This window comes from Aeromonas enterica, from assembly GCF_054052465.1.
Genome location: NZ_JBSTYL010000002.1, coordinates 228,384 through 341,114 on the forward strand (window position 1 = coordinate 228,384; position 112,731 = coordinate 341,114).

113 protein-coding genes, 1 other RNA gene and 2 pseudogenes (2 of these 116 running past the window's edge) are annotated in these 112,731 nt (G+C 59.9%); 43 read left to right on the plus strand and 73 right to left on the minus strand.

What is annotated here, in order from left to right:
• The 12 genes from ACW5XD_RS03290 to mocA form a co-directional block, all read right to left on the minus strand.
• Positions 1-475: the beginning of an ExeM/NucH family extracellular endonuclease gene (locus ACW5XD_RS03290; RefSeq protein WP_456493620.1), read on the minus strand. 2,747 nt of this gene lie to the left of the window's left edge; the window shows 475 of its 3,222 coding nt (coding positions 1-475); the start codon lies at positions 473-475; the stop codon falls past the left edge of the window.
• Positions 476-1,116: 641 nt separating this feature from the next.
• The gene (gene xdhC, locus ACW5XD_RS03295; protein WP_456493621.1) at positions 1,117-1,602 is read right to left on the minus strand and encodes a xanthine dehydrogenase iron sulfur-binding subunit XdhC; all 486 of its coding nucleotides are present in this window, start codon (positions 1,600-1,602) and stop codon (positions 1,117-1,119) included.
• On the minus strand, positions 1,599-2,477 hold the full coding sequence (xdhB, locus tag ACW5XD_RS03300) for a xanthine dehydrogenase FAD-binding subunit XdhB (RefSeq protein ID WP_456493622.1): 879 nt from the start codon (positions 2,475-2,477) through the stop codon (positions 1,599-1,601). Before xdhB ends, xdhC begins: the two co-directional genes overlap by 4 nt.
• Complete coding sequence (gene xdhA, locus ACW5XD_RS03305; RefSeq protein WP_456493623.1) at positions 2,470-4,788, minus strand: xanthine dehydrogenase molybdenum-binding subunit XdhA; 2,319 nt, start codon at positions 4,786-4,788, stop codon at positions 2,470-2,472. Before xdhA ends, xdhB begins: the two co-directional genes overlap by 8 nt.
• 305 nt (positions 4,789-5,093) lie before the next feature.
• A complete protein-coding gene (locus tag ACW5XD_RS03310) occupies positions 5,094-6,470 on the minus strand; it encodes an NCS2 family permease (protein WP_456493746.1) in 1,377 nt (458 codons plus the stop codon).
• A gap of 281 nt (positions 6,471-6,751) precedes the next feature.
• On the minus strand, positions 6,752-8,068 hold the full coding sequence (gene guaD / locus ACW5XD_RS03315; protein WP_456493624.1) for a guanine deaminase: 1,317 nt from the start codon (positions 8,066-8,068) through the stop codon (positions 6,752-6,754).
• 63 nt (positions 8,069-8,131) lie between these two features.
• Positions 8,132-9,634 (minus strand): nucleobase:cation symporter-2 family protein, encoded by a 1,503-nt coding sequence (locus ACW5XD_RS03320; protein WP_456493625.1) that lies wholly within the window; start codon positions 9,632-9,634, stop codon positions 8,132-8,134.
• A 95-nt stretch (positions 9,635-9,729) separates the two neighbouring features.
• Positions 9,730-12,627 (minus strand): molybdopterin-dependent oxidoreductase Mo/Fe-S-binding subunit, encoded by a 2,898-nt coding sequence (locus ACW5XD_RS03325; protein ID WP_456493626.1) that lies wholly within the window; start codon positions 12,625-12,627, stop codon positions 9,730-9,732.
• Complete coding sequence (gene ygfM / locus ACW5XD_RS03330; RefSeq protein ID WP_456493627.1) at positions 12,624-13,400, minus strand: molybdopterin-dependent oxidoreductase FAD-binding subunit; 777 nt, start codon at positions 13,398-13,400, stop codon at positions 12,624-12,626. The genes ACW5XD_RS03325 and ygfM overlap by 4 nt, the downstream gene beginning before the upstream one ends.
• Positions 13,401-13,481: 81 nt before the next feature.
• Entirely contained in the window at positions 13,482-14,810 is a 1,329-nt protein-coding gene (gene ssnA / locus ACW5XD_RS03335; RefSeq protein ID WP_456493628.1) for a putative aminohydrolase SsnA, read from the minus strand.
• Positions 14,811-14,840: 30 nt separating this feature from the next.
• Positions 14,841-17,963, minus strand: coding sequence for a putative selenate reductase subunit YgfK (ygfK, locus tag ACW5XD_RS03340; RefSeq protein WP_456493629.1), 3,123 nt, complete (start codon positions 17,961-17,963; stop codon positions 14,841-14,843).
• A gap of 400 nt (positions 17,964-18,363) precedes the next feature.
• Complete coding sequence (mocA, locus tag ACW5XD_RS03345) at positions 18,364-19,002, minus strand: molybdenum cofactor cytidylyltransferase (RefSeq protein WP_456493630.1); 639 nt, start codon at positions 19,000-19,002, stop codon at positions 18,364-18,366.
• Here mocA and yqeC point away from each other — a divergent pair.
• Positions 18,995-19,849: a selenium cofactor biosynthesis protein YqeC gene (yqeC, locus tag ACW5XD_RS03350; RefSeq protein ID WP_456493631.1), complete on the plus strand. Its 855-nt coding sequence runs from the start codon at positions 18,995-18,997 to the stop codon at positions 19,847-19,849. The two genes, mocA and yqeC, sit on opposite strands and share 8 nt — an antisense overlap.
• 27 nt (positions 19,850-19,876) lie before the next feature.
• Entirely contained in the window at positions 19,877-21,469 is a 1,593-nt protein-coding gene (gene yqeB, locus ACW5XD_RS03355; protein ID WP_456493632.1) for a selenium-dependent molybdenum cofactor biosynthesis protein YqeB, read from the plus strand.
• A 160-nt stretch (positions 21,470-21,629) separates the two neighbouring features.
• Here yqeB and ACW5XD_RS03360 read toward each other — a convergent pair whose 3' ends face one another.
• From ACW5XD_RS03360 to ACW5XD_RS03435, 16 genes and pseudogenes are all read right to left on the minus strand, one after another.
• Entirely contained in the window at positions 21,630-22,553 is a 924-nt protein-coding gene (locus tag ACW5XD_RS03360; protein WP_456493633.1) for a DMT family transporter, read from the minus strand.
• A 168-nt stretch (positions 22,554-22,721) separates the two neighbouring features.
• The gene (gene arcC, locus ACW5XD_RS03365; RefSeq protein ID WP_456493634.1) at positions 22,722-23,654 is read right to left on the minus strand and encodes a carbamate kinase; all 933 of its coding nucleotides are present in this window, start codon (positions 23,652-23,654) and stop codon (positions 22,722-22,724) included.
• 97 nt (positions 23,655-23,751) lie between these two features.
• Positions 23,752-25,200 (minus strand): dihydropyrimidinase, encoded by a 1,449-nt coding sequence (gene hydA, locus ACW5XD_RS03370; protein WP_456493635.1) that lies wholly within the window; start codon positions 25,198-25,200, stop codon positions 23,752-23,754.
• Positions 25,201-25,310: 110 nt separating this feature from the next.
• Positions 25,311-26,528, minus strand: coding sequence for a YgeY family selenium metabolism-linked hydrolase (locus ACW5XD_RS03375; protein ID WP_456493636.1), 1,218 nt, complete (start codon positions 26,526-26,528; stop codon positions 25,311-25,313).
• A 101-nt stretch (positions 26,529-26,629) separates the two neighbouring features.
• Positions 26,630-27,829, minus strand: a complete 1,200-nt coding sequence (gene dpaL / locus ACW5XD_RS03380) for a diaminopropionate ammonia-lyase (protein ID WP_456493637.1) — start codon at positions 27,827-27,829, stop codon at positions 26,630-26,632.
• A 125-nt stretch (positions 27,830-27,954) separates the two neighbouring features.
• Positions 27,955-29,142 carry a knotted carbamoyltransferase YgeW gene (gene ygeW, locus ACW5XD_RS03385; RefSeq protein WP_456493638.1) on the minus strand — a complete coding sequence of 396 codons (1,188 nt, stop codon included), beginning with the start codon at positions 29,140-29,142 and terminating at the stop codon, positions 27,955-27,957.
• A gap of 409 nt (positions 29,143-29,551) precedes the next feature.
• Positions 29,552-31,438: a sigma 54-interacting transcriptional regulator gene (locus ACW5XD_RS03390; protein ID WP_456493639.1), complete on the minus strand. Its 1,887-nt coding sequence runs from the start codon at positions 31,436-31,438 to the stop codon at positions 29,552-29,554.
• A gap of 221 nt (positions 31,439-31,659) precedes the next feature.
• Positions 31,660-31,914, minus strand: a pseudogene (locus tag ACW5XD_RS03395) (AEC family transporter); the annotation flags it as partial.
• Positions 31,915-32,036: 122 nt separating this feature from the next.
• Positions 32,037-32,261 (minus strand): hypothetical protein, encoded by a 225-nt coding sequence (locus ACW5XD_RS03400; RefSeq protein ID WP_456493640.1) that lies wholly within the window; start codon positions 32,259-32,261, stop codon positions 32,037-32,039.
• Complete coding sequence (locus tag ACW5XD_RS03405) at positions 32,258-34,015, minus strand: hypothetical protein (RefSeq protein ID WP_456493641.1); 1,758 nt, start codon at positions 34,013-34,015, stop codon at positions 32,258-32,260. The genes ACW5XD_RS03400 and ACW5XD_RS03405 overlap by 4 nt, the downstream gene beginning before the upstream one ends.
• 12 nt (positions 34,016-34,027) lie before the next feature.
• Entirely contained in the window at positions 34,028-34,432 is a 405-nt protein-coding gene (locus ACW5XD_RS03410; protein WP_456493642.1) for a hypothetical protein, read from the minus strand.
• Positions 34,433-34,450: 18 nt separating this feature from the next.
• On the minus strand, positions 34,451-36,010 hold the full coding sequence (locus ACW5XD_RS03415) for a hypothetical protein (RefSeq protein ID WP_456493643.1): 1,560 nt from the start codon (positions 36,008-36,010) through the stop codon (positions 34,451-34,453).
• 2 nt (positions 36,011-36,012) lie between these two features.
• On the minus strand, positions 36,013-37,209 hold the full coding sequence (locus ACW5XD_RS03420; protein WP_456493644.1) for a hypothetical protein: 1,197 nt from the start codon (positions 37,207-37,209) through the stop codon (positions 36,013-36,015).
• Between the two features lie 103 nt (positions 37,210-37,312).
• Positions 37,313-40,927 (minus strand): curculin (mannose-binding) lectin protein, encoded by a 3,615-nt coding sequence (locus ACW5XD_RS03425; RefSeq protein WP_456493645.1) that lies wholly within the window; start codon positions 40,925-40,927, stop codon positions 37,313-37,315.
• Positions 40,924-41,292, minus strand: a complete 369-nt coding sequence (locus tag ACW5XD_RS03430) for a hypothetical protein (RefSeq protein ID WP_456493646.1) — start codon at positions 41,290-41,292, stop codon at positions 40,924-40,926. The genes ACW5XD_RS03425 and ACW5XD_RS03430 overlap by 4 nt, the downstream gene beginning before the upstream one ends.
• The gene (locus tag ACW5XD_RS03435; RefSeq protein WP_456493647.1) at positions 41,289-42,578 is read right to left on the minus strand and encodes a hypothetical protein; all 1,290 of its coding nucleotides are present in this window, start codon (positions 42,576-42,578) and stop codon (positions 41,289-41,291) included. Before ACW5XD_RS03435 ends, ACW5XD_RS03430 begins: the two co-directional genes overlap by 4 nt.
• A 309-nt stretch (positions 42,579-42,887) precedes the next feature.
• Between ACW5XD_RS03435 and ACW5XD_RS03440 the strand changes: the two genes are divergently transcribed.
• The 6 genes from ACW5XD_RS03440 (at position 42,888) to ACW5XD_RS03465 (ending at position 46,915) form a co-directional block, all read left to right on the plus strand.
• Positions 42,888-43,226: a hypothetical protein gene (locus tag ACW5XD_RS03440; RefSeq protein ID WP_103261839.1), complete on the plus strand. Its 339-nt coding sequence runs from the start codon at positions 42,888-42,890 to the stop codon at positions 43,224-43,226.
• A 68-nt stretch (positions 43,227-43,294) separates the two neighbouring features.
• Positions 43,295-44,011, plus strand: a complete 717-nt coding sequence (locus tag ACW5XD_RS03445; protein ID WP_456493648.1) for a hypothetical protein — start codon at positions 43,295-43,297, stop codon at positions 44,009-44,011.
• 373 nt (positions 44,012-44,384) lie between these two features.
• Entirely contained in the window at positions 44,385-44,855 is a 471-nt protein-coding gene (locus tag ACW5XD_RS03450) for a hypothetical protein (protein ID WP_456493649.1), read from the plus strand.
• A complete protein-coding gene (locus ACW5XD_RS03455; RefSeq protein ID WP_456493650.1) occupies positions 44,840-45,073 on the plus strand; it encodes a hypothetical protein in 234 nt (77 codons plus the stop codon). The genes ACW5XD_RS03450 and ACW5XD_RS03455 overlap by 16 nt, the downstream gene beginning before the upstream one ends.
• 252 nt (positions 45,074-45,325) lie before the next feature.
• Positions 45,326-45,610, plus strand: a complete 285-nt coding sequence (locus ACW5XD_RS03460) for a hypothetical protein (protein ID WP_456493651.1) — start codon at positions 45,326-45,328, stop codon at positions 45,608-45,610.
• A gap of 363 nt (positions 45,611-45,973) precedes the next feature.
• Entirely contained in the window at positions 45,974-46,915 is a 942-nt protein-coding gene (locus tag ACW5XD_RS03465) for a Kelch repeat-containing protein (protein WP_456493652.1), read from the plus strand.
• A 103-nt stretch (positions 46,916-47,018) separates the two neighbouring features.
• On the opposite strand, the gene ACW5XD_RS03470 is transcribed toward ACW5XD_RS03465, so the two are convergent.
• From ACW5XD_RS03470 to ACW5XD_RS03560, 19 genes are all read right to left on the minus strand, one after another.
• Positions 47,019-47,768, minus strand: a complete 750-nt coding sequence (locus ACW5XD_RS03470) for a phage tail tube protein (protein ID WP_456493653.1) — start codon at positions 47,766-47,768, stop codon at positions 47,019-47,021.
• Entirely contained in the window at positions 47,768-48,226 is a 459-nt protein-coding gene (locus ACW5XD_RS03475) for a phage tail terminator protein (protein WP_456493654.1), read from the minus strand. Before ACW5XD_RS03475 ends, ACW5XD_RS03470 begins: the two co-directional genes overlap by 1 nt.
• A complete protein-coding gene (locus ACW5XD_RS03480; RefSeq protein ID WP_456493655.1) occupies positions 48,223-48,639 on the minus strand; it encodes a gp436 family protein in 417 nt (138 codons plus the stop codon). The genes ACW5XD_RS03475 and ACW5XD_RS03480 overlap by 4 nt, the downstream gene beginning before the upstream one ends.
• Complete coding sequence (locus ACW5XD_RS03485; protein ID WP_456493656.1) at positions 48,636-48,944, minus strand: HI1506-related protein; 309 nt, start codon at positions 48,942-48,944, stop codon at positions 48,636-48,638. The genes ACW5XD_RS03480 and ACW5XD_RS03485 overlap by 4 nt, the downstream gene beginning before the upstream one ends.
• 108 nt (positions 48,945-49,052) lie before the next feature.
• On the minus strand, positions 49,053-49,961 hold the full coding sequence (locus ACW5XD_RS03490) for a Mu-like prophage major head subunit gpT family protein (RefSeq protein ID WP_456493657.1): 909 nt from the start codon (positions 49,959-49,961) through the stop codon (positions 49,053-49,055).
• Positions 49,962-50,102: 141 nt separating this feature from the next.
• Complete coding sequence (locus tag ACW5XD_RS03495; protein WP_456493658.1) at positions 50,103-51,224, minus strand: phage protease; 1,122 nt, start codon at positions 51,222-51,224, stop codon at positions 50,103-50,105.
• Positions 51,225-51,392: 168 nt separating this feature from the next.
• Positions 51,393-54,761, minus strand: a complete 3,369-nt coding sequence (locus ACW5XD_RS03500) for an EAL domain-containing protein (RefSeq protein ID WP_456493659.1) — start codon at positions 54,759-54,761, stop codon at positions 51,393-51,395.
• A 188-nt stretch (positions 54,762-54,949) separates the two neighbouring features.
• Entirely contained in the window at positions 54,950-55,396 is a 447-nt protein-coding gene (locus ACW5XD_RS03505) for a phage virion morphogenesis protein (protein WP_456493660.1), read from the minus strand.
• Entirely contained in the window at positions 55,396-55,596 is a 201-nt protein-coding gene (locus ACW5XD_RS03510; protein WP_043137750.1) for a hypothetical protein, read from the minus strand. Before ACW5XD_RS03510 ends, ACW5XD_RS03505 begins: the two co-directional genes overlap by 1 nt.
• Positions 55,593-57,083 carry a phage head morphogenesis protein gene (locus ACW5XD_RS03515; RefSeq protein ID WP_456493661.1) on the minus strand — a complete coding sequence of 497 codons (1,491 nt, stop codon included), beginning with the start codon at positions 57,081-57,083 and terminating at the stop codon, positions 55,593-55,595. The genes ACW5XD_RS03510 and ACW5XD_RS03515 overlap by 4 nt, the downstream gene beginning before the upstream one ends.
• Positions 57,083-58,699 carry a DUF935 domain-containing protein gene (locus tag ACW5XD_RS03520; protein WP_456493662.1) on the minus strand — a complete coding sequence of 539 codons (1,617 nt, stop codon included), beginning with the start codon at positions 58,697-58,699 and terminating at the stop codon, positions 57,083-57,085. The genes ACW5XD_RS03515 and ACW5XD_RS03520 overlap by 1 nt, the downstream gene beginning before the upstream one ends.
• Positions 58,699-60,270, minus strand: coding sequence for a terminase large subunit domain-containing protein (locus ACW5XD_RS03525; RefSeq protein ID WP_456493663.1), 1,572 nt, complete (start codon positions 60,268-60,270; stop codon positions 58,699-58,701). Before ACW5XD_RS03525 ends, ACW5XD_RS03520 begins: the two co-directional genes overlap by 1 nt.
• Positions 60,270-60,845: a DUF3486 family protein gene (locus ACW5XD_RS03530; protein WP_456493664.1), complete on the minus strand. Its 576-nt coding sequence runs from the start codon at positions 60,843-60,845 to the stop codon at positions 60,270-60,272. The genes ACW5XD_RS03525 and ACW5XD_RS03530 overlap by 1 nt, the downstream gene beginning before the upstream one ends.
• Before the next feature lie 12 nt (positions 60,846-60,857).
• Entirely contained in the window at positions 60,858-61,154 is a 297-nt protein-coding gene (locus ACW5XD_RS03535; protein ID WP_456493665.1) for a VpaChn25_0724 family phage protein, read from the minus strand.
• Positions 61,151-61,465: a DUF2730 family protein gene (locus ACW5XD_RS03540; protein WP_083195382.1), complete on the minus strand. Its 315-nt coding sequence runs from the start codon at positions 61,463-61,465 to the stop codon at positions 61,151-61,153. Before ACW5XD_RS03540 ends, ACW5XD_RS03535 begins: the two co-directional genes overlap by 4 nt.
• Positions 61,446-61,673, minus strand: coding sequence for a TraR/DksA C4-type zinc finger protein (locus ACW5XD_RS03545; RefSeq protein ID WP_234594260.1), 228 nt, complete (start codon positions 61,671-61,673; stop codon positions 61,446-61,448). The genes ACW5XD_RS03540 and ACW5XD_RS03545 overlap by 20 nt, the downstream gene beginning before the upstream one ends.
• Positions 61,674-61,694: 21 nt before the next feature.
• Positions 61,695-61,916, minus strand: a complete 222-nt coding sequence (locus tag ACW5XD_RS03550) for a hypothetical protein (protein WP_065402776.1) — start codon at positions 61,914-61,916, stop codon at positions 61,695-61,697.
• Positions 61,909-62,238 (minus strand): hypothetical protein, encoded by a 330-nt coding sequence (locus ACW5XD_RS03555; protein WP_456493666.1) that lies wholly within the window; start codon positions 62,236-62,238, stop codon positions 61,909-61,911. The genes ACW5XD_RS03550 and ACW5XD_RS03555 overlap by 8 nt, the downstream gene beginning before the upstream one ends.
• Positions 62,235-62,819: a glycoside hydrolase family 108 protein gene (locus ACW5XD_RS03560; protein ID WP_456493667.1), complete on the minus strand. Its 585-nt coding sequence runs from the start codon at positions 62,817-62,819 to the stop codon at positions 62,235-62,237. Before ACW5XD_RS03560 ends, ACW5XD_RS03555 begins: the two co-directional genes overlap by 4 nt.
• 324 nt (positions 62,820-63,143) lie before the next feature.
• Here ACW5XD_RS03560 and ACW5XD_RS03565 point away from each other — a divergent pair, with 324 nt between their 5' ends.
• Positions 63,144-63,623, plus strand: coding sequence for a DUF4145 domain-containing protein (locus tag ACW5XD_RS03565; RefSeq protein ID WP_456493668.1), 480 nt, complete (start codon positions 63,144-63,146; stop codon positions 63,621-63,623).
• 91 nt (positions 63,624-63,714) lie between these two features.
• On the opposite strand, the gene ACW5XD_RS03570 is transcribed toward ACW5XD_RS03565, so the two are convergent.
• Entirely contained in the window at positions 63,715-64,134 is a 420-nt protein-coding gene (locus ACW5XD_RS03570; RefSeq protein ID WP_456493669.1) for a Mor transcription activator family protein, read from the minus strand.
• 115 nt (positions 64,135-64,249) lie between these two features.
• Between ACW5XD_RS03570 and ACW5XD_RS03575 the strand changes: the two genes are divergently transcribed.
• Together ACW5XD_RS03575 and ACW5XD_RS03580 are read left to right on the plus strand one after the other, a co-directional pair.
• Positions 64,250-64,633, plus strand: a complete 384-nt coding sequence (locus ACW5XD_RS03575) for a hypothetical protein (protein ID WP_456493670.1) — start codon at positions 64,250-64,252, stop codon at positions 64,631-64,633.
• Positions 64,634-64,705: 72 nt separating this feature from the next.
• Complete coding sequence (locus tag ACW5XD_RS03580) at positions 64,706-65,503, plus strand: toll/interleukin-1 receptor domain-containing protein (protein ID WP_456493671.1); 798 nt, start codon at positions 64,706-64,708, stop codon at positions 65,501-65,503.
• 11 nt (positions 65,504-65,514) lie between these two features.
• On the opposite strand, the gene ACW5XD_RS03585 is transcribed toward ACW5XD_RS03580, so the two are convergent.
• The 12 genes from ACW5XD_RS03585 to ACW5XD_RS03640 all read right to left on the minus strand — a co-directional run bounded on the left by ACW5XD_RS03585 (position 65,515) and on the right by ACW5XD_RS03640 (position 72,093).
• Positions 65,515-65,988: a gp16 family protein gene (locus tag ACW5XD_RS03585; protein WP_456493672.1), complete on the minus strand. Its 474-nt coding sequence runs from the start codon at positions 65,986-65,988 to the stop codon at positions 65,515-65,517.
• Positions 65,988-66,254: a hypothetical protein gene (locus ACW5XD_RS03590; protein ID WP_456493673.1), complete on the minus strand. Its 267-nt coding sequence runs from the start codon at positions 66,252-66,254 to the stop codon at positions 65,988-65,990. The genes ACW5XD_RS03585 and ACW5XD_RS03590 overlap by 1 nt, the downstream gene beginning before the upstream one ends.
• A complete protein-coding gene (locus ACW5XD_RS03595; protein WP_456493674.1) occupies positions 66,241-66,477 on the minus strand; it encodes a hypothetical protein in 237 nt (78 codons plus the stop codon). Before ACW5XD_RS03595 ends, ACW5XD_RS03590 begins: the two co-directional genes overlap by 14 nt.
• 44 nt (positions 66,478-66,521) lie before the next feature.
• Positions 66,522-66,587: hammerhead ribozyme type II (locus ACW5XD_RS03600), an RNA gene on the minus strand.
• The gene (locus ACW5XD_RS03605) at positions 66,586-66,801 is read right to left on the minus strand and encodes a hypothetical protein (RefSeq protein ID WP_265451652.1); all 216 of its coding nucleotides are present in this window, start codon (positions 66,799-66,801) and stop codon (positions 66,586-66,588) included. The genes ACW5XD_RS03600 and ACW5XD_RS03605 overlap by 2 nt, the downstream gene beginning before the upstream one ends.
• 12 nt (positions 66,802-66,813) lie before the next feature.
• Positions 66,814-67,434, minus strand: coding sequence for a DUF3164 family protein (locus ACW5XD_RS03610; protein ID WP_005906328.1), 621 nt, complete (start codon positions 67,432-67,434; stop codon positions 66,814-66,816).
• Positions 67,435-67,444: 10 nt separating this feature from the next.
• Positions 67,445-67,624 carry a hypothetical protein gene (locus ACW5XD_RS03615; protein ID WP_005906330.1) on the minus strand — a complete coding sequence of 60 codons (180 nt, stop codon included), beginning with the start codon at positions 67,622-67,624 and terminating at the stop codon, positions 67,445-67,447.
• A gap of 10 nt (positions 67,625-67,634) precedes the next feature.
• The gene (locus ACW5XD_RS03620; RefSeq protein ID WP_125729406.1) at positions 67,635-67,865 is read right to left on the minus strand and encodes a hypothetical protein; all 231 of its coding nucleotides are present in this window, start codon (positions 67,863-67,865) and stop codon (positions 67,635-67,637) included.
• A gap of 57 nt (positions 67,866-67,922) precedes the next feature.
• Positions 67,923-68,483, minus strand: a complete 561-nt coding sequence (locus ACW5XD_RS03625) for a transcriptional regulator (protein ID WP_456493675.1) — start codon at positions 68,481-68,483, stop codon at positions 67,923-67,925.
• Entirely contained in the window at positions 68,467-69,066 is a 600-nt protein-coding gene (locus tag ACW5XD_RS03630; RefSeq protein WP_456493676.1) for a hypothetical protein, read from the minus strand. The genes ACW5XD_RS03625 and ACW5XD_RS03630 overlap by 17 nt, the downstream gene beginning before the upstream one ends.
• 49 nt (positions 69,067-69,115) lie before the next feature.
• Entirely contained in the window at positions 69,116-69,838 is a 723-nt protein-coding gene (locus tag ACW5XD_RS03635) for an AAA family ATPase (RefSeq protein WP_065402762.1), read from the minus strand.
• A gap of 41 nt (positions 69,839-69,879) precedes the next feature.
• Complete coding sequence (locus tag ACW5XD_RS03640; protein ID WP_456493677.1) at positions 69,880-72,093, minus strand: DNA-binding protein; 2,214 nt, start codon at positions 72,091-72,093, stop codon at positions 69,880-69,882.
• A gap of 408 nt (positions 72,094-72,501) precedes the next feature.
• Between ACW5XD_RS03640 and ACW5XD_RS03645 the strand changes: the two genes are divergently transcribed.
• The gene (locus ACW5XD_RS03645) at positions 72,502-73,248 is read left to right on the plus strand and encodes a LexA family transcriptional regulator (RefSeq protein ID WP_456493678.1); all 747 of its coding nucleotides are present in this window, start codon (positions 72,502-72,504) and stop codon (positions 73,246-73,248) included.
• Positions 73,249-73,520: 272 nt separating this feature from the next.
• Here ACW5XD_RS03645 and ACW5XD_RS03650 read toward each other — a convergent pair.
• From ACW5XD_RS03650 to fadI, 5 genes and pseudogenes are all read right to left on the minus strand, one after another.
• Positions 73,521-74,009 (minus strand): annotated as a pseudogene (locus tag ACW5XD_RS03650) (AEC family transporter); the annotation flags it as partial.
• 12 nt (positions 74,010-74,021) lie between these two features.
• Positions 74,022-74,579, minus strand: a complete 558-nt coding sequence (locus ACW5XD_RS03655; protein WP_043137693.1) for a YaeQ family protein — start codon at positions 74,577-74,579, stop codon at positions 74,022-74,024.
• Positions 74,580-74,772: 193 nt separating this feature from the next.
• Positions 74,773-74,913 carry a TIGR02808 family protein gene (locus ACW5XD_RS03660; protein WP_005301193.1) on the minus strand — a complete coding sequence of 47 codons (141 nt, stop codon included), beginning with the start codon at positions 74,911-74,913 and terminating at the stop codon, positions 74,773-74,775.
• A gap of 301 nt (positions 74,914-75,214) precedes the next feature.
• Positions 75,215-77,338 carry a fatty acid oxidation complex subunit alpha FadJ gene (fadJ, locus tag ACW5XD_RS03665; protein ID WP_456493679.1) on the minus strand — a complete coding sequence of 708 codons (2,124 nt, stop codon included), beginning with the start codon at positions 77,336-77,338 and terminating at the stop codon, positions 75,215-75,217.
• Positions 77,338-78,648: an acetyl-CoA C-acyltransferase FadI gene (gene fadI, locus ACW5XD_RS03670; RefSeq protein ID WP_456493680.1), complete on the minus strand. Its 1,311-nt coding sequence runs from the start codon at positions 78,646-78,648 to the stop codon at positions 77,338-77,340. The genes fadJ and fadI overlap by 1 nt, the downstream gene beginning before the upstream one ends.
• A gap of 182 nt (positions 78,649-78,830) precedes the next feature.
• Between fadI and ACW5XD_RS03675 the strand changes: the two genes are divergently transcribed.
• From ACW5XD_RS03675 to ACW5XD_RS03725, 11 genes are all read left to right on the plus strand, one after another.
• Positions 78,831-79,781 carry an AAA family ATPase gene (locus tag ACW5XD_RS03675; RefSeq protein ID WP_456493681.1) on the plus strand — a complete coding sequence of 317 codons (951 nt, stop codon included), beginning with the start codon at positions 78,831-78,833 and terminating at the stop codon, positions 79,779-79,781.
• A complete protein-coding gene (locus ACW5XD_RS03680; protein ID WP_456493747.1) occupies positions 79,778-80,668 on the plus strand; it encodes a DUF58 domain-containing protein in 891 nt (296 codons plus the stop codon). The genes ACW5XD_RS03675 and ACW5XD_RS03680 overlap by 4 nt, the downstream gene beginning before the upstream one ends.
• The gene (locus tag ACW5XD_RS03685) at positions 80,653-81,213 is read left to right on the plus strand and encodes a DUF4381 domain-containing protein (protein ID WP_456493682.1); all 561 of its coding nucleotides are present in this window, start codon (positions 80,653-80,655) and stop codon (positions 81,211-81,213) included. The genes ACW5XD_RS03680 and ACW5XD_RS03685 overlap by 16 nt, the downstream gene beginning before the upstream one ends.
• Complete coding sequence (locus ACW5XD_RS03690; protein WP_456493683.1) at positions 81,210-82,205, plus strand: VWA domain-containing protein; 996 nt, start codon at positions 81,210-81,212, stop codon at positions 82,203-82,205. The genes ACW5XD_RS03685 and ACW5XD_RS03690 overlap by 4 nt, the downstream gene beginning before the upstream one ends.
• 24 nt (positions 82,206-82,229) lie before the next feature.
• Positions 82,230-83,723 carry a VWA domain-containing protein gene (locus tag ACW5XD_RS03695; protein ID WP_456493684.1) on the plus strand — a complete coding sequence of 498 codons (1,494 nt, stop codon included), beginning with the start codon at positions 82,230-82,232 and terminating at the stop codon, positions 83,721-83,723.
• A complete protein-coding gene (locus ACW5XD_RS03700; RefSeq protein ID WP_456493685.1) occupies positions 83,720-85,255 on the plus strand; it encodes a BatD family protein in 1,536 nt (511 codons plus the stop codon). Before ACW5XD_RS03695 ends, ACW5XD_RS03700 begins: the two co-directional genes overlap by 4 nt.
• A 36-nt stretch (positions 85,256-85,291) precedes the next feature.
• Positions 85,292-85,882, plus strand: coding sequence for a sigma-70 family RNA polymerase sigma factor (locus ACW5XD_RS03705; protein WP_456493686.1), 591 nt, complete (start codon positions 85,292-85,294; stop codon positions 85,880-85,882).
• Positions 85,875-86,618 carry a DUF3379 domain-containing protein gene (locus tag ACW5XD_RS03710; RefSeq protein ID WP_456493687.1) on the plus strand — a complete coding sequence of 248 codons (744 nt, stop codon included), beginning with the start codon at positions 85,875-85,877 and terminating at the stop codon, positions 86,616-86,618. Before ACW5XD_RS03705 ends, ACW5XD_RS03710 begins: the two co-directional genes overlap by 8 nt.
• Positions 86,619-87,030: 412 nt before the next feature.
• Positions 87,031-88,329 (plus strand): outer membrane protein transport protein, encoded by a 1,299-nt coding sequence (locus tag ACW5XD_RS03715; protein WP_456493688.1) that lies wholly within the window; start codon positions 87,031-87,033, stop codon positions 88,327-88,329.
• Between the two features lie 253 nt (positions 88,330-88,582).
• Positions 88,583-89,839, plus strand: a complete 1,257-nt coding sequence (locus ACW5XD_RS03720) for an OmpP1/FadL family transporter (protein ID WP_456493689.1) — start codon at positions 88,583-88,585, stop codon at positions 89,837-89,839.
• Between the two features lie 129 nt (positions 89,840-89,968).
• Complete coding sequence (locus ACW5XD_RS03725) at positions 89,969-91,192, plus strand: EAL and HDOD domain-containing protein (protein ID WP_456493690.1); 1,224 nt, start codon at positions 89,969-89,971, stop codon at positions 91,190-91,192.
• Here the strand turns inward: ACW5XD_RS03725 and ACW5XD_RS03730 are convergent.
• The gene (locus tag ACW5XD_RS03730) at positions 91,189-92,352 is read right to left on the minus strand and encodes a thiolase family protein (RefSeq protein ID WP_456493691.1); all 1,164 of its coding nucleotides are present in this window, start codon (positions 92,350-92,352) and stop codon (positions 91,189-91,191) included. The genes ACW5XD_RS03725 and ACW5XD_RS03730 overlap by 4 nt on opposite strands.
• A 133-nt stretch (positions 92,353-92,485) precedes the next feature.
• Between ACW5XD_RS03730 and ACW5XD_RS03735 the strand changes: the two genes are divergently transcribed.
• On the plus strand, positions 92,486-92,881 hold the full coding sequence (locus ACW5XD_RS03735) for a MerR family transcriptional regulator (protein WP_456493692.1): 396 nt from the start codon (positions 92,486-92,488) through the stop codon (positions 92,879-92,881).
• A 68-nt stretch (positions 92,882-92,949) separates the two neighbouring features.
• Here ACW5XD_RS03735 and ACW5XD_RS03740 read toward each other — a convergent pair whose 3' ends face one another.
• The gene (locus ACW5XD_RS03740; RefSeq protein WP_456493693.1) at positions 92,950-94,188 is read right to left on the minus strand and encodes a dicarboxylate/amino acid:cation symporter; all 1,239 of its coding nucleotides are present in this window, start codon (positions 94,186-94,188) and stop codon (positions 92,950-92,952) included.
• A gap of 269 nt (positions 94,189-94,457) precedes the next feature.
• Here ACW5XD_RS03740 and ppnP point away from each other — a divergent pair, with 269 nt between their 5' ends.
• From ppnP to ACW5XD_RS03755, 3 genes are all read left to right on the plus strand, one after another.
• Positions 94,458-94,742, plus strand: a complete 285-nt coding sequence (ppnP, locus tag ACW5XD_RS03745; protein ID WP_456493694.1) for a pyrimidine/purine nucleoside phosphorylase — start codon at positions 94,458-94,460, stop codon at positions 94,740-94,742.
• A 212-nt stretch (positions 94,743-94,954) separates the two neighbouring features.
• Entirely contained in the window at positions 94,955-96,337 is a 1,383-nt protein-coding gene (locus ACW5XD_RS03750) for an L-serine ammonia-lyase (RefSeq protein ID WP_456493695.1), read from the plus strand.
• A 276-nt stretch (positions 96,338-96,613) separates the two neighbouring features.
• The gene (locus ACW5XD_RS03755) at positions 96,614-97,984 is read left to right on the plus strand and encodes an L-serine ammonia-lyase (protein WP_456493696.1); all 1,371 of its coding nucleotides are present in this window, start codon (positions 96,614-96,616) and stop codon (positions 97,982-97,984) included.
• A gap of 175 nt (positions 97,985-98,159) precedes the next feature.
• Here ACW5XD_RS03755 and ACW5XD_RS03760 read toward each other — a convergent pair whose 3' ends face one another.
• Both ACW5XD_RS03760 and ACW5XD_RS03765 read right to left on the minus strand, forming a co-directional pair.
• The gene (locus tag ACW5XD_RS03760) at positions 98,160-99,119 is read right to left on the minus strand and encodes a lytic murein transglycosylase (protein ID WP_456493697.1); all 960 of its coding nucleotides are present in this window, start codon (positions 99,117-99,119) and stop codon (positions 98,160-98,162) included.
• Positions 99,119-99,397, minus strand: a complete 279-nt coding sequence (locus ACW5XD_RS03765) for a YcgL domain-containing protein (protein WP_043138797.1) — start codon at positions 99,395-99,397, stop codon at positions 99,119-99,121. Before ACW5XD_RS03765 ends, ACW5XD_RS03760 begins: the two co-directional genes overlap by 1 nt.
• Before the next feature lie 107 nt (positions 99,398-99,504).
• On the opposite strand from ACW5XD_RS03765, the gene minC reads away from it, so the two are divergent.
• The 6 genes from minC (at position 99,505) to ACW5XD_RS03795 (ending at position 103,247) form a co-directional block, all read left to right on the plus strand.
• Positions 99,505-100,221, plus strand: a complete 717-nt coding sequence (gene minC, locus ACW5XD_RS03770) for a septum site-determining protein MinC (protein ID WP_456493698.1) — start codon at positions 99,505-99,507, stop codon at positions 100,219-100,221.
• An 18-nt stretch (positions 100,222-100,239) separates the two neighbouring features.
• A complete protein-coding gene (gene minD / locus ACW5XD_RS03775) occupies positions 100,240-101,052 on the plus strand; it encodes a septum site-determining protein MinD (RefSeq protein WP_456493699.1) in 813 nt (270 codons plus the stop codon).
• Positions 101,053-101,054: 2 nt separating this feature from the next.
• The gene (gene minE / locus ACW5XD_RS03780) at positions 101,055-101,321 is read left to right on the plus strand and encodes a cell division topological specificity factor MinE (protein WP_005311265.1); all 267 of its coding nucleotides are present in this window, start codon (positions 101,055-101,057) and stop codon (positions 101,319-101,321) included.
• Between the two features lie 195 nt (positions 101,322-101,516).
• A complete protein-coding gene (locus tag ACW5XD_RS03785; RefSeq protein WP_041205707.1) occupies positions 101,517-101,843 on the plus strand; it encodes an HI1450 family dsDNA-mimic protein in 327 nt (108 codons plus the stop codon).
• A 53-nt stretch (positions 101,844-101,896) separates the two neighbouring features.
• Complete coding sequence (gene mtgA, locus ACW5XD_RS03790; RefSeq protein WP_456493748.1) at positions 101,897-102,604, plus strand: monofunctional biosynthetic peptidoglycan transglycosylase; 708 nt, start codon at positions 101,897-101,899, stop codon at positions 102,602-102,604.
• Between the two features lie 319 nt (positions 102,605-102,923).
• Positions 102,924-103,247 carry an HI1450 family dsDNA-mimic protein gene (locus tag ACW5XD_RS03795; protein WP_456493700.1) on the plus strand — a complete coding sequence of 108 codons (324 nt, stop codon included), beginning with the start codon at positions 102,924-102,926 and terminating at the stop codon, positions 103,245-103,247.
• Positions 103,248-103,287: 40 nt separating this feature from the next.
• Here ACW5XD_RS03795 and ACW5XD_RS03800 read toward each other — a convergent pair whose 3' ends face one another.
• Both ACW5XD_RS03800 and ACW5XD_RS03805 read right to left on the minus strand, forming a co-directional pair.
• A complete protein-coding gene (locus tag ACW5XD_RS03800; RefSeq protein WP_456493701.1) occupies positions 103,288-103,599 on the minus strand; it encodes a DUF1289 domain-containing protein in 312 nt (103 codons plus the stop codon).
• On the minus strand, positions 103,600-104,472 hold the full coding sequence (locus tag ACW5XD_RS03805; protein ID WP_456493749.1) for a CvfB family protein: 873 nt from the start codon (positions 104,470-104,472) through the stop codon (positions 103,600-103,602).
• A gap of 212 nt (positions 104,473-104,684) precedes the next feature.
• Here ACW5XD_RS03805 and ACW5XD_RS03810 point away from each other — a divergent pair, with 212 nt between their 5' ends.
• From ACW5XD_RS03810 to ACW5XD_RS03825, 4 genes are all read left to right on the plus strand, one after another.
• Positions 104,685-105,899: a UPF0149 family protein gene (locus ACW5XD_RS03810; protein ID WP_456493702.1), complete on the plus strand. Its 1,215-nt coding sequence runs from the start codon at positions 104,685-104,687 to the stop codon at positions 105,897-105,899.
• Between the two features lie 170 nt (positions 105,900-106,069).
• The gene (locus ACW5XD_RS03815; protein ID WP_456493703.1) at positions 106,070-106,540 is read left to right on the plus strand and encodes a MarR family winged helix-turn-helix transcriptional regulator; all 471 of its coding nucleotides are present in this window, start codon (positions 106,070-106,072) and stop codon (positions 106,538-106,540) included.
• On the plus strand, positions 106,537-106,725 hold the full coding sequence (locus ACW5XD_RS03820; RefSeq protein WP_456493704.1) for a DUF4250 domain-containing protein: 189 nt from the start codon (positions 106,537-106,539) through the stop codon (positions 106,723-106,725). The genes ACW5XD_RS03815 and ACW5XD_RS03820 overlap by 4 nt, the downstream gene beginning before the upstream one ends.
• Positions 106,726-106,887: 162 nt before the next feature.
• Entirely contained in the window at positions 106,888-107,067 is a 180-nt protein-coding gene (locus ACW5XD_RS03825; protein WP_456493705.1) for a hypothetical protein, read from the plus strand.
• Positions 107,068-107,199: 132 nt separating this feature from the next.
• On the opposite strand, the gene ACW5XD_RS03830 is transcribed toward ACW5XD_RS03825, so the two are convergent.
• Positions 107,200-107,787 (minus strand): FMN-dependent NADH-azoreductase, encoded by a 588-nt coding sequence (locus ACW5XD_RS03830; RefSeq protein ID WP_456493706.1) that lies wholly within the window; start codon positions 107,785-107,787, stop codon positions 107,200-107,202.
• A gap of 270 nt (positions 107,788-108,057) precedes the next feature.
• Between ACW5XD_RS03830 and ACW5XD_RS03835 the strand changes: the two genes are divergently transcribed.
• The 4 genes from ACW5XD_RS03835 to ACW5XD_RS03850 all read left to right on the plus strand — a co-directional run bounded on the left by ACW5XD_RS03835 (position 108,058) and on the right by ACW5XD_RS03850 (position 111,315).
• Positions 108,058-108,903: a DMT family transporter gene (locus ACW5XD_RS03835; RefSeq protein WP_456493707.1), complete on the plus strand. Its 846-nt coding sequence runs from the start codon at positions 108,058-108,060 to the stop codon at positions 108,901-108,903.
• 85 nt (positions 108,904-108,988) lie between these two features.
• Positions 108,989-110,167 (plus strand): formate-dependent phosphoribosylglycinamide formyltransferase, encoded by a 1,179-nt coding sequence (gene purT / locus ACW5XD_RS03840; protein ID WP_456493708.1) that lies wholly within the window; start codon positions 108,989-108,991, stop codon positions 110,165-110,167.
• A 129-nt stretch (positions 110,168-110,296) separates the two neighbouring features.
• On the plus strand, positions 110,297-110,956 hold the full coding sequence (gene hxpB / locus ACW5XD_RS03845; protein ID WP_456493709.1) for a hexitol phosphatase HxpB: 660 nt from the start codon (positions 110,297-110,299) through the stop codon (positions 110,954-110,956).
• Between the two features lie 155 nt (positions 110,957-111,111).
• Positions 111,112-111,315, plus strand: coding sequence for a CPXCG motif-containing cysteine-rich protein (locus ACW5XD_RS03850; RefSeq protein ID WP_005301298.1), 204 nt, complete (start codon positions 111,112-111,114; stop codon positions 111,313-111,315).
• A 96-nt stretch (positions 111,316-111,411) separates the two neighbouring features.
• Here ACW5XD_RS03850 and ACW5XD_RS03855 read toward each other — a convergent pair whose 3' ends face one another.
• Positions 111,412-112,032, minus strand: a complete 621-nt coding sequence (locus tag ACW5XD_RS03855; RefSeq protein ID WP_456493710.1) for a riboflavin synthase subunit alpha — start codon at positions 112,030-112,032, stop codon at positions 111,412-111,414.
• A gap of 129 nt (positions 112,033-112,161) precedes the next feature.
• Here ACW5XD_RS03855 and ACW5XD_RS03860 point away from each other — a divergent pair, with 129 nt between their 5' ends.
• Together ACW5XD_RS03860 and ACW5XD_RS03865 are read left to right on the plus strand one after the other, a co-directional pair.
• Positions 112,162-112,368, plus strand: a complete 207-nt coding sequence (locus ACW5XD_RS03860) for a YaeP family protein (protein ID WP_042037351.1) — start codon at positions 112,162-112,164, stop codon at positions 112,366-112,368.
• Positions 112,369-112,522: 154 nt separating this feature from the next.
• Positions 112,523-112,731 carry the 5' portion of an MATE family efflux transporter gene (locus ACW5XD_RS03865; protein ID WP_456493711.1) on the plus strand. It continues 1,171 nt past the right edge of the window, so 209 of the gene's 1,380 nt are visible here — the first part of the coding sequence; its start codon is at positions 112,523-112,525; its stop codon lies beyond the right edge, outside the window.

A 112,731-nucleotide genomic window follows, 5' to 3' on the forward strand; every position in this document is an offset into this window, starting at 1 on the left:
CCGTGGTGACTGTGGCCTTGCGGCGCAGTGTCATGTCCAGGGTAGAGACGCTGCCGGACACCCAGGCCGTGCCCGGATCCACCCCCACCTGGCCGAAGCTGTCGATTATCTCGCTGCCGCGATAGAGCACCAGGGCGTCGTCACCGTTGAACACCAGGTTGCCGCTGGTCTGGGTCGCCTTGGCCAGGATCTCGGCGTTGGCGGAGGGGTTGGCCAACACCAGGCTGGCGCCCGGGGCCAGGGTGCCTTGCAGCGCCAGGCTGTTGGTTGGGGTATCGGTAAGAGGTTTGCCGTTGGCGTAGAGCGCCAGCCGGTATTGGGAGAGATCGACGGGAGTCGCGCCCAGATTGCTCAGCTCCACCGCCTTGTTGTTGCTGGATCCTTCCAGGTATTCGCTGATCAGCAGTTGTGCCTGTGCCTGTCCTGACAGCGCCAACCCGACCGCGAGCGCCACCAGAGAGTGTCTTCCTGACATAGCCAATGTTCCTTTTCTTATTAGCAGATATGTTATTGGCGCCCCGCGTTAGGCGGGCCGCAGCACCTTGTTACAGCTATAAACAGTCGATACGGGCCCATGGCCAAATATCGCGCCTACTCTGCCCGTTTGGCCCCGGGGCCGCCGCGAGCTGGCTAACAATTACAGAAAATTGTTGCGAGCAGGTGACGAAAAATAATGTTTTTCAGCTGACATCTCTGCCACAGGATGAGCGGCGCACCACCATTGGCATTTGCTGCCGCCAATATCCGGCAACGGCGCACAAGATGGCGACACAAGCTGACATAGGGAGAAAAAACAGCAGCTTGAGAAAGGATCCCGCCAGCAATAGCCAGGGTGAATCGCGAGTGGCCATTCACGGGACAATTAGCTGGAAATAGCGACGACGGCAGAGGATACCCGGCCATATGGCGTCACTGTGTCGCCGGGCGAAAATATCGCTCACCCTCCCATGGATAAATATCACGCCAGTAATATGAGATGACCAAAATAAGGTTTTCCAGGCCCCCGTCTGTTGTTTGCATGGCCGTCAGATGTCGCCTTGCCGGCAGCTATATCGGAAGCAGGCATGCCCCCAACATAGCCGCCCCGCACATGACGTTAGGGGCGGCAGCCTCACCCTAGCCCTTGCAGCACTTTTTCACCGCCCGCACCACGTTCTGGTAGCCGGTGCAGCGGCAGAGATTGCCGGAGAGGCCACTGCGGATCTCCTCGTTTGTCAGCGGGCGGCGATCTGTCTTGTCGAGCAGGGCGGCGCTCGCCATCACCAGGCCGGGGGTACAAAAACCGCACTGCACAGCCCCCTCGTCGATGAAGGCCTGCTGCACATCGGAGAGCTGGTTGCCCTGCCGCTCCCCCTCCACGGTGCGAATGGACTTGCCATCGGCCCAGACCGCCAGATAGAGGCAGCTGTCGATAGCTGTGCCATCCACCCGCACGGTACAGGCGCCGCATTCGCCGACGCTGCACCCCTCTTTCACGCTGATCAGCCCCTGGCCACGCAGGAAGTGGAGCAGCGACATATTGGGGGACACCGCGTAGCAGTAAGGCTTGCCGTTGATCTCGCACTGGATCTCCACGGCGGGACAGGTTTGCAGTTGCATCATAGAATCTTGCCTCCGGCACGTTCGACGGCGCAGGTGATCACCCGCTGCGCCAGGGTCTTGATCAGGTGCAGGCGAAAGGCTTTCTCCGCCCGCCAGGAGGAGCGCGGCGCCACATCGGCCACCACAGCCTCGGCAATCGCTGCCAGTGTGGCGCGAGTCAGGGGTTGTCCCTCGGCCGCGGCTTCTGCGTGAGGGGTGCGCACCGGCGTCGGCGCCGCCACCCCGTAGGCCAGCCGCAGGCGCTTGAAGCGGCCATCCTCAATCTGGCAATAGGCGGCGCAGCCTATGGTGGCTATGTCCATGGCCCCCCGCATGGCGTATTTGAAGTAGTGGGAGCCCACATGGGGGTGCACGTCCTGTGCAAAGTGGAATGCCACCAGGATTTCCGCCGGTTGCAGCGCCACCTTGCCGGGGCCGGTATGAAAACCGGCGATGGGGATGCGGCGTGTGCCGTCTGGCCCCGCAATTTCCAGCTCAGCTTCCAGCGCCACTGTGGGCGCCGCCGAATCGGCACTGGTGGCACCGTTGCAGATGTTGCCGCCATAGGTGGCGACGTTGCGGATCTGCGGGCCGGCGATGGTAGCGGCGGCCTCGGCCAGCATGGGCAGACGGCACTGCACCAGCGGGTTGTCGATAAGCTCGGTAAAGGTGGTGCCAGAGCCGATGCGGATCGATCCGTCAGGCAACTCGCTCACCCCCTTGAGCTCGGGCAAGTCGTGAATATCGACGATATGGCGATAGGCGGCGTTGAGGTGATGCAGCTGGATCATCACATCGGTGCCGCCGGCCAGCAAGCGCGCTTGCGGGTCGGCTTGGCGCAGGGCCACCGCCTCGGTCACGCTGTGGGCCTTGTAGTAACGGGCAATATCAAACATGGCGTTGCTCCTCCCCTGATCCCTCGCCAATCAAACCCGCCGCGACAAACTCCCGAAACAGAGTCTTGGGGGTGATGGGCAGCTCGTTGATGGCGACCCCGGTCGCCATGCGAATGGCGTTACGGATCGCCGGGCCCGGCGAGATGATGGGCGGCTCCCCCAGGGATTTGTGACCATAGACCGACTGGGGCTCGTAGGTCTGCACGAAGTCGCACTCGAGCTCGGGCAAATCCAGCATGGTGGGAAACTTGTAGTCGAGCAGGTTGGGGTTGCGCACCACGCCGGTCTTGGCGTCGATGATCATCTCCTCGAACAGGGACCAGCCGATCCCCATCCCCATGCCGCCGTGCACCTGCCCCTCCGCCAGCTGCGGATTGAGGATCTTGCCTGCATCGTGCAGGTTGATGATGCGATTGATGGTCACCTTGCAGAGATCGATATCGACGCTGAGATCGACGAAGGTACAGCCAAAGCTCGGCGGGTTGGTGGTGGTCTTGTGGGAGACCTCCGATGTGATCTGGCCGCCTATGGTGAGGTGGTAGTAGGCGTTGACCGACACCTCGGCGACGCTTAACAGCACCTTGTCCGGCGCACCGGCCAGCACCACGTAACCGTCGATCAGGGTCAGCGACCCCACATCCTGGTGGCAGAGCTGGGCCGCCAGCGACAGAATGCGGGCTCTCAGTTGCAGCGCCGCTTGATGGATGGCGGGGGCCGCCACATAGCTCTGGCGCGAGGCGAACGAGCCAGGGTCGTAGGCCGTGATGTCGGTATCCTGGGTAGAGATGACCCGGATCTGTTCAAACGGGATCCCCAGGGTCTGGGCCGCCATCTGGGCAAAGACGGTATCCGATCCCTGCCCTATCTCGGTGGCACCAATCTGCAGATTGACGGTGCCATCCTGATTGAGCAGCATGCGGGCCCCGGCAATTTCGACCCCCACCGGATAGGTGTTGGAGCCGTAGCTGAAGCAGGCCACGCCAATGCCGCGCCGCACCCGACTCGCGGGATCCTGCCCCAGACACTCGGCCTTGAGCCGTGCCCACTCGAACTGCTCGCCGCCCCGGCGCAGGCACTCGGGCAATCCGGCGCTGTAGAGGGTCTTCTGGTTGACCTGATTGACGTCCCCCTCACGGGCCACGTTGGCGATGCGCACTTCTAGCGGATCGAGCCCCAGCTCGGCGCAGGCATCATCCAGCATGCACTCGAGGGCGAACACCACCTGAGGCGCACCGTAACCGCGCATGGCACCGGCGGTGGGCAGGTTGCTGTAGAAGGTCCTGGCGTCATAGCCGAAGGCGCTGCGCGGATAGAGGTAACTTATCTTGTTGGCACCGGCGCTGGCGATGGAGTGGCCGTGGGAAGCATAACCGCCGGTGTTGGAGAGCACGTCGAGCTGATAGCCCTTGAGGGTGCCGTCGCGGTTGAGCCCCATTTTGACATCAATGACAAAACCGTGGCGGGTGCGCGAGGCAAAGAAGCACTCTTCCCGGCTCAAGGTCACCTTGACCGGCACGCCGCCAAGCTGGTGGCTCAGAAACGCCGCCATCGGCTCTTCCAGCACATCCTGCTTGTTGCCAAAACCGCCGCCCATGTAGGGCTTGATCACCCGCACGCTGGACCAGGGCAGGCCGAGGGATTTGGCCACCCGACTGCGCACTATCTGGGGGATCTGGGTGCTGGAGACCACTATGATGTGGTCCGGTTGATCCATGTAGGCGTAGCAGGTGACCGTCTCCAGATGGCAGTGCTGCACTACTGGGGTCTGGTAGTGGCCGGTGAACTGAACGTCGGCAGCAGCGATGGCCTGCTCCGGCTCCCCCGCCCGGATCTGGCTCTGGCGCAGCAGGTTGCCGGTCGGGTGGATGGGGTAGGCTCCCTCGGCCAGGGCGCTCCGGGCATCCGTCATCACCGGCAGCGGCTCGTAGGTGACCTTGACCAGAGCTGCCGCCTTCTCGGCGACCAGGGGATCGCGGGCCACCACGATGGCGACGCCATCGCCGAAGTGGCGCACATGGTCGGTGAGCAGGCGCCTGTCTTTCACATCCCGTTTGGTCTCATCAAGGGACCAGGCGTGACCGGCGGTGCGAAAACAGGTGATGGGCACATCCTCATGGGTGAACACGGCTTCGACCCCGTGCAGGGCCAGTGCCTCGGTCGCATCGATGGCGAGCACCTTGCCGTGGGCGATATGGCTTCGCACGTACTTGGCGTGGCGCATCCCGAGCATGATGTTGTCATCGGTATAGCGGGCGCTGCCGGTCACCTTGGCCTCGGCATCCACCCGCTTGAGCGGTAATCCTATGGACATATGCAAGTCCTTGCTTCAGGTAAGAAAATCCAGAACCAGGATAAAAAACAGCAAGATATGCGCCTGTTTCCTGCAGACAGGCCAGCGATGGGGATAAGTGTGAAGAAGATCCCATCCGGCACCCCGGCCGGGCTCGGGGCGCAGCCGGATTGCCGATTTTTCATGCGTATCCAACCACAGGCATGCGCCCCGTTATCAATCTGGTAATCCCCATTATCAAAATGGTACCTGCCGACCCTGAAAAGCATCGGGGGCCACTTGTGGTGGCCCCCGATAAGACGTTCGCAATGACACAGGCCCCTGGACTAGATGGCCCAGCCACCGGCGTAGAAGAGCACCAGCGCCAGGGCGATGATGACGGTGCCGACATTGAGCTTGCGCCACTCGTTGGAACAGATGCGGCCGATCACCAGGGCGCTGAAGCCCAGCATGATGCCGGTGACTATGTTGCAGGTGAGCACGATGAAGACGGCGCACAGCAGGCCGGACATGGCCCCGACAAAGTCATCGAAATCGAGCTTGGTGACGTTGCTCAGCATCAGCAGTCCCACGTACATCAGGGCCGGCGCGGTGGCATAGGCCGGCACCAGATAGGAGAGTGGCGAGAGGAACAGCATCAGCAGGAACAAGACTCCGACCACGGTCGCCGTCAGCCCCGTCTTGCCGCCCGCTGCCGTGCCCGCCGCCGATTCGATATAGACGGCGGCCGGCGCCGCCCCCACCAGACCGGAAAAGATGCTGCTGAGGGAGTCGGCACTGAGCGCCTTGCCGCTGTTGATGATGTGACCATCCTTGTCCAGCAGGTTGGCCTGCCCCGCCACGGCGCGAATGGTGCCGGTGGCATCAAACACGGCCGTCATCACCAGCGCCAGCACGCTCGGCAGCACCAGCGGCGAGAGCGCCCCCATGATATCCAGACTGAAGATGAGGGACTTGCCCTGCGCATCGGCCAGACTCGGCATGGCAAACAACCCCTGATACTTGACCGCCGGATCAAAGATGAGGCCGAAGAGGGAGATGGCGATGATCACCAGCAGGATCCCGCCCGGCACCTTGAGCTTCTCCAGTCCGACGATCACCGCCAGCCCGATGAGGGACATGATGACCGGCATGGAGGTAAAGGCCCCCAGCGCCACCGGCAGCCCCTCCAGCGGGTTCTTGATGACCAGTCCCACCCCGTTGGCAGCGATGAGCAGCAGGAAGAGCCCGATACCGATACCTGTGCCGTGGGCGATCCCCATCGGCAGGTTGTCGAGGATCCAGCTGCGCACCCCGGTCACCGAGATGGCGGTAAACAGCACCCCCATCAGGAAGACGGCGCCAAGCGCCACCGGAATGGAGATGTGCTGCCCCAGCACCAGGCTGAAGGCGGTAAAGGCGGTGAGCGAAATGGCGCAGCCGATGGCCATCGGCAACTTGGCCCAGAGCCCCATCAAGAGCGAACCAAACCCCGCCACCAGACAGGTAGCCACGAACACGGCACCGGGGGGAAAGCCCGCCTTGCCGAGCATGCCCGGCACGACTATGACCGAGTAGACCATGGCGAGGAAGGTGGTGAGCCCCGCCAGCACCTCCTGGCGCACATTGCTGCCCCGCTCGCTGATCATGAAGTAGCGATCGAGCGCGCCGCTGGCGGGCTGTCGTCCCGCCGCCGCCCCCTGATCCGCAACTGCCCCTTCCATCTCGTTTATCCTGTTTGCCTGGCTCATGGCCGACTCCTTCCTGCATCCCTGAATATGTGTGATGAAATGGCGGCCTGTGCCGTGGGTCTGTCATGCCACGGTCACAGGCGATATGGGATTCGGAAGATCGGCAAATGTTTGCCTTACTAATCAGAAAACCGGGCCATTTCACCTTCTGTTGCGGGGAAACCTTCCTCGCTCTTGCATGGGTGCCGGTCTCCCTGTGGGCCCGCCAGACACCGCATCCAGCGGGGCTGCACCGCGGCAGCCCCGTCCATCCCCTACCCCCGTTCGTGTACCAGTTGGCCATCCACATAGGTGCGGTAGATGGATCTGTCATCCCCCAGGGTCAGCAGCACGAACAGCTTGTCGCGCAAGGTGGTGGAGTTGTCGTAGCGCAGCTGCTGCAGCGGGGTGGCGACCGGGTCGAGCACCACGAAGTCCGCCTCCTTGCCCACCGCGAAGCTGCCGATCTGCTCGTCCAGCCCCAGCGCATGGGCGCCGCCCAGGGTGGCCAGGTAGAAGGCCTGATAGGCCGAGAGGCGCTCCCCCTGCAACTGCATCACCTTGTAGGCCTCGTTGAGGGTCTGCAGCATGTTGAAGGTGGTGCCGGCGCCGATGTCGGTGCCCATCCCCACCTTCACCTGCTTGTGCCACGCCTTGTGCAGCTTGAACAGACCGCTGCCGAGATAGAGGTTGGAGGTGGGACAAAACGCGATGGTGGAGCCGGTCTCCTTCAGGCAATCCCACTCCTGCTCTTCCAGATGGACGCAGTGGGCAAATACGCAGTTGTGGCCGGTCAGCCCGTGCTGGTGATAAACGTCGAGATAGCCCTGGTGCGCCGGGAAGAGGGATTTCACCCAGGCGATTTCGTCCTTGTTCTCGCACAGATGGGTGTGCAGATAGGTGGTCGGGTACTCTTCACGCAGCCGTCTGGCCATCGCCAGCTGTTCCGGCGTCGAGGTGGGGGCGAAGCGCGGCGTGACGGCATAAAGCAAACGGCCATTGCCGTGCCAGCGCTCGATGAGCGCCTTGCTCTGCTCATAACTGCTCTGCGCGGTATCCAGCAGATAATCTGGCGCGTTGCGATCCATCATCACCTTGCCGGCGATCATCCGCATGTTGATGCGACTCGCCGCCTCGAACAGGGCATCCACCGACTCGGGGTGGACGGTGCCGAACACCAGCGCCGTGGTGGTGCCGTTTCGCAGCAGCTGCTTGATGAAGAAGGTGGACATCTCGCGGGCGTACTCGAGATCGTTGTAGCGCCGCTCAGCCGGGAAAGTATGACGGTTGAGCCACTCCAGCAACTGCTCGCCATAGGCCCCCACCATCTCGCTCTGGGGGTAGTGAATGTGGGTATCGACGAAACCCGGCACTATCATCTTGCCGCGATAATCGCGCACCCGCACCTCGGCCGGAATGCGATCCTTCCCCTCCTCCCACTGGCCGAACCAGTCGATGCAGCCGTTGCGAATGATCAGCAGGCCATCCTCGACGAGGCGGGCATTGGGCTCTATCTCCTCGGGCTGGTCCACCACCCGGGTGATATCGAAGAAACTGCCGCGCACCGCTTTGACAGAGTTGTCATTTTTCATAACCGTGTCCCTGTTTCTCATGTTCTGTGTTGACGATCTTGCCGTGTTAACCCTCAGATGCGCTCAACTTGCGGCGCGCCCTCTGCTCGATTTCAGCCGGCTATCCCCCCTGCGGGCGCCTGGCTGGTTCCTTGATGCAGTGAACACGACATCTGGTTTGTCGCTCAGCTGGATGACCTCAACCGCGTCGGCATCCTTGACGGCCGCCTTGCGTTTGCGGCTCTGGGGCAGCACCAGGTTCATGATGATGGCGGTGATGCCGCCGGCGCAGATGGGGTTCTCCACCAGCATGTAGATCCCCGCCGGCAGCACCTTGAAGACGTTAGGGTCATAGGAAACGCCGAGCCCCAACCCCAGCGAAGTGGCGACGATCAGGGTCTCACGGCGATTGAAGCCGTGGCTGATGATGATGCGGCCACCGGCGATGGCGATCATGGAGAACATGATGACCATGGCGCCCCCCATCACCGGCGACGGTATGGTGGTGAAGAAGCGCCCCACCACCGGGAAGAGGCCCAGCAGCACCAGGATGACGGCGATGAACTTGCCCACGTGGCGCGAGGCCACCCCGGTCATCTGGATGACGCCGTTGTTCTGGGCAAAGGTGGTGAGCGGCAGGGAGCCGAGCGCCGAGGCGATCACCGACACCAACCCATCCGCCAGCACGCCGCCACTGAGGCGTTTTTGAAACTCGGGACCCTGGATATCCCGGTGGGAGACCATGGCGGTGGCCGTGATGTCTCCCACTGCCTCCAGCACGCTCAGCAGATAGATGGTGCCAGCCAGCACGAAGGCGTGAAAATCGAAGGAGAAACCATATTTGAACGGCACGGGAATGGTGACCAGGGGGAGGTTTTCCAGCGCCGAAAAATCCACCATGCCGAGCATCAGGGCCACCACGTAGCCCACCATCAGACCGATGGCGATACCGCTCATGCGAAGCAGCGGGCTCCTGCTGCAGTTGAAGGCGACGATGATGCAGAGCACCAGCAACCCCAGCCCGATGTTCTCGTATTTGCCGAAAGTGCCGCTGCTCATGGCGGAGAAGCCGCCACCAAAATCTATGATCCCCACCTTGATGAGGCTCAGGCCGATCATCAGCACCACGACCCCGCTCACGGTCGGGGTGATCACCCGCTTGAGGTAGGGCAGCACGAAGGAGGAGCCCACCACCAGAAAGGCCCCGACGAAGGAAACCCCCAGCAGGGTCGAGACGATCAGCTCCTCGTGCAGGCCATCTTTTTTCATGGCACTGCCAAGGGCGATCATCACGGTGACGAAGGAGAAGTTGACCGACTGGATGGAGAGCAGGCCCGATCCGATGGGACCGTAGCGGTTCACCTGCAGCCAGGTGCCGATGCCGGAGGCGATCATCGCCATGGAGACCAGATAGGCAGTGGTCTCGGTGGAGAGGCCGAGGGCTCCGCCCACGATGAGAGCCGGCGTCACCATGGGCACGAAGATGGCCAGCAGGTGGGTCACGGCGCCCATCAGGGTTTGATAGAAGGGTGGCTTGTCTTCCAGCGCGTAAATCAGATCCGAGTGCTTGCGTGTTGTTTTAGACATCATGTTTGTCCCATCACACAGAATGTGGGCGGAGTACTCATTCCGCCGTCAGGTGCTGGGGGCGAGCCTGTGCCCGCCCCTCACCTTTTCTTTTGTTATGCCGACTCTTTCTGCTCCAGCTTGCCCAGTTCGCGCAGGATCTGTTCCGGCGTGAAGTGCCACTTGCGCAGCCAGACACCGCAGGCGTCATGGATGGCGGTGGCGATGGCGGGCGCGGCCCCGTTGACCCCGATCTCCGAGATGGACTTGGCGCCGTAGGGGCCGACCTTGTCATCACTCGGCACCAGGAAGGCCCGAAAATCGCGCGGAATATCGCCAATCTTGGGCGCGCCATAGCTCTTGAGATCCCGGGTCAGCGGTATGCCCTTGCTGTCGTAGCAGATCTCCTCCGTCATGGTGTGGCCGATGGCCCGCATGGTCGCCCCGTAGATCTGACCGAGCGCCAGTTCCGGGTTGATGGGGGTGCCGCAGTCGAGCAGGGCGTAGAACTTGTCGAGCCGGATCTGGCCGGTCCTGAGGTTGACCGCCACCTCGGCGAAGTTGGCCCCGTACGGGAAGGCGAGCTCCGAGGTGATGTAGCTGGCGGTGCCCACCAGAATGCCGAAGCCTGTGCCTGTCTCCGACTTGTGGGCGATCTTGGCAAAGGAGACCTCCCCCAGCTTGCCACGCACCAGGCCCGGGAACGCCAGTACCACATCTTCCACCGGCTCACCCAGCATGGCGGCGCCGTGGTACAGGATCTTCGCCTTGAGGTTCTCGGCCGCCATCTTGGCCGCGTTGCCGGAGAAGCAGGTACCGGACGAGGCGTAGGCCCCCTTGTCGAACAGGGCGTGGTCGGTGTCGCCGGAGATCACATGCACGTCGCTGAGCGGGCAACCGAGCACCTCGGCGGTCAGCTTGGCCACCACTGTATCCAGACCCGTGCCGATATCGGCGCCACCGGAGTGGACGATAAAGGTGCCGTCAGATTCCAGCTTGACCATGCAGTTGGCCTGATCGATGTCCGGGATCCCCGATTTTTGCATGATGATGGCGACGCCACGACCGATGCGCCAATCCCCGTCGGCGGGTTTGGGGCTGTCCCAGGCGATAAGCTCACGACCCTGTTTGAGGATGGGTTCGAGGGCACAACTGGCAGCATGGGGCACCGAGGTAGGCATCTTGCCCTCGCCGATGGCACCCAACACCTTGAGGATGTCCCCTTCGTGCACCCGGTTGTGCTCCACCATGTCGAGCTGATCGATACCCAGTTTTTCGGCCAGTTCGGCGATGGCCATGGTCAGCGCGAAGTTGCCCTTGGGCGCGCCGTAACCCTGATAGGCCCCGGTCGGACAGATGTTGCTGTAGTAGGTGTTGACGGTGAAGCGCACGTTGTCGCACGGATAGAGCGGCAGGGAGAGCGCCGGGCCGTTGCTCGGCACCGTCAACGAGTGGTTGCCGTAAGGGCCGGTATTGGCACGAAAATCCATGTCGATGGCGGTGATGGTGCCATCTTTCTTGGCCCCCACTTTCACCGTCACCTTGGCCACGTGGCGGGAGGTGTTGCTGATGAACTCCTCTTCACGGGTGTAGCGGAAGGTGACGGGACGGCCGGTGACTTTGGTCGCCCAGGCGCACACCTCTTCCAGCAGGATATCCTGCTTGGAGCCAAAGCCGCCCCCTACCCGCTCCTTGATCACATGCACCTGATGCTGCTTGAGGCCGACAATGCGCGCTACCTGACGGCGCACGTGCCAAGGCACCTGAGTGGAGGCGTGAATGACCAGACGATCCCCATCCATATAGGTGAAGCAGATATGCGGCTCGGTCGGACACTGCTGGGCCTGGGTCGATTCGTAGGTACGCTCGACAATCTCGTCAGCCTCGGCAAAGCCCTTGGCCACGTCACCGATCTGGCCATGGACGCTGGCGGCCAGGTTCTCGTGCGGGCGGGAACCGATGGGGAAATTGATGATCATGTGCTCGTCGCCACGGCGTACCGAGCAGGCGTTCTGCTGCTCCAGATCCGCCGGGGCACCGGCCATGTAGACGATGGGCTCGTCGTGCACCAGCGGGGCATTGGGGGCCATCGCTTCATCGATGTTCATGACCGCAGGCAGCACCTGATATTCGACGTCGATGAGTTTGAGGGCTGCCAGCGCGACCGCTTCGCTCTCGGCCACTACGGCGGCGACCCGATCACCGACGTGGCGCAGCTTGCGGCTGAACATGCGGCGATCCAGCGGAGACGGCTCGGGGGCACTCTGGCCACCCGGGGTGTAAAACACATCCGGGCAGTTGAGGTGGGTGATGACGTGCACCACCCCCGGCAGCGCTTGCGCGCGGCTCACGTCGAGTCTGGTGATCACCGCATGGGGATGGGGGCTGCGCAGCATCTTGATGATCAGCGCATCCTCGGTAACCCTGTCCTCCACGTAGCAGGGTTTGGCCTGCACCATCTTGGCGGCGTCCACTTTCGGGCAGCTCTTGCCGATGTGGCGCAGATCACCCCGAAACTCCGGGGCGATCTGGCACAGGTAATCGGGATCCTTCATCCGCGAGCAGGCGAGCTCGATGGCCTGATAGAACTGCTGGTAGCCACCGTCCCGGTGAAAGAGGCCGGAGAGCGCGTCGTCGATTTGATCACGGGTGGGGTTGGGATGGCGATCAAGCAGGTCGGTAACGATGAGTGCCGCGGCCGGATCGTTGTAGCCGGACTGCACCACACCCACATCCACCATCGCCTGCTGCACCAGGCTGAGCTGGTTCCAGCTGCCCAGCGACTCGGCGGTACGCACCTGTGCTCCCTCCAGCTGGGCGGCGATCAGCAGGGAGGCGTTGATCACCTTGCCGTTGAAGAGGATGGCGTCGGAGCCGACAAAGCCGAAGCCGTCGTCGCTGTTGCGCACCGAGTGCATCCGGCACTGGTTGAACAGCACCCGCTGGGCATTGTCACCGGCGTTGCAGATGACGGTACGCAGGGCACCGTTCAGTGTGAAGTTGAGTTCCATCATGCCTGTACCTCCTGCTGCTGGCACTCCACCAGCAGATCCGCCACCACCACGCCGCTGATATAGCGTTTGTATGCCACGCTGCCCGTCAGATCGGCGCGCGGAATCAATATCTTGCTGACGGCCGCTTCCAGCGTTCCGTCATGGAGATCGTGGCGTTCCAGATCCCGCAGCCGCATCGGCTGCGGCGTGACACCCGCCAGAGCGACCCGCATCTCGCCAAGTGCATCGAGGGCCACTGCGGCGGTCATTACGACCAGACCGTCGGCGTTGCGGCTGATGCGGCGAGTGGCGCAGCGCAGTTCGGGCTCCGGCAGCACCACCCCCAGCACCAGCTCCTTGCGCTGGCCGGCCAGATAGGCGTCGATGGGTTGCAGCAGGTTGTTCTCCAGCACTACCACCGCTTCGAGCACCAGCAGCACCGGTAGCAAGGGGGAATCCTGCTGCTGGCAGGCAAGTTCGCCGCCGAGGGTGGCCTGATTGCGCAGATGGCGGGAGTAGACAAACCCCAGCGCCTCGCACAGGACGGCTGGGGGGCGGGGATCATCTTTCAAGGTCTGCAGGGTGACGGTAGCACCGATATGGAGCTGGCCGTGCTGCTGCTCAATCTGGCCAAGCCCAAGTTGCCCAAGCGAGATGGCGACCTTCTTGTCGGTGCGGGTCGGGGCGGCGTTAAGCTTGCTGCCACCCCCCATGTAGACGGCGTCGTTGCCAAAGCGGGCCTTGAGTTCCAAAGCCTGACCCAGTTGCTCGGGTCGGAAGAATTGCTCAATCATGTGTCGTCCTTACTCTTGCTGCCCGCCGCCGGGGTGAATCCACAGGGCGGGCAATCCGGTCCAAAACTGTGGAAGGTGGCCTTAGGCCAGCTGATCCATCCGTTGCCACAGGCGGCTCGCCACCTTGCTGGCCTGCTGATAAATGGGCGCGACATCAAACGGGAACTCGCGATCCTGATAGACCATGCGCCCCTCCACCATCACGCTGTTGACGCTGGCAGATCCCATACCGAAGGCGAGATGGCCGCCGAGGTTGCGCGGCGCCAACGGGGTCGGTGAGTCATAATCGCAGATGGTGAGGTCGGCCTTGTAACCCGGCTCCAGGCGGCCAAATTTGGCGCCGAAGTTGCGCTCCAGCAATGTGTTGCCGTTCCACAGGAAGCGGGCAAAGCTGTCTGGCCACAGGGCGCCACCGGCATCCTTGTGCTTGAAGTAGGCGAACTTGAGCTCTTCGAGCATGTCGGAGCCGATACCGTCGGTGCCGAGCGCCAGATTGCGGTACTCAGGCAAGTGCATGTTGTAGCCCACGTGGTTGTTCATGTTGGAGCGGGCGTTGTGCACCAGGAAGGCATCGCGGCTGTTGAGCAGCTCGATGTCGGCCGGGCTCAGGTAGATACCGTGGGCGACAAGCGACTTGCTGTCGATCAGGCCAAACTCGTCCAACCGGGCAATGGGCTCCTTGCCATGGTGGTGGTGGCCGTGAGCCATGTCGTATCTATCTTCCGCCACATGGATATGCAAACCGCGACCGGTGACCTGCACCGCTTCGCGCAGCATGGCCAGCCCCTCGTCGGGCACGGTGAAGGGGGCGTGGGCGCCGATGTGCGCTTCCACCAGATAAGGTTCGTTCCCCTTGGCCTTGGCGGCATCGATCTGTTGGGCAAACAGGATATTCTCCTCCACCCCGGCCTGCAGCTCGGCGAGGCCGCCGTTGCGATCCGTGGTCTCGAAGCAGGTCATGCCGCGCAGACCCGCCTCCACAAACCCTTTGCGCAATACATTCAACGAGCCCTTGATGTAGTTGGGCGAGGCGTGGTGATCGATCACCGCGCTGCAACCGCTCTTGATCGCCTCCAGCGAGCAGATGAGACCGCTGTAGTAGAGCGACTCCTCATCGAGCGCCCGATCGAGGCGCCACCAGAGGTTCTTCAGGGTGGAGATAAAGTCCGGGCAGGGGGCGATGTTGGCCATGATCCCCCGCGACAGGCCGGAGTAGAAGTGGTTGTGGGCACAGACGATGCCCGGCATCACCAGCTTGCCTCCCATCTCCCGATAGCTGGCTTCCGGGTAGAGGGCCCGCAGATTGGGCCCCACCGCTTTGATAAGGGTGCCTTCGATGGCGATATCCACCCCTTCCAGTACCCGGGTCGGCTCCAGCTGGACAGCGGTGACGTTCTTCAGAATAAACATGGTGTGCTCCTTCGCTTATTCGTTGTTCGCTCAGGCCTCGACGGCCCCCAGCAGGTAGTGGTGATGAGCATGGACATGGTTGATGATGCGGCACATGTCTGCGAGCACCTCGGGGGCATCCTTGATCCGGCTCTGGGCGTCTATGGTCAGGCGATAGGTCTCGCCATCCTGACGCACCCGCAGCTCACCACACCCTTCGCCGGTCTGGGCCAGATAGAAACCGGGGTTGCGGCTGTTGTCGAAATCCTCGGGCAGGCTGAAGACGGTGACCTTGTCCTGATAGGGTTTGCCCTGCCACGGGCAGAACTGGGCACAGTTGCCGCACTCGTTGCAGTAGGCATCCAGGTGCAGGGTCTGGAACTGGTCCTTGAAGCCCGGCACAGCGATGGCGACGTTGGCCCGATTGGGGCAGACATCCACGCACTTGCTGCAGAGGTAGTTGCACTCGAGGCAACGGTGCGCCTCTTGCGCCACGAAGGCCTCCCGCTCGCCCTTGTCGACCAGGGTGACGGCGATGTTTCCCTTGCGACGGTAGATCTCATCCTTGCCCGACGGCTGGATTGACACCTCGGCTTGACTGCCAGCGATATGCTCGCGAGAGAGCACCCGATCCGCGGCGCGGCGGGCACCGCCGATGGCACCGACGATGGAGGACGGGCCGCTCTGCACGTCACCGATGAGGAAGACGTTGCGACGACTGGTTTCGCCGCTCTGGCTATCCACCTCGGGCCAGCCATCGCTGCCAAGGGGAATCCCCATCGCTTTGAGCACCTCGCAATCAGGCTGCTCGCCGATGGCGGTGATCAAGGCATCCATCTGCATCACTTCGGTCTGCTCGGTGGGCACCGGACGGCGGCGGCCCTGCTCGTCAGGATCCCCCAGCGCCATCATCCGCACGACAAGCTTGCCATCTTTGTCAAAGCGTTCCGGATTGGTGAGGAAGCAAAAACGCACCCCGTCTTCCACCGCTTCCAGATACTCCTCGCGATAGGCGGGCATCTCTTTCTCGCTGCGACGGTAGATCACGGTCACATCGCTGACACCCGGCACCTTGAGGGCGGCGCGGGCGCAATCCATGGCGGTGTTGCCCGCCCCGATCACGGCGACATGGCGGCCCAGCGGCAGCGGTTTGCCCTGATTGAAGCTACGCAGGAAGTTAAAAGACTTGTAGACCCGATCATGACCCCCTTCGAGACGCATGCCGCCGTTCTTGTCGGCACCGATACCAACGAAGACATAGGTAAAGCCCTGAGCGTGCAGCTTGTCGACGGTGAGCGCCGGATCGCAGCCAAACTCGAACTTGACCCCGTGGGCGGCGACAAAGTCGATGTCGTGCTGGATAAGCTCGGCAGGGATGCGGAACTCGGGGATGATGTGTTTGACCACGCCACCGGCATCGGCTTCACGCTCGAACACGGTGACCGGGTGACCGGCGCGGGCCAGGAAGTAACCGGCGGAGAGACCAGCCGGGCCGGCGCCAATGACGGCAACCGGGTGCTTGTCACCGCTGCCTGCCGGCTTGTGCCAGCGCGCCTTGTACCCTTCCCAGCCCCGCTCCAGCGCCACTTTTTTCAGCTCGCGGATATTGAGCGGGCTGTCGTAATCCAGACGAGTGCAGTTGTACTGGCACTGGTGATCGCAGATATGGCCTGTGATGGCGGGCAAGGCGTTGCGCTGATAAATCAGCTCGAGGGCTGCCACATACTCCCCCTCGCCCATCAGGCGAATGTACTCGGGGATATCCTGATGCACGGCGCAGGCAGTGACACAGGGTGCCACGTAGCAGTCGGTCATCGGCAGACCGCCGCCCACTTCGATGCGATCCTCGGACTTCCACTCCTTCTGGGTGTAATCCATGGTGAGCGCCTTGGCGGCAAGCGCCTCCAGCTTCTCGACATCCACCTGACTCATGCCCCAGCTATCGGAGGCGTCGATCTCTTTGAGGCACTCAGCCTGGCGCAGGTAGCCACCCGGCTTGAGCAGGTCGGTGGCCATGGTGATGGGGCGAATACCGGTCTCGAAGATATCGGCGATGTTGAACTTGCTGGCACCGCCCGAGTAGGAGATGGGCAGCTTGCCATCGAAGGCGCGTGACAGCACGGCGGCTACGTTGATGGAGAGCGGGAACAGCGCACGGCCGGACATATACATCTCATCCCCCGGCAGCGCCCCCTTGCGGTTGATGGTGCCGAGCGTGTTGGTGAGTTTGACCCCGAAGGTGAGCCCCTTCTCGGCCCCCAGCGCCATCAGGCGAACCAGCATCCCCTTGGCCTGATCCAGCTTGAGGTCGTGATCGAACGACGCTTCGCTCAGACCAATGTAATCAAAACCGCAGGTGTCGAGGATCTCGCGCACCCGCGAGTAGCCCAGCAGGGTCGGGTTCAGTTTGACGAAGGTGTTGAGTCCCTTATCTTCCAGCATGTAGCGGCAGATGGCCTCAATTTCGTTGGGCGGGCAACCGTGCATGGTGGAGAGGGTGACGCCGTGCACCAGCTTGGCCGGGATGCTCGCCACCAGCTGTTGCAGGCGATCGCGTCGCGCCCCCAGTCCCAGCTCGGCGATAAACTGCTCATCGGCCACCAGCTCACGCAGCACTTGCTGGTACTCGGCAAATTTTGGACTGCTGCCGGCATCCATCAGGCTGTGGATGAACTGCTGCATCGGTGGCTGTTTGATGCCATCAAGGTTGTAGCCCACGCTCATGTTGAAGATGAAGGACTTGGCCTCGTCGCCCTGGCGGGGGTCGAACACCTCTTCCAGCAGATAGAGGGCAAACCAGGCTTTGAGGTACTCATCAAACGCCTTGGGCAGGGTGAACTCGGTGGACCACTCGGTGTTGAAGCACTCATCCTCGGCATCGATGCAGGGCTTTGCCAGTTCGAGACGGTCCAGGATCTGCACCGTCTTGAGCTCGATAAAGCGCCCGCCAGTCAACCAGGAGGTGACGATGTTCTGGGCCAGCTGGGTATGGGGGCCGGCTGCCGGGCCGATGGGAGTTTCGCAGGTTTCACCGAACACCTTGATCTTGCGCTCGTCCTGCTTGCGATAGAATTGCGCGGCGGGAATACCGAAAATGCTCTGACTCTCTTTATATTCCGCGAAAATACGGGTCAGCAGGTTCTTGAACGGAACGGGTCGCATAATATCGCCCATATTGATCTCCTTGCAGCGGCACTGCTCATTGACAGGGTGAATAAATGGGGCCCATCCACAACTATTCATAAAAAGCCCCTTGAAACTGACAAGAGCAACAATCAGGCCAGTGCTGGCGCATTTACATTTGTGAGTGTAAAAGCGTGAGGCACCTCGAATTAATGAAATATCGACAGGCAATAACTGTCTCGGGGATGAGAGCGGCTATCAATAACGCGCATTAATAACGTTGCAATAGCGATAGACGCTGAGAAAGTCTCTCGTTGGTGGGGGTGAATATCAGTTTGATAATCTCGTTGCACCTGCCGTTATCAGGCCACAAGAGGTGATAATGTCGGCCAGAATGCCGTGTTTTCTCTGGCTCCTATTTTAATAATTATGCACTCGCCAACAGTCAGGCTCAGCCAGCGCCGTCTGCCCGCAACAGCGCCTGATAACGTTCTGGGGTGTCCACATCCAGCAGGATGGCGTCACTGTGCACCTCGGCGAAGCGATGGGGATGTGCCATCAGCCAGCGGCGGATGGAGCCTTGTACCGGTGCCTCGGCCAGCGCCTTGCCAAGCGATGATGGCAGCAACACCGGGTGCCCTGACTCACCCCGATAACGGGGGAAAAGTGTGTGGGGGCCCCGTGCCTGCCAGAGTGTCTGGTAGACATCGAGTGGGATGCAGGGCAGATCGCCGTGGGAGATGAAGAGGTAGTCGCTGCTGCTGGCCGCCAGTGCCAGTCGGATGGAGCTGCCGAGCCCCTGTGCATAATCATGGTTTTCCACCAGCAGGATCTCGGGTCTGCCTGCATAGCGCGCCATCAGCTCGTCCCCACGATGCCCCACCACCAGAATAATCCGGTCACAGAAAGCGAGGGCATTTTTGAGACTCTCATCAAGAATCGTGCTCTGGCGATACGGTAGCATCAGTTTCCACGCGCCCATTCGTGACGAGAGACCGGCTGCCGTTATTATGCAGTCACATCTCGCTCTGGAATGACAGTGCTGTTCACTGCCTGCGCCCTTATTTGAATCGGTCGTTGCCATGCCCATTTCACCCCCTGTCCAGCGTGCCTTTCCCGATATTGATACGCTATTAAACCCGCTCACCGAAAATATAGATAGCCGTACCACCTTAATTAGCCTCTGCGGCGCAGGCGGTAAAACCAGCACCCTGTTCTGGCTGGCGGAATATTTTTATCGGCAGGGCAAAAGGGTGTTAGTTACCACCACTACCCGGATGTTTCTGCCAGCCCAGTCACACTATCGGGAATTGATCCTGGAAGCCGATCCCGTCCGCCAGCTCACCCGCTGCCAGCAAGTGCCCGATGGCCCCACCCTGGTCGCCCTGTTCAGCCATCTCGATCGGACCAGCGGCAAGGCGGTGGGGCCCCGCGCCCAGCAGATCGATCTCATCAAGGGGCAGCAGCGCTTCGATCTCATCCTGGTGGAGGCAGACGGCGCCCATCACAAGTTATTGAAAGTGCCCGCTTTGCACGAACCTTGCATTCCACACCAGAGTGATTGGGTGATCGCTCTGGTGGGCGGCGCCATGGTGGGGGCCAAGGCCGACCCACAGCAGATCCACCGCTGGGCCGAGCTCCAGTCCCTGTGCGGGATAGAGGCCGGTGAGCCGCTGGATTGGGCGCTGTTTGACCGGCTGCTTTCCCACCCGCAGGGAATGTTCAAGGGCACCCCGGCCAGGGCCCGCCGGATCTGGTTTATCAATGGCGATTATCAAAATGAGGCGTCATGGCAGCCGCCATTGATAACCCTGCTGGCCCGGCACCCCGAGCTCCACGCCATCTGGCAGGGAGCAGTACGCGAGCCCATCGCCATTCGTCATGTGGTGAGCCAGGCCCCTCAGGATGGCGAACTGGTGGCTTCACCGCGCTCATGACCCGTTAAGGATGAAATGAGGTACCTTATGAATCTTTTTTCACACGCAGCCCGGCTGGAGCAGGAGAACACCCCCTTTGCCATGGCCCAGATCATCGAGAGTCGCGGTTCCACCCCGCGCCATCAGGCCCAGATGCTGGTGATGACCGATGGCCAAATCCTCGGCACCATAGGCGGCGGCATGATAGAGCGGCTGGTGATAGAGGAAGCCGTCGCGGCCATTGCCGAGCGCAAGCCCCGTATCTTCCACGGCCGTATGGTGCGCAACGGCGAACATGCGGTGGGCTCGGATTGCGGCGGCGCCATGTCGGTCTATATCGATGTCTATGGCCTGCGCCCCAGGCTGGTACTGATCGGTGCCGGCCACGTCAACCGGGCACTGGCCCATGCGGCGGCGCCGCTGGGCTTTGATATCCATGTCGGCGACTGTTTTGAAGGGAGCCTCAACCCCGACCTCTTTCCCACAGGCACCCATCTCAAACAGGCCGATACCATCAGCGCGGTGATCGAGGCGCTGGCCATCGAGCCCGCCAACTTCGTCATCATCGCCACCAACCATCAGGACAAGGAGGCGCTGGATCGGCTCATCTCCCGTCCCCTCGCCTACCTGGGGCTGCTCGCCAGCAAGCGCAAGGTGCAAACCTTCACCCAGGCGCTGCGCCAGCAAGGCGTCAGCCAGGAACAGCTGCAGCGGCTGCACGCCCCCATCGGCTACAACATAGGTGCCGAGACCCCGGAGGAGATCGCCATCAGCATCTTGGCGGAGCTCCTGCAGGTGAAAAACGGCAAGGCAGGCGGCCTGATGCAGGATGATGTGCGCCTCAAGCGGGATCGGCTGGTGGTGATGCGCGGCTCGGGTGATATCGCCACCGGGGTGGCGCTGCGGTTGCACAATGCGGGCTTCAAGGTGGTGATGCTGGATCTCGACAAGCCCACCGTGATCCGCCGCACCGTTGCCTTTGCCCAGGGGATGTTCGACGGAGAAACCTCGGTCGAGGGTGTGCGGGCCAAGCGGGTAGAGAGCGTCGAGCAGGCGTTCGAGCAGCTGGAGCTGGGCATCATACCGCTGCTGGTCGATCCCGACTGCGCATTCTTAAGCGATCTCAAGCCCCGCTATCTGGTGGATGCCATTTTGGCCAAGCAGAACCTCGGCACCCACAAGGAGATGGCCCCCATCACGGTGGCGCTCGGCCCGGGCTTCGAGGCGGGACGCGACTGCGATGCGGTCATTGAAACCAACCGTGGCCACCATCTGGGGCGAGTCATCTATCAGGGGCCCACCCAGCCCAATACCGGTATTCCCGGGGTTATCGAGGGGCACTCGGCCCGCCGGGTGGTGCGCGCCCCCGCCCCCGGGGTGATGAAGAGCCTGATCAAGCTCGGCGATCTGGTGCAGGAGGGGGACCTCATCGCCCATGTGGGGGACGCTCCCATTCTTGCACCGCTCTCGGGCATGGTGCGGGGCCTCTTGAGCGATGGCATAGACGTGACGGTCGGCTTCAAGATTGGCGATATCGACCCGCGTGGCGAGCGAGCCGACCCCACCACAGTATCCGACAAGGCCCGCGCCATCGGCGGCGCCGTGCTGGAGGCCATGATGCATCTGGCCCAGCGCAGATAAGCGCGAACATAAAGCCTATCGGCAAGGCTCGCGTCATCAACGGGCGGCGCCGTGCTGGAGGCCATGATGCATCTGGCTCAGCGCAGATAAGCCAGCACAGAGGCAAAAAAGGGCCCACCATGATGGCGGGCCCTTTGCTATTCCTTTGTCTGCAATCGGCTCAGCCGTGCTTGATCCGGGTTTCCCCCGCGACAGACACCACGGATCGCTTGCCCTTGCGGCTGATCACCAACAGCGCCAGCACGATAAGCAGGATGCCGCTTCCCTCCACCGGCCCCGGGTTTTCGCCGAGCAGCCACCAGGAGAGCAGCACGCCGGTTACCGGCACCGCCAGGGTGCTGAGCCCGGCCATCCCCGCCGGCAGCTTTTTCAGCACGAACAGCCAGAGGCTCCAGGCCAGCGCCGTGGCGAAGATGGCGCTGTAGGCGAGCGCGCCAAACACGTAGGGTTGCCAGTCGATGGGACGTTCCGGCACCAGCGCCGCTACCAGCGCCATCACGGCAGTTGCGTAGATCATCTGCCAGGTGGTGAGGGACATGAGATCCACCCCGGGGTGGCGGGCATACATCCGCTTGGCGATGATGGCGCTGATCCCCCAGCAGATGCCGGAGGCTATCCCCAGCAGCGCGCTCTTCATCGAATCCAGATGCAACTGCCAGGGCTCTATCACCAGCAGCAGCCCGCAGGCGGCCACCCCGACCGCCAGATAGTGCAACCTGCGCATCCGCTCACCCAGAAAGAGCGCCGCGAAGATCACCACCCAGAACGGCATGGTGTAGCTCAGGATGGCCACCTTGCCCGCCCCGCCGCTGATAAGCGCCCACTGGGCCAGCCCCACCATGCCGCAGGTCTGGAACAGGGCGATGGCCAGGGTGTAGCGAAACGGGGTGGGTTTGAGGTATTGGCGACCGCGCAGGCACTGCACCAGCAGCAATACCAGGGATCCACACAGGCAGCGCAGGGCGGTAAACTCGAAGGCTCCCGCGTAGAGCATCACCTGCTTCATCACTATCCAGCTGTAACTCCAGATGGCGGTGAGCAGGATCAAGCCTCCCAGCGCTGCCATATTGATCTTTGTGCTCATTGCTCTGCCTTGTTGCCTCTTATGCCGCCACTCAACCTTCTCTTTGGGGGCGCCATCTTACGCCTCTCCTTGCACCCTGCCCATGAATAACCCGTTGCCCGCCACGACTTTCACCAGCGAATACAAAGGGGGCCCAAAGCCCCCTGTTAGCAATCGGAAAGTCAACACCTACTGGCTGATCAGGGTGCCGGTCTTGCCGGCGATCCCCTCGGCCGCCTTCTCCAGCAGGGTGATGAGGGATTTGCGCCCCGGCATGGAGCTGGCAAAGGAGAGCGCCGCCTCCACCTTGGGCAACATGGAGCCTTTGGCGAACTGACCCTGGGCGATAAAGCCGTTGGCATCAGCCACGCTCAGGGTATCGAGCCACTGCACATCGGGCTTGCCGAAGTTGATGGCCACCTTCTCCACTGCGGTGAGGATGATCAGCATGTCGGCATCGATCAGCTCCGCCAGCCTGGCGCTGGCCCAATCCTTGTCGATCACCGCGCTGGCACCGCGCAGATGGTTGCCCTCCCGCAGCACAGGAATACCGCCGCCCCCGACCGTGATCACCACCTGCCCCGCAACCAGCATGGCACAAACAGTCTCTTTCTCGATGATGTCGATGGGCTTGGGGGACGCGACCACCCGGCGATAGCCGCGACCGGCATCTTCTTTGAGCCTTTCCCCCTTGGCCATCAGCGCCTCGGCCTCCTCCTTGCTGAAGAAGCCGCCGATGGGTTTGCTGGGGTCCTGGAAGGCGGGATCGTTTTTATCCACCGCCACCTGAGTCACCAGAGTCGCGACCGGCTTGTGAATGCCGCGATCCAGCAGCGCCTCGCGCAGGGCGTTTTGCAGGTCATAGCCGATGTAGCCCTGGCTCAGAGCCACGCAGACCGACATGGGCAGATGGGGCGCTTTTGCGTCGTGGCGGGCTGCCACCTCGAACGCCTGCTGGATCATCCCCACCTGCGGGCCGTTGCCGTGGGTCACCACCACTTCGTGGCCCTGAGCAATCAGGTCGGCGATGGTGCGCGCCGTGCCCTGCACCGCCTTCATCTGCTCCGGCAGGTTGTTGCCCAGAGCGTTGCCCCCGAGGGCCAGTACGATACGCTGTTTCATCTTGTTATCTCCAGTGATGGGGATGAGCCTGTGTCATACCGGCCCCAGTGGTTGGTTCGGGAACGGCACAAAACAGTGCCGTCCGCAGATGCGCACCTCAACACGGCGTCAAATGATGAGGTGAATGATGTGGGAAATTCAGTGGTAAATGGACTGCTGAACTGAGTACAGGATCAAACGGTGAGCGGAATAGAAACCGACCATGACCCCGTTGTCCCGTGAACTCGCCATCGCGGGCCACGATCTCGCCGCGGCTCAGGGTCATCCTGAGCTGGCCGGGACAACGCATCCCCTCATAGGGGCTGTAGTCGCCGTTGTCGTGCAGGTATTGATGGGAAATGAGGGTGTCGCCACGGGGATCCAGGATCACCAAATCGGCATCGGTTCCCGCTTGCAGATTGCCCTTGAGCGGCCAGAGGCCAAACAGCCTCGCCGGGTTGGCACTGGTGAGCGCCACAAAGCGGGACGGCGAGATACGCCCGCCCAGCACCCCGTGGGAAAAGAGCAGCAGCATCCGGTTCTCGACCCCGGGCAAGCCATTGGGGCAGCGGCTGAAATCACCGCCAGAGAGTGCCATGCGCTGGACGTGAGAAAAGTTGCAGTGATCGGTCGCCACCGTATCGATGTCGCCAGCAGCGACGCCGACCCACAGCTTGTCCTGCTCGCTGCGCGAGCGCAGCGGCGGACTCAGCAGGTAGTCGACGCCGTTTTGCCGGTAGTAGCAGGATTCATCCAGCAGCAGATATTGCGGGCAGGTCTCCACCCAGACCGGCTGACCCTGACGGCGCGCCAGCTTGAGGTACTCCAGCCCCAAGCCGTTCGAGAGGTGGACGATATAGAGCGGGGCATGGCCCGCGAGACCCGCCAGATTGATCATCCGGGCCACCGCCTCCGCCTCGCACTCCAGCGGGCGGCTTTGCGGGTGGTACCAGGGTTCATGATGGCCAGCAGCCAACAGGGCTGCACGGCGCGCGGCGATGGCGGCATCGTTCTCGGGATGGACGGTAGCGAGCGCCCCCACCTCTTTGAGGCGGGTCAGGGCGCGCAGCACGTCGCTGTCCCCGAGTTTGTACTGATAGGTGAGATAGAGCTTGAAGCTGCTGATCCCCTCCTCCTGCACCATGGCGGCCATTTCGTGGAGGATGGCGTCATCCACATGCTGGATCACGCCGTGAAAGCTGTAGTCGATCACCGCCTGTGTGGCGGCGTAATCGTGATAGCGGGCCAGCTGGTGATGCAGATTGCACCCCGCCGGGCCAAATCCCATGTGATCGACGATGGTGGTGGTGCCACCACAGGCGGCGGCACGGGTACCGCTGAAAAAGTCATCGCAACTGCGGGCCATGCCCACGTCGATGTTGAAGTGGGTGTGGACGTCGATGCCGCCCGGCATCACGTAACAACCGCCAGCATCGATCACCTCGGTCTCGCCATCGGGCTGAATATCGGCGGCGCGGGCACGGATCACCCCGTTATCGATCAGCAGATCCTGACGATATTCCCCTTCCGAATCGACCAGCACCCCGTTCTTGATAAGCCGTTTCATCCCCACCACCTCGCACATCAGATCGCTTCAAACACCAAGGCCCCGCCTCACTGGAGACGGGGCACTTGCGACAGACGGGCGGCGATAGCGCTCGCCCTCCGGCAGACCCTTTACTTGTCCAGCTCGGCCAGATAGAGCATGGGGATCACCGCGTACATGGCGGCGCACTTGACCAGATGCTCCTTCCAGGTCTTCTCGTTCGGGGCGTGGGCTTCCGGCTCCTTGCCCGGGCCAAAGCCGATGACCGGAATACCGTGACGACCCATGATGGAGACGCCGTTGGTCGAGAAGGTCCACTTGTCCACCACTGGCTCCTTGTTGAACAGCTCGCGATAGGCCTTGGAGAGGGTCTTGACCGTGATGTGATCCTCTTCCACCTTCCAGGTCGGGAAGTAGCACTCGGTCGGGTAGACCAGGTCCGTGTAGGCCGGACGGTCGTACTGGTACATGGAGACCTCGGCACCGGCGGCTTGCACCGCCGGCAGGGCGCGGATCTCGTCGAGTGCACCTTGCCAGCTCTCGCCCCAGGTGAGGCGGCGGTCGATGGAGACGGCGCAGCTGTCCGCCACGGCGCAGCGGCTCGGCGAGGTGAAGAAGATCTCCGAGACGGTCAATGTGCCCTTGCCGAGGAAGTCGTCATGACCGAGGTTGTGGCTGAGCGCCTGCAATTCGCCGAGGATGGGGCCCATCTTGAAGATGGCATTGTCACCGCGCTCCGGCGCCGAGCCGTGGCAGCTCACCCCCTGCACCTCGACGCGGATCTCCATGCGGCCACGGTGGCCACGGTAGATCTGGCAGTCGGTCGGCTCGGTACTGACCACAAACTCTGGGCGGATCTTGCTCTGCTCTATGATGTACTGCCAGCAGAGGCCGTCGCAGTCCTCCTCCTGTACGGTACCTGTCACCAGCAGTGTGTATTGATCTTCCAGCCCCATCTCCTTGATGAGCTTGCCGGCGTAGACCATGGAGGCCATGCCCCCCTCCTGATCGGAGGCGCCGCGACCGCCGATGATCTCGTGATCCTCCATTCCCTCATAGGGATCGAAGGTCCAGTTGGCGCGGTTGCCGACCCCGACGGTATCGATGTGGGCATCCATGGCGATCAGGTGAGGTCCCTGGCCGATATAGCCGAGAATATTGCCCATGGGATCTATCTCGACCCTGTCGAAACCGACCTTCTCCATCTCCTGCTTGATGCGCAGCACCACCCGCTTCTCGTCACAGCTTTCGCTCGGGATGGCAATCATGTCGCGCAGGAACTGACTCATCTCGGCCTTGTACTGATGGGCCTTCTCCAACACCATTTCAAATGGGATCTGCTTGCTCATTGTGTCTCTCCATAAACAATCTGGGATGCGGGAGTGCACCTCCCGCCCTGTACGCTGGGTGGCGCCCGCCTGGCGAGCACCGTCAGTTCTTCAATTCGTGCTTAGTCGCAGGCGGGGTGCTTGCCCTCCCACACCACTTCCCGGTAGTGGGTCACATCGGTGTCCCCTTCGGTGTTGATCAGCAGCACCACCGATTGATCATCAAGCCCCAGCCGGGTCATCAGCGCCGCGCGATCCGGGTGGTGGCGCACCGCCGCCAGCACGCCGGTGCCGACCGAGCCGGACTCGCCGGAGATGATGCGAGGATCGTCGCCAAGGGGGTTGCCGAGCACCCGCATGCCGAGCGCCGATACCTTGTCGTGGCAGGAGATGAATTGGGTGGTACAGCCGCGCAGCACCGGCCAGCCGAGGGGGTTGGGTTCGCCACAGGCGAGACCGGCCATGATGGTGCGCATGTCGCCCCCCACGTTGACCATCTCCCCCGCCACGCCGGAACGGTAGATGCAGTCGGCCTGATCCGGCTCGACGACTATGCTGTGCAGGTTTTTCGCGCCGAAGCAGTCCACCAGATAACCGAGCACGCCGCCCGCCAGCGCCCCGACCCCGGCCTGCAGCAGCACGTGGGTGGGCTGCCTGATGCCCATGGCCTGCATCTGTTCGACCGCTTCGTCGGCCAGGGTGGCGTAGCCCTGCATGATCCAGGTCGGGATCTTGGTATAGCCCTCCCAGGCGGTGTCCTGCACTATGTGCCAGCCGCGCTCCTCGGCCATCTTCATGGTCAGGCGCACGGTATCGTCATAGTTCATGTCGGTGACGATGCACTCGGCCCCCAGCGCCAGAATGTGCTCCACCCGCTCCTGGGCCGAGCCCTTGGGCATGTAGACCACCGCATGCTGACCCACCTGTTTTGCGGCCCAGGCGACGCCGCGCCCGTGGTTGCCATCCGTGGTGGTGGCGAAGGTCATTGGTTCCTTGATGGTGGCCTTGATGAGATCGAAGGTGAAATCCTCCACCGCCACCCCGTATTTCTCGCAGAGCAGGTTGGCGATGGCATAGACGCCCCCCAGCATCTTGAAGGCGTTGAGGCCAAAGCGTTGTGACTCGTCCTTGACCAATATTTTTTTCACCCCGACATAGGCGGCCAGCGCGTTCAAATCACACAATGGCGTGGGCTCATAACCGGCCAGTTTCTTGTGAAAGGCGCGGGCCTTTTGCGCCTCGGCGCGAGAAAACAGGGGCAGGGATTCACCGGTAAAAAAACGGTTATCGGCAATATCCATCTTCAGGGAGAATTGGGACATGAATACCTCACAGAGAGTCATCTCGCCGGGGATCATTGATTAAAAAGAGCCCCGGGGAGAGAACCCGTGACAATGATTGCGCCATGATGGCCGGGCGGGGAAATATTCCCGGCCCGGCCCAACCATTATTTGACGCGCTTCTGCGCCTCTTTGATCAAACCCTCGAGTGCGGCGCCCGGTGCAGAGAATTTACGGGCAACTATCATGGCGGCGATAATATAGGGTTTCCAGCTCGCTTCTTTGTATGTGGCGATCCGGTATTTCTCGAATACCCCTTCACTCACTTCCCCTTCCTTGCAGGAGACGCCGGAAATATCGGCCGGCAGGCAGTGCATATAGAGCGCCTCGCCTCCCTTGGTGAGGGCCATCATCTCCTCGGTGCAGTGCCAATCCTTGTGCTTGGCGTTCTGCGCCAGGCAATGTTGCTCCAGCTCCTTGAGGCCGGCGTGATCGTTGGCACGCAGCAGCTCGGTGCGCTGCTCCATCACCTGATAGGGTGCCCAGGACTTGGGATAGACGATGTCCGCGTCCTTGAATGCCTCTTCCATGGAGGTGACCTGACGAAAGCTCCCGCCGGAAGCCTTGGCGTTCTCATGGGCTACCGCGATCACGTCCGGGATCAGGTCATACCCTTCTGGGTGGGCCAGGGTCACCTCCATGCCGAAGCGGGTCATCAGACCTATGATGCCCTGCGGCACGGAGAGCGGCTTGCCGTAGCTGGGGGAGTAGGCCCAGGTCATGGCAATCTTCTTGCCCTTGAGGTTTTCCAGGCTGCCGAAGTGCTCCTGCAACCAGGCGAGATCAGCCATGGACTGGGTCGGGTGATCAATGTCGCACTGCAGGTTGACCAGGGCCGGGCGCTGGGGCAGCACCCCCTTCTCGAATCCTTCGTCCAGTGCCGCGCCCACTTCACGCATGTAGGCGTTGCCGGCCCCCAGGTACATGTCATCGCGAATGCCGATGGCATCGGCGCAAAACGAGATCATGTTGGCGGTTTCACGCACCGTCTCGCCGTGGGCTATCTGGGATTTGCCCTCGTCCAGATCCTGCTGGGTGAGGCCGAGCAGATTGAGGGCGGAGGCATAGGAGAAACGGGTGCGGGTGGAGTTGTCACGAAACACCGAGATGCCAAGACCGGTATTGAACAGCCTGGTGGCGATGTTTTCGGCGCGCAGCCCCTTGAGGGCCTCGGCCAGCTTGAGCACCAGTGCCAGCTCCTGGGGGGTTTGCTCCCAGGTCAGCAGGAAGTCTTTTTCATGCAGGTTGGATTTGAGCTCATTGATCTCTTTGATTAACTGGTTCACTGCTTTCATCGTTAGCCCCTGTTGATGAGATATGGATTGCTCCCCTTCCACTCACAAGGTCACCGAAAAGAGGGCCATTGGGTGAGTTCATCGGTCAGCGTCAAACAAGAGCAATCAATAAGCGTGCCAATGCGGTATTTAAGGGGGAATAACGAAAAACAGGGAAATAGATGTGAACCAGCGCACATGACAATGCTATTTAGACATACGGCATGGCTCTTTTACGATAAACGCCGGTACGCCGAAGCCGTATTTAAAATAATGCCAGGATGCGCGCTGATAATTATCACCCTGACTATCGGGTGCAGGCAGCTAATTGATAGGCGATGCGGGGAAATTATCATAATGATAATGGCCTTGTCCCCGGCGCAGCCATTATCTGAGCAGACCGCGTTTGCGGTGCACGGCGGTGTGAGGATCAGGCCTGCACGGCGATTTCGTACTTCTTTATCTTGCGATAGAGGGTCGCAATTCCAATCCCCAGTGCCTGGGCGGCCAGCTTCTTGTTGCCAAGTCGCTGCAAGGTCTCCTCTATCACCTGCTTTTCCATGCTCTCCAGCCCGTTTTCCCCAAGGGGCGGTTCAAGGCCGCGATCGACCGGGCCGCTTTCAGCCATGACGGGGGCGGATAGCGAGGTACGATCGACAGCAACCGGGAGCTCCCCGGCGCCGCGCCATTGATGGTGCGGCAGATGAGCGGCGTGCTGCATATCCTCAGGCACCGGCTCTGCATCACGGTGCTGGTTGCGCAATATGTTGGGGGGCAGGAGTATGCTCTCGATCACCTCCCCCGCCTGCACCACGTTGACCAGATACTCGATGAGGTTGCTAAGCTCGCGCACGTTGCCTGGCCAGCGATACCCCTCGAGCAGGCCCATCACTTCCGGGCTCAGCCCCGGATAGATGAGACCGATGCGGCTGGTGTGCAGGTTGAGGAAGTAATGGGTCAGCAGTGCCACATCCCCTTCCCGTTCGCGCAGCGGAGGCAGGTGGATGGGGATGACGTTGAGGCGATAGAAGAGGTCCTCGCGAAACTTGCCCTCGGCAATGTACTGCTCCAGATGCTGGTGGGTCGCGGCTATGATGCGAATGTCCACCGGCACGGGCCGGCTGGCACCGATAGGTGTCACCTCCCGCAGCTCCAGCACCCGCAGCAGCTTGGCCTGCATGGTGAGCGGCATGTCCCCTATCTCGTCGAGAAACAGGGTGCCCTGATGGGCAGCCTGGATCAGCCCCTGCTTGCCGCCGCTGGAGGCACCGGTGAAGGCCCCCTTCACGTAGCCAAACAGCTCGCTCTCCAGCAGTTGCTCCGGAATGGCGGCGCAGTTGATGGCGATGAAGGGCTTGTCACGGCGCGGGCTGAGGCGGTGAATGGCGCGGGCCACCACCTCCTTGCCGGTGCCGCTCTCGCCGCAGACCAACACGCTGGAGGGGCTCAGGGCGATGCGATGGAGCAGCTTTTTCAGCGCCCGCATCGGTTTGCTTTCGCCGATCAGCAGCGCCATACCCTCGTCCGGCTCCAGTGGCTGGCTCAGGGCCGAGTGGGACTGGTGAAACGCCATCAGAAACAGCTGCTGGCCCTGCACATGGTGCAACTGGCCTATGATGAGCTCCTGGCGATCCGCCAGTGTGATGATGTGCTGCATGTGCCCGGTCAGTCCCTGCTGGGCGAAGGTGAGCGGACGCACGCCAATCTCGCGCCCCAGCAACTGCTCCTGCTGGCAGTTGAGCTGCTTGAGCGCCACCTCGTTGGCATAACGCACCTGGCTCTTCTCGTCGAGCAGCAGGCAGCCCTGATCCATGTGGTTCATCAGGTTCAGGAACACCTTGTTGACCCCGTCCGACAGCCCGCGGGAATCGAGCAGCTTGGCCACGAAGATGCTGGAGATGTGCTGCACATAGTCGCACACCTCCTGCAGATTGTTGTTGAGGCGCGCCTGCTGCTCGGCGTTGAAGGCCACCAGGCTGATGACCCCGATGCAGGTCTCCTCCACCATGATGGGCACCCCGAGGAAGGCTCGCTCCCGGCAGCTCTCCTTGCAGCTGCACCCCTCGCAGACCGGATCCTCGCTGGTGTGGGTGACTATTTTCTCGCGCTGGTGTTCGATCACGTAGCGCAACAGGCGGGAGTCCCCCTCCAGCTGGCGGCCGAAAAACTTGCCATAAGGGCCGGTTCCCGCCACCCGCACCATGTTGGCGTCCACGATTTCCACTTCCAGTTGCAGCACGCTGGCCAGCATCTTGGCAAAGCGCAAGATGGTGGGCTGGATCTGCATCAACAAACATTGGTTACTGACGGACATCATGTTGTAAATCCCCTGGCTCCCACCCCGGGTGGGATTCATGCTGGCCAGATACTATGCCAATTCGACGGCAGTGACTTCGCCGAGGATCACGAAAAGGGAACTTGCATCGCTCGCCATGCCGGCAATGCGACAAAACACCGTCTTGAGGAAAGATGGGAGCGAAGGGATCAGCAATGAATGGACGTCAGCAGGTGCCCATGGAAACGACGGCAATAACCGGCTCAGCCGTTGATGTGCAGAGCCAGCCAAACCGCCAGCGGGATCACCACCACAGAGAGCGCATTGCCGCCGAGCACGATACTGGCCACCTTCTCGGGCTGGCACTGGTACTGCTCGCACAGCATGTAGTTGAGCACCGCCGGGGGCAGCGCCACCGACAACATCAGCAGCGGGATCCACTCCGCCTGCAGCGGCAGCAGCCAGACCGCGAGTCCAAGGGAGATCCCGCCCGCCAGCAGGTAGAGCAGGTTGCACTTGTGTAGCCTGCCGCGAAAAATGAAAAATCTTTCTGCCTAAAACGAAAAACTGTGCCCTTGGTACTTTTATCAAACTTGATGGCACAGGAATCGCCGAGTTTGATAAGCCCGTTAAACCGGCATTAAACCTCTATTTCATAGGTCGGTAAGTCAGGCGCCTCTCCTGCAAGCTCCCCTCCCCTGTAAAACGCCTTCTTGCCGACGGCTACCCCTGCGCCCCGTACTGTGATCGTACCGCCCGCCAACGTATCCAAGGTGGTCGTGGTAGAGCCCACAGCGGTCACGGTACCAACCAGCAGCGGGTCGGCACCGGGTACCAGTTCCAGGAATCGCTTGAACAGGTTCATACAAATCGCTCCACGCTCAGTCGCTGGCGCACCGTCATGGCCTTGTTCTGCAGCTCAGCAGAGACCCTGACGCCCCGGTTGTAGCCCTTCCAGCCATCCATCGCGAGTAGTGCGCCCGGCATAATGAGACCCGTATCGTCCGAGAGCGGCAGTTCAATGGTCTGAGTGCGCTTGGGCATAGTCTTGGCCAGCCCCACCACACCCTGAGCGCGGGCCGCAGCCACATCGCATACCAGCGGATGGGTGATGCTCTGGGCCAGTTGCTCGCCCGCAGTGCCTTGACGCACTACCCGCGCACTGATGCCCTGATGGCCACCGCTAACCCAGATACCGTTGGCCGCCTGCCCTGGCTGGAAGTCACTGCCCAGGGTGGTGGTGATGGCGCGGGGGATGGCCACATCGGCCAGCGCCGCCTCAAGCTGCCAGGGTACAGTGGGATAGCGCGGCTTGATGACCAGATGCCGGTTGCGCTGGTGTGGCAGCACAAAGCCACCGGCCGCCTCGGCCAGGTACTTGACCACCTCGATCGGGGTCTGGTTATCCAGGCTGAAAAATCCGCCCGGTACCAGCCAATCCGCCGCCTGCCACTCCAGTGTCCAGCCAGACGGCAGCACGGCCGCCGCCAACTGGGCCACCGCCGCGATACGCGGGATCTGGGCGCTGAACTGCCAGGCCCAGGAGTCGGTATCGAGCTCGATATTCACGGCGGTGGCCGGGATATCGAGCCCATCGCGCACCCGCACAATGCTTGCTGTGTTACTCACCAGATAAACCCTCCGGGTTGGGATAACGATGCGGGCATCTTGCCCATACCAGACGAACTCCAGCGAGGCATCACCACGCTTGCGGCCGAAGACCAGCCCCTTGATCCGCTTGTCCGGGCGCTCGGGGATGATCGGCGGCTTCGGATCCGGGCTGATGCCTCGGTCAGGCGGCTTGGCCTCTTCCCACCTGTCCAGCCAGCGCCAGTGCTGCGGGCGGCCATGGCTCAACTGCTGGCCGCTGGCCTTGCCCAGCTTGCCCCCTTCCTGCCACTGGTCGGCCTGCCATACCAGGTCAAAGCGCGGCGGGTTGCGATACCCGCTCACCTGCCAGCTATCCACCGGCCCGGCCTCGACCCACAGGGTCTGGGTGACGGCGTGACCCGGCGGCAAGTTGTCGAACGGCTGGCCATGAGCCATGCCTACCGCCACCGCCTCCTCAAACACCCCCTGAGCCAGCTCATAGCGCTGGGGCATGACCTCCCCAAGCTCGACCACAGCGGACACCTGCGGTGCGGCTTCCTGCCAGTCAGCGGCGCAGCTGGATCGCTCAATGGCCGGCTGCTGCCAGTCACTGGCCACCCCACTGCTCACCAGCGCGGCCCGGTCCCAGTCGCCGGCACTGGCATGGCTCGGCCCCCGGAACACGTTCACGTCATAGCCGGCGTCGAAGTCGTGGATCGCGGCCTGGGTGGTCACGGCCATGGCGCACTCGATAACGATGGTTCCCCGGATCTCTGCCACGGCGGCCGGTGACGGCGCCGCCAGGGTGGCAGGGTAGATCAGGCCCGTATCGGCTGACAGCGCCGGGGCGATGGTCTGCCCCTGCACCACGGATGGCAGCACCAGCCAGGGCGAACAGGCCAACACGGGCGGCAGCGGGTGGCCATTGAGCACCGCCTCATAGCGCACCACCATGGCCTGGTTAAGCTCCAGGTTGCCATTGCTCTGGCGCGCCTTGCGCAGCTCAAGGGAGGCGTCCTTTCTGGCCATAGGTGGCTCCGGTTAAGGTTCGGTGATGGTGGCGGTGTTGATGCGCACCAGGGCGCCGGCAAACAGCTCGTCGGTGGGGATCTCCAGATCGGCCCCACTACCGGGGGGGCCCACATCCAGATCCGCCACAAAGTCGCCGTCCCGGTTGGAAAAACGCCCCCAGTTGGGGGCCCCGTTGCCGGTGGCCATCTGCTCAGCCAATGGTTTGAGGGTCAGCACCCCGCCCGTCACCGACTGCGCGCAAGGGTTGGGGAACTGGAGCGTGACCAGCAGCTGCTGACTGGTGATGGCAGCCCCCGGGGCAGGCCGGGGGCCGGTGTAGACTTTGAAGGTGGCAGGGCCTGCGCTGCCGGTGTCGATGGCCGTGGCCAGCACCTGGGCGCGGGCGGTGCGCACCGTCTCGCTGAACTTGAGCATGTGGCGCTCCTTGGGTTATTAGCGAAATTGGACAGGAACAACACTGCCATCTGCTGGGTAGGGGAGCGGCGCCTGGTAGTCGGCCGCGACGGCGTTGTAATCGGCTGGCCCATAGGCAGGGTCGTCCTGGGCGACCAGCATGTAACGCTTGTTCAGCCACAGCAGGTCAAACTGATAGACTCCATCCGAGGCACGGCTATAGGTCTCGCCGACCAGCTCACCGTCCTGGGTGAAGCAGAGCACCCGGCGCCTGACCCCCTCCCCGTTGATAGTCACCCGGTTGCTGATGTAGCCCTGCTCCACATTGCGTACCCCATCGCGGATCCAGAAATAGTCATGTCCCTTGCAGACGATCGACTGGCTCATCTGTTGCACGTTGACTGGCCCGGCATAGAGCGGTGGGGTGCCACGCCAGGCCGCATCCTGCGGCTGGAAAACGGCTCTTGGCTCTTGGTTGGCGGGGGTGGCGGTCAAATGATGGCAATGGGTGTAATAGGTAAACTCTTGCGACAGAGGTGTCCACTCAGTGCCGACACTGGCCAAAGTGTCTCCCGGCTGTAACTCGATCCAATTTCTCTGCTCACTCTCGGCAAAAAACAGGGTTGAACGGACAATCACCTGATTCTGGTAGTAACCAAACGCTTGGCCGTTGTAGTGAAACAGGGTGATATAGGGTGCCGTACATGCAACGTCGGTTGTCACCCCACCAACGGTCAGGCTGGCGACCCCACCCACATAGGAGAGGCGGGCCACTACTTGATCACTGCTATTGAGGAGCACCCCAGTCTGCCCCGGCAAGATCCCCTTTGTCAGGATGTAGGATGGTGCCGAGCCCGACGCGACTAGCCCCACACCTGGCGTGTGGGTGAGCACAGCGCCAGCAGGGAGTTTAAGGTCAGGGGCCAGCGCGATGTACTGTGCCTCTGTCAGAGCGGCAAAGTGACCATCAAAACCAGCTGGGGCACTGGCAATCTCCACAAAAACATAAGCCCCACCGGTGCCGCCTGTGTAGGATGACTGTGCTCTGAGGTTAGAAAATCTCAGCTGGGTGATGGCGAGGGTGTTGCAGGTAATACTGAAAGACTGGTTCTTATTTGTGCCAGTGTCAGTGGTAAAAATGATGGCACTGTCGGTAAAACTCAAACTGCCGGATGTCTGGGGATAACTACCGATCTGCGCCGCCTTGGTCAAGGTAGCCAGATTGGGGCCATACCATAACCCATGCCGGTAAGCTGCATCCCAGCGAGTACGTATAGCGGCCAGCACCACCCCGCCAGCATCCAAAAACTCCAGATCCATGTCACAGTAATCCGGGGTCAAAGTGGCATTTCGAAGATCTAGCCGAAAAACAACGTCACGCACTGCCAGCGCAATGGTTTTGGTGGGGACGACGCCAGTGTTAGCAACCCCGCTGGGGTTAAATACATAGCTGAATACCCCTATGTCTGCGGTTTCACCGTATAGGTTGTACCAGTTTGGATTGCTGATGGCGGTCACATCATAATCGACATTATCGCCACCGATAGACTGAGCGCGAACACTGACTAATCGCCCGTGATCGGGAAGGAATGTGGCCATGACTACCTCCAGGGGCCAGTGAGATCAAACCCAATCAGCACACGTTGCCCCGATGAGTTCTGCGTCTCCGAATACCCCACCAGAATAAAGCGGGTCACCTTGCCGGGTATCGCTGGCAAGTCCCGGAAGTTCTTTCTATCCCATGACGCCGGCGAACCATATGGCACGACCAAGCCGGGCTGATACCCCCGGAGGTGGCCGCCCAACTCCAGCACCATGATGGGGTCGGTCGAGAGATAAAAACCGTTGTCAGGGCCGTTGGGAATGGGCAGACCCGAGCCAAACAGACCAAACAAGCCTTTCTGCCAACAGGTCGTGGTGCCAAACAGCTGATGGTAGGCGCGAGCGATCACTTTGTATGAGGTGTTATCGAACACCGGATAGGGGTTGCCATAGCCGCTGTTGCCAGCACCTGCACCATTCGACCACACTCTGGTTGCATCGCTGGCTGATGCGGTGGGATACCAATTCAACACCGCATGATAGCGATCCCCCGGCCGCACCGAATTGAGGTAGCCAAAGCTATACATAAATTGGTAGTTGGCAAGGGCAAAGGCGGGCAAGAAATAGAATATCTGGCTGTCACCGATGAGATCCCAGCGGCCGTTGGAATAACGCTTGGTCGCTGGCCAGCGAGCCTCCACGATGTTGGTATAGGTGTTGATATCCACCACGTCCTCAACCATGGCCACCTTGGCCAGATGGGCGCTGCTGGTGCCGGTCCAGCCGCTGAATGCGGTGTTGTCGATACGCAGGGAGACGTTGCCAGAGGCGGTGATGTCGGTCGGCCGGTAGATGGCCACCTTGCCGTCACCGCTCTCATGGGTCAGCGTCCAGCCCAGTGGCGCCACCTTCATGGTCATGGCCGCGCCAGAACCCGCAGCACCCGGGTTACCACCCTCCAGCTCGAACCATACCTGAGTGCTGCTGACCTGCATCACCCTGTGCTCGCCGTTGTAGGCCGCCGGGCTCACGCCGCCAACCTCAACCACAGAGTCTTGCAGGTAGGCATGACCACCGGTAAAGGTCGCCACCGCCCAGCCCTTGGCCGCATCCCAGGCCAGGGCATTGATGGTGAGGGAGCCAAACCCGGTCACCATGATGGCCTTGAGCAGCGCCGTCAGCGCACCCTCGGTGGTATCCCCCAAGCTCGGGGCACCCTGCATTTCACTCGCGAACCACTTCACGGGATAAGCCATTGCGTCAGTCTCCATGGCGGGGCAGACCTTTCAGGTCCGGCCCCACGGCAAAATAAGGGGGGGCGCGCTCTACAAAAGAGTGCCCACCGGGTTCACTGCCACATCAGCGGTTGACGTTGCCGCGCAGTTGCAGCTCGAACTTGTCGCTTTCACTGGCTGCCACCGACTGCAACACGGTGCGGATCGCCCAGATCGGGAAGTTGGCCGATTGGGTGTTGAAGCGCAGCACGTTGCCGGTGGCCCAACCTGTGCCCCACCCCCGCTTGTCCAGCCGAAAATAGGGCTGGCCATTGTTGGGGTTGACCGGGGCAAAGTCGGTGTTCACGTCACCCAGCGCTATCTGGCCCACATGCTCCCCGACCAGCACAAACGAGGTGCTGGACTGGAAGATGATCGCCCAGCGCTCCTCTATGGTGGCCCGGTTCGTCACCACCAACGGAAAGTCGGTGTCGTTGTACTGGGCCGTTGACTGGTCGCCGTCCACGTAGTCCTGCCACTTGTTGGTCCACGTCTTCTGGTCGAACAGGCTGGTGTAACGTGACCACAGATCCCCCATAATCAGCGCGCTCGACACATAGGTGTCGGTGGAGTCATAGGCGTGAGACAAGGGACGGGCCAAAGTGAGCCGGCCGGATATCTCCACATCAGTGACCAGGCTCATGTCCTCAATGCGGTGCACCACGGCCAGCGGTTCCACGTAGCCGGTCAGGTTCAGCGGACTGGCCAGGGTGACCACCCCGCTGTCCAGGTTGACGCTGTAGAGCGCCGGCGCCAGCTGCTTGCCGTCCTTGTCCTCCACATGGGCATAAGCCAACCGGGTGCGGTTGGTGTTGAGCTGCTGCCCTGCCGTCACCCCCAGCGGGAAGGCGCTGCGCTGGGTGCTGTGCACCACCACGATATTGCCCTTGCGGATGAAGGGCACCCGGCCATCAGACGGCAGACGTACCGGATCCAGCCCGATGATGTCGGCATCCAGCGGCAGGTAGCTGAACACCACGCAGTTGAACCGGATGGTGTCAGCCACCACGCTGGTGGGCTTCCAGATCTTGCCATCCTCCCCCACTGCCTCGGCGTCATACCAGGGCTGGCTCTCATTGCCGGCCGCCGTGACCTTGCGGCCAAAGCGCACCTGCACGATGCCGGTCTGGTAGCTTACCCGGCCGTCCATGTCGGTGGTGGTGAAATAGCCGTCCCCGTCTGCCGTGGCCTCGATACGGCGGCCGCTGGCGGTATTGGCGCTGATGTAGAGGCTACCCGGTGCCAGCGGGGCGCCCGGGGTGCGGAAGGTCACCGCATCCACCGACTGGGCGCTGAACGAGGTGGCCAGCGATTGCAGCGCAGGCTGGGCCGCTTGCCCTGCTGCCCAGTCAGCCAGCACCGCCAACCCGTTGGAGTAGTCGATGGTGCCCGCCTGGATGCCGGCGCCCGTCTCGGGATCCGGGTTGCGGTAGAGCAGCCCCTGCCGGTCAACATAGGTAGACCCGCCCAGGGTGAAGCGCATCGAGCCCTCCAGGATCGCCTCGGCAAAGCCGGGGGTCACGTCGATACGCAGCGCCTGCGCCGTCAGGGTGGCATTCTGGGCCTGCGCGCTGTTGTTATTGCGGTAGGTCACCTCCACCCAGCCCTGCTCGCCATCCGGGAAGGTATAGGCCGTGGTGTGGTACTGGATCCCGGTCATGGTCCAGCGCTGAACCGCGAGCTGTTGGTTGCCCTCCCAGCGGGTGCCTACGGTCACCCAGGCATAGGTCGGCTTGGGCAAGGGGGCGCTGCCGTCCGGCATGAAATGCAGGGTGCCGGCCGTGTAGTCGATGGCCCCCAGCACCATGCCGCTGGCATCGAGCAGGTTGCCGAGCCCGTCATCGCGCAGGGTGATGATGGGATCGCGGGTAGCGATCACCAGCTCCTGATCGTCCACGTCAAACTTGTGATACAGGGCGTTGAACTTGACCCGTACCGATCCCGGGGTCAGGTTGTGCGCCCCACCGCCAGAGCCATCCAGGGTGATGGAGAGGTGCCCCACCTGCCCCGGGGTGCTCAGGCGCCCCGGCTCGACGTGGCGCTCGGTCACCGGCTCACCGTACTGGTACTGGGCCGCATACTCCTGGCCAAGCGCCGGCAGGGTGATGTGCTCCAGATCGATGATGCCCTCGGCATAGTTGATGGTGCCGGTGATATCGCCCCGGATCTTGCCATCCCCCACCGAATCGTTGGCGGTCAGGCCAGCGCCCCAAATCAGGATCAGGCTCTTGGGGGTGATCCCGGTGTGGGGCAGTTGCCAGGCGCTCTTGCTGATGCTGATCGCCTGGCCGCTGCGGTTGGTGTAGTTCACCGGGGTGGCCCAGCTGAACATGATGGAGGTGTCCACGTCCGGCAACGCCCCCAGGGTCAGCATGACAGAGCCGGTGGCCAGATTGATGGTGCCCGAGCCATAGGAGAGATCCGCCCCGCGCAGCTCCCCTCGCCCGTTGTCCTTCAAGTCGTACCATTTCCCCTGCGCCATGAATGACACAGTGGTGGTGCCCGGTGCCGGGGTCGGCATCAGGGTGATGGTGTAGGCATAGCCGCGGTTGTTGGCCTTGACCTCGATCCGCGCCGTGTCGGCAATCCGTGATGGAAGGGCGGCTGGCCAGAAGCTCACTGTTTTGCTGGCCGCGCCGTAGTTCGGGCACTGGGCATTGAACTCACATTGACCACGGCCATAGTCGATGGCACCGATTATCGTACCGGCCACCACCAGGTCGCCGCCCCGGTCGGTGATCACCGCCGCCCCTATGGTGATGGTCACTGTGCCGGGCTTGGCGCCGCTGCCAAGGAACAGGCCCCGGCTCGGGGCAATATTGGCGGCCGTGTTGAAGCTCACCAGCCCTTTGCCAGAATCCACCAGGCTGGCCAGCTCACCGGCTGCCGTCAGATCCACGGCGGGGGTCTCGCTGCGGGCGGCCGGCACCAGCTGGGTGAAAATGGTCTTGGCCTTCACCTGCATGGCACCGAACGCCGCATCTTCCGCCATGCGGGTCGATGCGTAGTAGTTGGCCGCATCGGCTACCACCGTCTCGCGCAGCGCCGTCTTGGCGTTGGTCACCACGTCATAGGGGGTCGGTTGCTCCCCCTCGAAGGTGTAGCGCAGGGGGTCGGCAAGGACGCAGGTCACCACGTTGCGGGTGAACTCCGGCACCCCTGGGATCTGAAACTTGGCCGACTGCTGATTCACTTCAAGGACGCGCACATACTGCTCGAACTCGCCCGCCTTGCCCTCATTGCCGACCAGCACCAGGGTCTCGCCAATCTCAGGCAGACGTACCTCGACCCGCTGGAAGAAGCGGATCGCCCGCTGCCCTTCCAACTGGGTGTCGTAGAGAAAGCCCCGCCACTTGGGCCCACGGGCCAGATAGCGCTCCAGCACGTCGCGAGCGGTAGCCCGGGTGTCGTGGTGGTCTTTGGTGCTCATCAGGCACAGGCCCACGTTTGGATCGCTCGGGGGCAGCAGCACGGTGGCATTCGCACCAAAGTATGTATCCACGTTGTCGGTCTGCACGGCCAGAAACACCTTGCGCAGGTTGACCACGCCATAGGCGCGGTCCAGATCGCTGATGTCGGGGAATATGCTGTTGTGCTCGCCGCTGACGATTTCCCTGCCGGTGAGGCGGCCACCGCCATCGGTGGTATCCGTCATGCGCTGGCTGGCCATCAGCTTGATATCGCCGGAAAGAATGGTCATGGGGCTACCTCGGTGAAATTCAGGGTCAGGGCATAGGGCTCGCCCGCCTCGGGGTCGGCCATCTCGATCAAGGCCGTCACTACTACACCGGGGCGGCGCCAGATGACGGTGCGGGCCACACCGTCCAGCAGGGTCAGGGTCAGCAACTGACCCGGCACCGCCTCCAGCACCTTGAGGCGCTGCACTGTGGCACGGGCACAGTGGCCCACCAGGGTAATGGGGCGCCCCTCTGGTCTGGGGGTCTCCTCCACCAAGAGCGCCCCAGAGAGAGTCTGCGTCACTACCTGTTCGACGGGCGACCAGTCAAACTCGTCGCGCCAGACCAGATCATCGGGCAGCAGCTCGCTGTTTAAGGTCACGTTCATGAGCGCAATCCCTGCTGTTTAAGGAGACTGATAAAGGCGTTGGCATTGGCCTCGTCGGCCTGCACCTCGGCTCTGGCGCCGCTCGGTCCACGCAGTTCGATGATATGCCGCTGGGGTTGGCCCTGATTGAACGGGGCTTGGGAGGTGGTTGGCGAGCCGGGATCTGACTGGCCTGCTACCGATGTACCGGCGGTTTGAGCCTGCTCTGACTCCTTGGCCTGGGCCTTACTGAGCTCGGCCTGGAGCTGGGTCCGCATGGCCTCCATCTCCTTTTGGAACTTCTCGCCGTAATACTTGCTCCACTCGCTATAGGCCGGAATGTCTTTGACCTTCTGGCTGTAGCGGGCGAGCTCCTCTTCAACGCCTGCAAGCGTATTGGCCAGGCCATCGGCATTGCCGCGCAGGCTGTTGATATCCACGCTCTTGTAATAGAAAGACCCGGCATTGACGGTGCGAGTGTTGCCATTGCCGCCCCCTCCGCCGCTGGAGAGACTGGTATTGGTCTGCTCGGCCTCGTCCTGCACGCCCTTGAGCCCTGCCCGCATGGCATCGGTCGCCCCCTTCGCCCGCGCGGCAGCCTCGTCAAAACCATCGCCGATGGCCGCCACCGCCTGCTTGGCCTCCCCGCTCCCCCCTTTCACCTTGCTCATGGCGTCGGCGGCGATGGCCATGGAACGGGCCAGCGCATCACCGGTGATCTTGCCCTGGGCGGCCAGCTGCTGCTGGCGCTCGATCACTGCATCGAGCTCGGCCTTGGTCTTGGCACTGTTGTAGGCACTAGCCAGCGCCTCCTCGATGGCGGCTGCGCTGGTGCCGGTGTGCGCCACCAGCACATCCAGGGCGCCCAGGGTCTTCTGAAAGCCTGCGCCGATGCGGCCATTGGCCCGCTCGAAGTCCAGCCCCAGCGTCTCGAAGGCCTTGGCCAGTTCTGCAGCCCCATCGGCGCTTTGGCGGGTGGCTTGCCCCACCAACTGCTGCTCGCCCACCATGGTCTGCGCGGCTTGGGTGGAGCGACTGTCCAGTAGCAACAGGGTCTCGACCACCGCAGCCAACTGCTGGCCCCAGCTCTGCCACTGAGGGCTGGATTGGGCCAGCAGTTCGCCACTCTCGGGCAGGCTCTGCTGCAATGCCTCCTGTGCGCCAGTCAAGGTGGTCGTTGCAGTTGCCGCCTGTGCACTGCCGGGGCCAAGGGCCTCCAGCTCGGTCAGCAGCCCTTGCAGCTCCTCGCGGCCAACAACACGGGCAACCAGCTCCAGCGCGAGTTTGAGGGTTCGGGGGTCTGACATGGGCAGCCTTACCAATAAGTGAACAGACATGCCCATTCTGCCCATGCAAGGCGATGCCAAGGGGTTATGGTGGATTAAAAAAAGAACGCTACAAGGAGGTGAAACGCTAGAATGAAAGGAAGGATGTGTGATATTTTGCCACTCCATTCCTGCATAAAGGGATGGTTAACAGCCAATATTTGTACGGTTTATAAGCGAATTCGTGTGTACTCAGCCTCTTCTTGGCGCTAAGCTTGCTGGCAAGCTTAGCGCCAAGAAGAGGCTGAGTGGCCAACCTACTGTCAGGCACGGCAACAAAGGAGGTGCAACATGACAATCTCGATGCACTCTTTACTGCAAAAAACTGAAGTGGTGAAAGAGGTCAGCAATAACAGCTTTCCGCGCCCCATCCAGATCCGCCGTGATATCACCAGATACAATCAACCAAGATACATAGTGCTGTGGCGTGATGAGTTTGAAACCAAGCGCAACGACAGCAGTGCCGAAAGCTACTACATCGAACCGATCGCAGAGCTGCTGGTCAAGAATGACAAGCTCCGTTATGCCGTCAAACCGTCGAGTCACCATAGGGTTAACTCACGTTTTGACGAGGCGGTAAAATGCGCAGTCAACGAGGCGCTGACCCAAGAGCTGCAACTGCTGGCATAAATAAAGAGTGGTAAAAGCCTGATCTCCGAATCAGGCTTTTTTATTTTTGAGACAAGTCCGGGAAGACTATGGCCCCCAATCTGGTTCAAACCTACCGCAAACAACTCGATACCGATCCCGAAGGCATGACAAACGAGGTGACCTTTCAGCACTTCATGATCGCCCGGCGCAGATTGGCAATACTGGCGCTGACTGAATATCGCATGAGCGACGACAGCGACTTTTCATGCTGTCTGGTGGTAACCGAGCTGGGGGTGGATGAGTGGCTGACCGACGCGATCGAAGATAACGGTCAGTGGAGCGAGGAAGAGCTGCTAGCCTCTGTCGCAGATGCCCGCACCGGCAACGATACTGTTGTGGGCCGCTTTGTTTATAACCCGGTACAGCTGACCATCAATGCAGAAGCACAAGTGCAATGTGGTATTCAAATCCGTGGCGCTTTTATCGACCCGGATTACCGCAGCGGCCTTGCCCGACAAGTGTATCAATATCTGCGGGGAAAATATGGCTGCGTGGTCAGTGATGATATGCAAACCCTGAATGGGGCCCTGCTCTGGTTGATCGGTATCAATCAACTCACCTCACAATGTATTGAAGTTTACGACGCACGGCATCAAGCCATTCGCGGCTATCTCGACTACCCCATCAAACGGGGTAGCTTCAAACCCTGGTGCCTGACCGGATTAACCCACCAGCAAATCACCCAAGAGAGCAGCAGCAAGTTTGATGTCGTCGATTATGCAGAACACGACGACAAACGCCATATCCTGTTTCTTTTACGCTGACCCCTATGTTGCCGCGACCATCGATAGCGGCAAACCCCCTCTGCTTGTTTATTCCCCTCTTATAAGCCGCTGGCGACCACCAACGGTGGCCAGCAGTTGCGCCGTTCCGGCGGTCGTCTAATCTGAAACGGGGCCCAGCTCCTGCACCTCACCCGTCAGCGCGGCCGGTAACCTTGGCCGCCAGCTCTAGCGCGAGTTTCAGATTATTGGAACTGGACATGGGACATTCCTGAAAAATTAGGATATGCCCCATCGTAAAGAGGGGGGAGCAAATGGGTGGATTTACTGCAGATTACTGAGGCATATCACGGGAATACCGTGAAACATTCGACTACGCTACTCTAACGGAACTTATCGCGCTAAGGAGACACCTGTGATAACAAACGGAGAGTTACAGGATTCGTTGACGAATACATCTCGTCATTACACTACGATCAAAACGAAGTTTACCGACTTCGTAGGGTTTCTTGAAAGTTCATTTAAACAACCGAATTTCTCCGTCAGCGGAGTCTCAGTTACGCAATGTATTGATGAAAATCGAGTTGATATTAACTATGTCGGCAAGACCTTTCGATTAGTTTTTTCTGTTGCAATTACAGGAGACAAGAATCTTACAGTAGGTGTTATTTGCTGCTACTTGCTGGTTGAACATCCAGAACAGAAACTCGTCGAAACAGGTAGATTTACATTTAAGCAAAATGGTCAATCCGATTTAATAGACCCTGAAGATAACAGCCCTCTCAATATTACCGATGCATGGTCAGTCAGATATATAGGCATGCATCTAATTCATGAGGCTCTTAAACAATGCCACATGGAGGATAAACTGTGCACGACAAATTGAAGCTTAATGATGGGGATACCCTTGTCCGAGAAAGCCATCGCACCAAAGGTACTCTGGCTGAAATGGATATATATACTTACTCAATAATCAACGCACAAGGTACAAAAGTTGGCTCAGTTGTGCACACCGACCATACAGCAATAAAAGGTTTTCGTCGTACTCAAACGGTTGAGCAACGAGATAGCTCAGGCGCTTTAATCGTCGATGTTAGCTGGTAAAAGGCCGTAGATTAGCACAGCGTAATCGGATGTCAGCAGCAAACAAACGGCGGATTCCCCCGCCGTTTTTTATTTTTCAACACTCACACCATCTCCGCCGCCCCACATACAAGGGGGCTATCTCGCCATCCAAGACCAACAGCTTCTCCTCCAGCTCGCTCACTAACAACCCAATGACCTGTCATTTCTGACAGTGGCAAGTGGGCCTGGACGATCGATACTCAGATTCACTTGAGCAAAGGTACAAAATGAATGCATCAATTTGGCGTCTGGCATGAGGGGGGGCACCACACCATACAGGGGCTGCCGATCCTGAAACATCTACTACGTTCACTCCATGGCGATGTGATGGTGCGCTATGTCTGCCGTGCCGATACGCCTTGCACCCTGTTTCTGACTATCAAGGATGGCGTGCCATACCAAAAATTCAAAGAGGGTACTCCGCCTCTGGACTGGCAATGGTTAGAGAACTCCATCCTGCCCCTTTCAGCCTCCTCTAAACCACTGGTCATGATTAAGCGGCTGGCATTGCGTTAAAAAAAAGCCTCGCCCGCAATACACCATCCCTTCCCACCCGGCCGGTGGCCCTGGCCGCGAGCTCAAGCGCGAGTTTCAGGGGGGAAGAGGTGGACATAGGGGGCATTCCGATCAGATTCAGATATACCCCATGGTAAAGAAATGGTCGAAAGGCTGGATTTATTGAGGATTACATAGTCGCATCACAGGAAGACAGCTAACGTTCGATTACTAATCGAACCCACGGTCCTACCTTGAACAATTTATATATGCAGACTATGCGAAACTCTTCTAAGGTCGATAGGCGGTATAGTGCTGCATAAAAAACCATGTGGATTTTTCGCCAGAATCCAACCATCAGTTAAAGGTATATAGGAGAAAAAAATGAAGACTTATAGTGACTCTAAGTGGGTTTCACATGTCCCATCAATTGATTCCGCTTTCACTGTAAATGGCACTGGCTGGAATGCTTACAAACTATCTTGCGACGTACTTCCTCTAGGGTATACAGCTGGTGCAAAATGTGGTGAACACATACTTGTTGCAGGCGGCATTGAAAAAAATGGATTCCCTACATCTGATGCTAGAATTCTCGACTCTAATTTTATAACATCAAAGGTTTGCCCACTTCCATTTCGCCTTTTTGGGCATACTATGACACAAACTCCTGATGGAGAGATAATTCTAGGAGGTGGCGTCAAAGTAGCAGCAGATGGAAGTCTAGAACTCTCATCCGAGATTTTTAAATACTCTCCAAAGCATGACAAGTGGGAGTCCATAGCACGGCTTCCTTGGCGTTCAGCTCGTCTCGTCGGGGAACAAGTTAATGGGTGTATCTATTTCATTGCCGGCGACACCGCTACTACACATAATCCAGAGCGGTCTCTTGCGCCTGCAATATGCCGAGATAGTGTACAAATTCTGAATTTGGCAACCGGGAGATGGTCTGAGGGCTGTCCAAAACCTACTCCTGAAACTGGAGTCACATCAGCTGTGCACAACGGAAAGATATACGTCGTGAGCAGTGTATTACCTGATGGAACTATTAACGACATTGTCGAAGTTTATTGCCCAGCAACAGACTCTTGGTCCAACATTCCACCGATGCCCACAGCTCGAACAAACGTACCATGTGGGTTCGTCGGCAATAAACTTTATTGTGTAAATGGCCTCGGAAGAGGCCTAAAGCCGCTGTCGCTAGTTGAAGTTTTCGACTTGGATACTGGCAAATGGACAACACAAAATTCTGCACCTCCAGCCTTCCATGCCTCAGCAGTAGTTCCGTTAGATAATCAGAAATTTGTTATTGTTGGAGGCCTCCAATAAACTAATAGCTGATTCAAGATGTAATTTTTACTTCAGAAGTATGTAATCAGTGAGCACAATAAAATAATGGCGGGGAGACCCGCCATTTTCTATTTCGCCATCGTCACACCGTCTCCGGCCGGTCCACATAGAAGGGCGCACTCTCCCCATCCAGGGCCAGCAGCTCCCCTTCCAGTTCGATCTCGATGGGCTTGTCGCTGAGGAAGTCCACCGCCTTCTTGGGGGCCAGACTGGCGCGGGGCACCGTCAGGATAATGGACTCGCCGCCGATCACGCTGCGCCCGTCCAGGGTCAGCTTGGCTTTCACCTCCGGCTGCACGTTACCGGCGATGCGCGAACCGGTGACGGCGTTATAGCTGGCGCTCACCGTCACCGGCCCACCATCTGCCACGGCCCCCGCCTTGGTGGCCCGCAGCAGTCCCAGGGCATAGTTGATCTCAAAATCAGCCCCCAGCACCAAAACGGTGGCCCCCTCCTTCACCACCAGACCGGTGGCCGAGAGGTTGGTTTTACCGAGTGACAACCATTTCGGATGGGCGGGCAGGGTCAGCGGAACTTCGGTCAGCGTCCCCGCCCCTTGGTTGATGGGACTCTCCAACCCCATAAAGGCGGCAGCCAACAGGACCGGCGGGATCTCGCTGGTCTTGATGGTGACAGTGGCGGGCTTGGGTACGAAGTAGGTCTCCCGCGCCTGGCCCAGCTTGCCCTTGCGCTTGCTCGGAATGCTGATCTTCTCGCTGTCCGGTTTGACCTCCAGGCTGTTGACGTCCACCGGGCCTATCACCCCGTTCGACACGTTGTTGGTGAAGGTCTCGATATAGAGATCCCCTTCCAGGTGCAATGTTTCGCTCATCAGCGTTCTCCCTTGAACTTCACTGTCGTCTTGAAGGCAAGGGGCAGATACCCCACCCCGCCCTTGTAGCTCGGCCGAACCGGTGCGGTTTCACGTCGAAAGGTACTGTCACCGCAGGCCCGCCCGGCAACGGCCTGCAGCATCCGCCCCATCCACACACCAGCGCCGGCCTCCTTCGGGCTGGCGCGATGCACCAGCACCAACAGCCAGACCTGATCGAACGCGCTTTGCCGCCCAGATTGGGTGGTGTCGTTCTCCCGCTCGCCCTGGTAAATCACATGAATGGCCGGGGTGTGCTGACCCAGGTTGGCCACCGCATCCAGATCGGTGGCCACAAACACCTCCTTGAGCCCTTTTGCCTTCAATGGCAGCAGCAGTTCGCGCAGCCGCTCACCGGCCGCCAGGTAGTCGAGCTCAGGGGATGAAGTGCTGGCTTGAGTGCTGGCCTGAGTGCTCATAGAAAGCCCCCGCTGCCTCGGCCAAAGACCCGGCCATCAGACTGCAACTGGGCCAAGTTCTGGCTCTCCACCTGTTCGCCATCTGCCGCCAACCCCAACGCCAATTCCCCCTTGCCCACCAACTTGAGGAAGGCCAGGGCGGCCTCATTGCGCTTGGCGATCTGCTCCGGCGCCTGTTCGCCATAAAGGCGGTGACGGGCGATATCGGCACAGATGGGGACCAGGGCACTCGGAATATGGGCCAGCGGCAAGGGGTAGCGCCCCGCTAGGTAGCCATCGATCAAGGCTCCAGCATCCTGCAGGGCGATGGTGATGGCGGCCTGATCCAGCTCGCCGGCCGGTGTCATGGCGAGGCGCAGCAGCTCCGCCTCGCCAAACCGGATCACCATGTCATTGACGCTGGCGTAGCTCATTTGCCCTTACCCTTGCTACTGGCGGGCTTGGCGACAGGCGCCTGGCTTTCAGGCTCTGTGCTCAGACCACCCACTGCTGCGTCCAGCACCCCGCTCGTCTGCGGTGGGTCAGCTGGCGAAAGCTCGGCGTCCTCAGCCAACCGCACGACCACCAGACGCGGATCGGCCTCCAGGGTCGCGCACTGCAGAGCCGACACAGCCATCTCAGACTTGCCTGGATCAATCGGCAGGCCCGCTCGGAAATAGACCTGACGAAGCGTCGATGTAATGCCAACTCGAATAGCCTGTTCCATCTCGTGTTCCATCTCATGTTTCCCTCTTTCATATCTGGTCGAGGCCTGTTTAAACGGGGGGTTAAACGCCAATCCCGTGGCCGTTTAACCCCTGTTCAAGCAGGGGATGACAGCCTTGGGTTACAAATAATCCGCCACTACCAGCTTCAACTTGCCCTTGAGCTCGTTGCTGCTGCTATCGGACAGCTCCCGCTCCAGCATCTTGGTCGCCAGCTTCTCCAGCGACGGCGGTACCACCAGCAGCGTCGGTTTCACACCGAGCTTGCGGCCGCCATCCGCCTGGAATTCCCGCATCCTGGAGAAGGCATCCCACAGGTTGTCGGGGGTGAGTGCCCGTTTGTTGGCGAACGCCAGCTGCCAGAAGCCAAAGCCGGCGGCATCGCGGCAATCCACCCCGTAGCGGAACTCTTTGCGGGTGAACACGGCTTCGTCGTCGATCTTGGTCATGGCGATGAGCTGCGGCGCCTTGCGCTCCTGGAAGATGATGGGTTTGAGGGCACGGCTGGTATCGAGCAGGAACCAAGGCTCGCCGACATAGACGCCATCCACCACCAGGTTGGCACTCAGTACCGGAGTCCCTGTGCCATCGGCCTTGGGATAGACGGGGTGATCGGTGTCGAAGAAATACTGGGAGTCATAGCAGGGCGTGGTGAAGCCAGCCCCGAGCAGGCCGAAGCAGAGCTCGTCGGGATGTACCCCAGCAGCCAGGCCCATCTCCTGGAACAAGGGGGCATAGATGCCCAGTTCGTCATCCTCGATATCGTTGCGATCGACCCCCACGGTGGCCTCGAAGTCTTCGTTGACGATCTGGTAACCGTGCGCCTTCATCGACTCGATCACCCGATCCCCAACCCACTTGCGCAGGCTGGGAAACTTGCCGAGCCAGCCATAGGTATTGGATTTGGTGGTCGATTTGATGACGGTGGCGATCTCGGTGTACTGGGTCGGCGCCTCCCCCTTGGCATCTTCAAAGTTCTTCTTGAAGCCGGTGAACAGGGACTGCAGCAACGCGGGTGTAATGATGGCCATAGCGGTGTTCCTTCTCTGGATAAACGGGGTGGCGAGTCGTGCGCTTAAGCCTGCTTCGCTTTGGCGAACGCCTCATGGGTGATACCGAGCTGGTGCTGGGGGGCGTACCTGTCCCTATGCAACACCTGGCATCTAGCCTGGTCAGCCGAGTTTTGCCTTGGCGAACGCATCGTGAGCGATACCAAGTTGATCGGCGGCGTACTTGTCCTCGGCCGAAAGCACTGCGTCGCCCTTCTTTTCGGGCAGGGTGACGGCGGTGGTCTGGCTGGCGGCCAACGCCGCAATGGCTGGGCGCGGATCCAGCAGCGCCTTGAGAGCGGCCACCCCTTTCTGGGCGGCGTAGGCGGTCAGGTACTCCTCTTCGGCGGCCACCACCTTGCCCTGGGTGCGGGCATCCTTGATGAGGGTCGCGGCATCTGTGGTATCCACCTGGGCAGTCAGGGCCGCTACCTGGGTAACCAGGGCGTTATAAGTCGCCACTGGCACGTATTGGGCCAGGTCAATCTGGCCACTCGCTTGGGTACCCGAGGTGGTCGCTTTGAGGGCGGCCAGCGATGCCTTTTCTGCAGAGAGGGCCGCCTCCAGTTCCGGCGCCTTCTTGGCACTGGCTTGCAGGGTATCGAGGGCCGCCAGCGCGGCTGTGCCCTGCTCGGCGGTAAGCTGACCATCGGCCCCCGGCTGGATGCCGAGTTTGCCGAGCAGCGCGATCAAGTGCTCGTTCATGGATCTCTCCTTTTGTGCAACATGGGATGGGGTGGCCAGCTGGCCGGGTTGGGTGGACATAAGGCTTGAAGTGGGGAACGCACTTAAGGCCGCCAGCGCCTGCATTCCCACCACACCGGGGTCGTTGGTGATGGCGGTCATGCGCAGCTCCAGCGGGCGACCCAGGGCGTCATAGGGGAAAACGGCTGACAGGAAGCGGTACTCTTTGGCGGCCACCAGGGCTGCGGCGCGCTCGGTCCAGCGCGGCTTGATAAAGAGCCCAGCCCCTTCGCGCCACTCGATTTCGTCGGCGTTGTACCAACCGGCAGCGGGCGCAGGCTGGCCGTTCTGGTCGGTCTTGAGGGTCTGGTGGTCGTAGTCGATAAGGATGTCTTGCCCCGTCTCTCTCACACGATTGATGAGAGTGGTGGCAATGGACTTGTCGAGTTGCCAGTAGCCACCAGGTACATCGAAAGGGCGACCATCGCGAGCCTTGAAAGGGCCTAGGGGCAGGAGCTGCTGCCAGCCATCGCCACCACTCTTCAGAGCCGCATCAAGCACTGCTATAGATATAGGGGTCAGTGTGGGACTGATTGCATTTTGACGTGCTGACGGCATCGCTTATCACTCCGATAAACAGGTGCAGTCAGTTTCATACCGGTATGGTTTGGGAAGGGTTTATGACGGGTTACAGAATCGCCAAGGGATCAGGGATTCTGGATTCTGGATTCACCGATGAACAACATAGTTTGAGTCAGGCTGAACACCTAACCGGCCTGAATCAAACTCACTTACCCAGGACTGAAACTGCTCGGCAGGCATTGGCTTCGCGATGAAATATCCTTGAGCATAGTCACAGCCTAACGCTTTCAACTGCTGCAGAACAGCCAAGGACTCAACCCCTTCTGCGACAGTTTTTCGCCCTAACCCTTTCACTAATTCAATGGTGGATTGCACAATTAACAGGGAACTTTCATCCTCTGCCATATATGTCACAAACGACTGATCTATCTTTATGTAATCAACAGGGAGTTGTTGGATATATTTCAATGACGAGTATCCGGTACCATAATCATCTATGTACAGAGCGAAATTAACATTTTTCATCGCATGCAATAGCAACATGGATTGCTCCGGGTCCTCCATGATAGAGCTTTCTGTGATTTCAAACTCCAACATCCCTGGATTAACCCCATACCCATTTATCCAGGAAATGATTTTATCCGGCAATGCATCATCTCTAAGATTCCGGGCAGAAAGATTCACCGCTAACGGCATCAAGCTTTCATCGTGAGTCCATTGGCTGAGCAGTGACAATGTCAGCTGAATAATTAGCTCTGTGAGCGGCTTGATCAACCCGGTTTGTTCTGCAAGATGGACGAACCTGCCAGGCCCGAGCAGACCAAGATTAGGGTGTTCCCACCGAATCAACACCTCAGCCCCCGCGACCTGCATATCACTCAATCTCAATTTTGGTTGTAGGTAAAGCACAAACTCATTGTTATCGACTGCCCGTCGTAGTTCCCCAACCATTGCCAGCTTTTCCATTTCGACCTGAGGCAGCCCAGGGTTAAAGACCGACACCTGCTCACCCCGTTTCTTCGACTGGTATACGGCCTTACTCATACTGCGTAATATTTCACTTGCATTCTCATCATGTTGGGGAAAGGATGCGATCCCCACCCTTGATGCAACATCTATAGATAAGTCAGCGATATGATAAGGCTGCATTAATATTTCAAAGTATGCCTCGAGGCATAGCAGGGCTGAGTGAACATCTTTTCCTACAAGCGCAACTGCAAACTCATCTCCACGTATGCGTGCCACCATAGCGTTTTCTTTAAAAACGCTTTGTAAGCGTGTTGCGAATTCACATAAGACTTCATCACCATGCCTAAAGCCAAGGGCATCATTAATCTCACTCAGTCTTTCTATATTGAATTGGAACGCGGTAACCGGGGTATCTGTCTGAATGCACAACGCGATCTTTTCAGACAGGAACTGCTCAAAAAGAAACACATTCGCCAGTCCGGTCAACGCGTCATAGCGCATCATGTGCTGTATCGCGACACGATTTTTCTCCCTGTCAATTTGTGCTCGTAGCATGGCAATGCCGAACGCAAGATCTTCACTTGATTCAGTGAGAATGTTGATCTCACCTGCACTGAATGCATTAACATCAGAGTCATATATCGTTAGCGCACCAACAACACTCCCCTCAACAATCAACGGGCAAGATATACTGGAAATTGCTCCATTTAGCTGATCACGCCATTTGGCGTAATTGGGATCCGCCGCCATGTTCCGCGACAATTGTACTTGACCGCTCTGGATTGCTCTTGGGGTAACGCTACTATCATTCACACTGTTGACCAGTCGATGCTTGAGACTCTCCAATGCGGCCATCCCACCGGGAAATCCACTTTGAGCGGCTGGGTATATCGGCAGATCTTGACATTCCCCCTTAAACCAAATGATTGCCATTTTATAACGCCCAGCATCAACAATGGCCTTACACATATTATCAAGCAATTCACTCTCATTTCTCGCTCGCAACATGGTCTTATTGCCCGCACTGAGCGTACGAAGCGCCTTAGAGAGATGCTCCAACTCTCGAACCCGCTCTGACAATTCAATATTCAATGTTTGTATGCGGGCTTCTGAAATTTTCAGCTCTGTAATATCCATGCCTAGGACATAATAACCTAGTATTTCTTCACCTTCGGTCTTTGGATAATATCCAATATGCTGCCACACGTCAGGGAAAGGCTGCCAGTCATAGTGCTGAGCAACGCCTTTAAGTGCTTTTGTTATTAATGGACAAGCTATTGCGTAACGCTCTTCACCGAGTACGTCTTTCACATACAACCCAGATAGCGACTCCAATTCAGGAGCAAACCTCAGGCGGTACTGATCATTCACATATACATACTTTCGTTCTGAATTAACATAGGCAATCAACATGGGTATCGATGCCAGCATATCCTGCAAGTGTTTCTGACTCTCCTGCCATCGATGGGTTTTATCTTCAACGTTATACTCAAGCTGAGCAGTTTTCTCCTGCATCTCATGCTCAGCATGTCGTTGCTCAGTGACATCACGCAACACATAAACGATATCCCGCTGTTCCTCCATGGAATGAGAGAGCGCTGTCATGCGAATGTTTATATCAATTCTATTACCTGATGACTGCTCTAGATAAAGATGAGAGTCTGAATATAAGGTTCCTTTCAAAAGACTAATGTCAGAAATTTTCTTTATCTCGCCGTCAACCTCATTAATACAGATAAATACGCTATCGATGTCCTCGCCAAGAACATCAGACTCTTTGCGCTCACACATATCAACAGCAACACGATTAACTTTTGTGATTATATCATTTACATTCGTCACTATAACTGCATCGCCGATAGCGCTTAATATAGATACCGTTTTTTCCGAATTTTCAATAATAATTTTGTTTTCTTTACTCAATCGTTCAAACTGCTTAAGTATGAGTATGTATATCCCTGTCAATAATATTAGAAGGGATAGCCCCATAATAACTTCCAAGAAGAAAAGTACTCTGTTAAAGCTTTCTTGTGCAGATTGGCGCGTTGCCAAAAGAGATCTTTCTGATGACTCCATTGCATCCAATGTGTTATATAGACTGTTCCTGGTATCCTCTAACGGAGCTTGTTTTACGTAAGTGCTGGCTGCAGCTTCCCCGCTCTCCATGCGGATTCGTTCTATTTCGTGTGAAATGTTAATCCGAAGTCGAATCACATCATCGATCTTACCTAATCTGACTAACTGTTCTTTATTATCAGACAACTTATCCTTTAGGCTAGCGAGAAGCTGCTCTCGCTCCCCTATCGCTTGATCACGTGCAATCAGATACGTTTCATTACCCGTTAGACGGAAATTTTGAGTCGCTAGCTCGACTTGTAATGTGTAACTACGGATGCGGGATAGAGAGTGCAGTAATTCATGGGTATGAGCTACCCAACGAGAGGCATTTTCTGCATCATAAGAAACCCTCCAAGTGGTGACGAAAAGCGCCAGCACAATGGCTACAATAACGGCCCCGCCCCCAGATAGCTTGGATTCCAATCTCATTCGTTTAGGACTCCATTCTCGATTACCTGCCTGAGCTTTGCACTTAAGAGGAGAATAGATGCAAAAAGAGCATCTTTCGAGGCCACATCTAACAGTTGTGGGCAGAGTGCTGTTTAAAGGTGTTTAAAAAACAACAGGTGAGCATGTAGCGATAAGAATGGGTAAAGAGTAGGGCCCATTGGATGCCTCTAGGAGAACGAATTGTACAGGTAACGTTCTATCGCCGTGCGCAGCTCGCCGACGTCAATATCCGACAACCCCAGATAGGGGCGCTCTGGCAGATTGATCTCGGGGCGGCCGAACTGATGAGCGGCACCATATTCGAGCGGGGTACCGAAATAGAGGGTCTGCGGCTCGGCCTGATAGTTGAGGGTATCGCGCAGGTCGTCGTTGAGGCGCAGCACCTCATCGGCATGCCGTGGCTTGCGGGTGCGGTACTTGTCCGAGAGCGGGGCCCAGGGCTCCCCTTCCGGGCTCTCTTGCGCATCCCAGCGATCCCGGTGGGACAGCTGCAACCCTTCACCGATATCGGCCAGGGGTTCACTGAGATCACCGGTGCGCTGGTAGAGGCGGGCCAACAGCTCGTGTGCATCTGCCACACCATGGTGGCTGATGGCGATAAAGCTGCCGGCCATCAGATCTCATCCTCAAAGGTGGTCATATAGTGCAGTGCTTCCTCATCCGCATTCACCATGGCGGCCTCCCAGAGATCCCCCATCAAGTCGGCTTCCGCATCACGGGCTTGCTCGCATAGCGCATCCAGCGCCTTGGCTTGTGCCAAGGTAAAGGGGCCATCTTTTGCCAGCAGGGCGCTGGCTTGTTCCAACAAGGTCATCCTCTTTCTCCTTTGCCACTGGCAGCCGTGGCCTGGGCCAACATGGCCTCTACCCGTTTGGCCAGCTCGGGGAAATGCGCCACCATGGCGTCCCTGGCCAATACCCAGGCGGCAAACGCCTCGGCGGCGGCCTCCATCCTGGTCTTGCCGGCATACTCGGTCAGCAAGCCAACCCCCGTCAAATCCGGTTCACCAGCCCAAAAGTGGACCTGATGCCCCAGTTCGTGCAGCCAGGTCGATACCCGTTGTGCCGACTCACCTTGCCTGGCCCCCACATTGGCCGAGACGCTCCAATGGCGGCGCAGGGTCTCACCGCTGGTCCCTCTTGGCTGCCATTGCCGGGGACCGCTGTTGCCCTTGGCATCCGCCACCACCTCGGTAGCCGCCGCTTGCACCGCCTTGATATCGACCGTCTTTAAAGTATCGCCCCCCTTTACCTTGATAACCAGATGACCCCAGCTTTTGGCGGTAAAGCCATTGGTCATGCTGGCGCGGCGGGAATGGTAGAAGGCGCGTACCTGGTAAGCATCCTTGCCCAGATACTCGGCAATGGCCGAGGCTACCTTGAGCCCGGCCACCCCCTTGCCCATCTCGGTCTGCTTGATAAACAAGGTCTTGACCGGGTGCGCCTTGAGGAAAGCCGCCAAAGGCTCACGCTGAGGGGCTGGCAGCTGGGCCAGCAGGTCGCTCAAACCCTGGGCACTCACTCCCTTGGCACTGGAATAGGCACTCTCCACCAGGCGTTCTGGCAGCCGCTGCGCCAACACTGGCTTGGCCGCCTCTCGCTTGGTCACGGCCTTGGTCAAGGCAGCCGGAGTCTGGGGGCGATAATCAAAGCCAGGGTCGATACCTCTGGGGATCTTGTGTAGCTCCCCGGTCGCCTTGTCCACCCACTCATAATCGCCATCATCCGGCGCCTTGCCGACTTCAAGGCCGCGCCGCTTGAGGTCGGCTGCCGAGAGCAGGAACTTCTTGCACTTGCAGCCATAACCGTTGCTCGGGGAATGGGTATTCCACCAGGGGTGATCCACCGGCAACACCAGATTATTCCACTTGAGGTGCAACTCCCTTGGGTGCTCGGAGTCCCCATGACGATAAAGGGCATAAGGGCGCTGGTGTTTGATGCGCTCTATCTGATCTTCGCGCCCGGCGTTATAGCTCTGGCGCAGGTTGGTCTCGAAGATGACCCGAGAACGCCACGACGCCGGGCCGGTATGATCCCAACCGTGGCGTGCCACTATGTCCTTGAATGCCTTCTGAAACGCGCCGATGGATTGGCCTTCACTGATCGCCTTGTCCACCGCCCCGCGCAGGTCGGCCAGCAGATCCGTCTTGGTCGCTCCCGCCACCATAAAGGCGCGGTTATGGGCATCCCGCCACACATCAGCCCAGCGCTCGCTCGGCATGTCTAGCTTCTGGCGAAAGAAGGCGACCGCCTCGGCAAAGGGAAGTGAGCCATATCTGACTGGTGAAGAGCGAACCAGCATCAGCGGCCCTCCTCCACTTCCAGCATGCCGAGCAGTTCACTGGCGGCGATGGCCTGGGCCAGCAGGGCGCCCAGTTCGTCATGACTGAGTGCCGGCTCCAGCGCCAACAGGCCATCCCGGATCTCCTCCAGGGTGGTGGCCTGCATCACCAAGGCCTGGACGGCATCTGTCATGCCCGCCAGCAAGGGGGCCACCTCGGCCTGCAGACGGGCCAGTTGGGCGTCGTTGTTATCCCCTCGCGGCTGAGCCTTGCTGGCCACAAGCGCAGCCAGCCCAGGAGTGACAGCCTGAGAAGCGAGCTGCGCCTTGAGCGCGGCTTCCCCCGGCGCGGCTTGCTTATCGATGATAACAAGCACCTCTTCCCCCTCCTTGGGGGCCGGGATCTGCAGCTTGTCGCGCACCCACTGCGCCGGGATCTGCATCCCCATCCCCACCAGGGCACGCAGCGGATAAGCCAGATCGCGCATATCCTCTGGCTCGGTGACGTCGAACTCCAACCGGGGGCAGCGGCGCGGCCCCTGATAGCTCTTGCAGTTCAGGGCATAGAGGGGATAGACCAGATCCCGGGTCAGGCTCGCGGCCAACTGGCGCAAGTCGGCATCTCGTACTTCTTGCCGCACCTCGTTATGGACGTTGCCCAGCGCATTGGTCGAGCTCTTGCCATCAGCCTGGGAAGTCAGGGTGCCACCCAGCACGGCCTTGCTGATGGAGCGCTCGCACCACTCCATCATCACCACGAAGGGATCGGCCTGGCCGCTGGCGGCGTTCTCAAACTCGATCTCCATTCCTCGGGGGATGATGCCGCCGGCGTTGTGGCCGATGGAGAGCACCGCCTGCAGCAGGGTCGCCTTCTCCTTCTCTGTGGCCCCTTCCGGGTATTTGCCCAGACGCACCGGCAGGCCATAGATCTCCAGAAACTCGGCGAGATCCCGCACACTGTAGTTCTTGAACAGGAAGGGCCAGACCAGGGTGCGGATAAGGCCGGTGCGAGCGAGATAGCCCGACTTCGACTTGGCCTTGTGAAGCAGCCAGCCAAACGGGTTGAGGCCGGCCCCCTCCTTGCTGCCATCGCGCAACCGCAGCTGGTTCCAGTCGTCCGGGTGGGTCTGGAACCAGGCGGGATCACGCCAGACGATGCCCTTGGGGAGTTGCAGCCCCTCCACCATCTCCCAGCCGCTGAACTCCTGGGCACTGAACCCCTTGAGCACAGCGTCGGTGGCGTCAAAGATGGCATCGTCGAACCAGGTGAAGTCCTCTATCAACTCGCGGATCATCTCGCTGTCGCGCTTCTCGGCCGGGGTGGCGTTGCGGGGTGGCTCTATGGTCCAGCTCACCCCCAGCAGGGAGCGGCGGCGCTTGCCGAGCTCGCTCTGCAGATGGGCGTCTTTCTCCTCCATGTCTTCGGCCAGTTCACACTGGGCGATGAGGCTCCCCTCCTCCGCTTCTTTCAACGCCGCCGCAGCCTTGCCCGGCGTCAGCCCCACGGTCGGGTGCTCACTGTAGTGGCGGCGCAGCTGAGCCAGCTTGGCGTCGTTCTCGCTCTGCGGTGACTCTTGCGGACGCAAGTGCTTAGGCAGACGCAACGGATTGCCGTGAATGTCTATGATCCCGCTCATTACCATGCCCCCCTCTCGAATCGGTGATAGTCGTCATTGCGCGTTTCGTCACGCTTGCCAGGCAAAGGGGTGAACTCGATGGCGCCCCCTTCCATCCAGCTGGCTCGCACCGCCATGACCAGGGCAACCGCAAAGTCGCCGTGCCGCTGCTGGCCGCCCTGGCCAGTGTTCTTGCCCTTGTCGATCTTGGGGATGCCGTTGATGACCTGGATCTTGCCCAGATCGTCCTGCACATCTGCATGGCGCGGGATCGTCAGGTTGCCATCCTCAAACTCGGCCTTGAGCTTGGGCATCCACTCCCGATACCAGGGGTCATTGAGCATCACGCATTCGATCATCCCAGCCCCCCAGCGTAGCCGGGCAGCCTCCGCCAGATAGCCGCCGTTGCCGGTAGCATCGAAGGCCGCCGCCGTGAAGCGGTACAGCCCATGCAACAGGTAAAACAGGATCTGGCGTTGGGTCTCATAGGGGGCGTTGACCAGCTCCACCACAAAGGGCACCCGTTTGCGCAGGTTGGTCGCGATGGAAAGCGGCACAAACACTGAGAGATCCCCCTTGCGGGCGAAGTCTTCGCCCAGCACATGACGGCAACTGCGATCAAGCGCCTCCAAGCAGGGCTTGAGGTGTTCCTCGCACCAGAGCTCGGCCACTGCCTTGCGGGTCTCCTCACTTTGCAGCTCGAAGTCCTTTGGTGCGGTAAAGCGCAGGATGGGAATATCCGGCTGCATGGCCCGCTCAATCAGCACCCGCTTGATATAGGCGCCACTGCTCTGCTTGGGCACGCAGAAATACTCCTCCAGGGCGTCTTCTTCGGTGGCGGTGTCCTTGAGCAGGCCAGTCTTCCAGGCTTCTTCTGCCTCCGGTGTCCAGGGCGTTCCCTTGACCTGACAAATGCGGCGATAGAGCCCCTGCCGGCAGGCGTCGTCCAGAGTGATGGTGTGGATGGAGTAGCGTTTCTTGCCGGCGCGGCTGTCGTTGATGAGCTGGTTGAACAGGTTATCCACCCCGTTGTGGGTGCTGATGAGGCGCACCTTGGCGCCCCACATGGTCAGCGCCAGCGCGGCTTTCAGCACCTCGGCCAGCCGGTCGTGGAAGGCGGCCTCGTCGATGGTCACATTGCCTTGCATCCCCCGCAGGTTGGAGGGGTTACTGGAGAGCGCCTGCACCTTGAAGCCGGAGGCGAAATAGACCACGAAGGTGAGAATGGCTTTATCCTCATCGTCGGTGAACACCTCCTCCTGGATCTCTCCGGCCGCCTTGTTGAACGCTTTGGCCCACATGGCCACGGCGTCGATAAACTCGCGGGCCATCTCCTTGTTGCTGCCCACGTAGAAGTGATGGCCACCGCCAGCGGCCTTTGCGCGAGAGGCCGTGAGCGTGGCATCGGCGGCCTCCGCCCAGGTGATGCCGGTACGGCGGCTCTTCTCGGCAATCTTGAGCGGGCTCTCGTCGGCGATCCAAATCTTCTGATAAGGCAGCAGAACCTCGTCGGGGCTGTATTCGGTGCCGAGCTCTTGCGCCAACTGCTGGGAACGGGCAACGGCGGTCTGCGCCATAGTGCTCTCGCTCATCAGGCAATCCCCAGAATTTCACGGCGAATGGCTGCGGCAGCCTCACCGCTCAACCCCGCCTGGGTGACGATGGCCTCTGTCTTGGCGGCCACCTCTTCGGCAAAGGCCTGGCGGATCTCCTTCTCCCGCTTGTGACTCTGCATGGCGGTGGATTCGAGCCGCTGGGCCGCCAGCATGGCGTTTTTCAGCATGTCGATATCCACGACCTCCTCCGGGTTCTGCACTTGGGCCAGCATCGCCTTGAACAGCTGGGAGCGACCCAGTTCCAGAATGAGCTTGGTGGTCTCCCCCATCGGCTTGTCACCGAGCTGGGAAGTCAGTGCCGCCGTGGTCTCTCGCAAGTCGCGCAGGTGCTGACCCACCAGCTCAACCTGGCTGGCGTGGCGACTGAGCCCTGAGCGGGAGAGCTTGAGATCGTCGGGTAGCCCTGCCTCCTCGATAAGGCCATTGATCTCATCCAGGATGGCGGTCTGGCTGTTTGCCCGATCGCGCAGCATCTCGTTGAGGGCGTTGCGGATAGCCTCGGGCAGCAGCCATACCTTGCTGGCGCGGCCTCGGGTCGGTTTCTCGGCCATGGTCATCCTCCCTTAATCCTCGGCACGAGGCTTCTTGACGCCAGGCACCGAGGCGCGCCCCTCGGCCACGTCCTGGCCACGGCCGGTGAGGTGGGCCACCTGCACCTGGGCGAGGCGTTCGATGCGCACCAACCCTTGCTCTTCCAGCCAGGCCAGCAGGGTCTTCACCCGATCCCGTGTCACCCGGCCGGTACCCAGCTGATCGAGGCAGTCATTGAGGATCGACTCGTTGGCCGCGCCACCGATATCCAGCAGGGAGCGCAAGATCACCAGGCGCTGCTGGGAATCCAATATCGCTTGAATGCTCATGCTTTCTCCTTCTGTGCCGCTGCGAGTTCATTCTCCAGCAGCATGTCAGCAAGGCGGCGGGCTTGGCGCAGCTCCGGCTTGACCTCTCGCAGCTCACCGCGCAGCTCGCTTATCTCCAACTGCAGCTTGTGTAGCTCCCGCTCGCTCGGCAGATCGATCAGCGCCTGCTCCACCCGTTGCACCCGCGCCACCAGGGCGGTGAGATCTTCCCGTTTGGCGTAGGTTTTGGAGAGCAGGATGATGACCACCAGCCCCACCAAACTGGCCAGGGCATACAAGGGACCCCAGTTCTTAACGATGAATTCCCACACGGACTGCCTCCTTGCGCTCATACAGGGTCTGGCACTCGATGCAGCGCTCGGCACCCGGTTCTGCAGCAAGGCGCGAGGGCGGGATGGCGTCATCGCAATCGCAGCAGATGCCATCCCCCTGAGGCCTTGACCTTGCTTGATGGGATTGAATAAGGCGCCCGGTTCGCTCGGCATCGAGCTGCTGGGCGCGGTCTATGGGGTCGCTCAAGGTCGTCTCCTTGCGGGCCGGTTACTTAACCACATGGGTCGCTTTGAGGCGGCCCCAGATAGCAACCAGACCACCGACTGCACTGGCCAGATCCACTATGGTGGTGGCCAGACTGGCTTGGGTGCCGACATCGACCGGCACACCGAACAGGCCGGCAATACCGGCACCGACAGCAATCAGGCCGCCGATCACGGTGCGGCTCTTGAACGCCGACTTTGCTTGGGGTAACAGAGAATCAGCCATGTTGAGGCTCCTTATGTGGGGGTTGCGACTGACAGGGGGAAAGACGGGCACGGGCCCGCAGGCGATCCAGCTCAGTGACCGAACGCCAACCCTGAGCGAACAGGGATTGGCGGGTGGCGTGGTGGCTGTAAAGCGGGATCGTCTCCAGGTCTGCACTGGTGGTGTTCGGGTTGGCCAGGTACGCCTTGAGGTGGGCGCGGCGCCCATCCTTGAAGCAGGCAAGATAACGGGGGTTTTTGAGTTCAGGAATGCCAAAGCAGCCAGCGGCCTGGATCCCTTGCAGCGCCTGGCGGTGCTTGTTAACCAAGCTGGGTTTGCTCATGCCACCTCCCCAAACCGGATCGAGAGCAGATAGCTTTGCAGGCGCAGCAGACGGTTAACCCAGCCCCAGGCGTTGGCCCATTGACTCGGATCTTTGCGCACTATGCCCAGCATGTAGCTGGCGCGGATCTCCAGTAAGCCAAGCAACAGGGCGCGGCCACCATCCCGACCCGTCTTGGCGGCCAGAACCCGCAAGGTTTGCGGGCCCAGTACCCCATCGGCCAGGATGCCCAGTGCCTGCTGCAGCTGACGCACTGCACGGCCAGGGCCGTGATGCACGGCACCATCGAACAGCGCAATGGCAATCAGCGGGCAGACGCCATCGACCCGATCACAGCGGGCGGGTAACCAGTAGTTGGCTCGGTAAAACAATTCGGTGTGAGCAGGCGTCAGATCACGAATGGCGATATCCGGTTGGCCGTCTCGATCGAGGTCGGCCATGCCGTCTTTCTTGCCATCGGCGGCATCGGCGATACCGTATTTTGTGTGTCCGCCCCGGTCGGCCGGGTGATTGACCTCGCCCCCTTCCACATCGGGACGAAGCAACCAGGCAAGCGCTATTGGGTAGGTATCAGGCAACATAAAAGGCCCCTCGATTAACTGCGTTATCGCAGCGTACCGAGAGGCCTTATGGGCAGGGGTTTATGGTGGGTTACATGAAGAATCTATGTCATCAAATCACTTAATGATAATATTGATGAAATTACATTTTTGGAGTGTGTGCTGATGATTTGCCCCCATTGCCGTATTGCCTTCCATGAAGGTTTCATAGAGGTAAACATAGGTCATTGTGGTAAGGATGCGATAGGACGGCCGTATTACTGGGTTGCAGAACGTCAGGAATGCCCAGCATGTAATCAACCAATTATTAATTTGAAAGGTTCTCTGTTAACGAGTACGGGACTTATGCCGAAAGAAAATTTCATTGCATTCCCCCGAACTCGTGGAACTCGGCCATCAGCTCCAATGGAAGTGCCTGTTGCCATTGCTACCGATTACAATGAAGCTAATTTGGTTCTTGAGCTCAGTGCACAAGCCTCAGCAGCTCTCAGCCGCCGATGTTTGCAACATTTACTAAATGATTCTGGACTATCAAAAAACAATAACTTAAACAAAGCTATTGAAGAGGCATTAGGAAAAAATCTACCCAGCTACATCTCGGAAAGCCTAGATGCCATTCGTGTAATAGGAAACTTTGCGGCACACACACAAAAAAGTGTGAATACTGGTGAAATTATCCCTGTTGAACCACATGAGGCTGAATGGAACCTAGAGGTACTCGATATGCTGTTTGACTTTTGCTACATACAACCGACTAAAAATGCAGCTAAACGTGAGGCACTCAATGCCAAGCTGCTTGAAGCAGGAAAGCAGCCACTCAAATAGCAGCCTTGTAGTTTCATCCCTCGACAATGGCCGAGAGAGAGACCCCGTAACTACGGGGTTTTCATTTTCTGTTACTGGTATTGTTTGACCGCTAGAACAGTTCGAACTGATTGCGGCGCCGTGTCAGCTCTCGCTGCTCAGCCACTACTGCATAGGTCTGGGGTACAGAGAGACCATGCTTACGAGCCAATTGGTCGATATTGCGGCCATTGAACTCATCCCAGATGGCCCGATCTCGTAACGCTGCCTTGAGGTGCTCCCCGGTCGGGATATAGTAGGCGCGGCCCCCCATATAATGAGCCTGCACCAATGCCAGCTTGCGGGCCTGAGCCCGAGCAAGATCGGGGGCCATGCCGCCCCGTGCCAGTTCGCAGGCCAGCACATCCACCAGCTCGCTCAGGGCTTTGGGCCATTTTGCTGTCAGTTCAGAGGCCGGGATCTGGTCGAGGCGATCCACCAGTTGCCCCAGCGAGGCGTGATCATCGGCAAAGAGATCCTGATTCTGTTCCATGACTCCCCCAACAAAACACAAAAAATCGGTGCGCCGATTAGAACACAGGCCATTTTGCACGCACATTTTTTAGCGCATACTGAGTCCTCTGATTGCCAAACCCAAGGAGGGGCATATGGCTCGACGTTTCTATCGGCGCCGACACAATTCTCTCGTTGGCGATACCGCCAGCACCATGCTACGTATCAGTTGGAAAAGAGCACTACTGCTTGGAATTACAGGGTTTATTATCTTCTCCTTGTTAGTGCCTTGGTTCATGCAGAGCCTGATCGCATCACAATCCCAAGCAACCCCCAATGGGACGTTCAATCTTACTCCTTTCCTTGATCAGCTCATCGGGCGTCGTCTGCACTGGGCTGAACGTCTTGGAGATATCTTGCTCTGGCTAGGTATTCTGGTGGCCGGATTGAAATTGCTGGCGGGAAATCTGGAGAACTATTATCACCAGCCTGGTTTACTCGGCTTTATAGCTCGCTTGCTGGCGCGGTGGAGTGACTAGGATTCTGCTGGCCCCTGTTTAGCCCATCAGATAAAATCCCATATCTCAATCAGCGGGTTAATGGGGTAAGCGATGAAGGTATTTCTGAGTTGGTCAGGAGAGCGTAGCAAACAAGTGGCAACGCTACTGGATGAGTGGCTACGCTGCGTATTGCAGGCGATCCGCCCCTGGATCTCCACCAAGGATATTGACCGGGGTTCTCTCTGGTTTAGCGAGATCCAAGACCAGTTGCAGGATGTGACAACCGGCATTATCTGTCTGACTCAGGAAAACAAAGAGAAACCCTGGATACTCTTTGAGGCTGGGGCACTAGCCAAGGGGCTGTCCAACTCTCGGGTCTGCACCCTGCTGATCGACCTGGAGCCCCACGATATTCGAGATCCCTTGGCTCAATTCAACCATAGCAAGCCAGACCAAGAAGGTATTTATGCCCTCGTTCATACTCTCAATAATCGTCTTGGCGATAACCGCCTAGATCCCGCTATTCTGACCAAGGTGCTGGAGACATATTGGGCACAGTTTGAAGATAAATTTCAAATAATTATTGCAGCAACACCAACTACCGAGAAGCCCAAAGCACGCCCTGATAAGGATATTCTAGCCGAGATATTAGATCATACTCGGTCCCTAAATTCCCGTTTGAGCACGCTTGAAAAGAGTCATATTCAAATAGAAAAGCGTAATTTTAAACGTCTTTTTTCGCATCTAGTTGACCCGAATAATGAATCTACGCAGAGTGATTTCACAAATGAATGCGTTACTCTACAAAAACAAGGTCTAAGTTCTGGAGCGATTGGAGAAATGCTTGGAGTTCCAACCGCAACAGTCGACAGAGCTCTTATAGAGTATGAAATATCTAGGCCCAGATAACGTCCGCCAAGTTAAAATAGCCTGTCTTTTCTAGATGGTCGTTTCCACCACTTTTTCAGCGCCTCCAGCACTTTGACGGCCAGAGGCGTATCCAGCCATCCCACCTCGGCCACTCCTACCCCACCGTTTAAACGGGCCGTCATCCGTTGCACCCAGTGGTTTAATGCGGTTTCCGAACCATCCCTGACGATGCCAAGTCGGGCCATCTCGCACCAGATGGCCCTGATCTTGGCAATTTCATTGACTCTGAGATGACCTCCTGCAGCGGGGCTCAGCCGTTTGTTGGCCTTATGGCGAGCAGGCTTGGGCGTAAAGCCCGCCGCCTTGAAGGCGGCCAGCACCTGTTCCAGTTCTCCCTCGCTCAACAGGGCGGCGCTACGCTTGCCGGTGTGGCTGGCCAGCAGATCGCGGTAACACTCGTCATCGAGTGCCAACGCACGGCGCCCTACCTGTACCAACCGGATCAATCTACTGCGCTTGTCCATCACGTACCCCCTCCCCGTTCTGCCTTGCAGTCATGGCACAGTGCGGTCACTCTCAGCTGTTGATAGTGTTCATTGAGACACCCCCGGCACCAGCTGGAGAGCCGAGTGGCATCACTCGCCAAACCGAAAAATTCGGTATCCCATGGCCAGAACTCGCCACAACGGGGGCAGCGCTGCTCCAACCCCAGCTCGGTGATGCAGGCTCGCCCACTTTGCAGACGACGAGCCAGAATATGAGGTGCCAGCAGGGGGCTATAGATGGCCATGACTGACCTCCCCCGCGACAGTCCTATCCCGCTGCAGCTCTGCCACCAGTTGCCAGCGCATCTGGCAAGCTTCCCCTGCCAGGGCAAAGAGCCCTTGTGCACGGGCCTCTTTATCAAACTGCTTGAGCTGTTTGCACACAGCTCGTTTATCAGGGGCAGCCTGTGCAATGGCTGCCGCGCTGAAAATTTTGGTAAGCCGAATATCCATCTCTGTTTTGGTCATCGCCGTGCTCCTTTATCGAGGCGGTGAAGACCTGGGCCCAGATCGTTCGGTTGCTCATCAGTACCCAGCCACCACGCTGGATAGACGGGGGGCAAGCCCCCGTTTCGCTTAGTGGGATAGTTGTTTTCTCGCCTTGTTGACAATAGTGAGCAACATAGCTCGGCGGGACTTGTGCACCGCTCCGGTGGCATCTTGCGAATCCATGAAGTCCAAAGCGAGCTGCGCATCGCTCAGGGCAAGATGCGGATTGCTGCGTAGCTGACATTCCAGAGAGCTCTTGGCATCGGCCACACTGGTGTTCAACAGAGCTTTTACGTTTTCCATCGCATTCCCTCCCTACAACTTGGCCAGATCCAGGCTCATCTGGATGTAACGGCCCTGGCCGTCTCGCTCGTAGAGCCGCAAATATTGACTGGTGCCGGTCACCTGGATGGCGTCGGCGATCGCCTGCATGGCCTGCTCCCAGTCGGCGTCTTCGATGTTGAGCTGACGCAGGGAGAGCACCTGATTGACGTCGATATGGCCCGCCTTGGAGACCCGGAACGCATGGTCAACCAGCGCCCGCAGCTTGGCGTCGGCGCCATCGCTCCAGCGTGCGATGCACTGGTCGATCAGCGTCTTGGCAGCCTGGATCCGTTCATCAAATTTGCGGTGCTCACCCACTGCCCGAATGAGCTTGTAACGGCCGTCGAAACTGAGCAGGGTGACGTTGCCCTTGGTCCCGCCCCAGGCCACGCCGTACTGCTCGGCCGAGAGGTCTACAAAGTCGGCAATCTGCTGCATGGCGTTTATCTTGAACGCCGCCAAGCGGGAGCGCTCTTCACGGGCGGCCGCGATGATGGCCATCACCACCTCGTCACGCAGCTTGTCCGCCGGGGCGATCAGGTTTTCCGGTACCCAGTGCCCCTGGGCGTTCTGACGCATCGGGGTTGTGCTGGCGGTCTGTGCTTCTTGCATGGGCTTCTCCTTAGTGGATCTTGTTGCTGCCAGGCATCTGATGGCCCACATAGGCCGCCTGATCCGGGGCTGATGCGCTCGCCTGTTCTTCCTGGTGAGTCGCGCCGCAAAAGTCGAGGAACTTGGGTAACTGGCGCAGCACCACCTTGGCCAGGTCTTCGTCCTCTATGTCGATCTGGATCTTGACCATTTCCGTCTCCTTACTGGCGCCAATGCAGCACGCAGCCACCAAAGCGCACCAAGGCAACCTCCCGCACCACGCCCGCCAGACACTCGCGGCTCAACACGGCACGCGCTTTCATCTCGCTGGGCAGTGGCCCCGTCACCGCCAGCAGCGGGGTATGGCAGATCTGGCTGGTACGCACTTCACAGCCTTTCGCCGTCAGCCAATGACGCAGTTGCTCGGCGGTATTTTGCAGATTCTTCTTCATCCCGTTCTCCTTGTGATCTCAATCACTGGGCCCACCGCACACCCCGAGCCCGCTGGTTTACTGGTTGTTCTTCTCGGCCCGATCGAGCAGCCGGTTGTACTTGATGCCCATGATCTTGAGCTCTTCCGCCAACAGTTCGGTCAGGATGCGCAGGGACGAACTGGCATTCTCTCCATCGCTTTTGGCCTGTCGGCGCAGCCGGGAGAGGGTGGCCTCGGCGTCATAGCGGGCGCTCTTGTCCATGCCTTTGTTGCTTGGCCCAACCGAGATGCGCATTGGCCGTCGCAGTTGCTGTTCCTCACTGAGCTGGCTATGCGGGCAGCCGCTGCGGCACGCCTTCCAGAGCTTGATGTCCATCGGGCTGCTGCCCACATCACGGGGACCACGGCGCTGATGGGCAAGACACTGATGCACCGGTATTTCACCCAGAATGGGGCACATCACCTTGCTACCCATCAGGGCCCCTTCCACCAGGGTTTGCACCCTTGCCATATCGCCGGGATACTTCTGGTTGCAGACCTGGCTGATAGTGGTTCTGGATAAACCAAGCTTGTCGGCCACCACGGCCAGCGAACTGGCTGCGACTTCGGCCTGTAACACCTCAAGCCACGTGTCCATGTTCATCCTCCTCAACCAGGAACGGATAGAGCCGTTGCTGGTTCTGATCCCAACAGCCATTACTGCGGCAGACAGGGGCATGACGACCAGTATCCCTGACCAGCTGGAACCGTCCTGTTAATCCCCTGCGTTCTGTCACCGGTGAAAGATTGTCCACTTTGAAAAGGACTTTCACATAACCAGCCCTCACCAAGCGATCGGTAAAATGCCAAGCTTGGCGCTGACCAACGCCGGCCGTCAGCATCAAATCTGCCAATGTAAATCGCCCGCTTATCTTCATGGTGTTCCACATCTTTTGTTGATTGGTCTTGCGCTTGCTGCGGCATTTGGGTCGCTTCCTGCCACTGCTCTTTCCTATTGGAGGAGCCTTATTCAGGCAGGCCACCTTGAACCACGCGGGCTTGGTCGCTATACCCGCCGGGTTTTTAATCAAGTAACCCGAAGACAGCCAATCTTTCACAACCCTGTAAATGTGGGGCTCTGACATGCCGGTAACGGCAACCACATCCTTGATGACAAAGACCTCTTGCTCGCACATCCATTGCCAAGCGCGTGCTGTCATGGGCTCACTGTTTTTATCCACCACTGGTATCCCTCCCGTGCTTTGTTCTTATCGAGGTACGCTGGCACCGCTAACGGTTGCGGCGCACGTCATGCAGCAGTTCGCTGGCGTCCACATCCTCCAACCGGATAATCCGGGCGTCAGAGGCCATGGCCATCTTCTCGATCTTGTCCAGCGCCGAGACGATGGTGCGCACGACACCGTTGGAGCGCTTGCGGATGAGGTCCAGCAGGGCATCGTCGATCTCCACGTCTACCTCCAGCATTTCACTGGCTATCAGGGACACGTCCTCCAGATCGGCGGGTTTGAATTCAATCCACTGGGAAATGCGGTTAAACAGCTGCTTGCGCTGGCTGATGCGGCGGGCAATTTCTTCCATGCCCACCAGGATCAGCGGCTGTTCGGTGGCATCGTAGATATCGCGCAGGGTCTCCATGATGCGGGCATTGCCGACCACGTAATCCGCCTCATCCACGAAGATGGCCAGTTCTTCGGCGCGCACTGATTCAATGATGCTATCGACCTGTGCGCGCAAGTTATGGCGCTGGGGAATGCCTATCTCTTTGGCTATCTGCTCCAGCAAACTGGTGACTGTGTCGGCCTTGTAACAGCGCACATAGATACCGTTCACTTCGTCCTGGTTGAACAGCCACTCAACGGCGGTGGTCTTGCCAAACCCGGAGGGGCCGTGGATGAGACCAATCCCCGGCACTATGCTGGAGCGGTTGAGCAAGTTGTCGAGCAACTGCTCGGTCTTGATCATGTTTTTGACTTCAACAATCTTGTGTTTCATAGTGGTTTTGTCCTTTGTTTCTGGTTTAACAGGGCCGCACGCTAACCTTTTGCCTGGGCACTGCGTGTGGCCCTGACTTCATCGAGATGGCGGTGAATCCGTTTCGCCATCAGCTTGTGGCTGTAGAGGTATCGGGTCAGCCACTCCTTCTCCCGCTCCGTCAGCGGGGCATCCAACTCCTTCTCTGCCAGGTAGATGGCCTGTTCGTACTCGGTCTTGAGTGCTCTGGACTCTTGCCCTGCCGTTGCTTGCTGGCGGGCGGCTTTCTCTTCTCGCCTGGCCTCAATGGCGGCAAGTTCTGCAGCGCTGAACTGAGCCGGTTCAGCGGATGCGGCAATGCCGGATAACGCAGCCAAGGCTGGGTTATCGAGGGTGAGATCGCTGCGTTGAAACTGGGCGATATCCCGCGCTTGGGAGACGAAGTGGCGCACCACATCCTGATGGAGCTGATCAATGCCAAAGGTCTTGGCCACATTGCGCATCTCGCGGCGAAAGCCGGCCAGCGCCTTGGCGTCGGCTCGCTTGGCGGCACGAAAGGCATCCGGGCTGACACCATTGCCCAACAGTTCGATGTTCACGGCCTCGATCCGCTCGTTCCAGTCGCCGGTGCGATACAAGATGGCGCGGCCCACATCGCTGGGGTCGAGGAACACGCTGACCCGCTGGCTCTTCCAGTTGTGCTCCAGCAGTTCAGGGGCCGTGTATTTGAGCCCACCGGCCTTAATGAAGCCCTTGGAGACGGTGGCCTCACCGACATGGTTGAGCAGCAGATCCAGCGCCGACTCGTCGCTGATGGCCCGCCGCTGATAGCGGGCATGGCCATATTTCTCGTTGGGAGTCATTCCCAGGGAGCCGTGTTTACGGTTGTGGTAGCGGGCATCGAGCCAGTTATCGAGCAGGCTCTGCAGCTCGAAGGCCGTCATGGCCAGCTCGAAGATCTCCTTTTCAGCATCCGGTTTGCGTTTTTCTTCCAGACGCTGGGCAAAGCTCTTGCGCGCCTCGATCACCTGCCGGTCGGCCACGCAGTGCCCGATATAGGAGGGCAGCAACTCGATAAGGCCGTGGCTCATGGTGCGAAAGAAGCGCTCTATGTGCGGTTTCTCCCACCCGGAATAGGCGTTGGAGCGGCTGACATTCATCCCCAGCAGAGTGCAGATGGACATGACCCGCTGGCTCACGTAGTCAGAGCCGTTATCGGTGCGCATCACGCCGTTGTCGTTGAGGGTGCCCCAGGCCAGTAGGGTCTTGCGCAGCAGCAGGCAGATCCCCTCGCTCGATGAGGTCTTGGCCACCAGCAGGCGCACCCGGCGGGTAAATACGTCGATCACCGCGATGATGCTGTGACGACCATCCACCAACATGGCATCGACCGGCGTGCTGTCGAACTCCCACACGTCGTTGGGCTGAGCCATCCAGGGATACATCTCCTCGATCGCGCTGCGGTATTTGTTGTTGTAGGCATCGGGGTTGGTGGCATAGGTAAAAGCCACCTTGTTGTCACTCAGCCATTTGACCATCCAGCGGCGCAAGGAGGATTGGCTGGGGATCTGCCATCCCAACTGGTTCATCTCGCTGTATTGGCTGGCGAGCTCGTGCAGGGCGCCCCACTTGTTGGCCAGATGGGGTTTGGCAGTGACCAGGGCAGTCAGAAACTGGGCCAGATCCGGGCTCTGCTCCACGGTCGATGGCCGCTCCCGCTGATAGTTGCCGGCCAAGGCTGCGGGGCCTTCATCAGCCAACGCCCCCTGCCAACGGCGCAAGGTGATCAGGCTGAACGGTTTTTGCCGGTCATAGACGCTCGCAGGGAGTGACAGGCTGCGGGCACGGTAAGCCTCGATAAACGCCCGGCGCCCCACTTCTCCTTGCTGACAAGCTTGATAGGGCGCCAGAAAGATATCGGCGGCCTGCAGGATCAGCAGCCTGGCATCGACCTTCTTGCGCGCCCCCTCCCCCAGCGTCAGCAACTTGCGACCCGCATCCGGTTTGACCGGTACCTCACGCGCCAGCAACTTGGCCATGGCCTTGCCGCCAGCAGCGTGATCGGTCACGGCTTGACCTTGCTCAGCCACAGCTCTCTCTGCCAAGTAGCGGCGGGTTTCTATCGGCAGCGAGCCGATGTGGTATTCGGCCCCTTTGCCTTTCTCGCGCCTGCGGCTTTGCCACTCTTCTCGCTCGGCCTTTTTGCGCACACCATCGGGGTAAGCAGGCATGCCGACCAACCCGGCCAGCGCCTGGGCGGTGTACCAGGTGCTCATTGGTCACCTCCCAGCAGATCGATCTCCAGCGACTCGGAAAGCAGCGTCATGATGGTGCGGCTTTCTCGCCGTTTGGGGCTGACCCCCATGGCTGGGGCATAGTGTTTGATGCAGCGCTGTACGGCTCTGGGGTGCAGCCCTTTGGCGCGGGCCCAAGCAGCTTGGGAATATCCGCGTTTTATGAGCTCAGCCCTGATCCACTCTGGTGTTTTCCCTGACATACTCACCCCGTTTCGGTATCATCAAGTGTCGCGGCGCGTATCTTTATCATTCATAAAAGAATGATTTTATGTCGCAACGCGTCACATATGAATGATTGATCACCCCAAAAAGATTGACAAGTCTTTTTGTGCGGAATTTTTTGTCTATCGACTCACCAGCATTAGCCACTAGCCGAGAATTCCTTGTATGTCAGAACGTTATGAAGAAAAACCACAAGCAGTACAAAAAGACGGTGAGGTATCTTTTCTGACGATGGGAATGGATACTCTGAGCGCTCGTCTGGATGAGCTGCGGGGAAATCTGAGTTACAAGGCATTCGCGCAACAGGCGGGGATGAGCGAGTCGGGGATGCGTAAATACTTCCCTCCGTTCAATTCACTGCCCACCATCGACAAAGCGCTGCGCATCGCGCGGGTGTTCAATGTGAATCTCGAGTGGCTGGCCACCGGCCAAGGCCCCAAGCATCCAGACGTAGATACCGAGCTGATGGTGCGACGTGATGAGTTTGATGAGGAGTACGCGCTGATCGATGGCTACCATGTCACCGTCAGTACCGGCCATGGTGCGTTTAATGATGATCACGAGGTTAAACGCAAGCTGGCCTTTCGCCGCAAGTGGCTCACGTTTCGCAAGTTAAACCCGGATAACCTGGTGGTGGTCTTTGCCAAAGGCGACAGCATGGAGCCCACCATCCACTCTGGCGACTCTATCCTGGTCGATATCAGCAAGAATCAGATCGAAGATGGATCCATCTTCGTGTTGCGCCTTGGCGAAGAGCTCTATGCCAAGCGCCTGCAGAAAAACTTCGATGGCGGGATCACCATCATCAGCGACAACCGCGATGATTACCCCCTGCAGGTCGTTCCAGCCAACCAGCTGGAGAACTTGGCCGTGATCGGCAAGGTAGTCTGGGCCGGGCACGATTTTTTTTAACGAGACACGCTCACAAGTGAGAGTGTCTCGCTTGTGCAGCTCTTAAACCCGGATTTAAACCACTACTAACGGTCACACAAAAGAAAAAACAGGCGCCAGCCTGTTTTTCATTTTCAGCAGATTCCAATCGGCCGAGCGTACCAATTTTTCATTTTGCGCTTAAACGGCTTGGTTTAACCGCATCACGCTACAAGCCACGCCATTCCTGAGTTTGTCCCGCCATCTCCCACTTGTTTCCACCAGCTCCCGGTTTTTCATTCTTGGTGGTGGGTTACAAAACCGGCCAATGCGGCCCACAGCACGGGGCTGCGCAGCCAGAGCCAGCGGGAGGTATTGGCCGAGAGGATGAACATGCCCACCGAGAAGTGGAGCAGGTTGGAGAGCACGAACAGTATGATGATGGCGCCCAGCTGCTGCTCGCCAAAGGCCAGCACCATCAGCGGAATGCCGAGATTGCCCGTGTTGCGAAACATGGCGGGCAGGATCAGTGCCGGTCTGCTGATGCTTTTCAGCCTGAGCAGGGAGAGCAGCAGGCCCGGCAACAGGATCACCAGGGCCCCCGCCGCGATGAGCGGCAAATGGGCCATCAGCGCCAGCGGGTACTTGACCAGCGCCGAGAACACCAGCGCCGGGGTAAACAGCTCGATATTGGCCCGGTTGACATAGCCCAGCGCCCCGCCCGGTCGCAGCCGGCCATAGAGGGCACCCAGGCCCACCACGGCAAACACCGGGATGACGATATTGAGCAGTGCGCTGAACATGGGCGAGCCTCTTTACAGTTCGCGGGCGGGTGGCCCCATCAGCAAGACGGGATCCAGCGTCACTTCCAGCGTGCCGTTGCTGACCCAGAGCTGACCGTCGGAGATGGTGCAGGTGAGGTGCATGGTGCGCGCCACCATGGCGGTCAGCGGCAGGGTCTGGCTGTCGGAGAGCTCGATCACGGTGAGGTTGTCGTGCTGGCTGAGCTTGCCCTGATTCTGCTTCCACCAGACGTTGGTACCACGGCCGCCGTAGAGGTAGAGCACCACATGACGGGAGCGGTTGCACGCCTTCTTCAGACGACGCTCGTCGGGCTGGCCCAGCTCGATCCAGAGCTCGATTTCATCGGAATAGTTCTTGCGCCACAGCTCGGGCTCGTCGTCGGCGGAGAGCCCCTTGGTGAACTCCAGCCGCTCGGCGGCGTGCCAGGCGAAGGCCGCCAGCCGGATCATCATGCGCTCATCGGTCTCGGAAGGGTGACGAGCCAGGGTCAGTGAGACGTCCTGATATTGGTGGCGGTCCATGTCGGACAGGCTGAGTTGAGCCTTGAATACGGTTGCCTTGAGAGCCATAGAAACCTTGAATACCTTGAGTGGTCAATCCGGGGTGGAAAAACTGCGCGCCAGTGTAATCAAAATCGGCGATCGGTTCGACCACCTTGGCCAAACATTTGCCCTGAGCGGCGCGGATAAGTGCCGAAAAAGGCTCAAAAAACAAATGCCAGTCCGAAGACTGGCATTTGGCGGTATGAACGAAAGAAGCGGATCACTTCTCGGCGGACTTGACCCCGAAGGCATTGAGCAGCAAGCAGCAGGTCACTGCCACCGCCACAAACCCGCTCAGGAAGATAAAGGGCATGGCCCCGTATCCCAATACAGTCCAGATGGTTTGTTCAAGCAGACTCATTATGTGTCCTTCATCCAGTGAAATGGGTGTCCCTTTCGTGACGGGGTTATCTCCCCGCTCCTGATGATGCTATTTGACCCCAACCAGCGCCTGAGTCCTATGCCACCAAAGTAATAAATAGGGGGCGACTTTGCGCTGGATCAACAATTTAGCCCTTGGCCAGGACAAATATGGACGCAATTCAGCCAGTTGTCAGCCGACTGTGCCTGCCGCCTACAACACGGATCGCGCAAAACGCAGGAGGCGACCCTGAGATCGCCTCCTTGACATCAGCCCAGCCGTCACCGGCAAGGTACGCTGCTTAGTAGAAGCTCAGCTGCTCCGCCGCCATCGCCTTGAGGCGCTCACAGGGGGCAAAGCGGTCGCCATAGCGTTTCTGGTAGTGCTCGAGACGCCCCACCAGGTGCTCTATGCCGAGGCTGTCCATGTAACGGAAGGGGCCGCCGAGGAAGGGCGGGAAGCCGATGCCGAAGATGGCGCCTATGTCACCATCACGGGCCGAGGCCACCACGCCGCTGTCCAGCGCCATGGCCGCTTCGTTGAGCATCATCAGCACGCAGCGTTCGGCAATCTCCATCCGGGATTGCTTGGGCACAGGCTTGACGCCCAGCACGGCGTAGACGCTCTCATCCACCTTCTTCTTGCCTTTGGCCGCCTTGCCATAGAGGTAGAAGCCCTTGCCGTTCTTGCGCCCCTTGCGATCGTTTTGCAGCAGCTTGTCGAACGCCGCCGGCGCCTGGAAGCGCTCACCCCCCAGCTCTTTCTCCAGGATGGGCGAGATCTTGGCGCCCACGTCTATCCCCACCTCGTCAAGCAGGGTGATGGGGCCGACCGGGAAGCCGAAATCGAGCAGGGCGCCGTCCAGCACCTCCACCGGCTCCCCTTCCAGCACCAGCCGCGCCGCCTCGTTCATGTAGGGCGCCAGGATGCGGTTGACGTAGAAACCGGCCTCGTCTTTCACTACGATCGGGGTCTTGCCCTGGGCACGGGCAAACGCCAGCGTGGTGGCCACCGTCTCGGCACTGGTGCCGGCGTGGGGAATGATCTCCGCCAGCGGCATCTTGTCCACCGGGCTGAAGTAGTGCAGGCCCACGATCCGCTCCGGGTGCGCCGCCTCGGCCGCTATCTGGTGGATGGGCAGGGAGGAGGTGTTGGAGGCAAACACTGTGTGCTCACCGCACTCGCGCTCCACCTCCTTCACCATCTGATGCTTGAGAGCGAGATCTTCAAACACCGCCTCCACCACCATGTCGACCCGGTGAAAACCCGAGTAGTCCAGCGTGCCTGACAGCAGGCTCATCTGTTTCTCCAGCTCGCTGCGCAGAATGTGGCGACGCTTGAGCTTCTTGGCCAGGATCTCGTAGCTGTAGCGCATGGCATTGCCGATGCCGGCACTCGCCACGTCCTTGATCCGTACCGGTACCCCCGCCTTGGTGGCGGTCACGAAGGCGATGCCGCCCCCCATCAGGCCACCGCCCAGCACGGCAGCGTGGGTGACCTTGCGCGGTTCGGCTCCCTGATAGGTGACCTCTTTCTTCATCTCGGTGGTGGCGAAGAAAATGGAGCGCAGGGCGGCGGATTCCGCCGTCATCACCAGCTCGCCAAAGTGGCGGGATTCGGCGGTGAGGCCGGCCTGCATCCCCTCTTCCACCCCGATGCGCACCACCTCGAGGATCCGCTCCGGCGCCGGGTAGTTGCCGCGGGTCTTGGCCTTGACCCCCTTGCGGGCCTGGTCGAACAACACCTTGCGGCCCAGCGCATTGGTCTCCAGTAGCTTGCCCTGCAGATCCCGCTTCAACTCGTGGCGGGGTTTGCCCTTCTTGGCCAGCTTGATAGCTGCTTCCAGCAGAATGGAGGGCGGCACTACATCGTCCACCAGCCCTAGTTTTTTGGCCTGTTTGGCCCGCACCTGCTTGCCGGTCAGCATCAGATCCAGCGCCTTGGCCACCCCGATGAGACGCGGCAGCCGCTGGGTACCGCCGGAGCCCGGCAGCAAGCCCAGCTGTACTTCCGGCAGCCCCAGCACGGTTTTACCGTGATCTGTCACCACCCGGCCATGACAGGCCAGCGCCAGCTCCAGCCCGCCGCCGAGGCAGGGGCCGTGAATGGCAGCGATCACCGGGATGGCCAGCGACTCGATCTCGGCAAAAATCACCTGCCCTTCCCGCGACAACGTCTGGGCATCCTGGGCACTGGTGCAGGCCGCCAGCATGCTGATGTCGGCACCTGCGATGAAGGAGTCCTTCTTGCCGGAGGCCACCACCAGACCGATCAGCTCCTTGTTGGCCTTCACCTCGGCCAGCACGGTGCGGATCTCGTCCACGAAGGCAGCCTTCAGGGTATTCATGCTCTCGCCCGGTACATCCATGGTGAGGATACCGATGCCATCCTGGCGCACCGCCAGGGAAAAAGTCTTCTCGCTCATCACTCTACCTCCAACACCATGGCCACACCGAGCCCACCCGCCGCACAGGCGGTATTGAGCCCCAATCCCCCACCCCGACGACGCAGCTCGTGCAGCGTCTGGGTGATCATGCGCGCACCGGTTGCGGCAAAGGGATGGCCATAGGCCAGGGAGCCACCGAGCACGTTGAACTTGTCCATGTCCACCTCGCCGATGGCTTGATCGCGGCCCAATTTGCTCCGGGCAAACTCCAGGCTTGAAAACATCTTGAGGTTGGCCAGAGTCTGGGCGGCAAAGGCCTCGTGCATGTCGATCAGGGTGAGATCGGCGAGGGTGATGCCAGCGCGGTCCAGCGCCAGCGGCGTGGCATAGGAGGGACCCATCAGCATGTCCTGCCAGACATCTATGGCAGAGAAGGCGAAGCTGCGGATATAACCCAGCGGCTCGAGCCCCAGCTCTTTGGCCCGCCCTTCGCGCATCAGCAGCACGGCAGCGGCGCCGTCGGTGAGCGGGGTGGCGTTGGCGGCGGTAACAGTGCCATGCACCCGGTCAAACACGGGTTTGAGCTTGGCGTAGCTCGCCAGATCGGAGCTTTCGCGGATGTTGTTGTCCCGCTCCAGCGGTGACTTGTAGGGGGGCACATGGGCGGTGAACACCTCGCTGCTCAGCTTGCCATCGGCCCAGGCTTGCGCCGCCAGGCTGTGGGAGCGGTGGGCCAGCGCATCTTGCGCCTCGCGGCTGATCTGGTGGCTCTTGGCCATCTGCTCGGCGGTCTGCCCCATGGAGAGACCAGTGGAATACTCGGCCACGGCGGGCGGCACCGGCATCAGATCCTTGATCCTCAATGCCCGCAGAATATTGAAGCGCTGCTGCAGGTTGCGAGCCTTGTTGAGATCCACCAGGGCGCGGGCCAGCGTCTTGCTGACGCCGATGGGCAGCACGGAGGAGGAATCTGCCCCGCCGGCGATGGCGATGTCGACCGTGCCGGCCATGATGGATTCGGTGACGTTGGCCACCGCCTGGAAACTGGTGGCGCAGGCGCGCGACACGCTATAGGCGTCCGTGGTGACGCTCATGCCGGTGCCGAGTACGATCTCGCGGGCTATGTTGGGCGCTTCCGGCATCTGTACCACCTGACCGAACACCAGCTGGTCGATGAGTGCGGGATCGAGATCGGTACGGGCGAGCAGTTCACTCACCACCAGCTTGCCGAGATCCACCGCGGGCACGCCGTGAAAGGCGGTGGCCTGCTTGGCAAAAGGGGTACGCAGACCCGCCACGACGGCAATCCGTTCGCCCTGGCGAGTCGTCAGTTTCAATGGCTGTTTCATCCTGGCTCCTTGGGTTAAAAGGCAGAGGTCTGACCTCATTGGGCCACATCTTAACAATCCACTCACAAATTTCATACGGCTGATTGAAACTAAATTGCCCCCATCTTTGCCCCCTCCCTCGCCCTCGGAGGCCAACTGGAGTATAAAAAGATCAACCTCCATAAAAACAACGGGTTCATCACATGGCAGCGGCCGAGTTCAGAGCGCTTGGGGACTATCTTGGCAGTCAAATTCTGGGACAGGGAGCACTGATAGAGGGGCTGCTGATCGCCCTGCTATGTGAAGGACATGTGTTAATCGAAGGGGCTCCCGGTCTTGCCAAAACCCGCGCCGTCAAGGCGCTGGCCGGTGCCGTGGAGGGGCGCTTCGCCCGCATCCAGTTTACCCCCGACCTGCTGCCTGCCGATCTCACCGGCAGCGAGGTGTTTCACCCGCAAGACGCCAGTTTCGTGTTCCAGCCCGGCCCCTTGTTCAACCACTTGGTGCTGGCGGACGAGATCAACCGGGCCCCCGCCAAGGTGCAATCCGCGCTGCTGGAGGCCATGGCCGAGCACCAGATCACGGTGGGCAAGAAGAGCTGGCGCCTGCCACCACTCTTTATGGTGGCAGCGACCCAGAACCCCATAGAGCAGGAAGGGACCTACCCGCTGCCGGAGGCCCAACTCGACCGCTTCCTGCTCAAGCTGCTGGTGGATTACCCCAGCCCCGCCATGGAGCTGGCCATCTTGCAGCTCAACGCCCGGGGCGACCAGCTGACGCCACCGCCGGTCACCCTGAGCCAGGCCGATCTGCTGGCGGCCCGCTCGGCGGTGCAGGCAGTCCAGATGCAGGGGCGGCTCGAGCACTATCTGGTACAACTGGTGTGCGCCACCCGGCCGGGTAGCGGTCTGTGCCCCGAGCTTGAACCCCTCATCGCCGTGGGTGCCAGCACCAGAGCCAGCATAGGCCTGGCCCGCGCCGCCCGCGCCCAGGCCTGGCTCGCCGGACGGGACTTCGTGCTGCCGGAGGACATACAACAGCTGGCGCCGGCCATACTGCGCCACCGCCTCATTCCCAGCTATCAGGCGCTGGCAGACAATCTGGATAACGACACCCTGATCGCCCGGCTGCTGGACGCGATACCGTGCCCTTGACTCCCCACCCGGATCCCCGCGCGCATCCCGCTATTGCCCTCACCCTGGCCCAGTTGCTGGCCATCCGGCTGTGGGCGAGACAGGGGCCGAGGGCGCGGGTCCAACCGGCCCAGCAGGGCAGGCTTGGCCGCATGCCGGGGCTCACCTTTCGCGAGCTGCGCGCCTATCAGGCGGGAGATGAGGTGCGCCACATCGACTGGCGGGTCACAGCCCGGCTCGGTCGCCCCTACACAAGGCTCTACAGCGAGGAGCAGGATCAGGCCCACTGGCTGCTGCTCGATCTCTCCCCCGCCATGTACTTCGGCTCACAGCTGCAACTCAAGGCCCGCCTGGGCTGCGAGCTGGCAGCGGCCCTCTTGTGGCAGGGGGAGAAACAGGCCAACACCCTGATCTGCCACAGCGTTGAGTGCCATGTCCAGCCCCAGCGTGGCTCCCTGGTACCCTTGCTGGAGACCCTTTGCCACCACTACGACCAGGGGCTGGATCGCGCTCCCCTGCCGCACTCGCTGGCGCAGACCCTGGCACGGCTCACCCTGCCTCACGGCGCCAGATTGACGATCATCACGGATCACCAGCCCTGCGATGAGGCCCTTTGCCAGCAGTTGCAACTGCTCGGTCGCCGCCACGACATCCATTGCTGGCAGATCCGGGATCCGCTGGAGGCAGGCCTGCCAGCGCAGGGACGGCTGGCGGTGCAAGCGGGCAGACAGAGAGGCTGGCTCGACGCCACCCAGCCCGGCTTTGCCCACCGCTACCAACGGGCGGCCGAACGGCTGGCTAGGCAGTGCCATCAACAACTGCTGCCACTGGTGCAGCGCCTCTACCGGCTCGACAACGGCCAGCCGCTGCAGCGTCAGTGGCAGGAGGGCACATGTCGCCAGTTCTGAGCCTGCTCGCCGCCGTCTCAAGCGCGCCCCCCATGTCTGCGCTGGCGGCGCAGCTGCGCGATATCCATCCTGGCCCCATGTTGACCCAGGCAGCGGATCCCCGCCTTCAGGGCTGGTGGGCGCTGCTGATCATGCTGCTGATGGGGGCGCTGATCGGTGCAGCCCTGCTCAGCCTGCTGCGCTATCGCCGCTGGCAGCGACAAATCGACTGGGAGGCGCCCGAGCTGGTGCCCAGACTGCAGGCCGCGCTGCGCGAGGCCGCCCTTGGCCGCTGGCCCGAGGCGCGCACCTTGCAAGGAGAGGCCTGGCTCGCGTTCCTGGACAGGCAGCAGGGAGGCAGCCAGTTCCGTGAATTTGCGACCCTCTGGTCACTCTGGCTCTACGGCCAGGGGATACCGGATCTCCGCCAACGGGAGGCGCTGCGCCGTGCCTACCTCAGCTGGGGGCGAACCTGCTGCGGCCTGCCACCTGGGGTGATCGCACTCAGACGCCGCTGGCAACATGGCCTGACGCGCCTGCGCACCAGGACCGGGAGATCGTCATGATCCTTGCCTGGCCCTGGTTTGCGCTGGCACTGGTACTGCCACTCCTGGTCCGCTTCGGCCTGCCGCCCCGTTCAACGGATCCGCGCAACGGAACTGCGCTGGCGCACGACGGTTTTCCCCTGTTGCGTGCCCACGCCGGCCAGCCACTCTGGCGCATGGCCCTGTGCTGGAGCGCTCTGGTGCTGGCCCTCTGCCGCCCCCAATGGCAGGAGCCGCCCCTCGTCAGTTACCAGAGCAGCCGGGATCTGATCTTGGCGGTGGATCTCTCCGACAGCATGCGCACCCAGGACATGCTGGATGAGGGGGAGCAGCGGGACAGGCTCAGTGCGGTGCGCCGGCAGATAAGTCAGCTGATCCAGGCGCGCCCCGGCGATCGCATCGCCCTCATCGTCTTCGCCGATCACGCCTATTTGCTCTCCCCCCTGACCCAGGAGACCCAGGCCCTGCTGACCCTGGCCCGCGAGCTGGACTTCGATCTGGTAGGCCGCACCACGGCGCTGGGAGAGGCCATACTGCTGGCCCGCCAGCACGCCGACCCCAGCCGTCCCACCGCCCTGTTGCTGGTCACAGATGGTCGCAACACGGCAGGCGGTGCCGATCCCCTGAACGAGGCCAAACGGGCCGCCGCCAGCGGCATGACCCTCTATACCCTGGGAGTGGGCGCCGATCCCGATACCTTCGCCGAGGCAATGGTTCCGGCGCAGAGCGATCCCAGCGCCGAGCTGGACGAGGCCCTGCTGCAACAGCTGGCCAAGGTGGGCCATGGCCGCTATTTCCGTGCCCGCACCCAAAGCGATCTCGCTGCCATCAACCAGACCCTGGATACCCTGGAGCCCATCGCCACACCCCACACCCGCTATCGGCCAAACGTGGAGCTCTACCCCTGGCCGCTGGCGCTGGCCTGGCTGTTGCTTGTCTGGCCCGCCCGGCTGCGCTGGCCCCGCGCCTTGCCTCTGCGTTCGCGGCTGCCACAGGATCAGGCTCATGATTAAGCCACACTGCCAGGGATGGCCGTCATGGAGCTGATCCTCTTGCGCCCACTCTGGCTGCTGGCCCTGCTGCCCTGGCTGTGGCAAGGCTGGCGCCGTCGCCGGCAGCCACAGCTGCTCGCCCCTGCCATGCAGGCCTACCTGCTACCGGGGCGCCGCCGTACTCTGCCCTGGCTCTGGCTAGCGGGTCTGCCCGTCATACTGGCCCTCAGCGGCCCCGCCCTGCGCCAGCAGAGCCAGACCATCACGACGCCGGCCCTCGATATCTGGCTGCTGGATCTCTCCCGCTCCATGCTGACCACCGACCTGCTACCGGACAGGGCAACCCGGGTGCGGGTGATGTTGCAGGATATGCTGGCCGAGGCCCGCCCAAACAAGGAGGGGCGCCCCATCGCCCTCATACTGTTTGCTGGCGATGCCTACCTCGCCATGCCCGCCACCCGTGATCACCAAGCCATGGCGCTGCTGTTGCCTGACCTGCGCCCGGCCATCATGCCCAGGCAAGGGAGTGCACCCGAGCGCGCCGTGGCGCTGGCCCTCAAACAGATCCCCGCCGGCCAGCAGGCTCGCCTGCTGCTTATCACTGATGATCTGTCGGCGGCTCAGGCCAAGCGGATCCGCGCGCTCTGGCCCTGCCAGGGCAGCCTGTTTTGTCATGAGCCCGCAGCACCTCGTCTCGACATTCTGCTGGTCAATAGCGGCAAGGCCAGCCGTCTGCCCGCAACAGCAGACAGCTTTGGCCGCGAGCTGCCCGCCCCCGATGTGGCGACCATGCAGCAGCTTGCCAGTGAGCTTGGTGGTCAGGTGCAATGGCTGCAGGCCGGGCTGCCACGCTTTCCCCCCCTGCCCATGGGCCAGACGCTGACTACCCATCAGTCACGGGATCTCGGCCCCTGGTTGTTGCTACCCCTGCTGCCGCTGGCCCTGCTGGCCCGTGTTGGTGCGCTCTGGCTGCTTCTGCTGGGCGCCGGTGTTGGCCTCTTTATCCCGCCTCCCTTGCAGGCCAGTCCATCCCCCGCGTTATCCGCACAGGAGAGCCAGGCCTGGCAAGCGTTCCAGCAGGGGAATTATCTGGCGGCGGCTCGCCGCTTTCAGGATCCTGTCTGGCAAGGGAATGCCTGGTACAGAGCCGGTGAGTACGCCAGGGCCGTCGCCGCCTACGCCAGTGCCAACAGTGCCACGGCCCATTACAACCGGGGTAATGCGCTGGTGCAGCTCGGGGAGCTTGCCGCCGCCGAGCAAGCCTACATGGCGGCGCTGGCGTTGGAGCCGGGTCACGAGGATGCACTCTACAATCTCGCCCTGCTGCGGGCCCAGCCGCCCCAGGCCAGCCCGGCAGCGCAGGATCCCAAGCCCACCGATGCCCCCGAGCAGGCCGCCACCCCGGACACGCCGCTGCCACCAGCGCCCCCCGTGGTACTGCTGGAACAGCGGCTGCGCAAGGAAGATCAGCGCCGGCGCCAGCAGGAGGCAGAGGCGGGATCCACTCCGGCCACGCCAAAAGGAGAGGGATCTTGGTGAGCCTCCTCCTTGCCCGCTGCCGCAGCTTCGTCATTCTGTTGCTATGTCTACTCACAAACTTTGCGCTGGCCGCGCCACCACGGGCCGAGTTGTTGCCGGGAGCCGACAGCCGTGACTGGCTGCTGATCATAGAGGCGGACGGGGAGCGCCAGAGCAACGAGCTCGCCATTGCTCCCCTGCTACGCCAGTTTGCGGTGGGCAAGGTGACCATGAGCCGGGTCACGACACCGGAACACAGCCTGACCCGCTGGCAGATCCCGCTGCATGCTCTGGATACTGGCCCCGGAGTCGTGCCCTCTCTGTCACTGGGCCCGGAGCAGACCCCGGCCCTGCCCCTGCCAGAGCGCAGCCAGGCGGGCACGCTGGCAACGCAACCCGGCCAGGCCATCTCCCCCATAGAGCTGCAAGCCAGGGTGCTGCATCAGGGACCGCTCTATCCGGGACAGCCTTTCATCTACCAGCTCAGCCTCTGGTTGCCAGCCAATATGGAAGCCCCAAATCTCACTGAACCCGCCAGCGACGCCTTCATTATCCGCCGTCTGGGCAATGATCAGTGGCAGGCCCCGGCGGGGTCGGGATTGCCGGGGCGCCTGACCCGCAACTGGCTGCTGCAGGCCAGGGAGCCTGGGCTTCACCCGCTGATGTCGCCGCGCTTTCAGGGCCGTTTGCCCCAGGACAACGGCACCAGTGACCCCCTCTCGGCCAGAGCGGCCACGCTGTTTGTGAAAATCGACCAGGCACCACAACAACCTGTGGCCAGCCTGCTGACCCTGAGCCAGCAGCTAAGCCCCGCCTCGGGCGCCAAGGTGGGAGAGCCGGTGATCCGCACCCTGACACTGGTAATGGAAGGGGGCGATGGCAACCGGCTCAGCCTGCCCAGCCTAACCGGGCCGTCTGCGCTGCCCACCGGTATGCAGGCAAGACCGGATGGAGAGCAGCAGCAGGAGCGCTTCCTCGCCAAGGGGGTATTGCACTTCGAGCGCCAGTGGCGTCAGGCTTTGACGGTCACGGCGCCAGGGGACTACCTGCTACCGGCCATCACCCTGCCCTGGTTCAATACCCAAAGCGGGCGCATAGAATACGCCCGCCTGCCTGCTACCCCGCTGCGCATCGAGGCGGCGGATACCTCGGCACAGGATGCGTTTATCGGACCCAACCATGAGAGCCTGTACTGGGTGGTCTGGGCCCTGTTGTTGCGCGCCATCTGGCAAGGGTGGCCACGCTGGCACGCCTTCTATCGCGTGCAACGGGCGCTGCAGAGCAGCGATGCGAACCACGCCAGGCAGGCACTACTGGCATGGGCCTCTCTGCGCTGGCAGCAGCGCCATGCGCACCTCACCGGATTGCCCTGTCGCCATGACCCGGCCCTTGCCCGTGGGTTTGCCGCACTGGATCGAGCCTGCTTTGCCACCCACCAGGCTGCATCGTCCGACAGTCAGAGCGTATGGCAGGGCCTCGCCGGCCCGCTATGCGTATATGAAACTTTTGCGATAACCTATGGCCTCAGGAGACTGGCCCGGTTGAGTCGCTGACCCTTCAGGATCACTCATTTAAAAGGAGGCCCAGCGATGGCGTTAGGTTTTTTCAGAAAAAAAGTTGCCACGGTCGGAAAGGATCCCGCAGCTTCCCCGGTCTATGGGGAAATGGCAGACAAACAAACGAAATACGAGGCCCTGGTGCATGCCCTGTACGGGGACATTTATCGCTACGCCTACTGGCTGTGCCGGGATCCACAGGTGGCGGAGGATCTGGTGCAGGAGACCTTCCTGCGCGCCTGGAAGGGTATAGACTCCTTGATCGATGAGACAGCGACCAAAGCATGGCTCATCACCATACTGCGGCGGGAGAATGCCCGCCGGTTCGAGCGCAAGCAGTTTGATCTCATCGATCTCGATGAGCACCCCCAGAGCGATCCGGATGCCTTGCACAACGAGCAGGAGATGGAAAACGAGTGGCTCAGACGCCACATTACTCGCCTGCCCGAAGAATATCAGGAGCCCCTGCTGCTGCAGGTGCTGGGAGGGTTTAGCGGCGAGGAAATAGCGGCGCAACTGGGATTGAACAAAAACACCGTCATGACTCGCCTGTTTCGGGCACGCAACCAAATCAAAGAGGCCATGGAGTCAACGACACAACAGAGGGGACACACCAATGGATGAGCTTGAATTTCGCCGTCGGGCTCTCGCCCATCCACTGGAGCATGATCCCGAGTTTCTCGAGGCGGCGCAGGCCTCGCCTGCCAATCGCAAGTATCTGGACGAGATGAAGCAGCTGGATCGCAGCCTGCATCAGGCTCTTGAGGTAGAGGTGCCGGCAGGGTTGGCCGAACGCATCTTGCTCAGACAGGCGATGGCGACCGAACCCGAGACGGTGGCCACACTGCCGACCCGTCCGCGTAGCCACTGGCGCCCGTTGGCCATGGCGGCCTCGGTTGCGTTCTTGCTTGGCATGAGTACCCGCTGGCTCAGCTGGCCGCTGACCACGCCGGAAGAGCTCTCCCTCGCCCAGGTTGCCATGGCACACGTCTATGGCGAGGAGCCCTTCATCAAGGATGTAGACGAGCAGGTGAGTCTGCGCACCATCAATGCCAAGATGGAGAAATATGGCGCGACCCTGATGGGCATGCAAGGGCTGAAGATCACCTATGTCAACCACTGCTCCTTCTATCAGGGGCCGGCGCTGCACATGGTCATTGAAGGCAAGATGGGGCCCGTGACCCTGTTTCTTGTGCCCAAACATGTCCCATTGACCCTGCAACCCAATTTCGAAGACGGTCAGCTCAAGGGGGAAATCGTGCAGCTCAAGGGGGCCAACATGGTGCTGATCGGCGGCATGCAAGAGCCGCTCGCGCCAGTGGCGCAAGCGCTGGAGTCCCGTTTGCACTGGTCAATTTAACAAAGTTTAACCCCATCCTGGCTCACACCGAATCGAGCCAACTTCACGGGCAGACAATCCAGTTGTCTGCCCGTTCTTCTCCTTTCCTGCCACAATCCTCACCCATTTGCCGCCCAATCACGGTAAGTGGTCGAAATTATTTTTGTGATACAGATCAGCATCAATGCTCACTTTTCGCTCGACAACTGGCAAAAGAGATTATTTAAACGCCAAGTTAAAACAAACGATTAACATATCGGAAACTTTTATGTATTCTGCGATCACTGGTCTGATTTCTTACCTTCTGTCATATCCATAGAATCACGCCAGAATTGAATGGGAAGAAGCTGAAATAACAACAGATCTTGTCGCATACGGCGGCAAAAAAGCCCCGATGCAGACAGAAAATCTGCCTACAAGAGAGAACAACACTATGACCACTGCCTTTTTCAAAAAGAGCCTGATCGCTGCCGCTGTCACCCTGGCCAGTACCCAAACCTTCGCCGCCGCGTTCCAACTGAGTGAACACTCAGCTTCTGGTCTCGGTCGCGCGTATGCAGGGGAAGCTGCCGTGGCGGACAACGCCTCCGTGTTGTCACGCAACCCTGCAGCCATGACCCTGTTTGACAAGATGGCATTCTCCGTCTCCGGTACCTACATCAAACCGGACGTGGATGTCGATGGTGATATCTATGCAGGCCCCGCCATGATGGCCCACGCCAGCGAGAGCGGTATTGCGCCGAACGCCTTCGTACCCGCCACCTACTTCATCCAGCCACTGAACGACCAGTGGGCCTGGGGTATCGGCATGTTTTCCAACTACGGTTTGTCGACCGAATACTCCGATAACTTCAACGGGGGCTCCATTGCCGGCAACACTGAGTTGATGACCTTCAACATCAACCCGAACATCGCCTACCGCGCCAACCAACACTTCAGCTTCGGTGCCGGTCTGAACCTGGTCTATGCCAAGGCCGAACTGAACCGCCGTGCCGGTGTGCTGGCCGCCGTGCCACCGCTGAGCAGCGTGCCGGGCATCGGCAAGGACACCATCGTCAGCCACCTGAAGGGGGATGACTGGGGTTACGGCTGGAACGTGGGCACCATGTATGAGGTGAACGAAAACAACCGTTTCGCCCTGACCTATCGCTCACAGGTAGATTTGAAGTTCAAAGGTGACTATCAGGGAACCTCTTCCGGCTTCAAGACCGTCGGTGGCGAGCTGCCGCTGGATCTGCCAGCCCAGGCCGAGTTTGCCGGTTACCATCGTCTGAACCAGCAGTTTGCCGTTCACTACTCCGTCAACTGGACCGACTGGAGCGCCTTCCAGGAGCTCAGAGCGACCAGCGATCAGTGCAGCAGCACTGACGGAGCCGGTGTTTGCCTGTACAAACCGGAGAAATTCAAGGATTCCACCCGTTACTCCTTGGGCGGTACCTGGTACGTCAATCCATCTTGGGAAGCTCGTATCGGCTTCGCCTACGACAAATCCCCGATCGAGCCAGAGAACCGCAGCCTGAGTATCCCGGACTCCGATCGCGTATGGTATAGCGCCGGTGCCACCTACAACATCGACAAAGACATGAGCGTCGATTTCGGTATGGCCTATCTGGACGGCAAGAAAGTGGACGTCAACGAGAAGCTGGTCGAAAGCAACGATGCGCTGCGCTGGAAGGGCACCTCCCACGGTAACGCTCTGCTGGCCTCCGCTCAGTTCAACATGAAATTCTGATCATCAGCCAATCGACAAGAGCGCCTGTGGGCGCTCTTTTTTTATGCAGAGGTAGGTTTTCAGCGTACAGCTGTAGCAAACAGCTGTACGCTTTTCCTTTTTTATCAAACTATTAGCACTCCATCCTTCAGCATTTAATCTTGTTTTCCTCCTGACTCATCCCCTGCCGTTGCCTTACTGGTCATACCATATAAAATCCTGCTCCCAACCATAAAGCAGATTGAACCCCGAGTTCACTTTCAAGGATTATCCAATGCACTCCATCATGAAGCCGTCTCTCATCGCCTTGCTGGTTTTGTCAGGCCAGGTCCAGGCGGCAGGTTTCCAGCTGGCCGAACAATCCGCCACCGGCATGGGCCGCGCCTTCGCAGGCGAGGCCGCCATCGCCGACAATGCCAGTGTGCTCTCCCGCAACGCCGCCGCCATGACCCGCTTCGATCGTACGGCCTTCTCCGGTGGTTTTATCTATGTGCGGCCCGACGTCAACATTGAGGGTACCACCCGGGTACCCACCGCCATGGGGCCGGTCAGCCTGGATGCGGCGGCCCACGACATTGCCGATGATGCCTGGGTGCCCAACGCCTACCTCATAGTGCCGCTCAACGACCAGTGGCGCCTGGGGCTGGCGGCGACCTCCTACTATGGCCTCGGTGTCGAGATGCCAGACAACTACAATGCCGGCCACTTCGGTAATGTCTCCGATATCAGAACCATGGATCTGGGTGCCTCGCTGGCCTATCGCATCAACCGAGTCTGGTCCGTCGGTGCCGGCCTCTCCGCTATTCAGGGCGAAGGGGAAGTAGGCGGTACCTTCCCCTCCAACAACAAGATCGCCAAGCATCTGCAAGGAGATGGCTGGGCCATGGGCTGGAATCTGGGTACCCTGCTGGAGTTTTCAGACTCGACGCGCATCGGTATCTCCTACCGCCACGACGTAACCTTGAAGCTCTCTGGTGATGCCATCGGCATCGATCAGAGCGGTCAGCCGTTCACCGATACCGGCAGCCTGGAACTGCCCCTGCCCGCCACCGCCGAACTGGCGCTGTTTCACCAGCTGACGCCTGACCTGGCGTTGCACTCAAGCATCAACTGGACCAACTGGAGCAAGTTCGTGCAGCTCGAATCCGAGCTCGACAATCACGGTGTCATGCACATCAAGGACGAGCACTGGGAAGACAGCTGGCGCTACGCACTGGGCCTGACCTATCAGCTGGCACCACAATGGCAATTGCGCTCAGGCCTGGCTTATGATCGCAGCCCGGTGCCGGCTGATCGCCGCACCATCTCCATTCCTGATTCTGATCGGGTCTGGTACAGCGCCGGGGTGGGCTACCAGATCGATCGCAACCTTTCACTGGATTTGGGCCTGACTCTGATCGATGGCAAGAAAGTGGATGTGACCGAAACCATGCAGCTGAAACCCGGGATCCCGCAGACTACCTCCACCTTCCAGGGCACTTCGGAAGGGGATGCCTGGCTGGCTGGCCTGCAATTGAACTACCTCTTCTGACCTCCTGAGGCGCATAACGCCCCTCCATTCAAGCACTATGCCAGTTATTGACCGTTTCTGGCCTCCAAGCGCTGGCATAGTGCGCGTCTTCACAATAAAATCAATCCAGTAATCACGCTGGAGAAATGCATGTATTCATACGTAGCAAGGCAGCCCATTCTGGATCGAGAACTGAAGACCCATGCCTATGAGCTGCTGTTTCGCGACAGTCTGAATAATGTCTTTCCGGTGATCTCCTCCCAACAAGCCACCGCCAGACTGGTGGTCGAGCAGTTCCTTCAACAGAACATAGATCAGCTACTGGGGGGGCGCCCCTGCTTCATCAATTTCCCTCACTCCCTGTTGCTGGAGGGGTTGGCCGAGTGCCTGCCACAAGAGAAGGTGGTGATCGAAATCCTGGAGGATGCCGATCCCGATGATGCCCTGCTGACCAAGGTGCAACAGTTGCATGGGCTGGGCTACCAGCTGGCGCTGGATGACTTCACCATGTCGGCGGAGTGGGAGCGTTTTTTGCCCTTTATCCATATCATCAAGTTTGATCTGCGCGCCACCTCACTGTTGCAGATCAAGGTGTTCATCCAGCAGCATCAGCATCTCAAGCTTATCTATCTGGCAGAGAAGGTAGAGGACAAGGCAGAATTCGAGCGTGCAAAACGACTCGGTATCGATCTGTTTCAGGGCTTCTTCTTCAGTCGGCCCGAGATGGTGAAGCAGGCGACCATGGAGCCAGCCCAGGTGGTGGTGATGCAACTGCTCAACGTGGTTAATCAGCCCGAACCAGACCTTAATCGCATCGAGCAACTGTTGAGCCAGGACATTTCGCTGTCACTCAAGTTACTGCGTTATGTCAATCATTTGAAAAGTCACACCAACCCCATCTCCTCGTTTCGCCAAGCCGCCGTCTATCTCGGTCATACCCAGCTAAAGCGCTTTGTGACTCTGGTTGCCGCCACCAGCGCCGGCCAGGGAAAGAGTGCCGAGCTCTATCAGATGTCCATGATCCGGGCCCGGTTCTGTGAATTGCTGGCCCATGCCCATGCCCCTACCCAACAGGCACAGCAAGCCTTCATCACAGGGTTGTTCTCGCTGCTGGATGTCCTGATGGAGCAGCCGATGGACAAGCTGCTCGGCACCATTCCCCTGATCGAGGAGATCCGGGTTGCTCTGCTGGAACGCAAGGGCAATCTGGGATTTTATCTCTCGTTCTGTGAAGATTATGAGAATGCAAACTGGCAGCGCATCACTGCCAGAACGGCGCGGCTCGGGCTCAACGAAGAGAAGGTCAGCCAGCTCTATCTGGCCGCTACCGCCTGGGTCAACCAGCAATTCCAAGCCATGGCGGACACGGATTAACTCCGCTCGATGGCAATCGCCGTCGCCTCCCCCCCACCGATACACAGGCTAGCCACCCCTCGTTTCAGGCCCCGCGCACGCAACGCATGAATGAGAGTGACCAGGATCCGGGCGCCGCTCGCCCCCAGTGGATGACCCAGCGCGCAAGCCCCGCCGTTCACGTTCACCTTGTCATGGGGCAGGTTGCAACCCGCCATCGCCAGCAGGCTGACCATGGCAAACGCCTCATTGACCTCGAACAAGTCCACCTCATCCACTCGCCAACCCACCTTGGTCAACAAGCCGTGGATGGCACCGACCGGGGCACTGGTAAACTCGGCAGGTACAGCAGCATGGCTCTGATAGCCTACCAGCCGGGCCAGTACCGGCAAGCCCAGTTGCATCGCCGTCTCGGCGCGCATCAGGATCAGCGCCGCGGCCCCGTCCGAGATAGAGCTGGCGTTGGCCGCCGTGATGGTACCCTGCTTGCTGAATGCCGGTTTCAGATGGGGGATCTTCTCGGGTCTTGCTTTGGCAGGCTGCTCATCTTCGGCGAGCAGCAAGGTATCTCCGGCCATCACAGGTGCCAGTTCGGCCTTGAAGGCGCCGCTCTGTTGCGCCGCCAGAGCCCGCTCCAGAGAGGCGATGGCAAAAGCGTCCATGTCGGAACGGGTCAACCCGGCGCGATCGGCACTCTGCTGGGCATAATGGCCCATCAGCTGACCCTCATAAGCATCCTGCAAGCCATCGAGGAACATGTGATCCAGCACGCTCTGGTGCCCCATCCGAAAACCGCTGCGCGCCTTGTCGAGCAGATAGGGAGCGCGACTCATGCTCTCCATCCCCCCGGCGATCACCACGTTTGTGTCACCAAGGCGCAAGCCATCTGCCGCCAGCATCACCGCTTTCATACCGGAGCCACACACCTTGTTGACCGTGGTGCAAGGCACGTTGTCCGGCAAGCCAGCCTTCAGCACAGCCTGACGCGCTGGCGCCTGCCCCACCCCGGCGCTGAGCACATTGCCCAGATAGGCTTCATCGATTTGATCGCCTCTGAGTCCGGTCTGCGCCATGGCGGCGGCGATGGCACAGGCACCCAGCTCGGGTGCAGTCAGGCTGGCCAGGGCTCCCTGAAAGGCCCCCATGGGGGTACGTTTGGCCGCAACAATCACGATATCCATCAATTGCACTCTCCTTGTTACATAGACATAACATATGCTGTCGCCGCAGCAGGAACAAGACTTGCGGGGCAGTTGACGTTTGGGTAAGGTGCCAGCCTGCATTGACAACCAAGATGGCAGCCAAGACAGCCGTATGACCAAATCCAAGGATGACACGCGGACCTACAGCATCAGCGAACTGGCCCGTGAATTTGATGTTACGACCCGAAGTATTCGTTTTTATGAAGATCAGGGGCTTTTGAATCCGGCCCGTCAGGGACAGACCCGGATCTACAGCCGGCAGGACAGGGTGCGTCTCAAGCTGACCCTGCGCGGCAAGCGGCTGGGTTTCAGCCTGGCGGATATCCGCGATCTGTTTGATCTCTACGATGCGGACAAGAGCAGCCGAACCCAGCTGCAGACCATGCTGGGACTGGTGGCCGACAAGCGGGAGATGCTGAAGCAGCAGCTGGAAGACATCAAGATGGTGCTGCTGGAACTCGATGCCGCCGAGCAGCGCTGCCAGCAGGCGCTGACCCAGTTGCAATGACCCCCTGCCAGCCGTCATAAAGAAAGGGGCCCGCGGGCCCCTTTTCATTGTTACCGCGCTGACACGGATTATTTGCTCCAGCGATCCGGATCGTAATCCGGGCTGTAGCGGTCGACGATAATGGCGCAGGCCGCATCCCCCGTGATGTTCAGGGCGGTACGGATCATGTCGAACAGGCGATCCAGTGCAAACAGCAGCGGCAAGCCCTCGATGGGGATCCCGGCCGCCAGCAGCACGGCCACCACTAGGAAGCTCGGTCCCGGCACGCCGGCCTGGCCGATGGCCCCCAGAGTCGCGGTCACTATGATGGCGGCCCAGGCCCCCATGGAGAGATCGATGTTGTAGACCTGGGCGAAGAAGATAGCGACCAGACCGTAATAGATGGCGTTACCGCTCATGTTGATGGTGGCCCCGAGCGGCAGCACGAAGGAAGCCGTGGCGTTGGTCACCTTCAGATCCTGCTCGCAGGTTTCCATGTTGACCGGCAGGGTCGCCATGGACGAGGCGGTGGAGAAGGCGACGATCTGCGGCTTCTTCATGGCCGACAGATACTTGCGCACCGGGGTGTTGGAGAAGAGCACGATCAGCAGCGGGTAGACCACGAAGGCAAAGATCAGGATGGCGGCCAGATAGACCACGAACAGCTTGAGCACCAGAGTCAGCACGTCGAAGCCGTAGGTACCTATGGCCTCGGCCATCAGACCGAATACCCCGAGCGGTGCTATCAGCATCACTTTGTTGATCATCCAGACGAAGGCATCCACCAGGGTGTTGAGCCCGTCCACCAGCGGCTTGGCACGCTCGCGGGGCTGCTTGGCCAGCGCGATGCCGAGGAACATGCAGAACACCAGGATCTGCAAAATGTTGGCCTCGTTCAGTGCCTGGAACACGTTGGTCGGGATCATGCCGAGCAGGGTCGACACGGCATCCGGCAAGGCGCCCTTGTCGGCGTAGTCACCGGAGAACATGGAAGCCATCGAGCCAAACTCGACTCCGACGCCCGGTTTGAAGATTTGCCCCATCACCAGCGCCAACAGCACGGCCAGCGCAGAGGTACCGAGGAAGAAGACCAGGGTGGTAACCCCTATCTTGCCCGCCGCCGGGCTGGCGCCCAGATTGGCCGCCCCCGACAATATGGCGACCGCCACCAGCGGGATCACCAGCATCTTGATCAGCTGGATGAAGAGGGTGCCGAGCGGCGCAAAAACGGTGGCTTGTTCACCCATGAACGCCCCTACCAGCGCCCCCAGCACCATGGCAACCACCACCTGGAAGCCAACGTTCTTGATGAGTCCTTTTGTTAACACAGAATGTTCCTTTAATTAGCAAATATTCACACTTTCCCAGTGCAATTAACCAAACAGGGGAAGAACCGCTGTTCATTCCCCTGAGCGGGCGCTTTATCTCATATTTATCTGCTGTTTTAAATCGCCGGATCGTTAACGGGAGTTATTGATAAGTTTGCAACAAAGTGAAGATTCAAAAGGAACATGACGATTCTTGCCGCTTTGTTCATGACAACTGACAAAACATTGTGCTACTTTTGCTGTGCAAACATGCATACAGGGATGAAAACATGCTGAAAGTTAACGAGTATTTTGACGGAAGTGTAAAATCCATCGCTTTCGAGCAAAAAGGTGACAAAGCCACAGTTGGTGTGATGGATGCGGGCGACTACCAGTTCAATACCGCCGCTCCCGAGCGGATGACGGTGGTCAAGGGTGCCCTCACCATACAGCTGGCCGACGAAGATGAATGGCACACCTACAGCCAGGGCCAATCCTTCGACGTGGCGGGCCACTCCTCCTTCAAGCTGGAAGTGAAAACCCCCACCGCCTACCTGTGCGAATTCCTCGACTGAGTGACCGCCCTCAGATGAGTGACTGAACCGTGCCAAGGAGCGAGCCCAAGTCTCGCTCCTTCTCTTTGATGCCCGGGCGCTCATTCCAACCTTTATTGCCCGCTGCCAGCCACTCATTTGTATGCCGCCATCACACGTCTCAGCTTCCCCGCTTTCCATCGACTACAAAAAAATTACAATGTTTAGACAAAACCCATAATCGGAGTGGTGTCATGATCAGTGTCTTCGACCTGTTTTCCATCGGGATCGGCCCTTCTTCTTCGCATACGGTGGGGCCGATGCGGGCCTCCTGCGCCTTTGTCAAAGAGCTCAAGCGGCAGGATCTGCTACCCAGGATCGAACGGGTAGAAGTGGAGTGCTACGGCTCCCTCGGTCAGACCGGCAAGGGCCACGGCACCGGCAAGGCCATCATTCTGGGGCTGGCCGGTTTTGAACCGGAATCGGTAGACATAGAGGCCATTCCCGCCTTCCTCGGCGAGGTGGATCGCAACCAGTCGCTGCTGCTGGCTGGCGAGCAGCCATGCCAGTTCGCCCGGATCGGCGCCATCATCTTCAATCGCCGCAAGACACTGCCCGCCCACTCCAACGGCATGACGCTGCGGGCCTTCGCCAGTGGCGCTCTGCTGTTCGAGCAGACCTATTACTCGGTCGGCGGCGGCTTCATCATAGAGGAGAGCCACTTTGCGACCGCCAAGGAAGAGGCGGCCCGCTTCGATGCCGCCCACCCCATCCCCTACCCGTTCGAGAGCGGCGCCCAGCTGCTGGCCCATTGCCAGGAGAGTGGCCTCTCCATCTCGGGTCTGATGCTGGCCAACGAGAAGGTGTTTCGAAGCGAACAGGAGATAAAAGCGGGACTGCGCAAGATCTGGCAGGCAATGCAGGCCTGTGTCGAGCGTGGCTGTCGCAGTGAAGGTGTGTTGCCTGGCGGCCTCAAGGTAAAACGCCGGGCCCCGGCTCTCCACCGCCAGCTCAATTGCGAGACCAACTTCAACAAGGATCCCCTGATGGTGATCGAGTGGGTGGACCTGTTTGCACTGGCCGTCAACGAAGAGAACGCCGCCGGAGGCCGGGTGGTCACGGCACCGACCAACGGCGCCGCCGGCATCATTCCAGCCGTGCTGCACTACTATGATCGCTTCGTGCGCAAGGTGGATGATGAGCTGCTGCTGAGCTACTTCCTCACCGCAGCGGCCATCGGCATCTTATATAAGAAGAATGCCTCCCTGTCGGGGGCCGAAGTAGGCTGTCAGGGGGAAGTGGGGGTCGCCTGCTCCATGGCCGCCGGTGCCCTGACCGAGATTTTGGGGGGAAGCCCCGCCATCGTCGAGAACGCCGCCGAGATCGGCATGGAGCACAACCTGGGCCTCACCTGTGATCCAGTGGGCGGTCTGGTGCAGGTGCCCTGCATAGAGCGCAACGCCATGGGCGCGGTCAAGGCCATCAATGCCGCCCGCCTGGCCCTGCGCGGCACGGGTGAGCACAAGGTATCCCTCGACAAGGTGATCAAGACCATGTGGGAAACCGGCAACGACATGAAGACCAAGTACAAGGAAACCGCCCGCGGCGGCCTGGCGGTTAACATTACAGAATGTTAAAAACAGCCAATTGACTCCAATTTGTCCCCCGATACCCGGCCTGGCCGGGTATTTTTATGGGCAAACGCTTAACAAAATGGATAAGCATCAAAATAAATTTTATACTCGCGCCTCTGATTCAACAAAAATAGATCTATTTCAACTTTTTTTAGGCTTTGAACCGTTACACTGCGGTTATCTGGTTCATTGACCTCGGCGACGACGCCCTCGTCCCATGGATCACCCCGTTTCTGCGAGTGGGCATGGCGCCCCCTTCTATCCTGAGGTAATTGTTACATGATCAGCGTTTTTGATATCTTCAAAATCGGTGTTGGCCCCTCCTCTTCCCACACTGTCGGCCCGATGAAAGCTGCCAAACAGTTCGTGGATGAACTGCGTGCAGGCGGCAAGATCCGTGACATCACCCGGATCCAGGTCGATGTCTATGGCTCGCTCTCCTGGACCGGTAAAGGTCATCACACCGACACCGCTATCATCATGGGTCTGGCGGGTAACCTGCCGGAAAACGTCGACATCGACGCCATCCCTGAATTCATCTCCCGCGTAGAGCAGACCGGCCGCCTGCCGATCGGCCTGCACTGCCACACTGTCAGCTTCCCCAAGGGTGCCATGGTGTTCCATGACGAAGCCCTGCCGCTGCATGAAAATGGCATGAAGCTGACCGCCTTCATCGAAGATGAAGCCATCTACAGCAAGACTTACTACTCCATCGGCGGTGGTTTCATCGTCGACGAAGAGAACTTCGGCAAAGCCGACAGCGGCGACATGTCCGTCAGCTACCCGTTCAAGAGCGCGGCTGAACTTATCGCCCACTGCAGCCAGACCGGCCTCTCCATCTCCACCCTGATGCTGGAGAACGAGAAGTGCTTCAACACCCCGGAAGAGATCTACAAAAAGCTCGGCAAGATCTGGAACACCATGCGTGAAGGGATCGAACGTGGCTGCCGCACCGAAGGCGTGCTGGCCGGCCCGCTGCGTGTACCCCGTCGTGCTGCGCCCCTCTACCGCCAGCTGACCACCAACGAGAATCTCTCCAACGATCCGATGAACATCATCGACTGGGTCAACATGTTTGCCTTGGCGGTGAGTGAAGAGAACGCCGCCGGTGGCCGCGTGGTCACGGCACCGACCAACGGTGCCGCCGGCATCATCCCGGCCGTGCTGGCCTACTACGACAAGTTCATCCAGCCGGTGGGTCGCGACGAATACACCCGTTTCTATCTGGCCGCCGGTGCCGTGGGCATGCTCTACAAGATGAACGCCTCCATCTCCGGTGCCGAAGTGGGTTGCCAGGGTGAAGTGGGTGTCTCCTGCTCCATGGCCGCCGCGGGTCTGACCGAACTAATGGGCGGCAGCCCGGAACACGTGTGTGAAGCCGCCGAGATCGGCATGGAGCACAACCTGGGTCTGACCTGTGATCCGGTTGCCGGTCAGGTGCAGGTACCCTGCATCGAGCGCAACGCCATCGCGGCCATGAAGGCGGTCAACGCCTCCCGCATGGCCCTGCGTCGCACCTCCAAGCCGCGAGTCTCCCTGGACAAGGTCATCGAGACCATGTACATCACCGGCAAGGACATGGACTCCAAGTACCGTGAAACCTCCCGCGGTGGCCTGGCCATCAAGGTGATGCAGGTTGCCTGCGAATAAGCAGCATTTGCCAGAAATACAAAAAGGCGGGAATTCCCGCCTTTTTGTTGCCCGTTATTTTGATTGTCTCGCCTGACTCGTCATCCCTGCTCATCCCATATTCCCGCGGCCCATTCACCTATCCAGACAAACACAGCGTTCAACACGTCACCTGAGCCACCCGGCTCTGCGCCAGTTATTCCACGATGCGATCGGCCAGGGTGCCCACCGCCACCACGAAATAGTGGGAGCGATTCCAGTGGCGCAACACCAGATAGTTGGGATAAGCCAGATAGGCGCGACCCTTGGCATCATCGGGGCGCACCAGGGAGGCCTGCATCTCGACCCTGGGCAAGGGTGAACCATTGAGCTGACGTACGCCGAGAGCCTGCCACGCCGACAGCAGTCGGGTCTGCTCCAGCCCGAACAGGGCGGGATCCAGCGCCTCAGGCACCTTGACCTGACGCCCCCAGGTTTCATCCCCATGCCAGCCATTCTGCTGCAGATAATTGGCTGCCGAACCAAACACATCCGCCAGATTGCCCCACAAGTCCTTCTTGCCATCCCCATCCTGATCGACCGCGTATTTGAGGAAGGAAGATGGCATGAACTGCACCTGCCCCATGGCGCCGGCCCAGGAGCCCTTGAAGGCGGCGGGGGTCACATGCCCCTGCTCTATGATGCGCAGAGCATCCAGCAGCTGACCCTTGAAAAAGTCCTCCCGCCGACCATCCCAGGCCAGGGTCGCCAGCGAGGAGATCAGCGGATATGTGCCGGTCAATTTACCGAAATTGGTTTCTATTCCCCACAAGGCGACAATAAAACGAGGTTGCACGTCATATTCCGCCCCTATTTTTGTGAGCAGCGGCAAATGCTGGCGATATAAGGCCTTGGCCTGATTGACTTTCCATTGCGGAACCGCGCGGGGAATATAGTTGTCCAGCGTCAGTTTAAATTCAGGCTGGTTTTTATCGTGCTTGATGGCAGGCTCGATGACCCGAATATCGGCAAAGGCGGCCGCCACGGTTTCGGGCTTGATCCCGGCAACCAGGGCCTGCTGTTTGAGCCCAGTCACATAGGTGGCAAAATCGGGACTGGCCTGCAAGGGGGCACTTAACAGCCCGCTCAACAATAACAGTGCCAGCCGACCCGTCATCAGCCCGAGGCCTTTAATTGTGCCTTGTGCTGTTCCAGCAGATTTTCCGGTGGCGGTGGCACCTGCAGATAGAAGCCCTGGCTTTTCAACGCCTCCATCACCCGGCTGGTCGAGGCGATCCCCAAGGGCCTGGCTGGGTCCAGCTTGGTCATCAATACCAGCTCGGGGCGACCAAATGTACTCATCAGCACCTCGGGTACGCGGGAAAAATCCTCTCTTCTTTCGACAAAAAGATAGGTCTCGGCTTTTTTGCGACTTTTATAGACTGCACATAACATGGAAATTGATATAATCCGACGGGTTTATTGCCTCTGATGGTGGCAAACTATAACATCAGGAATTGAATAACAATAACGGATTACCGTCTCTGTCTCGGGGAAGATTCATGGTTGAGCGCGATAACGAATTGAAAGGGACCACCTTCACTATTTCTGTGTTGCATATCAGCGATGGCAAGCCTGAGCGGATCCGCCAGCTGCTGGCGGCAAAGGTCGCCCAGGCACCCCAGTTTTTTAATTGTGCCCCCCTCGTCATCAATGTGGAACGACTGACGGATATTCCTGACTTCGAACAGCTCAAGGAGCTGGTGGAGTCGGAGGATTTCGTGCTGGTCGGGATCACGGGGACACAAAACGAGGCGATGAAGACGGCCGCCAAGGCGGCGGGTCTGGCAGTGATGGCGTCCGGCAAGAGCCGCAAGGCCGAGCTTCCGCCGGAAAGAGCGCCAATCCCGGCGCCCGTGGTCGAGGTGACGGCCACCACGGCGCCCTTGGTGCCAAGCAAGGTACACGTGGGCCCGGTGCGCTCCGGTCAGCAGCTCTATGCTGCCGGCACCTCGCTGGTGATACTGGGCTCGGTGAGCCCGGGGGCCGAAGTCATTGCCGATGACAGTATTCATATCTATGGCACCCTGCGGGGCAGGGCCATAGCCGGTGCCAAGGGCAACACCCAGGCACGGATCTATTGCCAGCAATTACAGGCCGAGCTGCTATCCATCGCAGGCACGTTCCAACTGAGCGATGCACTGCCGGCCGGCCTGATACAACAGCCGGTACATGTCCGGCTGGATAACGAACAACTCCGAATAGACCATATCAAATAGAGTTACAAGGAAGCGAGAATGGCGCGAATCATAGTCGTTACATCGGGTAAAGGTGGCGTTGGCAAGACCACAACCAGCGCGGCCCTGAGCACAGGTTTGGCTCAGCGTGGCCACAAGACTGTGGTCATCGATTTTGACATTGGCCTGAGGAATCTGGATCTCATCATGGGCTGCGAGCGGCGCGTGGTGTATGACTTCGTCAATGTGATCAACGGTGAGGCCAACCTCAATCAGGCCCTCATCAAGGACAAGCGCTGCGAAAATCTGTTCATCCTGCCCGCCTCCCAGACCCGGGACAAGGACGCCCTGACCCGTGAAGGGGTCGAGAAAATCCTGGATCAGCTGGCCGAGATGAAGTTCGATTACATCGTCTGCGACTCGCCGGCCGGGATCGAAGCGGGTGCCCTGATGGCGCTCTACTTTGCCGATGAAGCGATCGTCACCACCAACCCGGAAGTCTCTTCCGTACGTGACTCGGATCGCATCCTCGGCATCCTGGCCTCCAAGTCCCGTCGTGCCGAGCGCGGCGAAGACCCGATCAAGGAGCACCTGCTGCTCACCCGCTACTGCCCGACCCGCGTCAGCCGTGGCGACATGTTGAGCGTGCAGGATGTACAAGAGATCCTGGCCATCAAGCTGCTCGGGGTGATCCCGGAGTCCCAGGCTGTGCTGCGCGCCTCCAACTCGGGGGAGCCGGTCATCCTGGACAAGGAGTCTGATGCGGGTCAGGCCTATGAGGATGCGGTTGCCCGTCTGTTGGGCGACACCAAGGATTTTCGTTTTCTGGCAGAAGAAAAGAAGGGCTTCTTTAGCCGACTGTTCGGGAGTTAAACATGTCATTATTGGATTATTTTCGTTCCAACAAGAAACAAAACACCGCACAACTGGCCAAAGAGCGGTTGCAGATCATAGTCGCGCACGAGCGTTCATCCAGAGGGGGGCCGGATTACCTGCCCCAGCTCAAGCAGGACCTGCTCGACGTGATCCGCAAATATGTGCAGATTGACCCTGACAAGATCACGGTCCAGCTGGACAAGAAGAGTGATGAGCTGTCTGTACTGGAGCTCAACATCACCTTCGCCGATGACAAGAAGGGATGAGCTGACGCCCCATGCGTGACCCCTTCCCTCAATAAAGACCGGATCCTGTAGCAGGATCCGGTTTTTTATTGCCACAAACGGAGCCAGGTCGCCGCGCCGGATCTCGCCAAGGGCGAAGGGGCCAGCTAGAATACCGCGCGCCACCGTCCGGCATCGCCGACGGGGCTTCTCTTTTTTATTATCTGGAACAGACCAATGTCTTTGAACGACGAAATGCACAGCGTCGAGGAACTGCTCGACACCGCCCTCGAACTCTTCATGGAGCTGGCCTCCGACAACCTGCCGGAGCAGGAGATAGCCCTGTTCAATCAGGCGTTCAACGATCGGGGTCTGCTGGCGGAAACCGATCCGGCCGATGACTGGGAAGCGGACGTGGGTTTTGCCGTGAGCGATGCCGAGTACGCCGAGATCTGGGTCGGGCTTGGCAATGCCGAGCAAGAGTATGAGCACCTGTTTGCCCGCATGCTGCTCTCCCGCCGTGTTGACGAGAAGTTCTGCCACATCGAATGGCTGCCCCAATAATTCCGGATCCCGATGATCCTGGCCAGTATGCCTGGGAATCCGAGCCTGGCCCCGTGCGACCGGCGCTGAAACGCCGTCTGCTGGGCTGGCTCGGCAAGCTGCTGCTTGGGGCCCTGCTCAGTACCATCGTCTCGGTGGCCTTGCTGCGCTTCATCGATCCCCCCATGTGGACCTGGCGCATCGAGCGGGCCCTTTTTCCGCCCGCCAAGGTGGCCGAGGTCAAGCACGACTGGGTGCCGCTCGAGCGCATTTCAGAGGAGCTGCAACTGGCGGTCATCGCCGCCGAGGATCAGCACTTCGCCGATCATAACGGCTTCGACATGGATGCCATCAGCTCGGCCCTCAAACACAACCAGCAAAGCCGGCGGGTACGGGGTGCCAGCACCCTCAGTCAGCAGACGGCCAAGAACCTCTTCATGTGGAGCGATCGCAGCTTCTTGCGCAAGGGGATCGAGGCCTGGTTCACCCTGCTGATGGAGCTGGGCTGGGACAAATCCCGTATTCTCGAGGTCTATCTCAATATCGTGGAGTTTGGTCCCGGCATCTATGGCGCCGAAGCAGCCGCCAGGCATTACTTCGGAAAATCGGCCGCCCGCCTGACTCGCTACGAAGCCTCCCTGCTGGCCGCCGCCCTGCCCAATCCCTGGCGCTATCGGGTCACCCCCCCTTCCCCTTATGTGCAACAGCGTTCGGCCTGGATCCGCCGTCAAATGGGCCAGCTGGGCCAAGTCACCCTCAACCGGGTGCATCAGGCCGACTGATGAATTCAGTACTCTGTGGACGACGTCTCAACTGGCGCAGATGACTCATCAGGCTCAGCAGGAGAATCATCAAGAGGTGGCCCCAGATGACCACCAACCGTGCTCTGGTGCAACGGCAGATAGTGCCACCACCAGGTCCCCCGACGTCGTTTTATCTGCTGTCGCCGTGCTCGCCGCTTCATGACGTCTCTCCCTGTGGCTCCCCTTAAACCATACCTCCTGCCAGCTGCATTGGACAGGGACGGCTATCTGCGCTGGTCTGGCTGCCACAGCCAATACTTGCTACAGTAGCGGACTTCGATGCATCTGGAGTGATTTCATGGAACAACGTACCCCGGATCAGTTGGTCGAATGGGCCTATGATCTGTTTCTTGAGCAAGCAGCAGACATGCTGGCCCCCGAACAAATCGTCGACATCACCCTGGAGTTTGAACAGCGTGGCGCCGTCGAGGCAACCCTGCCCAACGCAGACTGGTCAACCGAACTCGGTGTGCCGACCGACATGGAGCGCTGGGTCGAAGTGTGGGTCGGTTTGCTGGACCATCAGGATGAGTTTGAGGTGATCTACGCCACCTTCCTGTTGCCCCGTTATCTGAACGAACAGGATGTCCATGTGCGTTGGCACCGCCAGCAGCAGGCATAAAAAAGGCGCCCTCGGCGCCTTTTTCTTTTTTCATCCTCGTTCAGGGCCGATCTGCGATAGCCTTGGCCAGACAGCGACGACACCAGCAGGCGCTGGCTTGCTGCATCGGCAGGGTGGGCAGCTGACTGCACCAGCACTGCGCTATGCTTTCGCCGGCCGACACGGCGCAAAACGCCGGCTCGCCACAACCAGGGCACGCATGGGTGCTTTTTGAGCCATCCAGCTCTGCCATCACCGCCAACTGGGCGTCACTTTCCATGGCCGACCAATGCCCAATCTCGGTCAGGGTACGGCCACAGCCGAGGCAGAGCCCATCCCAAGCCTGGCACAGACCTATGCAGGGACTCGGCACTTATTCGCCGTCCGGCGCGCTATCGACAGAGACGAGCGTGATGCAGTTGTCTTCGATGACAATCTTGCCCTGCTTGTAGAGGCCACCGATGGCCTTCTTGAAGGTGCCCTTGCTCATGTTGAACAGCTTGTAGATGAGCTCGGGTTCGCTCTTGTCGCCGACGGCCAGACTGCCACCCTGCTTCATCAGCCGGGTCAGGATCCGGCCACCTGCGTCGTCCATTCGATCCATGCCCGGCTTTTGCAGAGTCAAGTCCAGCTTGCCGTCGTCACGTACCTGCTTGACCCAGGCGGTCAGCGGTCGCCCCGTTATCACCCGGCCAAATACTTCGTTCTTGAACAGCATGCCGGAGTATTCACCGTTGACGATCGCCTTGATGCCGAGCGGCGTGTGTTCACCCGGCAGCGCTGTCACCTCGTCACCGGCCTTGAAGGGAGGCTTGTCGGTGCGCAGGAAACGTTCCAGCCGGCTGGTGCCCACCATGCGGCCCTCGTTGTCGAGCATCAGGTGCACCAGATAGACGTGGCCCACCTGCATGGGTTTGTTCTGCTCGCGGGTCGGCACGAACAGATCCTTTTTCATGCCCCAGTCGAGGAAGGCCCCAATCTTGTTGGCATTGACCACCTTGAGGCCGACGATGTCACCCACCATGGCGAACGGCTTGTCGGTGGTGATCACCGGCTCGCAGTCGGCATCCAGATAGAGAAAGACTTCCACACCGTCATCCTCGGCCACGCCTTCGGGCAGCTGACGCTTGGGTAGCAACAGCTCGCCATATTCGTCGGCCGCAAGCCAGGCGCCCCTGTCTTCGAGCTCGATTACGGTGAGGGTGTTCATCTTGCCAATCTGTAACATGGTGATCTCTTCTTTCATTATCCGGATGGTCAATTTTTCATTGCCCGTATGGGCGCGCATGTTACCTCAAGAGCAGTAACCGGGCCTAGTCCCTTGCCCTTCTCTCCCACGATTTTCGGGGTGGCCAACCCGGTTGATGGCGATATAATCGTCAGTCAGCCAGGGCTTTGCTGCAAATAACCCCACTTTTGGGTAGACTGCGCCGCTGTTCAAATCCAGAGGAACTGTCGATGAATCCATCCACTCGTACCCGTCATCTCAATCAATGGATCCAGACCCACAGTGGGCAGGACATGACCTACCCGGCGCTGCACGGTTTTCTGTGTGCCCGTCTGGTGGGCCCGGATGCCCCTGACTGGCAGGCCCCGCTGGCCGGTCTGTTGCCACATGACGCCGAGCTGGATGAGAAGAGCGCCGAGGCGCTGCACCATCTGATCGCCGAACTGGAAGCTCAGGCGGACGAGGCCCAGCTCGCCTTGCCGAGTCAGTGCCGTCTCTCCACCGAGACCCCGGAGCAGGTGTTCGCGCAGAGCCACCCCCTCGGCCAGTGGTGTTACGGTTTCAGCCAGGGGTTTGCCAGCTGGCCCAAGCCGAAGGATCTGAACGATCCCACCACCCAGTACCGCTTCAGTCTGGCCGCCGAACTCAGCCTGTTTCGCGACAAACCCATGGCCCAGATGCTGCACGCAGCCGCCGGCAGCGAGCTGCCCTTCATGGAGTTTTGCAAACGCCAGCGTCAGAACATGAAGACGGCGCTCAATCAACTGCTGCAGCTGGATGAGTATCAGGCGGTGCCCGACGATCAGGCAGCCCTCGATAGCGAGCAGGCCGAACAGTGGCAGCAGTGGTTCGAGCTGGCCGATGCCTGCCGCGATCCCCAGGCTCGCCTCGGTTGGTTTGACAAGGTGATTGACGATGCCGGGCCTCTGTTCGACGACGCCTTCTGGCAGCAGATGACCGGCCACGGCTGGAGTGCCCACGAGGCGCGCCCCCTGCTCGCCGCCAGGGCTGGCCGGGCCGATTGCCTGCTTCGTCTCGGCCAGCTGGAACAGGCGCGCAGTGAATATCTGGCCCTGCTCGAGCTGTGCATCGCCGATGAGCTGGGTTGCCGTTATCCCCTCTCCAGCCTCTATGCCCTGCAAGGGGATTGGGCCGCCCTGCGCGCCTTGCTGGTCCGCTTCGACGAGGCCTCCAGCTGGCTGCTCTACAACCGGGCGCTGATGGCGTTTGTCTGTGACGGCCCCGAGACGGCGCAGCCACGGCTGGAGGCGGCCATCAAGGCCAATGCCCATGTGCCAGCCTGTCTGCTGGGTCAGCGCAAGCTGCCCAAGCAGGAGCCACAGAGCTGGCAGGCGGGCAGTCGCGATGAGGCGGCGCTCTACACATTGCAAAGCCGCGAAGCCTGGCTCAAGCACAACGCCTTGATCTGGTTGCGTAAAGGCTGAGCAACCCGAGGCAAAAATAAGCGTCAAACAGACCCGGTTGCGGCGGATGACGTGCGCAACCGCACATTTCTCTGGTGCATGTTCAGACAAATGTCCTTGTGTTACGTATCATCAAGGTCAAAGTATCAAGAGAAACTGCACCCGATGCAGCCGTCACAGCAGGATGTCATATGTCAAAGATCATAGAGCTGCTTGCGCACTACCCCCCCTATCAGCTGGTTCACGCCGCCGAGATGGTGCGCGACACCTTTGAGCAGTTTTACCAGCAACGCTATCAGCTGACGGTGCCCCAGTGGCGCCTGATGATGGTGCTCGGCCCCAACTACCCCATCAGCCAAAAAGAGCTGGTAGAGGCGAGCGGGATGGACAAGGTGCGGATCTCCCGCGAAATCCGCCGCCTGGTGGAGAAAGGGATCCTGTTTACCGAGAGCAGTGAACAGGACAAACGGGTCAGCCTGGTGTCACTCACCCAGACCGGGCTCACCCTGTTCCAGCAACTCAAGACCGAAGCGGGCAGCTGGCAACATACCCTCACCGACTATCTGCCCACCGAGGCGCGCCAGACCATTCGCCTGCACCTGCAAAGCGTCAGCGATGCCATCGAACAACTCCATTTACTGGATAACGAGCACACGTCATGAACCTGAACAACTTCGCCACCATGGACGTCAACATGCTGCTGAGTCTCATCAATATGCAGCTGCGTGATCGTTTTGATGACTTGGATGATCTCTGCAAGGCGCAGGATCTCGACAAGGAAGCCCTTGTCGCCAAGCTTGCCAGCGGCGATTTCCACTACCGGCCGGACCAGAAACAGTTCAGATAGGGATCCGGATCACAACCCGGCCAACGGCACTGGCTCTGGTGGCAAAAGCTGATATGGTGATGGCTACCCCGTGCGATGACACCCAGCGACATGTATGGATACATCAAGCTGTCATACACGGTGGTTAGCCTGTTATTCGCGACCGCCAGCCAAGGACGACCCATGATGATCCAGACCCGACAGACCAGCTTGATCACCCTCTGTGCCATTCTCATGATCAGCCTGTTTTCCCCCCGCCTGCCCGACAGTGCCGAACAGTGGCTCAGTACCTTGTTGCTGGGCTCTCTGGTCGTCGTGTGCCTGATGGTGGGTAGCGGCTGCCGCCGCTTCATTCGGGATTGACTCGCGCCCTCTGTTCCTGTTGATCCCGTCTTCGTCCACACAGAAACAAACAACGCAGCCCAAGGGCTGCGTTGTTTGTTTGGTACGACATGGCACAGTGCCATGCCGCACCAGCCATGGCCAGTTGCTTGATCAGAGTGCCAGGGTTTCCAGCTGCCCCTTGGCCTGCTCCATGCCTTTGGCCTGCGCATCCGGGCCCATGCCCATGCCTTCCGCGTAGATGAAATCCACGTCCTTGATGCCGATGAAGCCCAGTACGGTGCGCATGTAGGGGGTCACCAGATCGGTGGCGCTGCCGACGTGCATGCCGCCGCGGGGGCTGATCACCAGGGCGCGGGTGTTTTCTACCAGACCGACCGGACCGGTCTCGGTGTAACGGAAGGTGACGCCGGCACGGGCAATCAGGTCAATCCAGTTTTTCAGCTGGGTCGGAATGCTGAAGTTATACATGGGGGCGGCAATCACCACCAGGTCGCTCGCCTTGAGCTCGGTGATCAGCTCATCGGACTGGGCCAGCACGGCCAGTTGACGCTCATTGAGGCTTTCACCACCGCGCAGGCCCATGGCCAGCTCGCCATCCAGTACCGGCAGGTTCAGAGACGCCAGATCACGCACGGTAACGGTGTCGGACTGATGGTCAGCCAGAAAGCCGTCGATCAGGGCGTTGGATTGGGAATATTGGCCCAGGATGCTGGACTTGAGTACGAGGATATTGGCCATGGTGAAACTCCATCAGGTTGTCGATTGAACAGCTTGGCTGTCGATGAAGGTCACTCTAAACATTGGGCTTCTATTCGGATAGCGAAAATAGATGCTCAACTTGTTCAAAAAAATTGATGTTAGTTCATTCCCTCGCCAACGGGCCATGGCCAGCCGCCAAACGCTTGGCAGAACAAACGATTGCCGTTATGATCCGCCGCACTTTTTTCCAGCGATCCGGATCCCATGGTACCCTCGCGCAGGCACTCTCCTCTGGCCGGTGCAGTCTGGATGATGGTGGCAGGCCTCTGCTTCGCCGCCGTCAACAGCCTGAGCCAGTACGTCAGTTTCAAACTCGGCTTTCCTTCCACCCAGGTCGCCTTCCATCAATACCTGATCGCCCTGATCTGCCTGATCCCCTGGCTGATCCGCCACGGCTTGCGTCAATCCCTGCTGACCAATCAGTTCCGGCTGCACCTGCTGCGGGTCGCCCTGGCCGTGATTGGCATCCAGTTCTGGCTATGGGCACTGGCGGTGCCGATCCCCATCTGGCAAGGGATCGCCCTGCTGATGACTTCCCCGCTTTTTGCCACCCTGGGTTCTGCCTTGCTGCTAAAAGAGCAGGTGAGCCGGGCCCGCATCCTGGCAACTCTGGCGGGCTTTGTCGGTGCCATGGTGATCCTGGCTCCCTGGACCGATGACTTCAACTGGGCTTCCCTGCTGCCGGTGGCGGCCGCCCTGTTCTGGGCCGGCTACTCCCTGCTGGTACGCTATCAGGCGGCAAACGAATCGCCCCACACCATAGTGGTCTATCTGCTGATCTTCAGTACCCCGTTCAACGCCATGCTGGCGCTGCCCGAGTGGCAGTGGCCCAGCGCCGAACAGTGGCAACTGGTCGCGCTGGCCGGGGTGCTATCGGCACTGGCCCAGATGTCCATCGCTCGAGCCTACAGCGTGGCGGAGGCTTCCTTCGTGCAGCCTTTCGATTTTGCCAAGCTGCCCATGAACGTGCTGGCCGGCTGGCTGGTGTTTGGCTGGGCACCGCCCGGCCGATTGTGGCTCGGCGCTGCCATCATCATTGGTGCCATTACGCTGCTGACCCATCTGGAGCAGCGCGCCCACAAATCCGTTTCCTGAGGTACGCCATGCGTGCCTCTTTTTTTGCCCGCTATTCCCGCAATAGCGGCCATCAACTGTGACCAACGACATCAGGAGAGATCACATGTTTGGAACCGCAACCCGCCCCGGCGCCACCCGTGCCCTGCTGCTGGGCTCCGGCGAACTTGGCAAGGAGGTCGCCATCGAGCTGCAACGCTTCGGCATCGAAGTGATCGCCGCCGACCGCTACCCCAATGCCCCCGCCATGCAGGTAGCCCACGCCGCCCACGTGCTGGACATGCTCGATGGCAACGCTCTGCGTGCCCTGGTGGCCCTGATCAAACCCGACCTCATCATCCCCGAGATTGAAGCGATCGCCACCGATACCCTGGCTGCCCTTGAGCAAGAAGGCGTCAAGGTGGTGCCGAACGCCCGCGCTACCCAGCTCACCATGAACCGGGAAGGGATCCGCCGCCTCTCCGCCGAGACCCTGGGTCTGCCCACCTCCCCCTACCGCTTTGCCCAGAGCAAGGAGGAGTTTGTCGCTGCCGTTGAGGCCATCGGCCTGCCCTGCGTGGTGAAACCGGTAATGAGCTCGTCCGGAAAAGGGCAGAGCGTGTTGCGCGATCTCGCCAAGCTGGACGAGAGCTGGACCTACGCCCAGGAGGGTGGCCGCGCCGGTCGTGGCAAGGTGATAGTTGAGGGCTTCGTTCCCTTTGAATATGAGATCACCCTGCTCACGGTACGCGCCGTCGATGGCATCCACTTCTGCGATCCCATAGGCCACCGGCAGGAAGATGGCGACTACCGCGAATCCTGGCAGCCGCAGGCAATGAGCGAACTGGCGCTGGCCCGTGCCAAAGAGGTGGCCGCCAGGGTGGTCGAGGCGCTGGGCGGTTATGGCCTGTTCGGGGTCGAGCTCTTTATCAGGGGCGACGAGGTGTGGTTCAGCGAAGTCTCCCCCCGCCCCCACGACACCGGCATGGTGACGCTGATCTCTCAGGATCTCTCCGAGTTCGCCCTCCATGTACGCGCCATTTTGGGGCTGCCGATCGGCACCATCATCCAGTACGGACCAAGCGCGTCGGCCGTGGTGCTGCGTGAAGGGCACAGCCAGAATATCCGCTATCAAGGGATTGGCGAAGCATTGGCGCTGGTACCGGGCGCCCAGTTGCGTCTGTTTGGCAAGCCGGAGATCGCAGGTCGCCGCCGTCTCGGCGTGGCGCTGACCCGGGGTCAGGATTGCCACGATGCGGTCGAGCAGGCCAAGGCGGTTGCCGCCAGCGTCGAGGTCATTTTCTAATGGCCGTTTGTTTCGTCACGTCAAAACAAACGTTTGCTGCGTGATCAGGCGCAAGGGGTATGGCAATGCCCCTTTTGCATTGAGGCGCCTCGCTTATAATTCCCCCTTCACCTATGTCAGGAGTACAAGATGTTAACTGCCGTGATCTTCGATATGGATGGTGTTCTGATCGACTCGGAACCCTTTTGGCAACGGGCCCAGATGGCCGTGTTCTCCGAACTCGGTCACCCCCACACGGTGGAAGATTGTGAGTCGACCATAGGCGTGCGTATCGATCAGCTGGTGGCGCACTGGTATCGCCTGCGCCCCTGGAGCGGCCCCAGCCAGGAAGAGGTGGTGCAGCGCATTCTGGACAAGGTCAACGCCCTCATTCTGAGCGAAGGCGAGGCCAAAGCCGGGGTGCTGGACGCGCTGGCTCTGATGGAGGCCCGGGGCCTCAAGATAGGCCTGGCCACCTCCTCCCCCTTTGCCATGGTGGAGGCAGTGCTCGGCAAGCTCGGCATTCGTGATCGTTTCCTGGCGGTACACTCCGCCGAGGTTGAACGCTTCGGCAAGCCGCACCCGGACGTCTATATCCACGCCGCCGAGAAACTCGGCGTAGAACCAGTGCATTGTCTGGCCATTGAAGACAGCTTCACCGGCCTGCTGGCGGCCAAGGCGGCTTCCATGAAGGCGCTCATAGTGCCGGATCCCGCCTTGGTCGGCGATCCGCGTCTGGCCATCGCCGACCACCAGCTCTCCTCCTTGAGTGAACTGGATGCCGACATGCTGGCCTGCTGGGTGGCGTGAACGTGCACGGGAACCAAGGAGGCATCGGGCCAGTAAACCTGATCACGACACCCTCCTTGCTCTCTGTCATAAACGTGCACTTGCTCGCGGTTAACCCCCTCCCGGCCGACTAGAATCAAGGGAGACAGACGGCCCAAGGGCCCGAGGAGGTCACCATGATCGAGTACACCAGCAAGCGTATCGTCTGCCCCCACTGTGGCCATCACACTCGGGTCGAGCTGGATGCCAGCCAGGGGGATCAGGAGTTTTACGAGGATTGCATGGCCTGCTGCAACCCCATCCACCTGCGACTGCACCGGGATGAAGCCCGCGACTGCCTGCAGCTGTTTGTGGATGCAGACGACGAGCAGATGTTTTGACTGCGGGCGAAAGCGACCAAGCGATCACAAAGGGCCTGCATGATGCAGGCCCTTTTCTCTATGGCAAGTCGCCAAGGGTGAATTAAGCCAGACAGATCACCCCGGCTGGCGCGCCGCCAGCACCCGCTCCACCGTATCGACGATGGCCTGGGTTTGGGGATCTATCTCGATATTGGTGTGCCAGCCCGCTTTGACCCAGCCCAGATTGGTACGGGCCAGAGTCTCCGGGATCAGATTGACACAAAACGACGCGTTTTCCCGTACCTCACCCACGGTCAGGCTGATGCCATCGATGCCGATGTAGCCCTTGGTCAGCACATATTTCATCAAATCAGGAGCCAGTCGATACCATATCTGGCGGTTGTTTGGGGTGTCGATGACGGAAAGCACCTCAGCCGTGCCCATGATGTGGCCGGACATGGCATGACCACCAATCTCGTCGCCAAAGCGGGCCGCCCGTTCCACGTTGACTTTGTCCCCCGTTTGCAACTGGCCGAGGTTGGTCAGACGCAGTGTCTCCTGCATCAGATCGAAACTGACCAGATCCCCTTCTACCCCGGTGACCGTCAGGCAGCAGCCGTTATGGGCCACAGAGGCGCCGAGCGCCAGTCCCTGACCCCATGCCTGGCTCGGCATGCGGATCACGTGGGTGCGAAAGTTGGGCAGCTCCTCAATGGCCACCAGTTCGGCGGTCCCCTGCACTATGCCGGTGAACATGTCTCGTCTCCTGCGACAAAAAAGGCAGGTTACCCCCGCGCCGCGGCACTGACAAGCACACCAGCTGACAAGCCAACCCTCGATCGCTATAGTGACGGCGTTCACATGTGGATTAACGAGGAAAAATAAATGCAGGTATATCAATGTTGTGAGGCCATTCGCATCGCCTATAACCAGATCGGCTCAGGCGATCAGGGCTATGTACCGCAAGCCATAGCCGCCACCATCAGGGCACTCAACGCCGTGGCCTCTGACGAGCGGGTGCCGGCCGATCTGCGCGAACAAGCGGCCTATGCCGCTGCCAATCTGCTGATCAGCGATCACGAAGACGCCTGATCCCGCCACAAAGCCGCGCCCAACCGTTTCGCGATGGTTGATTTTCAGGCTAGAATGACACCCCCGAACTCTGCACTCCGGTTTAGGCAGTGCAGAGTCTATTCCTGAATTATCCGCTCTTTTTACGATTTATCTGATCCACTCGGAGGTGTCAGTGCAACGTTATTGGTCCGAGGCGAGACAACTCGTTCGTTTAGCCAGTCCCATTCTGGTCGCCCAGGTAGCCCAGATCGCCATGAACTTTGTCGATACCGTGATGGCGGGACAAGTCAGTGCCGTGGATCTGGCGGCTGTGTCGGTTGCTTCCAGCTTCTGGTTACCGATCATCTTGCTGGTGCAGGGCATCATAATGGCGCTCACCCC

Bases quoted from the DNA above. Each gene is read 5' to 3' on its own strand.
- xdhC (WP_456493621.1), bottom strand. From the start codon at position 1,602: ATGATGCAACTGCAAACCTGTCCCGCCGTGGAGATCCAGTGCGAGATC.
- xdhB (WP_456493622.1), bottom strand. From the start codon at position 2,477: ATGTTTGATATTGCCCGTTACTACAAGGCCCACAGCGTGACCGAGGCG.
- xdhA (WP_456493623.1), bottom strand. From the start codon at position 4,788: ATGTCCATAGGATTACCGCTCAAGCGGGTGGATGCCGAGGCCAAGGTG.
- ACW5XD_RS03310 (WP_456493746.1), bottom strand. From the start codon at position 6,470: ATGGAAGGGGCAGTTGCGGATCAGGGGGCGGCGGCGGGACGACAGCCC.
- guaD (WP_456493624.1), bottom strand. From the start codon at position 8,068: ATGAAAAATGACAACTCTGTCAAAGCGGTGCGCGGCAGTTTCTTCGAT.
- ACW5XD_RS03320 (WP_456493625.1), bottom strand. From the start codon at position 9,634: ATGTCTAAAACAACACGCAAGCACTCGGATCTGATTTACGCGCTGGAA.
- ACW5XD_RS03325 (WP_456493626.1), bottom strand. From the start codon at position 12,627: ATGATGGAACTCAACTTCACACTGAACGGTGCCCTGCGTACCGTCATC.
- ygfM (WP_456493627.1), bottom strand. From the start codon at position 13,400: ATGATTGAGCAATTCTTCCGACCCGAGCAACTGGGTCAGGCTTTGGAA.
- ssnA (WP_456493628.1), bottom strand. From the start codon at position 14,810: ATGTTTATTCTGAAGAACGTCACCGCTGTCCAGCTGGAGCCGACCCGG.
- ygfK (WP_456493629.1), bottom strand. From the start codon at position 17,963: ATGGGCGATATTATGCGACCCGTTCCGTTCAAGAACCTGCTGACCCGT.
- yqeC (WP_456493631.1), top strand. From the start codon at position 18,995: ATGCCCATTTCACCCCCTGTCCAGCGTGCCTTTCCCGATATTGATACG.
- mocA (WP_456493630.1), bottom strand. From the start codon at position 19,002: ATGGGCATGGCAACGACCGATTCAAATAAGGGCGCAGGCAGTGAACAG.
- yqeB (WP_456493632.1), top strand. From the start codon at position 19,877: ATGAATCTTTTTTCACACGCAGCCCGGCTGGAGCAGGAGAACACCCCC.
- ACW5XD_RS03360 (WP_456493633.1), bottom strand. From the start codon at position 22,553: ATGAGCACAAAGATCAATATGGCAGCGCTGGGAGGCTTGATCCTGCTC.
- arcC (WP_456493634.1), bottom strand. From the start codon at position 23,654: ATGAAACAGCGTATCGTACTGGCCCTCGGGGGCAACGCTCTGGGCAAC.
- hydA (WP_456493635.1), bottom strand. From the start codon at position 25,200: ATGAAACGGCTTATCAAGAACGGGGTGCTGGTCGATTCGGAAGGGGAA.
- ACW5XD_RS03375 (WP_456493636.1), bottom strand. From the start codon at position 26,528: ATGAGCAAGCAGATCCCATTTGAAATGGTGTTGGAGAAGGCCCATCAG.
- dpaL (WP_456493637.1), bottom strand. From the start codon at position 27,829: ATGTCCCAATTCTCCCTGAAGATGGATATTGCCGATAACCGTTTTTTT.
- ygeW (WP_456493638.1), bottom strand. From the start codon at position 29,142: ATGAAAGCAGTGAACCAGTTAATCAAAGAGATCAATGAGCTCAAATCC.
- ACW5XD_RS03390 (WP_456493639.1), bottom strand. From the start codon at position 31,438: ATGATGTCCGTCAGTAACCAATGTTTGTTGATGCAGATCCAGCCCACC.
- ACW5XD_RS03400 (WP_456493640.1), bottom strand. From the start codon at position 32,261: ATGAACCTGTTCAAGCGATTCCTGGAACTGGTACCCGGTGCCGACCCG.
- ACW5XD_RS03405 (WP_456493641.1), bottom strand. From the start codon at position 34,015: ATGGCCAGAAAGGACGCCTCCCTTGAGCTGCGCAAGGCGCGCCAGAGC.
- ACW5XD_RS03410 (WP_456493642.1), bottom strand. From the start codon at position 34,432: ATGCTCAAGTTCAGCGAGACGGTGCGCACCGCCCGCGCCCAGGTGCTG.
- ACW5XD_RS03415 (WP_456493643.1), bottom strand. From the start codon at position 36,010: ATGGCCACATTCCTTCCCGATCACGGGCGATTAGTCAGTGTTCGCGCT.
- ACW5XD_RS03420 (WP_456493644.1), bottom strand. From the start codon at position 37,209: ATGGCTTATCCCGTGAAGTGGTTCGCGAGTGAAATGCAGGGTGCCCCG.
- ACW5XD_RS03425 (WP_456493645.1), bottom strand. From the start codon at position 40,927: ATGACCATTCTTTCCGGCGATATCAAGCTGATGGCCAGCCAGCGCATG.
- ACW5XD_RS03430 (WP_456493646.1), bottom strand. From the start codon at position 41,292: ATGAACGTGACCTTAAACAGCGAGCTGCTGCCCGATGATCTGGTCTGG.
- ACW5XD_RS03435 (WP_456493647.1), bottom strand. From the start codon at position 42,578: ATGTCAGACCCCCGAACCCTCAAACTCGCGCTGGAGCTGGTTGCCCGT.
- ACW5XD_RS03440 (WP_103261839.1), top strand. From the start codon at position 42,888: ATGACAATCTCGATGCACTCTTTACTGCAAAAAACTGAAGTGGTGAAA.
- ACW5XD_RS03445 (WP_456493648.1), top strand. From the start codon at position 43,295: ATGGCCCCCAATCTGGTTCAAACCTACCGCAAACAACTCGATACCGAT.
- ACW5XD_RS03460 (WP_456493651.1), top strand. From the start codon at position 45,326: ATGCATCAATTTGGCGTCTGGCATGAGGGGGGGCACCACACCATACAG.
- ACW5XD_RS03465 (WP_456493652.1), top strand. From the start codon at position 45,974: ATGAAGACTTATAGTGACTCTAAGTGGGTTTCACATGTCCCATCAATT.
- ACW5XD_RS03470 (WP_456493653.1), bottom strand. From the start codon at position 47,768: ATGAGCGAAACATTGCACCTGGAAGGGGATCTCTATATCGAGACCTTC.
- ACW5XD_RS03475 (WP_456493654.1), bottom strand. From the start codon at position 48,226: ATGAGCACTCAGGCCAGCACTCAAGCCAGCACTTCATCCCCTGAGCTC.
- ACW5XD_RS03480 (WP_456493655.1), bottom strand. From the start codon at position 48,639: ATGAGCTACGCCAGCGTCAATGACATGGTGATCCGGTTTGGCGAGGCG.
- ACW5XD_RS03485 (WP_456493656.1), bottom strand. From the start codon at position 48,944: ATGGAACACGAGATGGAACAGGCTATTCGAGTTGGCATTACATCGACG.
- ACW5XD_RS03490 (WP_456493657.1), bottom strand. From the start codon at position 49,961: ATGGCCATCATTACACCCGCGTTGCTGCAGTCCCTGTTCACCGGCTTC.
- ACW5XD_RS03500 (WP_456493659.1), bottom strand. From the start codon at position 54,761: ATGAGATTGGAATCCAAGCTATCTGGGGGCGGGGCCGTTATTGTAGCC.
- ACW5XD_RS03505 (WP_456493660.1), bottom strand. From the start codon at position 55,396: ATGGCCGGCAGCTTTATCGCCATCAGCCACCATGGTGTGGCAGATGCA.
- ACW5XD_RS03510 (WP_043137750.1), bottom strand. From the start codon at position 55,596: ATGACCTTGTTGGAACAAGCCAGCGCCCTGCTGGCAAAAGATGGCCCC.
- ACW5XD_RS03515 (WP_456493661.1), bottom strand. From the start codon at position 57,083: ATGCTGGTTCGCTCTTCACCAGTCAGATATGGCTCACTTCCCTTTGCC.
- ACW5XD_RS03520 (WP_456493662.1), bottom strand. From the start codon at position 58,699: ATGAGCGGGATCATAGACATTCACGGCAATCCGTTGCGTCTGCCTAAG.
- ACW5XD_RS03525 (WP_456493663.1), bottom strand. From the start codon at position 60,270: ATGAGCGAGAGCACTATGGCGCAGACCGCCGTTGCCCGTTCCCAGCAG.
- ACW5XD_RS03530 (WP_456493664.1), bottom strand. From the start codon at position 60,845: ATGGCCGAGAAACCGACCCGAGGCCGCGCCAGCAAGGTATGGCTGCTG.
- ACW5XD_RS03535 (WP_456493665.1), bottom strand. From the start codon at position 61,154: ATGAGCATTCAAGCGATATTGGATTCCCAGCAGCGCCTGGTGATCTTG.
- ACW5XD_RS03550 (WP_065402776.1), bottom strand. From the start codon at position 61,916: ATGGCTGATTCTCTGTTACCCCAAGCAAAGTCGGCGTTCAAGAGCCGC.
- ACW5XD_RS03555 (WP_456493666.1), bottom strand. From the start codon at position 62,238: ATGAGCAAACCCAGCTTGGTTAACAAGCACCGCCAGGCGCTGCAAGGG.
- ACW5XD_RS03560 (WP_456493667.1), bottom strand. From the start codon at position 62,819: ATGTTGCCTGATACCTACCCAATAGCGCTTGCCTGGTTGCTTCGTCCC.
- ACW5XD_RS03565 (WP_456493668.1), top strand. From the start codon at position 63,144: ATGCCGAAAGAAAATTTCATTGCATTCCCCCGAACTCGTGGAACTCGG.
- ACW5XD_RS03570 (WP_456493669.1), bottom strand. From the start codon at position 64,134: ATGGAACAGAATCAGGATCTCTTTGCCGATGATCACGCCTCGCTGGGG.
- ACW5XD_RS03575 (WP_456493670.1), top strand. From the start codon at position 64,250: ATGGCTCGACGTTTCTATCGGCGCCGACACAATTCTCTCGTTGGCGAT.
- ACW5XD_RS03580 (WP_456493671.1), top strand. From the start codon at position 64,706: ATGAAGGTATTTCTGAGTTGGTCAGGAGAGCGTAGCAAACAAGTGGCA.
- ACW5XD_RS03585 (WP_456493672.1), bottom strand. From the start codon at position 65,988: ATGGACAAGCGCAGTAGATTGATCCGGTTGGTACAGGTAGGGCGCCGT.
- ACW5XD_RS03590 (WP_456493673.1), bottom strand. From the start codon at position 66,254: ATGGCCATCTATAGCCCCCTGCTGGCACCTCATATTCTGGCTCGTCGT.
- ACW5XD_RS03595 (WP_456493674.1), bottom strand. From the start codon at position 66,477: ATGACCAAAACAGAGATGGATATTCGGCTTACCAAAATTTTCAGCGCG.
- ACW5XD_RS03605 (WP_265451652.1), bottom strand. From the start codon at position 66,801: ATGGAAAACGTAAAAGCTCTGTTGAACACCAGTGTGGCCGATGCCAAG.
- ACW5XD_RS03610 (WP_005906328.1), bottom strand. From the start codon at position 67,434: ATGCAAGAAGCACAGACCGCCAGCACAACCCCGATGCGTCAGAACGCC.
- ACW5XD_RS03615 (WP_005906330.1), bottom strand. From the start codon at position 67,624: ATGGTCAAGATCCAGATCGACATAGAGGACGAAGACCTGGCCAAGGTG.
- ACW5XD_RS03620 (WP_125729406.1), bottom strand. From the start codon at position 67,865: ATGAAGAAGAATCTGCAAAATACCGCCGAGCAACTGCGTCATTGGCTG.
- ACW5XD_RS03625 (WP_456493675.1), bottom strand. From the start codon at position 68,483: ATGGACACGTGGCTTGAGGTGTTACAGGCCGAAGTCGCAGCCAGTTCG.
- ACW5XD_RS03635 (WP_065402762.1), bottom strand. From the start codon at position 69,838: ATGAAACACAAGATTGTTGAAGTCAAAAACATGATCAAGACCGAGCAG.
- ACW5XD_RS03640 (WP_456493677.1), bottom strand. From the start codon at position 72,093: ATGAGCACCTGGTACACCGCCCAGGCGCTGGCCGGGTTGGTCGGCATG.
- ACW5XD_RS03645 (WP_456493678.1), top strand. From the start codon at position 72,502: ATGTCAGAACGTTATGAAGAAAAACCACAAGCAGTACAAAAAGACGGT.
- ACW5XD_RS03655 (WP_043137693.1), bottom strand. From the start codon at position 74,579: ATGGCTCTCAAGGCAACCGTATTCAAGGCTCAACTCAGCCTGTCCGAC.
- ACW5XD_RS03660 (WP_005301193.1), bottom strand. From the start codon at position 74,913: ATGAGTCTGCTTGAACAAACCATCTGGACTGTATTGGGATACGGGGCC.
- fadJ (WP_456493679.1), bottom strand. From the start codon at position 77,338: ATGAGCGAGAAGACTTTTTCCCTGGCGGTGCGCCAGGATGGCATCGGT.
- fadI (WP_456493680.1), bottom strand. From the start codon at position 78,648: ATGAAACAGCCATTGAAACTGACGACTCGCCAGGGCGAACGGATTGCC.
- ACW5XD_RS03675 (WP_456493681.1), top strand. From the start codon at position 78,831: ATGGCAGCGGCCGAGTTCAGAGCGCTTGGGGACTATCTTGGCAGTCAA.
- ACW5XD_RS03685 (WP_456493682.1), top strand. From the start codon at position 80,653: ATGTCGCCAGTTCTGAGCCTGCTCGCCGCCGTCTCAAGCGCGCCCCCC.
- ACW5XD_RS03690 (WP_456493683.1), top strand. From the start codon at position 81,210: ATGATCCTTGCCTGGCCCTGGTTTGCGCTGGCACTGGTACTGCCACTC.
- ACW5XD_RS03695 (WP_456493684.1), top strand. From the start codon at position 82,230: ATGGAGCTGATCCTCTTGCGCCCACTCTGGCTGCTGGCCCTGCTGCCC.
- ACW5XD_RS03705 (WP_456493686.1), top strand. From the start codon at position 85,292: ATGGCGTTAGGTTTTTTCAGAAAAAAAGTTGCCACGGTCGGAAAGGAT.
- ACW5XD_RS03710 (WP_456493687.1), top strand. From the start codon at position 85,875: ATGGATGAGCTTGAATTTCGCCGTCGGGCTCTCGCCCATCCACTGGAG.
- ACW5XD_RS03715 (WP_456493688.1), top strand. From the start codon at position 87,031: ATGACCACTGCCTTTTTCAAAAAGAGCCTGATCGCTGCCGCTGTCACC.
- ACW5XD_RS03720 (WP_456493689.1), top strand. From the start codon at position 88,583: ATGCACTCCATCATGAAGCCGTCTCTCATCGCCTTGCTGGTTTTGTCA.
- ACW5XD_RS03725 (WP_456493690.1), top strand. From the start codon at position 89,969: ATGTATTCATACGTAGCAAGGCAGCCCATTCTGGATCGAGAACTGAAG.
- ACW5XD_RS03730 (WP_456493691.1), bottom strand. From the start codon at position 92,352: ATGGATATCGTGATTGTTGCGGCCAAACGTACCCCCATGGGGGCCTTT.
- ACW5XD_RS03735 (WP_456493692.1), top strand. From the start codon at position 92,486: ATGACCAAATCCAAGGATGACACGCGGACCTACAGCATCAGCGAACTG.
- ppnP (WP_456493694.1), top strand. From the start codon at position 94,458: ATGCTGAAAGTTAACGAGTATTTTGACGGAAGTGTAAAATCCATCGCT.
- ACW5XD_RS03750 (WP_456493695.1), top strand. From the start codon at position 94,955: ATGATCAGTGTCTTCGACCTGTTTTCCATCGGGATCGGCCCTTCTTCT.
- ACW5XD_RS03755 (WP_456493696.1), top strand. From the start codon at position 96,614: ATGATCAGCGTTTTTGATATCTTCAAAATCGGTGTTGGCCCCTCCTCT.
- ACW5XD_RS03760 (WP_456493697.1), bottom strand. From the start codon at position 99,119: ATGACGGGTCGGCTGGCACTGTTATTGTTGAGCGGGCTGTTAAGTGCC.
- ACW5XD_RS03765 (WP_043138797.1), bottom strand. From the start codon at position 99,397: ATGTTATGTGCAGTCTATAAAAGTCGCAAAAAAGCCGAGACCTATCTT.
- minC (WP_456493698.1), top strand. From the start codon at position 99,505: ATGGTTGAGCGCGATAACGAATTGAAAGGGACCACCTTCACTATTTCT.
- minD (WP_456493699.1), top strand. From the start codon at position 100,240: ATGGCGCGAATCATAGTCGTTACATCGGGTAAAGGTGGCGTTGGCAAG.
- minE (WP_005311265.1), top strand. From the start codon at position 101,055: ATGTCATTATTGGATTATTTTCGTTCCAACAAGAAACAAAACACCGCA.
- ACW5XD_RS03785 (WP_041205707.1), top strand. From the start codon at position 101,517: ATGTCTTTGAACGACGAAATGCACAGCGTCGAGGAACTGCTCGACACC.
- ACW5XD_RS03795 (WP_456493700.1), top strand. From the start codon at position 102,924: ATGGAACAACGTACCCCGGATCAGTTGGTCGAATGGGCCTATGATCTG.
- ACW5XD_RS03805 (WP_456493749.1), bottom strand. From the start codon at position 104,472: ATGAAAGAAGAGATCACCATGTTACAGATTGGCAAGATGAACACCCTC.
- ACW5XD_RS03810 (WP_456493702.1), top strand. From the start codon at position 104,685: ATGAATCCATCCACTCGTACCCGTCATCTCAATCAATGGATCCAGACC.
- ACW5XD_RS03815 (WP_456493703.1), top strand. From the start codon at position 106,070: ATGTCAAAGATCATAGAGCTGCTTGCGCACTACCCCCCCTATCAGCTG.
- ACW5XD_RS03820 (WP_456493704.1), top strand. From the start codon at position 106,537: ATGAACCTGAACAACTTCGCCACCATGGACGTCAACATGCTGCTGAGT.
- ACW5XD_RS03825 (WP_456493705.1), top strand. From the start codon at position 106,888: ATGATGATCCAGACCCGACAGACCAGCTTGATCACCCTCTGTGCCATT.
- ACW5XD_RS03830 (WP_456493706.1), bottom strand. From the start codon at position 107,787: ATGGCCAATATCCTCGTACTCAAGTCCAGCATCCTGGGCCAATATTCC.
- ACW5XD_RS03835 (WP_456493707.1), top strand. From the start codon at position 108,058: ATGATGGTGGCAGGCCTCTGCTTCGCCGCCGTCAACAGCCTGAGCCAG.
- purT (WP_456493708.1), top strand. From the start codon at position 108,989: ATGTTTGGAACCGCAACCCGCCCCGGCGCCACCCGTGCCCTGCTGCTG.
- hxpB (WP_456493709.1), top strand. From the start codon at position 110,297: ATGTTAACTGCCGTGATCTTCGATATGGATGGTGTTCTGATCGACTCG.
- ACW5XD_RS03850 (WP_005301298.1), top strand. From the start codon at position 111,112: ATGATCGAGTACACCAGCAAGCGTATCGTCTGCCCCCACTGTGGCCAT.
- ACW5XD_RS03855 (WP_456493710.1), bottom strand. From the start codon at position 112,032: ATGTTCACCGGCATAGTGCAGGGGACCGCCGAACTGGTGGCCATTGAG.
- ACW5XD_RS03860 (WP_042037351.1), top strand. From the start codon at position 112,162: ATGCAGGTATATCAATGTTGTGAGGCCATTCGCATCGCCTATAACCAG.